The sequence below is a fragment of the Asticcacaulis benevestitus DSM 16100 = ATCC BAA-896 genome (assembly GCF_000376105.1).
GTDB lineage: Bacteria > Pseudomonadota > Alphaproteobacteria > Caulobacterales > Caulobacteraceae > Asticcacaulis > Asticcacaulis benevestitus.
In genome coordinates this window covers 1-101,525 of sequence record NZ_AQWM01000015.1, presented here as the reverse complement: position 1 = coordinate 101,525, position 101,525 = coordinate 1, and the positions used below count along the sequence as shown (strand labels likewise).

Genomic DNA, 101,525 nt, shown 5'->3' with positions numbered 1-101,525 from the left:
AACGACCAGAGAAAGCACCAGGCTCTCGACTACAAGACCCCGAGGCAAATTTTTGAAGCGGGCCGCGCCTGTGGATATGTGCATAACGCAAGCGCGTTACACACATCCCCACAGCCTCAACAGCAAGAAAGGGATTCAATCGATCAAGGAAAGATGGTAGCCTGAAACACCGACATTCTGGCAAAATCGCCAGCGACAATTAACCGGCAAGACTCTCTATCTTAAGTCAGCCCACTTTCTGTCCAACTGACGGGGTCCACCTAAGTCCTCCGCTTCTTTTGCTCTTTCCGCTATGACGCCGCCTGTACGCTCGCCGCGCACCAAATGCCCTATCCCTCACAGAGCGAAATCGAACACCTTGGACTGACCGTTACCAATTAAGTCCTCGACGCCTTCCTGAACACGGCCCTGGAAGACCGTCTGCCGACCATCATGGAAGGCCTGATTGGTGGATTGCACAACGCGATCCTGCGTATCCAGCGCGAAGCTGACCGGTCTCACGATGACAGCCTGGACCTCGACGGGCCGACATATTGAAGTGACACCCGCGTTCCAGCCCGAGGCCGGGATTAGCACCGGCGCCGCGATTTTGTCGCTGGTCAGCCTTAAGTCCCGCCTGAAATCGCATCGATCGATGTTCGGCGCCGGCGGCGAATTGAAAATCCGGCTGCCAAGTGCATGATCTCGCTTCACATTTGCTGACCTGGAGTTAGTTTGGCGACCGGCAGAGTCTCTCACCTCTGCCTGTTCGACCTTCTCTCACAGGTATCATCAATGAACAGACGTAAATCGCCCGATCTCGCGGATTGGGCGCCCATGCTGAGTGCGTTTCCACCCTTCATAACCCCGCCGGCAGCCCTCATCAGCTACCTTTTCCTTCATCACTTCGGCGCTCTTGCGGCTGCGGACGCGACGACCGCATCTATTCTTCGTGCGCTGGCATTGGTGTTTCAATATATGATCCCCCTCGTCCTGACCATGTCAGGGCTCATATGGCTGACGCGCTGGTTCGAGAAGCGTAGGGTCCGGGTTTTGGCGGACACGGCCGGTTTGAGCGTAGTGCTGGCTTCGATCTCCTGGCAGGGTTTCGAGCGGATTGTCGCTCACGCCTTCACCAAACACGGCTTCGATGGCCAATTGAGGTCCGATGGTGCCGATGGCGGAATCGACGTCGTCCTGCATCGCGGGGCGCAGAAGTTCCTGGTCCAGGCAAAGCATTGGCGTGCGCCGGCTGTGAACGTCGATACGGTCCGGGCGCTTTACCGGCGGATGTCCTCTGAAAGTATCAAAGTTTCTGAGCGACGTCGGTATCCTCGTGGTCGAAAGCGGGGCGATATACCTCGAAATCTTGGCGCGTCATGCCGAGTTTTTGTCCAAGGCCGCGCCAGCTTTGTCGGATTGTCACCGCCATGGCTTTCAAAATCTCAGTCGCATCTGAGCTCGTCACATCGAAAAAGGGTGCGTGCTCCAGGAGTATTGCGACGCTGGCAGTCGTACCTGAGATCTCCGATATCGCTGTCTTCAGTTCCCGGTGGCGGTCAGGAGACGGATTGACGTCAAAAAGGGGCGATAGACGCCACTGACCATTGCCGGCATAAAGAAAGCCATGGTTCTTCAGGTGATCGTCCGTGTTCGATACCAGGACTGTAAAGGCAATGCGCTTAAACAGTTCCAGCAAATCACGTCCGGGGGCGTCGGAATGGGCGCGGATCGCTTCCGCCAACTCGGTATAGGTTCCGCGATTGGCTTCGTCCCTGTCGAGCATGGTCTGCGCCGAAATGTAGGGGATGCGTCCATTTGCGCTGCGGTCGAACCTTTGGATCAGTGCGACAGCCAGGCCGTCACTCTGATCGAGCCGGACGGCGGGCGCCCGAAGACCGCATAGCTGTGCCAGCTGTAGCGTCAGGACTTCGACAAGCTCAACGCTTTGGGTGTCGAGACGCGAGGTGAACTTGGCGATGAAGAGCTGATCGCCATCGAGCACCGAGCATTTGGGACGCGCGCCGCCAAGGGCACTGCCCACCTGACGAAGGCGCTGGAGTGCTTTCGCCGTCATCGGTTCTTGCTGTTCAAGGCTGGCTATGGTCCGACCGAGCTCGTTCAGTTGCAACAGCGGTGGGATGTCATGGAGGCCGCCTGGCAGGCTCGCCAGGAAATCGCCCCCGTCGGGACTGCGCAGACGCAAGGCACCCATGCGTGAAAAGTCGTCGACGGCGGTTAGAAAATCGCACTCGTTGAGCGGGCGGGTGTCGGTTCTGGCTTCACGGGCGTCGCGTCTAATGATGTTGCGACCCCAACTATCGGGTGTCGTATCCGCAAGGGGAGGGGGTAGTGGCGAACCACGGTCACCTTCCGGGCGATAGAAGAATGGGGTCTCGCGCAGCGGCATGGAGGGTGCCAGGGCAAAGCTTCGCGGATTTTCAAGCCAAGCATTCGCATATTGGAATCGGCTGAATTGGCGATTGCCTTGGGCTTCAAACATAAGTTGCCCGACTTCGAGACCCTGGTCGCCCATGCAGACCGAATGTGTTGTTTGGACCATCAGAACGCCTCCCCGTTGTCATCAGGTGATGCAGTGGCCGATGAAATTGGCGACTTTGCCGCTTTTTTGCTGGCCGACCTTACCCGTTGGGGCAAGTTCTGGGTGTCGAGCATCTGGCCCACCTCATCCTTCGCCCCATCGAGTAGGCTCCCGAGGCGGGAGGGTTCACCGAGCACGACCAGCACCATGGCAAGCACGCCCAGCGAAATGCCATGATCGCCGGACTCAAGCCTGCGAACCGTGGAAACATTGATCCCGGCGCCTTCGGCAAGCCGAGCCTGAGTGATGCTGCGACGCTTTCGAGCCGCGGCAATATCAGCGCCCAGCTTCTTGAGTTCGTTTTGAGCCCGGATCGACGGGAGATTTGCCTTTTTCATAATGCCGCTTATATACACGATTAAACTTAATAAAGCTATATTTATGCACTATTATGTTCATAAATGCCGACCGAGGAAGGCCTCGGCTGAGGAAACACCTCATGATGCGCCAACATTGAGGTCAGAATATCAGGTGAGTGCCATCGAAATTTAAGGATGCGGGATCTTACGACGACGGCGATCCGTTTACGCAGTGTCTCTTGAAAGGCCCATCTGCATTGAATCTGGGTGCAAGGCGCGGCGAAACGCGATACGACTGCATACGCCGCTTCCGTCAGCAACACAGTGTTCCCGTCTTGAGCGCCCTCAAACAATGCTCGACGAAATCCACCCTAAAGTCTTGCCCGACAGCAAGCTTGGCGACGCCGTCTCCTATACCCTGAACCAGTGGGAATATCTGACGCGCTAGACCGAGGACGGCAGGATGCCGATCGACAACAAACTTCTCGAACGAGACATCAGGGTCTTTGCAACCGGCCGAAAAAGTTGGCTATTTAGCGCTTACAGAAGACCGACCTGAGACTTTAGACTTGGCTGCCGCTGGACGGTCGATTCCGAGGTGATCCACGGGCGCTCGGCTGAGGGCACGATCAGTCGGGATTTCCGACAGCGAAAGGACCTCTATGACCGAGGCATAGTAATCAAGACGCTCTGCCTCCAGCTTTTTTGGCCCGATTGACGCGAGAGGGATCATCGACACCGGGCGCCGGTACCCGGATATTGAAGGTCTTGGTTAGGCATGCTTCGTATAAGGATCGATTGCATCCGCATAGGTTGACGGCCGGAGTCACAGCAGACCCCAAACGTCTAAGGTCCGCTGTCAGGCGGAGCGGCATAAATTCTTTTACGGAAGTCGGTGTTTCAGGCATCTTATATAATGGGAGGCCTGAATGGAGTCGGCGCCGCGGCATATTGTAGAGTGGGTAGGATCACAGATCCTTCCCCATGAGCGTGACGTTCGCGCCTGGCTTCGTCGTGCCCGAATGAGCCATGAAGATGTCGAGGACATCCTTCAGGAAGCCTACTGCAAGATGGCCGAATTGGCGACGATTGACCATATCACCTCGCCAAGAGGCTATTTTTTTACGGTGGCCAAGAATATTGCGTTCATGCGCTTGCGTCGCGCCCGGATCGTGCGGATCGAAAGCGTTGATGAAATTGACCGCCTGGATATCGCTAGCGATGCGCCTTCGCCGGAGCAGATAACGGCGGCCCGATCGGAGCTATCGAGGTTGAAGAGGTTGATAGACGCACTGCCTGAGCGATGCCGCAGGATATTTGAGATGCGGAGAATTCAAGGTGTTGCTCAGAAGGAAATCGCCCGTGTCATGGGGGTGACAGAAACGATCGTCGAAAATGAAACCGCAAAGGCCTTAAGGCTGATTATGCGATCAATGGCTGCGGAAGATGGCGGTTCCCATCCGCAAAAGGAGTTCAAGCGTGGCGTCGATGCCCATCGAAACTAGTGAGCAGATCGAGCAGGCCGCCAGCGTCTGGGCTGTAAAGGAACGTCCGCTTAGCCAAGCGGATGAGACGGCTTTGCGTGACTGGCTTGCGGGCGACCCGCGGCGGCGCGGCGCACTTTTGCGCGCGGAAGCCGGCTGGTCCGCATTGTCACGCGCCAAAGCCCTTGGGACATGCTCTGGTGACCGGGGCGCTGCCCCCCTGACCAAAACCTCACCTCTGTCCAGGCGCCATTTTATGATGGCTGGTGCGGGCGCCGGCGGGCTTGCGGCGGCCGGATTAGCGGGCGTGCTTATCGTTCGGCACCAAGCGGAAACCGGAACCCGTATGGGGGAAATTCGTCGTCTGCCTATGAGCGATGGCTCGATTGCCGCGATCAATACCGAGAGCAGCATCAAGGTCGACATGACCGATACCCAACGTCGTATCGAACTGGTTAAGGGCGAGGTCTGGTTCAAGGTCGCCAAGAACAAGCAAAGGCCGTTTGTTGTCACAGCGGGTGTTGCGCGCGTTCAGGCCGTAGGGACGGCCTTTTCAGTGAAGCGCAGGGACGGCGGCGCCGAGATTCTGGTGACAGAAGGCACAGTTAAAGCCTGGATGGACGGCGCCGACCAAACGGCTGTTTTGCTTCATGCGGGGGATCGCACCTTCATCGGAGACAAGGCCAGCCCTAAGATCGACCATGCGCCCGAGGCGATCGACAGCGAGCTGGCATGGCGCGAAGGACAGATTGCCCTCAACGGCAAGACCCTGGCAGAGGCGGCTGCGGAATATAATCGCTACAATCAGATCAAAATCGTTATCGAAGATTCGAGCCTTGCGGATGAGCGCCTGCTTGGCCGCTTCAGCACGGATGATCCCGACGCTTTTTCCGGGGCGGTGGCGCAGGCTTTCAACGCGGATATCAAGCGGACTGACAAGGCGATTTTCATAAGCCTAAAAAAAAGTGATATAGACAATACGGAACGCCCGACGTCAGGCATCGTAAACTAAGGGGGCGAAAAGTCCTCTACACATAAGGCGCCACAAGGTGCCATACACAGGAGGAATTCGATGATGAACGCACAGTTGCGCGTGTTCAGTGGGTCGTTGCTGCTTGCCGGCACCACTCTGCTTATGGTCTCAGCCGTACCCGCCTTCGCGCAGGTCAAGACCTTTGACGTGGCCGCTCAACCGGCCCAGCAAGGCATCCCGCAGTTTGCCCAGCAGGCCGATATTCAATTGCTTGTGCCGGAACGTCTGGCCAGGGGGCACAAGACAAGTGCGGTCCGTGGCACCATGCCCGTGCGTGACGGGCTGACGCGCCTTTTAAGCGGCACAAATTTGACACCGGTTACCCAAGCCAATGGCGTGATCGTGCTCGCCGAAGCGGCGCCCGCGCGGGCCTCAAAAGCCGCCTATATTGTCAGCGACTCAGCACCTGCGATGGTGGCCGCCGCGGATCCGATTGCAGCGCCAGCACAGAACGCCGATGAAGCGCCACAGCCTGCCGATGACGTCGTTGTCGTTGTGACGGGTATCCGCGGCTCTCTCAGCAAGGCGCGTGACATCAAGCGCAAGGCCGCCAACTCCGTTGAAAGCATCGTGGCCGAGGATATCGGCAAGATGCCCGATCTCAATCTGGCGGAATCTATCCAGCGTGTGCCCGGTGTGGCCATGTCGCGTGAAGGCGGTGAAGGCCGCAACATCACACTGCGCGGATTTGGCCCCGACTTTACCCGCACAACCTTGAACGGGATGGAAGTGCCGGCCTCAAGCGATGGGCTGGATAGCGGCGGCGTGACCATCAATGCGGGCCGCGCTTTCGACTTCCATCTGTTCGCCTCGGAACTTTTCAACCGCATCGACATACAGAAGACACAGCGCGCTTCCACCGAAGAAGGCGGTATCGCCGGTACGGTCGATCTCTACTCCGCCAGGCCCTTTGACTTCCGCAACAACTTCACGATCTCGGCGTCGGTCCAGGACAACTACAATACGCTCACCACCAAGCATGATCCGCGTGTGGCGTTTCTCGTTAGCAAGAAGTCGTCCGACGGCAAGTTCGGCGCGCTGTTTTCGGCAGCCATCTCTAATCGGACCGTCCATCAGGAAGGTTACGCCAGTGTCCGCTGGACGTCGCCTTTCGCAAATGGGGATTCCTGGGCGGACAGCAATCCAACCGTGACCGGTACGCCCTCCAATGCGTGCGGCGCTGCTGATCCGCTTGACTGTCTGTGGGCGCCTCGCCTGCCCCGCGCGGACTTTTTTGGCAATGATCAAAAGCGCGTGGGCTTTACCGGCTCGTTGCAATACCGTCCGAATGATCAGGTGCTTATCACCCTGGACGCGTTGCATTCCGACCTGACGAATGATCGCTACAGCTATAACTCGATGGAGTGGTTGTTAACACACGGCACGGCGGGCAATTATACCGGACAGACCCCCCTCTCCTTCACCATTGCGCCAGACGGCAAACAACTGATCGCCGCCAGTTTCGACGATGTCACGTCATGGTATGAAAGCCGACATCAGGAATCGAAATCGGCCTTCAATCAGGTCGTCCTGTCCGGAAAGTTCAAGCTTACGGACCAACTGACCATTGACGCCATGGCGGGGACCGCCAGTGATGACGCGGATCGCACGGAGCTTCGCTTCTATTACCGCTCCATCCCCCACTTCTATGCTTACGACTATACCAGCAATCCCTATGTGCCGGCCATCAGCTACGGGAGTTACGACCCGAATAATGCGAGCAATTACGTCAACGCGCTGACAGCCTCCAATCGGATCAACAACGTCAAGAAAGAGAATTTCACCTCCAAATTTGACGTTACATACAATGCCGATAGCTTCTCGCTGAAAGGCGGTCTCAACTATAACAACCGCAAGGTCATCTACGCAGAAGGCTATGGCGCCAGTCCGAGCTTCAATCCATCGACCTATACCAAGCCCTTCCCCATTTCCAATTTTGGCAGCGGGCTGGATGGCACCCTGAACAAATTCCGGGTCGCTGATTTCGATGCGATAGCCGCAGCCGGCGTCATTACCCCAGGCTATAGCGATAATGCAGCGGCCGGCTGGACCGTTGGTGAGGAGACGCTGGGCGGCTATGTTGAACTGAACGCCGAATATTATCTGGGCGAGATGCGGCTGCGGACCAACACCGGCTTACGCTACGCGAAGACCAATGTGTCGTCAGAGGCCCTAGTCAGTGGCACGCCCGTCAAAACCGAGGTGTCATACGACAACTATCTGCCATCGATAAACCTGGCCCTCGATGTTCGCGATGATCTCGTCGTCCGGGGATCATACGGCCGCAGCATGACCCGGCCGGGGCTGAGTTCGCTCAACATTGCCGGCCCCGTCTTCGGCTACACGACCCGCACCGTCGGCAACGTCGGCAATCCGGCGCTGAAGCCCTATGAGTCCAATGATACCGATCTGAGCGTCGAGTGGTATTTCGGCAAGGAAGGTCTCCTGGCCTTTACCGTCTTTAACAAGGACATTGTTCGCTCGCTCAAGACGGACGTCGTGACGAAGATGGTCGATCCGTCCTTCTGGCCGGCGATGTATGCCGATCCGCAATATGATCCGTCCTACAACGCTGATCCGGCCGTCGTACCCTATACCTTTACCATTCCGGTCAACAACGATGATGGCAACAGCGTCAAGGGTTTCGAACTGACCTATAACCAGCCCTTTACGTTCCTGCCGGGAGTCTGGTCGAAATTCGGCATCGCCTCAAACTACACCCACGTGTCCGCCAAGGATTCGACCGGCCTGTCGCCGAACTCCTACAACGCGACCCTCTATTACGACGCGGAAAAGTATGGCGCGCGCATTTCGGTCAACAAGCGGGATGATTACCTGTTGAGCGAGCCGGGCGGAAACGGTCACCTTCAGGAACGCAAGTTCGGCCCGACACATGTCGATTTTGCCTCCTTCTATAATGTGAACCAAAACCTCACGATCACCTTTGAAGGTATCAACATCACCGACGAGGTCGAGCGTATCTATGGCACGGGCGATACCGGCGTCATGGATCTGACCCGGGAATACAATCACACCGGCGCTCAGTGGATTCTGGGACTTCGCTATAAGTACTAAGGACGTATCACGGACTGTCGCATCCTTGCGGCAGTCCGTTTTCCCGATCCGTTGAAAGTTATCGTATGAAGACGCTTCTTATGGCCCTTACGTCTCTTACTCTTGCCGTCTCATCTCCGGCAAATGCAGGCGATCTGCGGCCGGTCGACGACAGCTACTCCATCGCCCAGCGTTACGCCGGTTATAAGGATACATATCCGGAGCTCAGATGGCCGGCATCGACCTTCGAGAACGGTCAGCAGATACGCTTTGATCAGAGCTATAAGTCGGCCAACGGCCGGGACTTACATATCGACATTTTCTCACCTGTGCCGGGGCATAATCATCGGCAAGGGATTGTGCTTGTTCATGGCGGCGCGTGGCGTTCAGGCAGCAAAGCGCATTTTTACGCCCTCGCCAACCTGCTGGCGCAGCGCGGCTATACGGTTTTTCTACCGGAATATCGCCTGGCGCCAGAAGCTGGCTACCCTGCCGGCCTGATCGACGTCAATGACGCAATTATCTGGGTCAAGCAACATGCGGAGGCGTTTGGTATTGATACGGAGACCTTGGCGCTGGGTGGCGCATCGTCGGGCGGCCAGATGGCAGCCCTGCTGGCCTTCGCGGCCGATACCCCCCTCTTCAAATCGCAACCTTCTGATAATACGGGCATCAAGGCTCTGATCGACCTGGATGGGGTGCTCGATTTCACCACGCCCCAGGCGCTCAAATTTGAAAACGCCGCGGGGAGGCAATCACCTGCTGCCAAATGGCTGGGGGGCGCCATGGAGGACGTGCCGGCCACCTGGCGCGAGGCGAGCCCTGCCTATCATGTCTCACCTAACGCCCCGCAGACACTGATCATCAGCAGCGGTATCGCAAGGTTTACGGCCGGCCACGAAGAGGTCGAGAAAAAGCTTGATGCCTATGGTGTACGCCATGAGTTCTACGCCTTAGCCAACGCACCTCACGACATTTGGCTTTTCGAACCCTATCTGAGCCAGGTTGTTGAAAAAATTGACTTCTTTTTACAACATAAATGACGGGATCCGTAGATGACCAGTCGTAATGGACGCCTGCCCCCTCTTCGAAGCGCCGCTGTGGCCTTGTTGATGGCGACGGCATTTCCAGCCTGCGCAACGCCGACCGACATTAAATCGGATGTCGTGCGCTATGTTGTATCCAGCCATTGTGCGGCCCAGCCCAGGTGCTTCACCGGCATCCAGCTGGCGCTCAATGCTTCGGTCAGCGACACGGCCGGACACTGGATTGACATCCTCATTGAACCTGGGAGCTATTACGAGAAGGTCACGATCCTTCGCGACAAGGTGCGTCTGCGCGGACAGGGTATGGGGTCGACCCGTCTCCATTACGATGCGGTGGCTCAGACCGCCGGCCATCATCATCGCAAGAATTGGGGCACCCCCGGCTCCGCCACCCTGACCATTGACGCCAAGGATGTGTCGGTTGACGGTATAACGATCGAGAACAGTTTCGATTATCTGTCAAACGACGCGCGCTCCGACACGGATCCGGGCAAGATATCCAATTCTCAGGCGGTCGCGCTCCTCTTGGATGTTCATAGCGATAGGGTGGTAATCGGCCACGCCGCCATCAAGGGATATCAGGACACCCTGTTTGCCAACGGCAATCGCGTGCTCATCCATGACAGCTTTATTTCCGGCAATGTCGACTTCATTTTCGGCAATGGTCAGGTGCTGATCGAGAACAGTACGGTCGAAAGCCGAAAGCGCGCCCCCACCGTCACCGATGACGTCCAGTCGTTTATCGCAGCCCCCTCCACACAGATCACGCAGGCGATAGGGATCGTCGTCTATCGCTCGAAGCTTACGCGTGAAGACGGCGTTCCGGATGGTTCGATAGCCCTCGGCCGCCCATGGCATCCGACAACAGCCTTTCCCGACGGACGCTATGCCGACCCGAACGCCATCGGACAGGCTTCCTTTATCGACTGCTATATGGACGCTCACATCCACCCGGCGCACTGGGCGAGCATGAACGGCACCGCACGGGATGGCTCAAAGACCGCCGTCTTCGCGCCTCAGGACTCGCGCTTTTCCGAAACGGGATCCTACGGGCCCGGCGCGAGGCACGTGGACATCGGGATCAAATGGAAAGCGGACATGGATATCCGGAAAATTCACCAAACCTTTTTTGTCCAGTGGGGTGATCCTCGCCGCAAGTAAGTATCGCCTCTGCCTAAAGCACTCTGCCCCCGCAGACGTTGCTTGTACTCGGTCGCCTCGATCTGCGTATTGAGGCGGCCGTTTTTTTTCTTTCCAAGAGGCGAAGCAAAGTTGAGCAAACTTTCGCATCAAAAAGCGTTTAAATAGTAACGCATTGTCCAGCGATTCCTCCCAGCGCATTCTTGCAGCACAAGCCAACAAACGGGAACATATGCCGAACTCAGGCCGCGATTCCCTGGGATTTATTGCGACTGCCCAACAGCCAGAATACGTATGCGGCGCCAACCAATAAGCCCAGTGGGATAAACTGCCAGCCCCGATCCGCCAGTCTCCAGCCCACGAGCGTATCCCAATTATCCCAGAGACTGGCCGCTGTGAACATCATGCTCGTGACGAACACCCCGAGACACGCAAAGGTGAAAGTTCTGGGGCGCCAGCGGACGAGGCAGATCGCAGCCGTTAAATTACTCAAACCCATTGCCAACAGGTAAAGGGCCAACATTGGCGATGCTGCGCGATAGCTTTCTGCAGCCTCTAGATGTTGGTGGGCAACGAGCGTGTTATAGAATGAGCCTGTTTTGCCCAAGGCCATTGAGATAGCGTGTGCAAAGCCGCAGAGATGAAAGATGCCGTAGGCCGCAGTCACACCACCAACGCTCCAGCGACCAATTTTAACAACTATATTCATCGGCTTCACCCTTTCCTTGGTCGCGGCCCAGAGACATCCCAGGGCAAATTCGAATGACTCCCGTCCGGAATCGATGAACTTAAATTCCTCCAGCATCGCGTCCCCCCACATCTTTCGAGAGTCTGGAAGTATTCGGGTGGCCAGAAAGATCAATGTTGAAGACAGGCTCATGCGATGGCTTCTTTTGACCCGGCCTTTGATACATGAGCGATCGCACTGCCAGCAGATGCGGTTACCTCACCAGCACTCGTTAGCCGGTACGCATGACGTGGTGGGCGGCCCGGCTTTGCAGCAGGGCGCCATTCCGCCTCAAGCAGCCCTTGATCGTGAAGCCTGATCAATAGTGGATAAAGCGTGCCAGATTTAAGCCCGGTTTCTTTCGACAGGTCATATCCATAGCGCCAAGCCTGTGGCTGGATCATAAGTGCCGAAAGAACCGCACGGGTCTGATGTGAGATATTGGGTGCTCTCGTCATTCTCATAATCTACATATGTAGATTATAGAGTCAAGCCGTTTAACGTCTAGCGCAAGCCATGGCAAGATCCGCTTTTCTTTTGAGGCCCGACTGATGGTAAGGCTGCCGGTTTCGAGATTTTCGCCCCCCACTGAAGGTGAGCTCGTACCCACGCGTGAATATTATCTTCAGCTCTTTAGGGGGGCTAGCAGCCTGACGCTCAGTGGTTTTTCGTCCTCAAACAGTCAAACCCAGTTGTATGCCATTATGACTACTATTTCTTTGCCGGTTGCGGCAGGGTTTGCGCATGGGCGGTCACATTCGGACCAGCCAGGTTCTCAGCGAGATAGCCGGTCGCGTTGATGACGACTTCATTGGCGACCGAATCCAATTCGGGGGATTTCGTGGAAGACACGCCCCCCAGCATCAAGCCGTTCGAATAGCCGCCGCCACCAAACGACCAGTTGGAGCGCTCGCTCGACACCTGGAAGGTCTTGGACAAGGCCACCTCGGAGGTGTGGGCGTCGATCACGCGAATATCGATCGTGAGGTCTGCGTGCTTCTTTGTCTTCTTGAAAGCGCCGACCACCGGGATGATGCCGCCCGCCAGGTTGTTGGAATTCGTCTGCGAGCTGACGGAGGTGATCGTGCCGGTGACCAGATAATCAACCGGCCTTGCCTTGAATTCGATGCCAGCGTCCTCGGCGGCTTTTTTCAGGCTTTCAATATCGCCTCGATCCTGCACTTTGAAACAACCCGTCGTGTTCAGGGCCGTGGTGAGCGCGCTTGCCGTGCCAGCGCCGAGCTGGCTCAGATCAACGAGGTCGTTCCCTTGCGCCATCTGAGCCATTGCCATCAGACCTGACATCTTGCCGTTAGAATCGCCGGACATCGCGCTACAGGCCGACGCCTTGCAATCGATTCTGCCAATCAGCACTGACGCTGCTGGGGCTTCGCAGTGGGGAACGAGAGCGCGAATGTCCACCTCCTTCACCGTCGTTTGTGCAAAGGCTGAACCCGCCATAAGCATGCCGATTGAGGTCGAAAGAAAAGCACTGGTCTTACGCATTTTGTCACCCGGAATAGTAGCAGTTGAGTAGAAAGCCCAATTTAAAGGACTTCACTTTGTTGTAAAGAATAATCTATAGTTAAGGGATTGTTTATAAATAATATATTGTAAATTTAACGGTAATATTAGACCTTTGGGGACGCGTTCTAATATTCATCGACAATGCAACGCGATTGTCGAGGGCCACATTTGAGTGCCTCAAACATAAGGAGTTTAACGGCAAAAAAAATGGGACCCCAAGAGGCGCCAATAGGGTAGCGCCTCCTGAAGTCCCATCTGCCGCATTGGGTGTACCGGGGAAAGGTAAGCCAACGGACCTTAGAGCAAGTGCGTGTGCACTTACATCTTGTAGTTAAAGCCGACCATAAATTGGCGACCATTCTTGTAGAAGCTGGTCGGCGCAATCGTGACCGAAGAGAACTGATAATAGGTCTCGTCGAGCAGGTTCAGCCCCTTGGCGTAGAAGGAGATGCGGTCATTGATGTCGTAGCTGGCGGACAGATCGACCTGTGTGTAAGAATCGGTGAAGTCCTTGGAACCCTTACGACCGATCGCCGTGAAGTACTTCGTACGGTAGCTGTAGCTCAGACGAGCCTGCCACGGACCCTTCTCATAGTAAGGAATGACGTTGACCGTATACTTGGACAGATACGGCATATAGTATTCCTTGGTGCCGGTATTCGCCTCTGCATAGGTTACGTTGGTCGAAATTCCGAAACCCCAGGCGATGTCGGTTTGCGCTTGCAATGCCAGGCCATGAACCTTGGCATTTTGCGCGTTGAACGGCGAGCTAACGGCGTAGGTCGTCATCTTGCCTTCAGTTACGTTGTAGAGCGAAAGATCGTCCGTCTTCGTGATAATGTAGGACGAAATGTCACGGAAGAAGCTTTCAGCCGACAGCAGACCGCCTTTGCCGAAGTAATACTCAACCGAGCCTTCAAGGTTCAGCGACCGGTATGGATCCAGATAAGGGTTGCCGCCACCGCCTGTCAGCTTTTGATCGTCGAGAGTAAACGAACCAGCCAGTTGGCCGTAGCGGGGGCGGGCCATGACCTTGGCGGCACCGGCCTTCAGCAGAAGGTTGTCGGACAGATCGTAAACCAGGTTCACCGAAGGCAGAATGTCGGTATAGTCCTGAACAACCGACTGGGGCGTAAACGTGGCGCCATTGTCGCTGGAGGACCAATAGTCCGACTGATCACGCGTTTTTACGACTCGTACACCCATGTTACCGTGGGCCTTGCCGTCAGAGAAATTTACCTGGCCATAGGCTGCGGCGTTGGTTTCGTTGACATTGAACATGGCGCCGTAGTTATCGCCCTGGTCCTTGTAGACGCCGCCATTGAGCATCGACACCACGCCTTCGCGGGTCATGGTGGCGAACTGCGTGGCATTGCCTGAAGCGCCTAGGCCACTGAACAGGTTCGCTGGCGACAGCGTCCAGTCATAATCCGACAGATCGGTTTCTTGCTGCAGATAGATGGCGCTGCCGTGGCTCCATGAGCCATTGTCGTGGTCAGAGTATTTCAGACCAAACAAAACCTTGTTGAACAAACCTTCGCGGGTATAGGCCGCGTCGACCTGACCATACTTCTCCTGGTCGGTATATTTTTCGTAAGCGATGCCGCCGATCTGGGTATAATAACCCTTCACGCCGTTGACCGTCATATCGCGCAGATCACCCTTGAAGAAGGTGGTCGGATCCGACGGATCGGACGTGTAGTTTACGTTGGTGTGATTTTGATCGAAGCCGAAGGTGAAGCCGGCATCCGTCTGGAAGCTGGCGAGATATTCAGGGTTCTTACCACCAGTCGCCTTTGTCCAACCCGCGTTACCCGAAAGCTTCCAGGCGCCCAGATTGATCTTGCCCGCCAGATTGATGCTGTCGGTCAGGACCTGTGTCTTGCGCAGGTTGGTATCGAGTTGGGCGTTGGGGTCGTAGCTCGTGGCAGCGGTCGGGTTGGCCGGGTTGAAGTGCACGTAAGGCGTAGCGCCGACCGTTGCACCGGTTACAATGCCGTTGCCGACCGAGATGTCGTACGCACGGTTACCAGCCCAGCTTGCGACCGAATATTCGGACTGGCTGAAGTTGGTGTAGTCACCGTCAATATGCAGCGCCGTCAGCGTGACCTCAGAGTCATCGCTGGGCTTCCACTGAACGGCAACGTTCAGGCCCTTGCGTTCGCGTGTCTGGTCGAAGTAAGCAAAGTTCATACAGCACGGCATACGCGCAGCGTTCATCTCCGCGTAGGAGGCGGGTGTCGGCGCGGCGCCATTGATGTTCGGGCCGGTCACGGCCGTGATCTTGCCGCTCGAGTCCTTGGTGGTCGCGAAGCTGCCGTCGAGATCCCCACCGGTGCTGTAACCGAAATATTCAATGCCGGCACGATAGAGGTTTTGCTTGTCGTAGGTGGCCGCCACAAGCACGCCGAAGTTATGCGCGTCGTTCTTCCAGCTGTAGAGTACGGAACCGCGGGCATTGCCCTTTTCCGAACGGTCATTGTACTCGTAGCCGGCTGAAGCCGAGAGCGTTCCCGAGCGCAGATCCAGGGGCTTGCGCGTTTCGATCATCACGGTGCCGCCGAGCGAACCTTCGTCGATCCAGGCTTCCGGGCTCTTGTAGGCCTTCGCCTGACCGATGATTTCCGGCGCCAGCATGGCATAGTTGAACGTACGTCCGGTGATGTCGTTGGGGTTGCCACCCCAGTCGGCCGAGGCGATGGCGTGTCCGTCGATGAAGATACGATTCAGAGCCGGATCGGTGCCGTGAATCGAAACCTTTTCACCTTCACCAAACTGACGGTCGACCGCAAAGCCGGGCAAGTGCGAGAGCGATTCAGCGACGTTCGTGTCCGGGAACTTGCCAACATCCTCGGCTGTGATCACGTCGACGATAGCATCCGTTGTCTTTTTGGCCTTGATGGAGTTCTGAAGGCTGTGGCGGATACCCGTCACCACCACTTCGGTCGCCGCATCGGCAGAACCGGCAGCCTCTTGCGCCATTGCTCCACCGCCGACGAGAATACTCGTGAGCGCTGTTGTAACCAGCACGCATTGTTTGTAATTCATATGGATTCCCCTAACTGTATTTGGCGATTCAAATACATGTATTAGATTCAATTTTGTTGAATAAATTGACGCGTTGCTTGCAATATAGCCAATTTACAATAAATAATGACGCAATTGCAACAATTTGTCACAATACTCTCACAATTCTTGCTGTCAACGCCATTTAAAAAAATTGGTTTATTTAATCAATGATACGATATGACCAATTTATTAGGCTACAGTATACGATCACCGGTTATTCCCTCAAGATGTATATTTTAATTATATAATTCAATAATTTATGATTTTTAAATGCACCATTATGCGACAATACCACGCGACCGTGGCTGTGGTATTTTTCGCACAAGGCTCCATATTTCGCATTTTTCCTATCACTTATGAAATATAAGTCCGTGACAAGTCGCCAAACCTGTGTTGCCAAATACACTATTGGCCATACAAATTACTTATGAAATGCCCCTTACAAAGCATCCCTTAGGTCAACACCAACAACATGCCAATAAGGCGCGTATTTATATATGAAAATTTGTCATGCTGTTTTTTGCTGCGGCTCGGAAGATTTGCGCCCATCACGGCATACTCGACATAAGAAATATCCTTTATGCCCTTGAATTATAATATATATAAATAAGTAAATATAAACTTGCGAAGCAAAGATGGTGGCGATAGCGCGCCAATACCATGGGCCTCAATAGTTATGATATGTATTTTCTCAGCCGCAACCTGCTATGAGGTTCTCCATGCATAATCCATCCACCTCAACACAGGCTTCGTACGCCCAACAACGAATCGTCATCGTCGGGGGCGGCACGGCCGGCTGGATGTCTGCGGCCCTCATCTCAAAAGTGACCGGAGGCGCGCTCGGCAGCCTTACGCTGGTTGAGTCGGAACAGATCGGGACGATTGGCGTCGGTGAAGCGACTATACCCTATATTCTGGACTTCAACCGGCTGCTTGGGATCGATGAAGCCGATTTCATGCGCGAAACCAAAGCGACGTTCAAACTCGGTATCGAGTTTCGCGACTGGACACGTCTTGACCACAGCTACATCCATCCGTTCGGCACCATTGGAGCGCCGATCGGACGCACTGCCTTCCAGCATCATCTGACCCGGCGCCGGCTTGCTGGCCACAATGAAACCTTTGAGGACTATTCATTAACGTGCATGGCCGCGCGCCATAACCGGTTTGCGCACCCTAAACGCGATGGATCCGTATTGTCCACACTCGGCTACGCGTACCACTTCGACGCCGGCCTTTACGCCGCTTACCTGCGACGTTTCGCCGAAGCGAGAGGCGTGGTCCGCAGCGAAGGAAAAATCAAACATATTGAGCAGAATCCGGACACCGGCTTCATAACGAGGCTTGAGCTTGAAAATGGCGCCTCGATCGAAGGAGATCTCTTCATCGATTGTTCCGGCCTCTCCGCCCTGCTGATCGAAAAAACCTTGAAAAGCGGCTTCATAGACTGGAGCGCTTTTCTGCCTTGCGATAGCGCAGCCTTCGTCCCCAGCGCACGTAGCGAACCTTTCACACCGTACACGCGCTCGACCGCGCGCAGCGCCGGCTGGCAATGGCGCATTCCCCTAGCGCACCGCACCGGCAATGGCCACGTCTTCGCCTCCCCCTTCATGAGCGATGACGAGGCCGCGGGCACCTTGTTGGCCAATCTCGATGGTGAGGCACTGGCAGAACCCAGATTTGTCCGCTTCAAGACAGGCCGCAGGAAAACCTTCTGGAACAAGAACGTCATTGCGATCGGACTTTCCGGAGGCTTCCTGGAGCCACTCGAATCCACTAGCATCCACTTGATCCATTCGGGCCTGATCAAGCTACTCGATCTATGGCCGGACACGCATTTCAACCCTCTGACGGCAGAACAGTACAATCGTGCGGTCGCGGCCGAATACGATGCGATCCGTGACTTCCTCATCCTGCATTACAAGGCAACGGAACGCGACGATTCAGCCTTCTGGCGCTATTGCCGCACAATGGAGATACCGGACAGCCTGACCTACAAACTTGATCAGTTTAGAGCAACGTCACGCATAGTGCTCACACGCGGCGACTTGTTCCAGGCTTCAAGCTGGCTGGCCGTTATGCTGGGGCAAAACATAATCCCCACCGATTACGACCCGATGGCCCGCCTCGTCAGCGAGGCGGTGGCTGACCAGCACTTCAACACGATGCGCGATACGATACGCGGCGCTGTCCTGGAGATACCGCCCTATACGCCGGCTTAGACCCCCGATATAGCGACACGAAATCGCCCGCGTCACGTGTCGGGTCGGCTTGGCTCGACGTTCAATCTTGAGGGGGTTTTTCACCGCACGAACGATCGTGCAACTCGATTCGAGTCTCGTGGAAACCATACTGAACTGAACCACAGCTGTGTTCATCGCCATGCCTTGGGGCGGACAGCCTTTGATGGCATTTAAGGTCGCAAGATACTGGTGAAAGACATTGGGATCAGCGGGTGAGACAGCACACAAAAGAAGCAGAGCTCACCCGCATTCGAGGCTGTTACCAGAGCCTCGATAAACAGAAACGACGAGACGCTGACTGGCAGGAAGAAGCTCAGACAACATCCGAACCATAGATCATTGGGCTTAAACAATAGACATGCTGATGATGCGAAACTAGCCCTGGAGATGAGGCCCAGCGACCACACCCAGCCCCGCGTCGAAATGTTTGAGATCCGCGCCGAAAGTCCGCAATTTATCCACCGTCGTTAGGAATAAGTTACCATGTTCGCGTGCCTTTTAATTACCAGGTGCCGGCTGTGATGTCGGACTTGAAGGAACATGCGAGTGTTCATAAAAAATAGTGGACGCCCCCCCATCGCCTACGTTGGAATGCCTATCCTCACGCCGGAAAAGAACTTCAATACCCAAACAACCTGGTCAGGGAATCCGGGAAATCCGCCTTGCCACTAGGCACATCTGGTAGGCGGGAATAGATTCGATGCCGAGTTAACCTGGCTTTCTAACGATTGGGCGATTGCAGCGCCACCTCCCGCGACAAGCGCCAGAATTCAACGCACCTCGCAAATTGCCATTTAAATATAGAGACTTATGGCTGCAGCACCTCAACACCAGTCCAAGCACCTCTCGCTCCGGTAGCGCAAGCCTTTGATCTGTAAGGATTACCGAGCCTAAAATAACCCACGGACCTCTCGTCCTTTTATCCTGCACACGCCAAAAACCGTGAAAGCATCCGGAATCGACACCCAAAAGGGAGATTCAAATTGTCTCGAACGAAGTTCCTCTGCGATGAATGAGGTTCTCTGATGGTGGGAAAACAATCTGAGAACGAGGCATGCCAACCCCACTGGCCCGTACATACTACGTGTTAGCAGCAACGCGGCCTCATCCCTTCAACCGGCCTGCTTAAGCGGCGCTTCTCCAACGAAGACCAGGAAGCGCGCCCTCACCCTGAGACGAGACCAGCCTGGTATCAAGGTCTCGTCTTCTACCCGCAAACATGGGATCATCACAGACCTCCGTTTCCGCCAGCCGATGCAGTTCGGCATACCGCGAAAAGAGGGCTGATCTTGCCGCCTCGGCGCTGAAGAACAGAACACTGGTGACGCTGGCATTACCGGATCATGTGCGAAAGTCTGACGGGGTTGAGCGCGCAGAGAGCACCTGACGCTGTTCGCCCCCTTCGGCGCAAAAGTGCATCTGACCTTGAATTAAACCGACATGTGCAAGGGTATCGACGGGCGTGCCCCTGAGCGGGTTTGGAACGCTTCTGAAGGCCGGGTGTTTGCGGTTCGGTGGCATAAGAATGCCTTAAATTTCGTGCGGCTTAAGGACCATGTATGGTCTGTGTCAGCATCCGGATTGTTCTTGAAAGCCTTCCTTACAATGCCCAGCTTCTGCATCGTCTGATTTCGGATATCGCCTCGGGTGTCGAGGATCGCGATGGTGATATCGAATGTCAACACGACATCGTCAAGTAGGTTCCGCGCGTGCAGTTTGGCAATTGCTCTGAACAACTCAACGACGGTCAGTTGCGGCTTGGTCTCGACGGGATCATCACCAATACGGTCCGGCTGCGCCTGCAGGTTATACCGCGCGCCGCATTGGCTCCGAGAGCACGCTGCGCAACTTTGTGCAGCGGATTGCCCGAGCCTCTGCCGCGTGAAGACATCCGTATCGACCTTGACCATGAGACCGCTCCGCAACGCGACGACTTGCTCTATTGTCTCACAGAGCGCGTGTACGAGCGGTGCGACTGAATGCAGACCCGACTTCTATCGAACATGGACAACGAGATTGGGGGGCTGACCTTTATCCTGACTCGCTTACAGGCGGGGTGAGATCGTGGATTATTAGAAAGACAGGCCACGACTTTTAAGCAGTTGAGCTCGACAACATGCGGCGGATACAATGGCTTGTAAGGCTCAGACATGAACCCGAAAAAAGTGTGCACATGGCTTGGCCCGGTCTTTGCATCATACCGTTTTCCTTATCGTTTGTGTGCCAAAGGCCTGCCTGTGCTGACATGTGATCTTATCCGCGTCGAAAACCTTTCTCCTTGTGACCAGACTATCTGGCAGAATATGATCGACGCCACCGAAGCCTTTCAGTCACCGGTCCAGTCTCCGGCCTTTATCCGCGCCGTGGCGTTGGTGCGCGATGATGTCTTCATCGCCGTCTATCGCCGCGATGGCGAGACCATAGGCTTCCTGCCGCACCATCGCCGCCCCAACCGCTTCGCCCGCCCGGTCGGCGCACCCTTTGCCGATTACAGCGCCCTGATCACCTTCCCTGACACCGACCTCAAGGCCCGCGACGCCCTGGCCGCCGCTCGCATAGACCGCTACCAGGCTATCGGTCTGATTGATCCTTATGGCGTTTTTGGTGACGTTGACGGTACGGACGATGTGGGATACGGCATCGACCTCGGCAGCGGCGAACCCATCAATACCGTTACCAAAAAGCACAGCAAGAACATCAACCGCCACCGCCGCAACCTGATTGCGGCGCACGGCGAGATCACCTTCCGACTGAGCGAATTCGATCGCGAGCACTACGAGAGAATGCTTAACCTCAAGCGTAGGCAACTCGCCCAGAACGGGCTGCATAATTTCCTCGATGCGCCTTGGGCCTCAAGCCTCCTCGAACAGTTGTTCGACGCTCCGCGCGAAGACTTGCACGGATCGCTGCTGGTCATGATGGTCGGCGATGCGCCAGTCATGTTCCATTATGGCCTGCGCTACGGCGATCGCATGCACCCGTGGGTGTCCAGCTTCGATCCGGCCTTTGGCGAGTTTTCACCCGGCCAGATATTCCTGTGCGACGCCCCCGCTGTGCTCAAGGCCGCCGGCGTGCGCTATTACGATCTTTCTACCGGCCAGACCCACTACAAATCCTCATTCTGCAACACGCAGTTTCCAGTCCGCCATGCCCGCATCTATGGCGGCTCGGCCAGCGCACATTTGAGCGAACGTCTGGCGCACCTGACCAGTCATGTGCAAAAATCGATGGACCGTTACCGGATTGGTCGCGGCGTGGCCAATGCCTTGACCCGACTGAACCGTCGCGTCGATCAGATCGCCTGCCTCGAACTTGATTTCGCCGGTCGTGCCAAAGGGGTCGCCCATGCCTTCGCCAACGCCCGACGTCGCATCGGAGGCGGTCATACCGACTAGCGGTGCTGGTCGGTAAGGGCTGGCGACGACAGCCACCGCCTGTGCTATCATCCCCGACCTTCCGCCGGAAGAAGCGCCCAATGACAGCAGCGGCTGGGCCTTAGCTGACGCTTGTCCGCGTAAAGGCACGCCAACCTCAGTCGAGCCGATAACGCTTCAGGAACGCCCACATCGCCTCATTATCGACCACCCAGGCATGTTTGCCGCCAACCGTGATGCGACCGACCACGTCAGCATCATTGCGGCAGCCGCTGTAGTGTTCTTCATAGACATCGGCTGTGACCCATTGTGTTGTAGGTGCGACCGTACAGGCGTTGAGCTGCGCCCAGCGCTGCTCGGCGGCATGCATGGTGTATTGCCAATAGCCGGCGCCGCCGCCCTCGATCGGGTTGACCGTATCCTTGTCGCCGGCAAAGGCGATGACCGGCACAGGACGCGTTGGCTGGCAGGTAGTCGGATCGGGCCGCGCCTTGTCAACCGCCAGCGGATTGCCGGCGCGCAAACCTACGACGGGGGCGATGGCCGCGAAGCGATCGGCGGCGACGCAGCCGAGCCACGACGTCATGCGGCCGCCGCCCGACAAGCCCGTGGCGTAGACCTGCGCGCGATTGACGCAGCCTTCCGAGGCCAGCCAGTCAATCGCCGCCTTGATATAGGCGACGTCGTCGGCGTCGTCCGGGCCGGGGATCTTACCCGTGACGGTCGGCACGCCGGGGATGTTCCATACGAAGCCCTTGCCAGCGGGTATACCGCCATCGGGTGCGGCCACGATAAAGCTGTTGTGGTCGGATGTCGCCTCAAGCCTTGAATCTTTCAGCATATCCGCGCCGGTGCCGGTGCTGCCATGAAAGAGAAACAGGATCGGTTGTGGCGTGGCGGCATCGGAATCCTTCGGCAGGTGGATGAGCATAGACCGCCCCGTGCCAGGAATGGCGACAGATTGCGTCTGTCCGGCATGTCTCAGCCCGCACCCTGTCGAGGCATGAGCGACCGTGCCCGATCCAAACCATATCAGCAGCGGTATAATAAGGCGGAGGAGGGGCTGAAATCCCTGAACGTGCAATCGCATGGCCTTGTCTCTCGCTGATGGTCTTATGGCCGTGAATGTAACGCATCCTGAATAGGGCCGGAAGCCGGTAATCTCTTGACCCTGCCTCAGCCCAGGCTCTATGACGACGGTGCCTCCCCTGTCGCTCCAAAGGAAATCCCATGTCGCTCGAACAGCTCGAAGTCCACGAATCTCATGGTGGAAAGCTTGTGGTCTATCGCCACGACAGCGTCGAGACGAAGACCCCGATGACCTTCAGTATCTTTCTGCCGTCACAGGTCGCAGCCGGCGAAAATTTGCCGGTTGTCTGGTATCTGTCAGGCCTGACCTGCACCCACGCCAATGTCACCGAAAAAGGCGACTACCGCCGCGCCTGCGCAGACCTTGGGCTTATTTTCATTGCACCAGACACCTCGCCACGCGGTGAGACCGTTCCCGATGACGCCGCCTACGATTTTGGCCAAGGTGCGGGCTTCTATGTCGACGCCACCGAGGCGCCGTTTGCCGAAAACTACCGGATGTACAGTTATATCACCGAAGAATTGCCGGCACTAATCGCCGCCAACTTCCCTGTCGATATGACCCGCCAGTCGATACTTGGCCATTCCATGGGCGGCCACGGCGCACTCGTCATCGCCCTACGAAATCCGGTCTATCGCGCTGTCTCGGCCTTCTCTCCGATCGTGGCACCGTCGCAGGTGCCATGGGGCGAAAAGGCTTTTACCGGCTACCTGGGGCCTGACCGCGCCACTTGGGCAACTTACGACGCTTGCGCCCTGATCGCCGCCGGTCATCGCGTGCCCGATATCCTCGTTGATCAGGGCTGCTCCGACAGCTTCCTGTCCGGTCAGCTCAAGCCGGAACTTTTACGAGCCGCTTGCGATACCGCCGGACTGCCGCTGACCCTGCGTCTTCAGCCAGGCTATGATCATAGCTATTATTTCATCTCCAGCTTTATGGACGACCATCTGCGCTGGCACGCCGCAAGATTTTAAGTGGCTTTCGCCTCGCGTCGCCGCTTGTGCAGGATGAACTCGGTGTAGCCATTGGGTTGCGCGCGTCCCTGCAAGACCAGATCGCGCGCCGCCTGAAACGCCACACCATCAAAATTCGGCGCCATCGGCCGATACTGCGGGTCGCCGGCGTTCTGGCCATCCACGACCTGCGCCATATACCTCAGGCGGCCCTCGACCTGAGCCTCCGTGATCAGGCCATGGTGCAGCCAGTTGGCGACGTGCTGCGAGGAGATACGCAAGGTGGCCCGGTCTTCCATCAGCCCGACATCGTGAATATCGGGCACCTTGGAACAGCCCACCCCCTGATCGATCCAGCGCACAACATAGCCCAACAGGCCCTGCAGATTGTTGTCAAGTTCCTCGGCGATCTCGTCCGGTGACAGGTTGCGATCGAGCAAGGGCGGGGTCAGGAGCGCGTCGAGCGAGGCGCGCTTGCGTTGCCGGATCTCGACCTGGCGCGCCGTCACATCAACACTGTGATAGTGGACAGCATGCAAGGTCGCAGCCGTCGGCGACGGCACCCAGGCCGTGCTGGCGCCTGACTGCGGATGCGCGATCTTCTGCGTCAGCATGTCCTTCATCCGGTCAGGCGCCGCCCACATGCCCTTGCCGATCTGGGCATATCCCGGCAGACCGCACAGCAAGCCCGCGTCGACATTGGCGTCTTCATAAGCCTTGATCCAGACGGCGTTTTTGATGTCGCCTTTGCGTAGGGTAGGCCCCGCCTCCATCGAGGTGTGGATCTCATCACCCGTGCGATCAAGAAAGCCGGTATTGATGAAGAACACGCGCTGCGAAGCCGCCTTGATGCAGGCCATCAGATTGACGCTGGTGCGGCGCTCTTCGTCCATAATGCCTATTTTCAGCGTACCCGCCGGCAGGCCCAGCACCTCTTCGGCAAAGGCGAAGGTCTCAACGACAAAGGCGACCTCGTCGGGCCCGTGCATCTTCGGCTTGACGATATAGGCCGAACCCGTGCGGCTGTTGCCACCATGATCATGGCGCGCGATCAGGGCAGTGATCATCAGATCGACCAGGCCTTCCGGCACCGGCTGCCCTTCCGCGTCGGTGACCATATCCGTATACATATACAGGCCGACATTGCGTGCCAGCATCAGACTGCGACCATGCAAGGTCAGGGCCTTGCCGTCAGGCGCGATGTAATCACGGTCGGGATTGAGCCGCCGCATCAATGATTGATCGCCTTTGCGGAAGGTCTCGCTCAGGTCGCCCTTCATCAGGCCCAGCCAGTTGGTATAGAGCCCAACCTTGTCCCAGGCATCGACGGCCGCGACGCTGTCCTCCATATCCATGATCGCCGATAAGGCGGCCTCCATGACGATATCGCAAACGCCCGCCGCGTCAGCGCGCCCGACCGGGTGATCCCGGTCGATCAGGATGTCCATGTGCAGACCGTTATGGCGCAACAGGATGGATGCGGGCGCATCGGCGGCGCCGGTAAAACCGGCAAAATGCGAAGGGTGTTGCAGCGTGATTCCGCCATTGGCGATCAGGGCCCCATCGACAACGCTATAGGCCGTGACCTCGGCATGGCTTAAGCCCTTAAGCGGCACAAACTGATCGAGCCAGGCTTTCGCCTGCGCCTGCACCAAAGCGCCGCGCGCTGTATCACATCCTTTTGTTTTGATGGGTGGCGCCAGGGCGTCGGTGCCATAGAGCGCATCATAGAGCGAGCCCCAGCGCGCATTGGCAGCGTTCAGCGCATAGCGCGCATTGGAGACCGGCACGACCAGTTGCGGACCGGCAAGGCGTGAGATTTCATCATCGACATCCTTCGTGGTGACGCTGAAAGCGACCGGCTCCGGCAGCAGATAGCCGATCTCCTGCAAAAACGCCTTATAAGCCACAGGCGCGAAGGGGTTCGCCTTGTGCCAGGCATCAATCTGTTCCTGCAAGCTGTCGCGACAGGTCAGAAGGTCCGCGTTCCGCGCACTGAATGTCGCCAGCAGATCGCTCAGTCCACGCCAAAAAGCCTCTGGCGCAACACCCGAACCCGGCAAGGCATGCGCGATAACAAAGCGATGCAGGGGTTCAGCAACGGAATAGGAACCAATAGAGACGCGGGCCATGAGCCACCTTTGATCTGACGCGGACAGATCTCAAGGTTAGGCCTGACCTGGCCAACCGTCAATTTTTCTGAAAATTATTTCCGTTTTTAGAAATAATTGCCAACACTCTGATTTTACTTTCTTTTCAATTTTCCATCACCAGCGCAAACTATCGGGTGAACGCTCAGGGTTTCGTCGTACAGCCGTCCGACACCGTGACGACGACATTGTTGCGGCTGGTGAGAGTGCGGTCATAGCAGGCGCCATCGCTATCGGTTACGCTGACCTTATGAACAGATGTGCCAGTCGTGGCCTTCGTCCTGTGCGTCTTCGGATCAAGCAGGGCGTGGAGCTTCGGCGCTGTGCTGAGATCTTCGTTTCTTATCCGCACCCGCCCATCGATGCCGGTTTCGCGGATGGTCCGCTTCAGACCCTGATAGAGATCGATATCCTGAAGGCCGTAGTCCTTATGGAAGGTATCGTGGTAGTCGATGGTCAGGGGAAAGGACTCCTCAACCATGCGCGTTTGCACACCGGCTGCGTCCGTCGTTGTGAGGGTGGTCGCAAGGTCTGTCGATTGACGCACGCGCCATATCGCTTGAGTTAGCGAGGTCTCATAGGCCTGATGATTGGACAACCGGCTCGTCTGGTGCAGGCGGGTCGTGACGCGGCCATGCGAGGTCACGACATAGCCTTCGATCACATAGTCACGCGGCAAGGTGGTGGTCATCTGGCCGTTCAGATCGCTGCCCTTCGCCGACATGCGCGCATCGTCAACATTGATTTCTGGCGCTTTCAGCGTGTTCCGGGTCAGGCCGCCAGTCACGACGCTGACGCCTTCGTCGAGCCACGCCATCAGCGTGCCCATGGCATAGACATAGCGGCGCGCGCCCTCGACCTGCAAGGCGATCGTATGTGGCAAGCCGTCATTGAGCGAGGCCGCAAACGGCGTCAGGTCAACGCGGTAGGGCTCGAAATTAAGCGTCTGCACACCCGGTGACGGGAACCACAGATAGGGGTTGATGCCGCCGGTATAGATCCAAGGATAGATCGGCGCCACGCCGGCCGGTGTCCCGTCAATCAGCACCTCGGTCTCGCGCAGGCTGCCGCCGCCGCACAGATTGGCGTCCTTGGTGATGAAACGATCGGAGACGCAACCGTACCAGAATTCATCGTCGCCCTGCGGTTCGGCCATGACATCGAGATAAAGACGCTCGACATTGCGCGGCAGGGTCAGGGTCTTGGTAAGAGCGGGCGCGGCGTTCGTGAGCGACGCCTGACGATCGCTTAAGGGCACAACAAGCTGTGCCGTGGCGGGCGCCGGATTTTGCGCATCTGCCGGATAGAAAAGCAGCCGCGCCGCGCCAAAAAGATGGCCCGTATAGGTGTCATCGACATAGTTGGCGAGGAGGAATTCGCCGCTCTGTGGTGTGGTCAGCAGGCTTGAATAGTCGGTAATGTCGCGTTCGGCATGCCAGACCGGCGCGATATCGCGGCGCGGCTCCATGGTGGTGCCGAGATAGAGATTGACGCCACCCAGATTGATGATGGCCGTGCGGTCGAACTGACGGCCGCGCGTCACGTTGAAATCAGTCTCGATCACGACCTTCGCCCACGGGCCGGGGCAAGCCGCCGGCGGGGCATAGGTCATGGCTACGGGCTGTTCGCCGATAAACTCATGTTTGGCCAAAAGATCGACGACGCACGGCGTCGTGCCGGGTCGGGCCACATAGAGCTCGGCGCTGGCCACCGTATTGGTGCCGATGGGCGCAGGTGGCGGCGCGGCGATCGTCTCAGCGTGCGCCGAGGCGGCCAACGCTGCCAGTAAAGGTGTCAAACGCATAAGCCACATAGCCATCTCCCAAGAGTATAAAAAGGAAATGCGCGCTGACCGGGGAAAGCCAGCGCGCATCCGCACATGATCGTTGAAGCGACTCTGTTAGAGCTTCAGCTTGAAGCTCAGCAGGATCGAACGACCAAGAGGATCATAGGTACCCGTCCATGTGTTCGGGTTGTTAGACGTGCCGTCGACGTTTTGCGAATAGGTGATCGGCGGGGTGATATCGAACAGGTTGTTGATCGACAGGTTGAGTGTCAGGTTCTGGCGCAGACGCATAGAGCCGCTCATGTCGATATAGTCATAGTCCGGCAGCTTGGTGAAGATGGTGTTCTTCGAAGTGCCGTTGTTGCTGACAGCCGGATCGGAGCTATTGCCGCTGAAGGTGGTGCTGCCGATGCGGCGCCAGTTGACTGAAACGGACGACTGGTACCACGGCATTTGCCAGGTAGCGCGCAGGTTATGGCGCCACTTGGGTTGCGGCGCGTAGCAGTGGGGCTCCCCGAAATAGCCGGCACAGTTGATCTTGGGCGTAATGGGCGAATCCTGACCACCGGTAATCGACAGGGCCGTGGCCTGAAAGTTGGTATCGACGCGACCATACTTGCCAATATCGAAATTATAGGTGGCTTGCATGTCAATGCCGCGGTTGTGAAGGCGATTGGTGTTAAGCGTACCGCCCTCGACGTAACCGCCGCCCGTCTTTGTGAACGAACCATCGGTGCCACGGTGGATATACTGGCAGTAATACGAAAAGCCTGTCGTGGCGCAATTGTCGTAGTTCTGAACAGGGTCAAGATATCCAATGAAGTGGTTGATCACAATGTCATAGTAATCGACCGACATCGTCAGGCTTGGCACCTGATGCGGGGTATAGACCAGGCCGTAGGTCAGGGTCTCGGCCTCTTCGGGACGCAGGAGCGGATTGCCGCCGCCGGCGAAGGTATAACACAGGCTGCCGCAATCGGTCAGCGTGCCTGAGCCATACTGCGCTGGCGCGATGCCGACATGGGCGCATTGTTCCGCCGAATACTTAGGCTTAGGCTTCGCGCACTCGTCCGTCAAAGAACCATTGACGCTCAGAATTCTGCCACTGAACAGCTCAGAGACATTCGCGGCGCGTTGGGCATTGTTGAAGGTCGCGCGCACCAGCAGGTCCTTGATCGGGCGGTACTGAAGCTCATATTTCGAAGTGCCCAGAGCTTTGTTTACGTTATCATACTTGGACTGACGGAAGGCGGTATTGAACTCCAGGCTGTAGACGAACGGCTTATCCGAGACGAGCGGAATTTGCAGTTCGCCATAGAATTCCTTAACGCCGTAGTAGCCCGAAACCGTGCTCGGCCAACCCTCGTATTCCTTGGTGACAGCGTCGACTTCGTTGCGCAGGGAATCGCGGCGATATTCGAGGCCGGCGGCCAGGGCCACGCCGTCATTGGCCCACGGGCTTTGGATGCCGTATTGCGTCAGATCACCGTTGATATTGGCGGTGTAGGTCTGCTGCTGCGTGACCGAACCCCATGAATAGTTGCGGTAAGCGTAGTCGTAGAACTTCGGATCAACCTTGTGGTAGCCAAAGATATTGGCCGGCACACACTTCGGGTCATCGTTGGTGGTGATCGCGTCGGCATTCACCAGGCAGGTCGCGGTGCCGTTGACATTGACGACCTGAATGGCGTTGATGAACGACTTCGGATCGACATTGTTGTTGTCCGACAGGGTCGTCTCGACGCGCGAACCGACAAAGCCCACGTCATAGGACCAGCCGTCGGCGATATCGCCGCGGACGCCAAAGGTGTAGCGATAGTCCTGGTTGGTGGCCTTGTTGTCGAGCTCCTTCGAGCCCGGACCGTCCAGCTGATAATTGACCGTGGTCGAGACGGTGGCGGCGGTGCCGGCAGAAGCGCCGCACATGGTCTGGGCCTGAGCCGCTGACAGGTACGGGTTGTTACAGTTCAGACTGACATCCTCGGACATGAGGGCCGGGTAGAACTGCGACGAGCTTTCGTCCTTCATATAAAGGAAGGTGCCGTAGACTTCGGCGTGCTCGTTGAATTTGTAGTGGCCGAAGATACCGCCGGTGAAGCGATCGTCCGAACGCAGGAAGTTGAACTTTTCGCGGGTGTTGATGCCATAGGCGGCGCTGCCCGGCACGAAGGTGTTGCTGCCGTCCATGGCGCCGTAAAGCGTGCGATCATCGGCAGGGGTCGCGCCATGGAAGGTGTAGCGACCATAGGGCGAATAAAGCGAGTTGACCGCGCAGGTCTTGTCCTGCTGGATGCGACAGGCCGAATAGTCGCGCTGCGACCAGGTGACGGCATCCTGATGGCGCTGATCAAGGAAGATGCTGATATTGCCGCGGCCATCGGCGAAATTCTTGCCGGCGGTGATATTGATGTCGGTGCGCTGGCCATCGAAAACGTTCTTCTTAGGCAGGTTGATGCTCGGTACATTCTTGACCAGGGCCTGGATGTCGCTGGCGTCGTTGGCATGCTGATAGCCACCCACGCTGCCATTGATTTCGATGCCGTTGAATTCCTTGTTGAGCGCGAAGTTGACAACGCCGGCGATGGCGTCGGAACCGTAAACCGCCGAGGCGCCGCCCGTCAGGACGTCGACGCGCTTGACCAGCGCGGTCGGGATGATGTTGAGGTCGATCGCCTGAACCGGCAGCAGGCGCTGGCCGTCGAGCAGGACGAGCGAACGCTGCCAGCCGAGGTTGCGCAGGTTGATCTTGGCGCGGCCATCGGAATCCGAACCGTTGGTGAACTGGGTCGAGTCGGCACGGACCTGCGGCAGGCGGTTCAGCGCTTCTTCAAGGTTGAGAACACCCTGATACTCCAGTTCTTTTTTGTCGAGTGAGGTGATCGGGCTGGTCGAGGTGAGGTTCGGACGGCGGATGCGCGTGCCGGTGACCACAACCACTTCGGGCTTGTCCTGGGCGGCGCTGTCCGCCGGTGCGGCGTCCTGAGCGAAAGCTTGCGACGTAAACATGGCGCATGCGGCCATCGAGGTCATAAGACCAATTTTAAAATAGGATCTGTTCATTATGGACATCTGTTATAACTCCCAGGCCCGGGCCAATCCCCCGCCTTCACTAGAGACAACGGATGGCCGAAAGTTTTCCTTGGCGCGAAAACGACTTTTTTGTCATCGAACCGTCAAAAATATGCCTTATGATAGGTTTTGTGACATTTTTATCGCACTGCGGCACGCTAAAAACTTGTCATGCCCTTTATAACTTGAGATCGAAGCTCAGCATAAGGGCGCGGCCGAGGGCATCGTAGGTGCCGGCCCAGGTGTTGGGATTGTTGGTCGTCCCGTCGACATTTGTCGAGGGGGTGATCGGCGGTGTCAGGTCGAACAGATTGTTGACCGAAAGATGGAGGCTCAGATCGCGGCGCAGCCGCAGGCCTGCCGAAACATCCATATAATTGTAGGCTTGCACCTTGGCGAAGAGGGTAGACCGCGCCACGCCGCCATTGACCGCCGGATCATCGCTGTTACCGGCATAGGCCGTGGCACCGATGTGACGCCAGTTCAGCGACAGCGCCGCCTGACGCCACGGCGTGTGCCACGTCAACCGGGCGTTATGTCGCCATTTTGGCTGCGGCGCGTAGCAGTAGGGGCTGCCGAAATAGCCGGCGCAATTGACGCGGATCTCCGCAACCGAGTGCTCAAATGAGGTGGCGCCCTGCCAGGTGCCGATCAGACTGATGTCGGCGCGACCAAAGCGGCCGAGTTCCTGCGCATAGGCGACCTGAACGTCAAGGCCACTATTATAAAGCCGGTAGGTGTTCTGCGTGGCACCGCCGACATAGCCCTTCCCGCTCAATGCACCCGTGAGCGGATCACGATGCACGAACCCGCAGTAATAGCTGAGCCCCCTGGTCAGGCAGGCATTGAAGGCCGAGGGCGGATCGATATAGCCGATAAAGTCGGAGACCACGATCCGGTAATAATCGATCGAGAGCATGGCGCCCGCCTTAGGCGTCCACACTAGGCCGTAGGTCAGGGTCTTGGCCTTTTCGGGCCTTACCAGAGGATTGCCGCCGCCGCCATAGGTCCGGCAGGCATTCGCGCAATCCGTAACATGGCCATATTGCGCCGCTGTGACGCCGGTATAGGCGCATTGAGCTTGCGAAGCGCTGGGGGCAGCACCGGCGCACGGGTCGGTCAGCACGCCGTTGATACTGAAATAGGAGGGCGAGTAGAGTTCGGAGATATTGGGCGCGCGCGTGGCGTTGTTGAGGGTGGCGCGCAGCAGGAGATTTTTCACCGGCCGGTACTGGATGTCATAGCGACTGGTCGGCAGGCTATCGTCCTGATTATCATAGCGCGACAAACGATAGGCCGCATTGATCTCCAGCGCGTACATCAAGGGCCGTTCCGACACCAGCGGCACCTGCACCTCGCCATAGGCTTCGGCGACGCCATAATGCCCACCCACCGTGCTAAGCCAGCCCTCATAGTCGCGTGTCGCCTGGTCCGATTCATGGCGCAGGGAATCGCGCCTGTATTCCAGGCCAAAGGCTGCGGCGACGCCCTTGTCAGCCCAGGGGCTCTGCAGGCCGTAAGATGTCAGGTCGCCGGAGAGTGCGGCGGTATAGACCTGCTGCTGGGTCACGGAGGCCCATGTATAGTGGCTATAGGCGTAGTCGTAGAAGGCCGGACCTACGGTGTGGTAACCGAAGATATTGGCTGGCACGCAATCGGGATCGAGCCCACTCACCTTCGCCAGACAGGTCGGTGCGCCGCCCACATTCACGACCTGAAGGGCACGCGCGAAACGCGTCAGATCGACTTCGTTGTTGTCGGATAAGGAGGTGTAGACGCGAGAGCCAACAAATGTGAGATCATAGCGCCAGACATCGGCAAGATCGCCCTTCATGCCAAACGCGATACGGTAATCCTTGTTGATGGCACGGTTGTCGAGCGGCCGGCTGCCGGGGCCATTGAGCTGGTAGGCGACATCGGTCGCCACGGTGGCGCGGGTGCCCGCATAGGCGCCGCACAGACTCTGCGCCTGAGAGGTCGACATGTAGGGATTGTCGCAGTTAAGATCGACGGTCTGGCGCACCAGTGCTGGATAGAACAGGCTACGCGTACGATCGTCGATGCCGAGCAAACTGGCGTACACCTCCAGCGCTTCCGACCAGCGATAGCGCGTAAACAGTCCGCCACTCAGGCGCTGATCGGGACGTTGAAAGCCAAAGCCCTCGCGCGTGCTATAGGCATAGTCGGCGCTTTTGCTGCCGGGCGCGAACACGCCGCCGCCATCCTTGGCGCCATAATAGACCGCACCATTCATGGGGCCGCCGGCGACGGCGAAACGACCGTATTCAGAATAGATCGTGTTGACCACACAATCCATCCGCCCGCTGCTCTCGATGAGGCGGCAGGCGGAAAAATCTCTATCGCCCCAGGTGATTGCCTGCTGGTCACGGCGTCCGAAGAACACGCTGACATGGCCCCTGCCCTGATCGAAGCTCTTGCCGCCCGACAGGCTGATATCGCTGCGAAAGCCATCAAGAACGTGGGTTTTGGGCAGGGTAATCGCCGGATAGGCCGCCGCCACTGCGCGGATATCACTGGCGTCATTGGTGTGCTGGAAACCGCCATAGCTACCGGTCAGAGCCAGGCCTTCAAAGCTTGTGTCGAGCACGAGATTGACGACGCCCGCCACCGCATCAGAGCCATAGGTCGCCGAGGCGCCGCCGGTCAGCACATCGATGCGGCGCACCAGCGCCTTGGGCACCAGATTGAGATCGATCGCCTCGACCGGCAACAGCCGCTGACCATCGAGCAGGACAAGCGTACGCTGCCAGCCGAGATTGCGCAGATTGACCTTGGCGCGCCCGTCTGTATCGGAGGCATTGGCGAACTGGGTCGAATCCGCCCGCGCCTGCGGCAGGCGGTTAAGGGCTTCTTCGAGATTGAAAACGCCCTGATCAACGAGCTCCTGACGATTCAGACTCACAACCGGACTGGCCGAGGTCAGATTCGGGCGGCGGATGCGCGTGCCCGTGACAATGACCTCCTGCGGCGGTGCGGGATCGGACGGAACCTTCGGGGCGCGCCGTTTGGGCAAGGCGGTCAGTGGCTTGTTAGGTGGCGCCGCCACCACAAGACTATAGACCCCCGGACGAATCTGGACAGCGCGCAGGTCGCTGCCCCACAGCATCAGACGCAGCGCCTTATCCACCTCATAGCGCCCCTGGACAGCCCGCAGGCGCCGCCCGCGTGCCGCCTCTTCGGAGATTAGAACCTGCACATGTGCCTGGCGCCCGAAAGCCGCTGCACCCGTGGCTGCGGCTTGTGCCGGAACGTCGAAGTCAAGCGGGGGGGCGGATTTTTGAGCCAGCGCGATGACTGGCCATGCCAAAAGCATCGCCAGAAGCCCTATCACCCCGAAGCTGACGCGTGGCCACCTCAATGCCTTCCCCCGCCCTCCGCGCTCAAGACGACAAGGCCGAACGGCGGCCTATGTCAATGTGGTCGGCGCGCACAAAAACAGGCGCTCCCAAACTGACTTCGACCGCCCTGGCGAAAGCTTCGGGATCGTTGGCATGAAAAACACCGTACAGTTTTCGGGCCGATAAGGCATGATCGGAAATGACCAGTTGGCGCTGATTGTGACGGTTGAACTGGCTCACCGCATAGGCCAGCGAGTCGCCCGCCAAGTCGATATTGCCCTCGCGCCACGCCAGTTTACGACCGATATCTTCAAGGCCAAGCGCCTGCACGGAGATTACACCCGAGGTCGTCACGGCTTTTTCGCCGGCGGCTACAGACACCGGAGATAGACCGCGCAAAGACGCGCTCACCACACCCTCGCTGACCAGGATTTCTGCGCCGCCTTCCAGGCTGCGAACGGAAAAAGCCGTCGCCTGTGCCTGCAGACGCAGCGCGCCTGCCTCGACGACAAACGGACGGTCCTTGTCAGGCGCGACCTGAAACCACACCTCTCCGGACTCAAGCCGGATGCGCCGCTGTGCCGATCGCATCGAAACGGATATCTGCGAGTCCGTATTGACCGCGACCACCGAGCCCTCGCCAAGCGGAATCTTGCGGATTTCGCCGACAACCGTGGCATAGCTGGCGTCGGGGCGGCCAAGCGCCCAGACACCTGCGCCCGCCGCAACCGCCAGCCCCAACCCGCCCAACAAGACCTGACGCCGATGCGGCGGCCTTTCGGCGGCACGGATCACGACCGGGTGCGGCAGGGTTTCCTCACGCGCCGGCCAGGGCATCTGGTCGAGCATCGCCCAGGCGGCTTCGGCCTGCAAAAACGCGCCGCGTCGCCGGTTATCGTCTTTCATCCACGCTTCAAGGTCGGCCTTCAGCTTCGCATCATTCGGAGAACGGTCGAGGCGTAAAACCCATGAAGCCGCAGCGGCCTCAATGTCGGCTGCGGTTTCGATATCTGTCATTCTTCACCTGTAACCAGTCCGGGCTTTCCGCACCGGTATCGTCTCTCAAGGCCTGCAGGATAAGCCGCATGCCCTTTACACCTTCATTTTCGACCGCACTCTCGGAAATATTGAGCTGTTGCGCGATAAGTTTCTGCGACATGCCGTGCACCTTGCGCAGCTCAAACACCCGACGGCAACGTGATGGCAGGCTGCGGATGACCCGGGCCACCGCCTCCCACTCCCGCCGCGCCGATATGATACGTTCCGGCGACGGATCATCGGACGTCATGTCTAAGCTGTCCATTTCGGCCAGGCCCTCGAACCGGATCACCTTGGCACGCCGCCGCTTGTCGTTGAGTAGATTGCGGGCGGTCAGAAAAAAATAACGGTCGGGACAGACGATGTGGTCAATCCGTTCGAGACCGGCCAGATTGCAGTAGGCTTCCTGGATCAGATCGTCGATCTCGTCCTGATTGACCTTGAGGCGTCGCAACCAGGCGCGCACCGACTTTTCATGCGGCATGATCTCAGCCGCAATCCAGTTCACGATCCTTTTGCGATCAATAGCCATTCAGCTAAGCCGGGTCCCATGCCATTGAAAACTGAGGGTGGCGTACGCTTTAACAACGCCCTTTCTCCCTTAAGCTGGCAGAGTTAGAGCAAACGCCCGCCAAGTCAACACGCTGTCATCCAATTGTTATGACATTCCCCCTTTACGTGAGAGGATTCTGCACATCCAATGCCTTAAAGCAACACAGGCGATTGTGATCGTGTGGTCAAGCAGGCCTCACACGCTAAGGGACAAAAAGGCGGTCGCCTCAAAGCCCCGGCAGACATGAAGCTTGACGGCCACCGCCATAAAAATCGCACTTTAAAGTGGAGCGCCGGCGCGTATCGGCCGAGGCTTTTTTGCGGCCCTGTTGCCTTGACAGCCTATTCGCAACCACATCTGACGCGGCGGATCACACAATCTTCACATTTCAGACGGTTTTTATAGACAAATCGCCGGCGTTTGTATTATTTGATATGACAATAGCCATATTGGTCAGCATTAATATCGCGCCAATTTGCAAAAATGATGTCTGCGCGCCATCCTGCCATGCCGGGGCGAAGGAGACCCATCCCGTCAATATCCGATGCCTGGAAATAAATGCCTGGAAATAAATGATTGTCATGAAAAGCAATTTTTCACCCGCTTTTTACCTTGGTGTTGATGGTGGCGGTACAAAATGCCGCGCAAGGCTGCGTAACGAGATAGGCGATATCCTTGGAGAGGCCGAAAGCGGCCCCGCCAATATCCGCTTAGGGCTCGATCTGGCCTGGACCAACATCATGGCGTCGATCGACAAGGCGCTGGCAAAGGCCGGCCTGACACGTGACATTTTCCCGCAAACCGCCGTGGGGTTGGGCCTCGCCGGCGTGGTGACGCCCAACGACTGCACCCGCACGCTTGAGGCCGCGCCAAAGGCAGATTTCGGCGCGCTGCGCGCCGCCGCCGATTATCATGTCGCCTGCCTTGGCGCCTTTGAGGGCCGCGACGGTGGCATCCAGATCGCCGGCACCGGCAGTTCCAGCTACGCCATCATCCGCGGCAAAGGCCATCCGGTCGGTGGCTGGGGCTTTCTTTTAAGCGAAACGGGCTCCGCCGCCGCGCTAGGCCGCGATGCGGTCGCCGCCGCGTTGAAGGCCCATGACGGCCTGGCCCCCGCCTCGCCCCTTGCTCTTGCGCTCATTGCCCATTTCGGCCATCCCGCCGCGATCATCGACTGGTCGGAACGCGCGCGACCTTCTGATTACGGCGCGCTGTCGCCCATCGTCTTCGACCACGCCCGCCAGCGCGATGGGATCGCCATCGGCCTGATTGAACAGACCGCCGCCGATATAGACACCTTCATCGCGCATCAAATCAAACTTGGTGCCCCGCGCGTGTGCTTGGTCGGCGGCCTGGGGCCCCACATCCGGCCGTGGTTGTCCGATGCCACCAAGGCGGTTTTGGCCGAACCAGCGACCGACATTCTCGATGGTGCTATTCTGCTGGCGCGCCAGCCAGATGACGCTACCATCGCGCTCAGGGAAGACGCATGACCGGATCCATTTTGCTCGAAATCTGCGTCGATACCGCCGAAGGCCTTGAGATCGCTGCCGCCCATGGCGCTGATCGTATCGAACTGTGCGCCAGCCTCGGCATCGGCGGCCTGACCCCCAGCATCGGCATGATGCGTCTGGCCAAGTCTATCGGCTTCCCGACCCGCGCCATGATCCGTCCCCGTCAGGGCGATTTTACCTACAGCGAGACCGAGCTGACCATGATGCTCGATGATATCGACTCGGTGGCCGCCATTGGCCTGGAGGGTGTCGTCGTGGGTGCCAACCAGCTGAGCGGTGAGCTGGATGAGCCCATGCTCTCGCGCCTGGTCAACCATGCCCGGGCCGCCGACCTTAAGGTCACCCTGCACCGCAGTTTTGATCTGGTGCCGGATCCGCTTGTGGCGCTTAACTTCGCCCAGAGCGTCGCGATCGACACCCTACTGACCTCAGGCTGCGCGCCATCGGCGATCGAGGGCGTCGACGTCATCGCCAAGCTTATGACCTATCTGCAAAGCCATCCCGCAACGCCACGCATCGAGATCATGGCTGGCGTCGGTATCCATGCGCAGAATGTCGGTGAGATCGTCCGCAACACCGGTGTGCGTGCGGTCCATGGTTCTTGCAGCAAGGCCGCGACGGTCACGTCAGGCGCCTCAGATTTTGGCTATGCCGATCACCGCCGTACCGACCGGCAGCGCGTCACAGACCTGCGTGAAGCCCTGGCGCCCTTCCATATCGTCGCCGCCCAGTGACGGACGAAAAGCCGGCGATGATGTAACATGACGTTTTTGCACAGATTGCCGGACCTGGCACCCACGCGCGGACCGCTCTATCTTCAGTTGGAGCGCGTCCTGCGCGACGCTATTCTCGACGGCGATACGAGCAGCAGCGCCCCCTTGCCCACCGAACGTGACCTCGCCGAGCGCTACGGCATCTCACGCATGACCGTGCGCCGCGCCCTTGGCGATCTGCAGCGCAAGGGCCTCCTGACGCGTCGTCAGGGCGCCGGCACCTACGCAACGGCGCGCGCCATCACCCAGACGTCCGGACTTAAGGGCTTAGGTGAAGACATGGCCATCAGCGCAGGCAGCACGCATAGCGTCGTGACGGACCGCAGCATCGACACGGTGACGCCGCAGGACGCCATCGCCCTCGACCTGGGTCCGGGCGCCCGCGTCTACCGCTTCAAACGCGTTCGCTATGTCGACTTAAGCCCCATCGCCACCGAGATATCTCTGGTGCCGTGGTATTGCCTGCCATCGGAACATACCGTCGAAGAGTCGCTCTACAGCGCCCTGAGGGAGGCTGGCAATGCCCCCAGCCGTACGCTGCAACGCTTGCGCGCCATAGCGCTCGCGGCCGAGGAGGCCAAATTGCTGAAGGTTGAGACCGGCACGCCCGGCCTGTTCATAGAGCGCCAGGGTTACCTGCGTGACGGCCGGACCGCCGAACTGACACGCGCCTGGTATCGCGGCGATGCCTCCGATGTGATAGCCGAGATTTCCCTGACCGAAGGCGCCACCAACCTGTCGAAAGACCAGGCCACGCCTTTCGTTCCCGCCTGAGACGCGCGAGACCGTCACGTTATGGTCAGGGCATAATGCGGAAATTCAAATTGACCCTATAATACCAATGTCATATATAAAAAAGGCAGCCCTCTGACGGTTGTTATAACAATAGCCTGTTGTATAAAAATTGAACCGGGGCCGCAGGAATAGATGACGTTGACCAAACGTGTTGCTTCAGACGGTAGCGTCAAGACCGCCTCCCTATACCTCCAGCTTCAGGAGTCGCTGCGGCAACAGATTACCAGCCGCCAACTGGCGCCCGAAGACGCGATCCCCACGGAGCGTGAACTGGCCGAAGCCTACAATGTCTCGCGCATCACCGTGCGCAAGGCGGTGGATGGCCTGGTTTATGAGGGCCTCTTGACCCGCCGCCAGGGCGCCGGCACCTTCGTAGCCACGCGCGTCGAAAAGAGCTATTCCAAGATGTCCTCCTTTACCGAGGACATGATCTCGCGAGGCCGCGTGCCCAGCAGCAAGTGGCTGTCGAAATCGGCAGGCAGCGTCAATCCGGAAGAGGCCATGACCATGGGACTGTCGCCTGGCAGCCTGGTTTATCGCTTCAATCGCATGCGCTTCGCCGATGGCGTGTCCATGGGCCTCGACTATTCCACCGTGCCCGGCGATTGCCTGCCCTCGCTCGAATCGGTCAACGAGTCCCTTTATGAAGCTATGGAGCAGTTCGGCACACGCCCGATCCGCGCCCTGCAACGCCTGCGCGCCGTCGCCTTCAATGCCGAACAGGCCGGTCTCCTCGGCATCCCGGTGGGCTCACCCGGCCTTTTGATCGAGCGCCGCGGCTTTCTCGCGGATGGCCGCCCGGCGGAGTTCACCCAGTCCTATTATCGCGGCGACGCCTACGACCTGATGTCCGAGCTCAGTTACAACCCATAAATTTTTATCAGGGAAACGATTTTTATCGTTGCCAATCCCAAAGGCATCGGTAGAGTTGTCATGACCAATAAGAGGCAGTTCAGGCTGCGAATCCACAATAGCCTGACGCCGTATTTCGCTCCTAAGTAAATGTTGTCGCCCCTTATCGTTGGGGACGAAGCGTTGATCCAAGGGCAGGAAGCAAGGATGGACATGACCACTTCGACACGACGCCACCTTTTGATCATGGGCGCGGCCACCGCCGCCAGCCTGTCTGCGGCGAGCGCTTTCGCAGGTTCGACCGCGCGTCCCAAACCGTTTGGCGCCACGCCCTCACCGCGCCAACTGGCCTGGCATAAGCGTAACACCTATGCCTTCATGCACTTCACCATCAACACCTTCACCGATCGCGAATGGGGATTTGGCGACGAGTCGGAATCCCTGTTCAACCCGACAGATTTCAGCGCCGACCAGATCGTCGAAGCCGCCAAGTCCGGTGGCCTGACGGGTCTTGTCCTTACCGCCAAACACCATGACGGTTTCTGCCTGTGGCCCAGCCGCTATACCGAACATTCGGTGAAAAACAGTCCCTACAAAAACGGCAAGGGTGATATCGTCGGCGAGATCTCCGATGCTTGCCGCCGTCACGGCTTGGCCTTTGGCGTCTATCTGTCGCCGTGGGACCGCAATCACGCCGAATATGGCCGCCCGGCCTATGTTGAGTATTACCATAACCAGCTCGAAGAACTGACCACGCAGTATGGCAAACTGTTCGAGGTCTGGTTCGATGGCGCCAATGGCGGCGACGGCTACTATGGCGGAGCACGCGAACGTCGCAAGATCGACCAGACCTATTATCAGTGGGACAAGGTGCGCGCCCTGGTGCGCAAGAACCAGCCCGACGCCGTCATGTTCGCCGACGAGCACATGGACATTCGCTGGGTCGGCAACGAGCAAGGCGTCGCGGGTGATCCGTGCTGGCCAACGTGGGACACCTCGACCTACAGCCAGCAAAAGGCCAATAGTGGTGTACTCGGAGGCCCCATATGGGATCCGGCTGAAACCAACGTCTCGATCCGTCCCGGCTGGTTCTGGCACGCCGACGAAGCGCCGCGTTCCGCCGCCAACCTGACCAAGATCTATTTTGAATCGGTCGGCCGCGGCACCAATCTGCTGCTCAACCTGGCGCCCGACCGCCGGGGGCGCATACCCGATGCCGATGTCGCCTCGCTGAAAGCCTGGAAGGCCATCCGCGATGCCGGTTTTGCCAAAAACCTGGCTCTGGGCGCCAAGGTAACGGCGAGCAGCCGTTTCAATACCGCCCTCGCCGCAGACAATGCGCTTTCCACCACGAGCTTCTGGGCCGCCGCCGAGCGCGATACGGCAGGCGCTTGGCTTGACGTGGCCTTGCAAAAGCCTGCGACCTTCGACGTGATCCGCCTGTCGGAAGACCTGACGCTCGGCGTGCGGGTCCATGACTATGCTGTCGACATCTGGAAAGACGGCGCCTGGGCCGAGATTGCCCAACACACCGCGATCGGCGACGAACGCCTCATCCGCCTCAGCCAGCCGGTGACAACGACGCGCGTCCGTGTGCGCATCCTGACCGCCGCCGCCTCGCCGGTTATTAATAATTTTGGGCTGTTCCGCCTGCCCGATACGCTTGAAGAACCCGCTATCAGCCGTGATCAGCAAGGGATCGTTACCCTGTCGGCGCCTGAAAAAGGCCTTGAAGTGCACTATACCCTCGACGGTACGACACCCACCGCCGCCTCGCCCCTGTTTACCGCCCCCTTCGCTTTGAGTGATGGCGGCATCGTGACGGCGATCGCCCGACGGTCTGAGACCGGCGTGACCAGTGCGCCGATCACACGCGACTTCGACGTGTCACCCACTCTTTGGAAGGTGCTGGCCGCCAATGGCGATGCGCCGGAGAACCTGCTGAAAGGCGGCACATTCGCCGGCACGGAGGGCCAGCCGGTCGATATCGTCCTTGATCTCGCCAAGAGTTATACTCTGAAGGGCTTCACCCTGCGCCCGGCCGTCCATGATATCTTCTTAGGCGTCGATATCGTCGCCCGCATGGGCGCACCCGCCGGGTACGAGGCCTTCGTCAGCGAAGATGGCAAGACCTGGGGCCAGCCGGTCGCCAGCGGCGAATTCTCCAACATCGCCGCCAGCCGCACCGAACAGAAGATCCGCTTTGCCGCCCCGCATCAGGGCCGTTACCTGCGCCTGCGCCTGCCACGCGCCGTACAGGACAAGCCCATCATCGTCACCGGCAGCCTCGGCATCATCACCCGCTAAACGCCCGTTACCGCCCGCTACAGATCAGAGATACCATGACCCGCCTTGACGCTTCCCGCCGCCAGTTCATGACCCTTGCCGGCGCCACAGCCGCCATGCTCACCCTGCCGGCCGCCATGGCGCGCGCGACGGACATAGTCAGTATCGCCCCGGCCTATCCCCTGACCGGCGCAGATCCGTGGGACGCCTTCAAGGCCTACGATCCGGACACCAACCCGTCAGCGCCCTTCTTCCGGTCGCATGTCCGCCGCGCCAAGCGCATCGCGCCCTTTGCCGCCACGCAAGCGCATCCGGCGCAAAATCCCGATGTGCCCGGCGGCACGCTCCTGGCCGCCTACCTGACCCTGGCCGGGCCGGATGAGGATCTGAACCGGACGCGCTACCAGACCGGCGCGCGCAGCCGCGTCCATGTCGAGCGCTCATGGCAGTATCAGGATATCGTCGTCGCCTGGAACACGACCGGCTATGTGCCCAATGCCGCCCTGATCGACGCCGCCCACCGCAATGGCGCGCGCATCCTGGCCACCATGTTCCAGCCCGACAAACGCATGTTCGACGGCTCGGACCTGCCACGCGCCGAAGTCGCCCAAAAGCTCGTCAACCTGGCCGCCTATTTCGGTTTCGACGGTTATTTTGTCAATTTCGAGAGCTATACGGACGACGACGCCCGCGCGGTGCAAGACCTGATTGGTTTGATGCAGGTCGAAGCCGCCAGACAAGGTCTTGGCGACTTCCACATCCAGTATTATAACGGCTATACCGATGCGGCCGCCGTCTGGCCGGGCTCGCCTCATGTCGATGGCCGTCCGCGCGAAGCCGATGCGCCCCGCGCCAATTCAATGATGCTCGATCAGGGCTGGAGCAATTACGGCCTGACGCGCGGATGCTGTTCCGGCCATCCGATACCGGACGTCTCGACCCTCGCCCTGCCGCAATACGATCCGCGCAATATCTATTATGGCCTACAGCTCTATCCGGGGCCCGGCTATCTCGGCCTGATGGCGCCGGTTGTCGTGACGCCCAATGGCGGCCCCGCCTCCGGTGGTTTGCAGGTCTATAGTGCCGAAGACGGCCTGCGCAAGATCGGTCGCGCCCGCCTTGATCAGCTCAAGGCCTCGACCAGCCTGTCGGCGCAGGACCGCGAAGACCTCGCTGATCTGACCGACCCGAAGCGCACCCGTAAGGCCTGGTATCGCCTGCATCGTCAGTTCTGGTCGGGCAAGTCGGGCAATCCGGCGCGTAACAATACGCCGACCGCCGCAGAAGCCGTCATCTACGGTCCGGCCGATGTGCGCAAGATCTATACCGACTACGAAGCACCCGGCAAACCGACCGACCAGTTGCGCCTGCCGATTACCTATGGCGTTGCCAACTTCATCGCCGAGCGCTCGATGATAGGTGCCCTGCCCTTCGTGACGCGGTTCAATACCGGCGAAGGCGACCGTTTCTTCCTTGACGGCGTCAAGGTCGCCGAAACGCCGTGGTTCAACCTTGGCATTCAGGACGTGCTGCCGACCTGGGCGTGGTGGACCAAGCCGCTCGACCGTCCGCTCAACGCCGATACGGGTGCCGAAGGCCTGCTGGAGGTCGATTACGATTTCGACGACGCTTATAATGGCGGCGCATCGCTGGCGATCACTGGCAAGCTTGGCGCCGAGAACGCCATGGAGGTGCGTCTCTATAAAACGAAGATCGCGGTCGACAACAAGACCACGCTTGGCCTCGTTTTTAAGGGCGGCGCACGCGGTCTGATGAAGGCCGGCCTGGTCTTCGAGGACGCACCCCAAGTCACCGAGTGGATCAACATCAAGGCCGGCAAGGCGCTCACATCCAGCTGGAAACAGTGGGCGCAAAGTCTCGCCAAGTATGCGGGCCGCACCCTGGCGGTCGTGTCGCTGGGCTTCGCCTCCTCCGGCAAGACCACGGCCTACCGCGTCAATATCGGCGAGCTGTCGCTGACCGATGTCACAAGGGTCAGCCCCGCTCAGCCGCAAGGCTTCAAAATCGCACAAAGCCGCGTTCAGTCTGGCGGTCAGTCAGCCGAGCTGCAGCTTCAGTGGACCCTCGATGCCAGCGTGCCCTATTATGATATCCTGGCCGTGACAGGTAAGGGCAAGACCTGGCTTGGCCGCATTACCGGCGACGCCTACTATGTCAGCGACCTGCCGCGCGAAAAGGGCGCAGGCCAAACCGTCCTGCATCTGGTGCCGGGCGATGGGAAACCGGCGATCGTGACCTTTAACTGGGTGTGACGCGTCGCAGACGCGAATTACATGTCTCTTGAGCAAGACATCTGCTATCACGGCGTGATGACAGTCAGAGAGTTTGTCTTGAACGCAAGGTCGTGGCCTTCGGAACCAATGTAAGTGGAGAGCGCGATCGACAATCTCCCCTTCATGCTCGACCTGGGATGGTCCGAAGTCTTTGCCGATCAGATGGGTGCGGACGACGAAGGCTATCGGCCTTACCGCATCGCTGAGGTGCATCGCGCCCGCTTGAGCGTCATCTCGGACACCGGACTTCTGCGGCTCACCCTGCCGCCGCGCGCCAACACCGCCGAATATGCCGTGGGCGACTGGGTGCTCGTCACACCGGACACCCTCCTTCTGCACCGGCGCCTCGATCGCAAAACGGTCCTGCAACGGCATGTCGAGGGCCAGCACATGCAACAGCTTGCCGCGGCCAATGTCGATACCCTGTTTATCGTGACCTCATGCAATGCCGACTTCAACCCGGCGCGTCTGGAGCGCTATCTGGTGATGGCGAATGAAGCCGGCACGACGCCGGTGCTCGTCCTGACCAAGGCCGATACAGTCTCAGATGCCGAGACCTATGCCCGTCAGGCCGCTGGCTTACAGCGTGACCTTCCCGTAGTTACGCTCAATGCCCGGTCGGACGAGGCCGCGACGGCCTTGGCGCCCTGGTGTCTAAAAGGCCAGACTGTAGCCCTCGTGGGCTCCTCAGGCGTGGGCAAATCGACCCTCGTCAATACCCTGGCCGGCGCTGGCCAGTCTCCACAACAGACGGGCGGGATCCGCGAGCAGGATGCCAAAGGCCGCCACACCACAACCGCCCGCTCTCTCCATGCCATGTCGGGCGGGGGATGGATCATCGACACACCGGGGATGCGCAATCTGCACGTCGGTGACGTGGCCTATGGTATCGACACCCTGTTTGCCGAAATCACCGAACTGGCACCCTTGTGCAAGTTCAGCGACTGCAGCCACGCCCACGAGCCAGGCTGTGCGGTGCGCGCCGCGGTTGCGTCCGGCGCACTCGATGAAGAGCGTGTGGCGCGCTGGCGCAAACTGCTCGAAGAGAACGTCAGCAATACCCCGGTCCAGACCGGGCCGCGTGGCAACAGGACCTTGCAGCGCAAGAACAGGTAAGTGCGCCTTGCCTTTCCGGCCTATGAACGCCTGACGCAATAACCCACGTCCCGCGAAGGCAAGGTCGCATTGGGCAGCAGGCCAGCATCATCGAGAAGCGCGTCAATAATTTCCGTGGTGCATTTATGTTGAACATCGCCATTCGTGATGACCGTAACCGAAGGCCCCGCCGCCCCGGCTTCGAGGCCTGAACGGGCATAGCCTGTGGTCATGACCAGATGGGTCATGGTTGGCGAGCGCCTGACAATATCCTGCAGGATGTGCGCTAACGACACCTCACCCTGGCTCAGATCGAGTCTATGCTGTCGTCATGGTGGCTGGTGGCCTCTATAAGACCTGAAACCCAGACATTCCGACCATCCTCCCGGTCCTGGCTGGCCTCAAGGGCGGCGCCCACGTCATGCAGAAAGAGATCAAACGGCAGGGCCAGATCATCAAAGGCGTAAAGATGAAGGCGCTTTTTCAGGACTCTGCTCTCCATCACTTCCCCTAAGATCAGCCGCTCCAGCGGCGTGAGGGCATCAAGCGAAAGTGGTGGGTGAATAAGTGTATAGGCATAGGCGCCGATCATGTGTCTACTCCTGAAATTCAGCGCCTTCACCTCACTTTATTAAAGACTATAAAAAATATGAGAAGAATGACGCAACTCATAAAAACAAAATCAAATGCTAAAGTCATGACATCAACACTTAAACTCTGATATATACATAGTGCCTTCCCTAAAGATCTTGATCAAACCACATTAACTCACGAATGCGTCAGACGCATGTGATGGTTTAGATGTCTGCAACCTTCTTTATCCATTGGCCTCGACCGGCGTCAGCGCGAATAGGCCTAAAATGTCTTCGCGTTATGGCCATCGAACCTTAAAGGGGCACATGATACCGAATGCGGCTCAAACCAAGAACACGGCCCAAAGCCCGCAAAACCTGAGTTCCATCCACATCCCGAGCTTGGACCCACCTGCTAAAACTAAGTGGTCGACCCATAGATCTCGGAAAGCGTGGTTCCCTTTAGACGAGTCGTCGATCACCCCAATTCGGGGATAGATGTTGCACGCCAATCTACATCGCAAAGAGGATAAGAGTGGCGAAGTGTGGATAAATGTGCCTCGTTTCTTGAGAATAAGTGAAAGTTTTTTCGCGCAATACACGTATTAAGAGACAAATTAGCATTTCGTTCACAGCATTTTTATAGAAAACCTTAAGTGTGTCATGCTCGAAACATCGATATGACCCCACAGTTTTCCGTGAAAAGTGTATTGCGTATGTATATGTTCTCCAATGGGCTCGCTGCGGGCGCCAGTCGTTCGTGGGTTGACAAAGTCCCACGCCGTTGGGGCAAAGACCTTCTGAAATTGCTTACAGTTGCAGCGCTTATCGCGTCAACGGCTTGTGGGGGTGGTGGCGGGGGCGGTTCGTCACCGGCATCGTCTGGCACCACGTCTTCGTCCGCAGCCGTCATCGTTGCGCCTACTGCCGCAGACGCAAGCCGTCTTTTGGCGCAAGCGACGTTCGGCGCCACGGACGCGGATATTACCGCTATCACACGTTCCTCTTATAGTGCGTGGGTGGACGGACAACTCGCCCTAGCGCCGGGAAGCTCTCACTTGACCTGGATGGATCAGCGGTTGACAGCCCTGCGCGCTGCCAATGCAACGGCAAATGTGTCGTCGAGCCAGTTTTACGAAAGCTTCTGGATGCAGGCCGCAAAAGGCGACGACCAATTGCGCCAGCGCGTGAAATTTGCTCTCTCGGAAATTTTCGTGACGTCTTTTACCGGCGCATCACAGTCGCCGCGCGGCCTGGCCTCCTACTATGACATGCTGGGCCGAGATGCTTTTGGCAATTTTCGCACCCTGTTACAGGATGTCACCTACCATCCGGCTATGGGCCTCTATCTTACCTATATGGGCAATCAAAAAGAGGATGCAAAGACAGGTAGGAACCCGGACGAAAATTACGCCCGCGAAGTCATGCAGCTTATGACGATTGGTTTGTGGGAACTGAACACGGACGGTACACGCAAAACCGACATGACAGGCAATCCGATCCCGACCTATTCGACGGAAGATGTGAAAGGGCTTGCCAAGGTTTTCACCGGGCTCAGTTGGTATTCGCCAACGCCAAACAATTCGACCTTTTGGGGCGGTAGCAAGAACGTTGAAGCCTACACCACACCGATGATCATGTATAATAGTGCGCATTCCACGTCGGCTAAAGCCTTCTTAGGCTCTACGATTTATGCGACCACAGTGGCAGACGGAAATGGTGAGGTCAGCAAGGCGCTTGACACCTTATACAACCATCCGAACGTTGGGCCCTTCTTGTGCAGACAGCTCATTCAGCGGCTCGTGACCTCGAACCCAACCGCACCTTACATTAAGCGCTGTGCTCAGACCTTTAATAACAATGGATCGAGCGTACGCGGCGACATGGGCGCTGTCATCAAAGCGATCTTGATCGATAGCGAAGCACGGACGGTGTCGACGGATGCAAGTTATGGAAAATTACGCGAACCTGTGGTGCGTCTTGGTAACTGGATGCGGAGTTTCGACGCCGCTTCGGACAGTGGGAATTGGCTGATCACGTCAACAAGTTCGCAAAGCCAATTGAACCAATCCCCGTTGACGTCTCCTTCGGTGTTCAATTTCTTTCGGCCAGGCTACGTCCCGGCTAACACAATCATTGGCAATAAGGGCAAGGCGGCGCCCGAGCTACAGATTACGGACGAAGTGTCGGTTGCAGCCTATGTCAACACTATGCAAACAACCATCGAGAAGGGGATCGGTTCCAGTTCGGATGTAAAAGCCGCGTATAGCAAGGAACTGGCGCTAGCCAATGATCCCGTCGCACTCGTCAACCGCATTGATCTCCTTTTAGGCGTCCGCATGTCGGCGACACTTCGTGCTCGCATTACAGACGCAGTGACCGGTATTGCTATCCCTGCCGCCGGCGCTGCGCAGGATACAATCGATACGGCAAAGTTAAACCGTGTTCGCCTGGCCATACTCCTGACCATGGCCTCCCCTGACTACATCGCCCAGAGATAATCCCATGACCTCGCAACTCGACAGACGACAGTTTCTCCGCTTCGGTGCCGGTATGGCCGGTCTTGGCGGCGCCGGTGCCTTTGGTTTGCAACTGGCCGCGGCGGGATCCGCGGCAGGGGCAACGGCCAACGACTATAAAGCCCTCGTCTGCATCTACTTGTATGGTGGAAATGACGCGAACAATATGGTGCTAGCGACCGATACAGATAGTTGGACGCGCTATTTTTCGGCACGCAATCAAGGCGAAGATCCCATCGCCCTCATGCCTGTCGGTACCGCCGCTGTTCCTGTAGGCCAAGTATCCTCGGTTACCGGTCGCACATCATCGCTTGGCAGGCCTGAAGCGCTGGGCGGTGTTCTACCCGTTACTCCGCGCACGACCCAAGCCATTCCTGCCGGCACGGTTTCGAGCAATCGTACTTTTGCTTTGCATCCAGCGATGGGGCAGGCAAAGGCCTTGTTCGACGCTGGGCGCCTCGCCATCCTTGCCAACGTCGGCACGTTGATCGAGCCGACCTCAAAAGCACAATATGCCGCTAAGAGCGTTAAATTACCGGCGAGTCTCTTTTCGCATAATGATCAGCAGTCGACCTGGCAAGCCGGAGCAGCTGAGGGGGCAAGGCTTGGATGGGGGGGGCAAATGGGCGACCTTCTTGCCAGCATGAACGGACAAAACACTATCTTCACCTCCATCACGACCTCGGGTACTGCTATTTTCCTCGCGGGAAATTCGATTGTGCAATATCCACTGAGCGGCGGAAATGAACCTGCGTTAAAAGTCACCGGCGCGAGCGCCAGCTCACTTTATGGCTCAAAGACGGCGCCAGCGGCTTTGAAAGCCATTATAACGGACACGACGTCCACGAGCGACCTTGCCAATGATCATGGGCTTATAGCGGCACGTTCTGTTGGCGCCGCCAGCGTCATCAACACCGCTTTCACTCAACCCGTCGTCACGGCTATCCCCGCCCCGCCCGTCTACACCAATCCTGCAAAGGGAAGTGTAGAAACGAACAGTGTCGCCGTTCAGTTGAGAACGGTCGCGCGTATGATCGCCACAGGACCCACCTTTGGGCTGAAGCGACAAGTGTTTTTCGTCAACGGGGGAAGCTTTGACGACCATGACAATCAGAATGTCGCCCAAGCGAATAGCTTGGCAAAGCTTGCGCAGGCCCTCGCCTATTTTGACAGTGCCCTTGCCGATATAGGTGGATCGGATATGCGTGGAAACGTGACAACCTTCACCGCTTCCGACTTTTCGCGTACATTTAATACGAACGGTGACGGTACCGACCATGCCTGGGGTGGCCACCATCTCATCATGGGGGGCGCCGTCCGGGGTGGTGACATTTATGGCCAGTTCCCAACCGTCGGCATGGAGTTAAGCGGTTTTAGCAATCCAGATATGAGCGGTGGATCCTTCATACCCACCACCTCGGTGGACCAATACGCCGCGACTCTGGGAAGCTGGTTCGGTGTCGATAGCACTAACCTCAATACCATTTTTCCAAATCTACGTAATTTTTCCAAACAGAATCTCGGGTTTGTCTAATAAAGTCGCTTAGCGCTGTTGATTTTCATCTGAAATTGCCCCGTTTCCTCACGCATGGGCCATGACCGGCGTATCGAAACGTTTCCGGATATGATCAAGGATGTTCTTCGCCAGTTCTTCTTCTCCGAAGAACACCTCGCCCATCTTTTCGCGGCGCAGGAAGTCCACCTCGTCCTGGCTATGCGTTCGCAACACGACCTCAACCGCTGGATTGATGCGCCGCGCCGTATCGACCATCTGGCTGATATTGATTAGATCAGGCGTGGCGACGACGAGCATGGCCGCCGTGGCGATATGGGCCTGTATCAGAACATCCGACTGCGTGGCGTTGCCAAAAACAGCCGCCTTGCCCTGCGCGCGCAGTTCCTCGACACGATCGCGGCTTTCCTCCACGACGACATAGGCGATGCCTTGCGCATCGAGCGACTCGGCCAGCCATTTGCCGACACGGCCGAAGCCCACCACGATCACCTGGCCACTGAGATATTTATCGGCCGTCGTATCCGGCAGGACCGCCAGCACGTCGTCACTGCGTTCGTGAGCGCGCGCCAGCGAAGAATGTTTCAGCACCCAGGCACTGGCAGGTTCGATCGCCTTGAAGACGAAGGGATTGAGCGCAATGGAAATCAGCGCGCCAGCCAGCAGCAGGTTCATGCCCTCCTGCGGCAGAACGCCCAGACTGACGCCCAGTCCGCCGAGGATGAAGGAAAACTCGCCGATCTGCGCCAGACCGGCTGCCACGGTCAGGGCCGTATTGAGCGGATAGCGCAGGATAAGTGCCAAGGCCGCCGCGGCTACGCCCTTGCCGAAAATGATGATGCCGACGACCGCCAGCACCTCAAGCGGCTTTTCGACCAGCACCATGGGATTGAACAGCATCCCCACCGAGACAAAAAACAGCACCGAGAAGGCGTCGCGCAACGGCAGCGATTCCTCGGCCGCACGATGGCTGAACTTCGATTCCCGCATCACCATACCGGCGAAGAAGGCGCCAAGCGCGAACGACACGCTGAACATTTCAGACGCGCACCAGGCTATGGTGATCGCGGCGGCGATGACCGCCAGGGTGAAGAGTTCGCGCGTGCCGGTACGTGCGACCTGCAAAAGAATCCATGGCAAAGCGCGGCGGCCCACCAGCAGCATCAGGGCAATAAACGCGCCGACGCTCAAAAGCGTCTTACCGATTTCCACCCACAGATTGCCAGTGAAAGCCTGGCCCGTCCCGCCGGTGGCCCCTAAAAGCTGCGCCAGCGGCGGCAGCAAGACCAGCACCAGAACCGTCACCAGATCTTCGACGACCAGCCAGCCAACGGCGATCCGACCGTTTATGCTATCAACCGCCTTGCGCGCCTCCAGAGCCTTTAGCAGCACAACCGTCGAGGCGCAGGACAGGGACACACCGAACACAAGCGCCGCGCCGAAATTCCACCCCCACCCCCACATCGCCAGCGCCATGCCGAGCAATGTCGCAAGTGACATCTGCACGATGGCGCCCGGCAGGGCGATACGCTTGACCGACATCAAATCCGCCAGCGAGAAGTGCAGGCCCACGCCGAACATCAGCAGCATGACGCCAATCTCGGACAACTGCGCAGCGATATTGGTATCGGCGACAAAGCCGGGCGTGGCCGGGCCTATCAGTATACCTGCGAAGAGATAACCGATCAGCGCGGGTAGTTTGATTTTTTCGGCGAGAAAGCCAAACACAAGCGCCAGTCCAAAACCGGACGCCAGCGTCGTAATGAGAGATATATTATGATGTTCCATAAGCCGCCTTTAGAGTTTTTGACAGAAAAGGCCCGCAACATTACGACTATACAAGGCGTATAAAGCGGATTACCCTTATAGTTCGGGTCACAACTCTTGATGTCAACCCAGGAACAGGCGCTTTATATTCACAGTTTCGTTGATCTGATGGCTTTTGGTCTTGGTGCTGGCCACGGCGCGCGATCTTCAGCTTAGAGCGTGTTCCGATCTGATTGGATCAGATTGGCTCTAATTTTTTGTTTTGACGCGCTTTTTTATTCGAAAAGTGCGTCACACTTTTCGAAAAAGCGCTCTAACGCGGCAACAGCCAGACCTGCGCCACCTGATGCCCGCGACCGCTGCCACCCAGACCGTCGGGCCGGGTCCATTCAAGGGTCAGCTCGCCATGGCGTGTCAGGGCTTGCGGCACATCCAGTTCGACGGTCATCGGATTGGACGTGCGTTCACTGAAATCGCGCAGCACCACGCCGTTCGCGGTAAGCCGGATCGGCAGGGCATAGCCTTCGCCGGCATAGACGATTTTCAGGCGGTAGGCGGTTTCAGGATCGAGCCGGTCATAGCGCAGGGTGATCGGCACTTCGTAAAGGGTTTCGGCATAGGTCACCCAGGCCTTGCGCCAGCCGTCATCGGGCGTCATATCGGCTATGCCATCGATGGCGCTTTCATACATTTCCGGATCGCTGGCAAACCCGGGCCCGCGCACCAGATGCGGTTCATGGCCCGGATCGCCGAGATCATCATAGAAACCACCCGGCGGCGTGACGTCACCGCCTGCGAGGGCTTTGAGGCGCACCGACCTTTGCAAGGGGGCTTTGAGCGCCTCGATCTCATCCATCTGCCGCGTCAGCCACACGCGGTCATTCAGCGACACATCGACCCGATCGAGATTAGCGCCGCGCTCAATCGCCGACGCGCCATAGAGCTTGACGCTGAGCTGCAGGCCGATATGGCTGTAAAGCTTGCCCGCCAGCTCAAAAAGCCTGGTCCGCAAGGCGGTAATATCGGCTGTATCGGTCGCCGCCAGCGCCAGACGTGCCGCGGGCATGTCGCCTGTTCTGAGGGCCGCATAGGCCTGCGCCTCACGCACCCGCTCCGCCATGACGCGGCGGCGGACATAGGCGTCATAGGTGGCGCGATACCACGCCATCTCAAACCGCCAGTTGTCCGGATGGGCGGGTGCCATGTGCTCGAAAAGCGCCAGGGTCGGTTCGATACCGTCATTCCCGGCCACCGGTCCGTCCCAGTTTCGCTCCAGCGCCGTCAGCGCCTCGGCAAACCCCGGATCGCCAAGAAAGTAGCGGCCATAATCGGCCAGGATGGCATCGCTGTCGGTGTTGGCATGCCAACCCAGTTGTGACCACACCATCTTGTTGACATCATCATTCACCCCTTCGGAATAGGTGACGAAGCCATCGATATCGCCGGCGAAATGGCGAACAATATGGCTCTGGGCGCGCGGCTGCGGATTGACCGGTTCGCGGCCTTCGGTCAGGGCGAACGCCGGGTCCCACTGGGGCACCGGAAACTGCGCGTGCATCGTATGGGCGATGTCGGGGTAGAAGATAAGCTTGTAGCGCGCCGGGATACGCGCCCGCTGCACCGGCAGAGGATCGCGCGATTGCGGTCCGAAAAAAACGCCGGTCAGCCAGTCAGGTTCCTTGGCTAGGAGCGCGTAAAACCGCTCATACTGCGCCTTGTCAAACCCTTGCGCTGACAGCCAGACCGTCGCTTTGGGATGATAGCGGTGAAGAATAGCCACTTCGGCCGCCACCAGGGGAAACAGCACATCGGGTTGGGTATGGCCGGGATCGCCGCCGGGAATATAAAGCGCATCGACCTTGGGCAGGCGCTTCACCAGGTCTTCAAAGCGCGCCAGTTCAACAGCGCGAGTGGCGGGCTTCGTGTAGTCATCGCCCATCTGGGGATAGTAGAGATCAAAATCGAGGCCGTATGTCTTCATCAGGCCCGACACGCCGATCGCCATGTCCAGCGGGGCTGTGGTAAATAACGGGCTTGCCGAGGCATCGTCCGACACCGGCGCGATCCACTGGACGCCGTTGGCGCCGAAAACGGCCAGATCGCGAACCTGCTGCTCGAACATCGCGAGCGTGAAAGCATCGTAGCTATTGTTCTTGAAGCGGTAGCCGATCTGATGCGCTCTAAAAGCCATCTGCGGCGCGGCATGGGTCTCAGGCGCCGCAGGCCCTTTGCGGAGCATGTAACCAACGCCGAAAAGGATGCCGCGATCGTCATCACCGGCCACGATCAGACGGTCACCGATGCGCATGACCGTGTAGGCTTCGGGCGTCAGCGGCGGCAGGGCTTTAAGCCTTGTGTGCCACAGCGCCTTATCGGCGCCAGACAGTAAACCGGCCACCTCATCACGGCGCGCGACCACAACCGAACCATAAACTTGACGCGCCTCCAGCAGCGTCACCGCCGCCAGAGCCTGCGATGTTGCGTGCGGCGCGGTGATCACCCCATTTTCGCGCGCCAGAGCTGGCTGGGCCAGCAGCAACACAAGCAGGATCAGACCACGCCACATCCGCCTAGCCAAACACGCTTTTCGCCGGCACCACCAGATCGGTTTTCGCGGCGTCGCATTGCGCGTAGACAAAGCCCTTCTGAATGGCGAAGGCGCCGACATCGCCCTTGGTATTGAGGGCCAGGAAGCCAACCTGCAGGGTCTTTACCGCTTCAGGGCGACGCTTGACGATCCGCATGACGGCCTCTTCGCAGGCCTGTTGCGGCGTACGACCCTGACGCATCAGTTCGACGACGAGGAAGCTTCCGGCATTGCGGATGACCTCTTCGCCCACGCCGGTCGAGGTGGCGGCGCCAATTTCGCCATCGACATAGAGGCCTGCGCCGATGATCGGGCTGTCGCCGACGCGGCCGCGCAGTTTCCACGCCATGCCGCTGGTGGTGCAGGCGCCCGACAGGCGTCCTTGCGCATCCAGCGCCAGAATGCCCAGCGTATCGTGGTTATGCACGTCGCCCGGCACGACGCTGCCCGGCGCATGGCCATAGGTCGACATCTCGCTGTTGGCGACCGGCGCGTAACGGGCTTCCTTCAGCCAGTCCTTCCAGGCCGCTTCGGATTCCGGCGTGAGAAGTTCTTCCGGCTGGAAACCCTGTTCTATGGCGAATTGCAGGGCCCCAGCCCCGACCAGCAGGACGTGCGGTGTCTTTTCCATGACGCGGCGCGCCACCGAGATCGGGTGGGCGATATGCTCCAGCGCCGCCACCGCACCGCAGCGCCAGCGCTCGTCCATGATGCTGGCATCGAGCGAAACATGGCCGTCACGATCCGGATAGCCGGCGCGACCGACGCTGTGGTTCTTCATATCGACTTCGGGAATGCGCGCGCCGGCCTCGACCGCATCGAGCGCATGACCGCCGGTTTTGATGACCTCCCACGCCGCCTGATTGGCCGCCACACCGAAATCCCAGGTCGAGACGACGATGGGCTTTGACGATGACGCGGCCGACGCTGTGCCGGCGATGCCGAGCAGGGACGAGACAGCCAGGGTAGTTTTGAAAAAGTCGCGGCGATGGGTCATGACGGTGTCTCTCAGATAAAGGAAGGCGGACGATCGGTGATCTTGGCGCCGAAGTCGGGATTGGGTTGTGGCCCCATGTCGAAGGTGAGCCGGCCGCCGCGCATCAGATCGGCATGGGCTATCCAGCTTTTTGTATAGGGTTTGCCGTTCCAGCGCACCCCTTGCACATAGATATTGCCAGCGCTGTTGGCCGGCGCGTCAATGATCAGCTTACGGCCGCCACCTATGGCGATCTCCGCGTGTTTCACCAAAGGCGAGCCGAAAATATAGTTCGTGCTGACCGGATCGACGGCATAGAAGCCAAGCGCGCTCATCAGATACCAGGCACTCATCTGACCGCAATCTTCATTGCCCTCCATGCCGTCGGGTGCGGCGCGGTACATGTCACGCATCAGTTCGCGAACGCGGCTTTGCGTCTTCCAGGGCGCGCCGGTGTAGGCATAGAGGTAGGCGACGTGGTGGCTCGGCTCATTGCCGTGGGCATATTGCCCGACCAGGCCGGTGATATCGTCGAGGCTCTTCTCATTGGCGTCAGACTTTTCGCTGAACAGGGCGTCGATCTTGGCCTCGTAGGCTTTCAGGCCGCCGAAGAGGTTGGCATAGTTATAGATGTCGTGCTGGTTCAGGAAGGTGGCCTGCCAGCCATTGGTCTCGGTATAGTCGCGCCACTTGCTCTGGTCGTGACCGAGCGAATGGGGGTTGTAGGGGGTGACCCACTTGCCATCCAGCTGCTTGCCGCGCACAAAGCCGACTGTGGTGTCAAAGACATTGCGGTAGTTTTGCGAACGCGCTTTCAGCGTTTTCGCCGCCTTCCCTTCGCCGACATAGGCCGCCAGTTTTGACGTGCACCAGTCCGAATAGGCATATTCGAGTGTGCGCGACACCGCCTCATCGACCGTATCGGCCGGGATATAGCCCATGCGGCGATAGAGCCCAAGCCCATGCACATCATCGACAAACGCGCGTTTGGCCAGCACGGCGTAACCGGCCTTGTAATCGACGCCCTTCACGCCCTTGGCGGCGGCTTCGGCCAGCACCGAGGCGCAATGATAACCGATCATGGTGTCGGTTTCGCGCCCCTGCAGCGGCCAGATCGGCACACCGTCGGGGCTTTGCTCACCCATGCGTACCAGCGCGCCGATCATGCCCGGCAAGCGCTCTTTCTGCGTGATCGTGAAGAACGGGTGGACGGCGCGATAGGTGTCCCACAGGCTGTAGGTCGAATAGCTGGCCTCGCCGGTTTTCAGGGTGTGGACCGCATTATCCATGCCGCGATAACGGCCGTCGACATCCTGGAAGATCGTCGGCGCCAGAAGCGTATGGTAGTGCGCGGTGTAGAAGATTTTTTTGTCGGCCTCACTCGCCATATCGACGCGCACCCTCGACAGTTCACGCTCCCAGGCGGCATGCGCAGAGCCGCGGACACGCTCGAAATCGAAGTCAGGCAATTCTGCATCAAGGTTCTTCAGCGCACCGTCGATATCGACCGAGGAGATACCCACCTTGATGAGCAAGGGCGCGTTTCCGGCATCGGGAAAATGCAGGGCGGCCTTGAGATTCTTTCCCGTTAACGCCGTGCCGCTCGCGGGCTGGTCATCGCTATAGAGATCGGCGCGTGCAAACGGCCGCGACAGTTTGAGCGCGAAGAAGATCCAGCGCCCCTTGGCCCACTGGAACACCTGACGACCGCCAACGATCGTATCGTTGCCGATGAGCTTTAGCGACAGATTGTCGAGGATGAGCTCGCGTTCACCCCACCAACTTATCGCGCCGTGTGCCAGATCGAGCATGACGTGCCCGCCCTCTCCTTGCGGGAAGGTGTAACGGTGCAGGCCGACCCGCGTCGTCGCCGTCAGTTCGGCCTTGACGCGGCTATCGGTCAGATCGACGCAGTAATAGCCGGGCGCGGCCGTCTCAGACGTGCGGTCATAGCGCGAACGGTAGCCGGCGTCGGGATCACTGAGCGGACCCGGCGTCAGTTTGACCTCACCCGTGGCCGGCACCAGCAGAACATCGAGCATGTCAGGACAGCCGGTGCCGCTTAAGTGGGTGTGCGAAAAGCCCATGATCGAGCCGTCGTTCTGGTGATAGCCAGAGCAGGAATCCCAGCCCTGATTGCTGGTATCGGGCGAAAGCTGCACCATGCCGAACGGCATGGTGGCGCCGGGATAGAGGTGACCGTGCCCGCCGGTACCAATAAAGGGATCGACATGATCGCACAGGGAGCCTGAAGCGGCGAAACCGGTATAGGGCAGAACGCTGATCGCAGCACTGCCTGCCAGGACCTGACGTCGGGAAATCATGGCCATGTCCTTAACTCAGTAGGGCCGGCTTTTCAGCCAGCAAGGTCAAAATCAGTTCACCAAAGAGGCTGTTGGCCCAGGCAAACCACGAGCGCGTGAAGATCGCCGCGTCATCCTTGCCAACCGATTCATTCATGAACCCACGGGGCGCGGCGGCGGCTTTCAACTCGGCCAGACAGGCCTTGATCTCGGCGTCGTCCGTGCTGGTCAGGGCCTGCATCATCAGCGCGATCGGCCAGACCGTGTTCAGGCCCGAGTGCGGACTGCCGACGCCCTTGAGCACCTTGCCGGCATAGTAATAGGGATTGCGTGCGCTCAAGACCGCCGCGCGGGTGCGCACATAGAGCGGATCGTCCTTGGCGCAGAAACCAAGATAGGGCAGGCTCAACAGGCTCGGCACATTGGCATCGTCCATGAAAAGCGCATTGCCATAGCCATCGACCTCATAGGCCCAGATGTCATTGCCCTCAGCATCCTTCATCTTGCCGTGGGCGTGCATCGCGGTCTCGACCTCGGCGGCCAGCGCCAGACAGTCGGCCTTGAACGCCGCGCCCAGACCAGTCATCTCGGAGATATCGGCGAGCTGGCGCAAGGAAACAACGGCAAAGGCGTTGCCGGGGATGAAGTAGGGATAGGTGCAGGCGTCGTCCGACGGCCGGAAGCCGGAATGGATCATGCCGGTGACGCGGGTCGGCCAGCCATAGCCATGCGCCAGAGTTTCGGTCGGCTCGGACGCGGTGCGATTGAACTTGTAAGGCCCGTCGCCCTCTTTACGTTGCTGATCGCGGAAGGTCTGAACGATCGTGCGCATGGCAGCGCGCCAGGTGTCATCGAACGGTGACACGTCCTTGGTAGCTACCAGATAGCCATGAGCCAGACGGATCGGGTAACACAGGCTGTCGATCTCCCATTTGCGCTCGGCCACGCCCGGTTTCATATCGGTCTGGTCGGTCTGCGACCACGACAGATCGGTCATGGCCTTGGGATCATGCATATAGGCGTTGGCGTAAGGATCGATCAGGATGCAGCGCGCCTGCCGCTGGATCAGACCCTGATAAAGGGTGCGTAAGGGTTTGTCGTTGATCGACAGCGGCAGATAGGGCGAAACCTGCGCCGAGGAATCGCGCAGCCACAACGCCTTGATATCGCCGGTGATGACGAAGCTGTCGGGTTTGCCGTCTACCACGCCGGTCTCGACCGTCGTATCGAGCGTATTGGGGTAGCAGTTGGTGAACAGGCGCGCCAGTTCCGGGTCTTTCAGGGCCTTGGTGGTCTTTTTGATGACCGCCTCGACGGCCGCGCTTTTGAACTTTCGCACCCCCGCCGGCGGCCGCACGCCATCCGCCACAATCGGCGACATGGTCGGTATATCCGCCAGCGCCCGTGACGCGGCCAGGGCTGCGATCGCCGCACCGCCCAAGATCAGTTGCCTGCGCTGCATGCCTTACTCCTATAATGCCACCAGACCGGGACGATCCCAGATCTGGTTCTTAGTCCCGGCCAGGGACCGCTCAGCACCTTCGTGCAGATCGAGCACGATGACCTCGTTCAAACCCGCCTTGAGATAGGGCGCCGGCACGAACACGGCGTGCTGCGGTCCGACCGACCAGTGCCGGCCCAGATTATGGCCATTGACCCAGACATAGCCCTTGCCCCAGCCGCGCAGGTCGAGGAAGCTGTAACCGACCTCCGTGACCTCAAAATGGCCGCGATAGAAGGCCGGTCCATCGACATGGCCCCTGGCGAATGTAAGCGCGCCCACATCATCGAGCGGCAGGCTGTAATGCGCCCAGCCGTTCAGGGTCTTGCCACCGAGCCTGACCTCACCGATAAGGCCCTTTTGATCCTTACCGATCTGGTCGCCATAGTTGATGCGGCCCATGGTATCGACCAGCACCTCAACGACGTCGCCCTTTCGGGCGCTGATATCGAGGCTGGTTTCATGATAACGGCGGTCGAGCGTACCCGCCGGCGCCCCGCCGACCGATACCATGGCATAATCGCGCACCTCCCCAAAACTGAGGGCCCCTTTAAGCGCGGTCGTGGCCTTGTGACGATAAATCATAATGCCATGAGGCTGATCGAGTTGCTCCAGCGTGCGGGGCTGTGCCGCGCTCACCGGCTTGCCAAGAAGCTGGCTTAAGGGTGCGGCCTCGCTCAGGCGGAAACGCTTGATATCGATGGCCTTTTCCGGTTCCGGCATGGCGGTGAAACGCTCGGCCGGCAGATATTTCTGGAATAAGGCCTTGGCCGCCTCGTACTTCGGCGTCGGACGGCCAGCCTCATCGAGCATGGCGTCATAATCGTAGCTCGAAATATCCGGCTGGTAGGTCTTGCTGTTCTTGTCGAAATTGGCGCCGGCGTCGAAGCCGAACGAGGTGCCGCCGTGCAGCATGTAGAAGCTGATGGAGATCTTGTTGTCGAGCATCCATTGCAGGCTCTCGATCAGCGGCGGGATCGGCATGGACGAGTGCATCTCGCCGTAATGGTCAAACCAGCCGCCCCACAGCTCGGTGCACATGCGCGGACCGCCGGTCTTGAATGTATCGTAAGCGGCAAACTCGTTCTTCGCCTTGTCGTGTGTGCCGAAATTGATGCCATTGAAGAGTTCCGGCAGGGCGCCGTTCTGCAGCACAGCTGCACCATCGACGGTATAGAGCATGCCGTCAAACCCCGCGGCGCGCACCTGATCCTTGACCGCGCGCATATAGACGAGGTCGTTGCCATAGGAGCCGTATTCGTTCTCGACCTGGGTCATCAGGATCGGCCCGCCCTTGTCGATTTCGAGGTGGGCGACCTCCTGACCGATCCGTTTCATCCATTCGCCGGACGGCTGCATGTAGCGCGGATCGAGCGAACGCGGCTTGATGTCCGGATCGTTGAGGAACCAACCGGGATAGCCGCCGCTGTCCCATTCGCCGCAGATATAGGGACCGGGACGCAACAACACCCACAGGCCTTCTTCCTGCGCCGTCTTGATCCAGGCCGCCAGATCGAGATTGCCGGAGAAGTCGTATTCACCCTTGCGGCGCTCATGCGCATTCCAAAAGACGTAGGTACAAAGCATGTTGAGGCCAAGCGCCTTCAGCTTCTTCAGGCGATCACGCCACAGCTCACGCGGGATGCGCGGATAGTGCATTTCGCCGGCCATCAGATGGATCGGCTTGCCATCGAGCACAAAGTCATCGCCGGCGATGCCGAAACGGGCATTGGCGGCCAGCGCCGCACCGGCCGGAATCAGCCCCCCCATGGCCGCGGTGGCGCTTAGGGCCGCCAGGAAATCTCTGCGGGTCGTCATGATCGAACTCTCTACTTCGGCAAGGCTTGAGAACCCGTAAGGGTCAGTTTGTCTTGGGTGTCAGATGGCTTTGGCTGTCCGCCACCGACGAACAGGCCATAGGTGCCGGCCGTCTCGGCGCGCTTACCACGCCGATCGACCGTGCTTAGGTCGCGCGGTGTCAGGTCAAAGGTCACCTGACGGCTTTCACCCGGCTTCAAGTGAACGCGCGTGAAACCGACCAGACTGTGGTTCAAACCCTGCGCGTCGGCCGGCGGCGTCAGATAAATCTGCGCCACCTCATCGCCTTCCACCTTGCCCGTATTGGTGACCGTGGCGGTGACCGTCACGCCCTGCCCTGCCGCCACCGACGCGCTCGACAGGCGGATATCGCTGTAGCTAAAGGTGGTGTAGCTCAGGCCGTAACCGAAGCCATAGAGGGCCTCACCCTTGAAATAGCGATAGGTGCGACCGTCCATGCGATAGTCGATAAAGGGCGGCAGATCCTGCACCGACTTATAAAACGTGACCGGCAGGCGGCCCGACGGGTTGCTTTGGCCCAGCAGGGTTTCCGCGATAGCGGTGCCGCCGGATTCGCCCGGATACCAGCCTTGCAGAAGCGCGTCGGCATTGTCCTTGGCCCAATTGAGCGCCACCGCGCCGCCGGACAGATTGACGACGATCAGCGGCTTGCCGGTGGCTTTCAGAGCTTTCAACAAGGCTTCCTGACGCGCCGGCAGGGCCAGGTCGGTGCGGTCGCCGCGATCAAATCCGGGCACCAGGATCGACAGTTCTTCGCCCTCGATATCGGGTGACAAGCCGACAAAGGCCACCACGGCGTCGGCGGTTTGCGCCGCCTTGATGGCTTCGGCAATCTGCGCGTCAGCGGGGGCCTGCCATTGCAGACGTACGCCCCAGTCCTGACCGGTGTGTTTAAACTCCAGCCGGATCTTGTGGGGTTTGGTGTCGTCAAAACGCACATCCGCGCTCAAGGATTTGCCGTCGCCTTTGTCGCTGATCACCGGCTTGTCGTCGATGTAGAGCGTGAGCGCATCGTGCTGGTTGTCGCATTCCCAGCAGCGCTCGGTATAGAGTTTAAGCTGGTAATCACCGGCGGCCGGCGGGGCCAGGTAACCGCTCCAGCGCACGCCGTAAGGCTTGTTTTCAAAGCCTTTGACCGGCACGACATTGTAGAGGTCGAGATTGATCGTCTTGTCGATGCGCGTCAGCACCGGCTGGCCGGCAAAGTCCGGATTGTCGAAATATTCGCCAATAAGGCCCGCGTCCTTACCCGTGGAGAGCGCGGTTTCGGGAACGGGTATCGCCACGCCCTCGGCGATATTGGCACCTTGCGCATAAGCGACCCTGTCGGCGCCCAGCGCCGTGCGCAGGCCCTTCAGCGGCGTCACCGGATCGATGGCAGTGCCGTGATAATTGGCTTGAAGAATCTCCAGCGTATCGGCATTGGGGCCGACCACGGCGATTTTTGCGCTGGATTTGAGCGGCAGGACGCCGTCGTTTTTCAGCAGCACGATCGATTCACGCGCCGCCTTCAGCGCCAGATCAGCGGCGGCTTGCGTATGAATCTGATCCGCGCCGATCGTGTTGTAAGGGCTGACGACACCATCAAGACCGAGCTTGGTGCGCGCATCCCATAAACGCGTCACGGCGGTATCGAGCTGGCCTTGCGTTACCAGCTTCTTTTCGACGGCGGTTTTCAGGTGCTTGTAATAGGTGCCGCAGTTGAGATCGGTGCCGGCCTTGAGGGCTTCGGCGGCGTTCTCTTCTGGCGTTTCGCGGTAGAAGTGGAAAGCGTACATGTCCTCGACCGCATCGCAGTCGGTCACGACATAGCCGTTGAACTTCCAGTCCTTGCGCAGCCGGATATTGAGCAGGTCATCCGAAGCGCAGGCCGGAACACCGTGCAGCGAATTGTAGGCGCACATCACCGACTGCGCCTTACCTTCGGTTACCACCTGACGGAAGGCCGGCAGGTAGGTGGCCTCGCGATCATAGGGCGAGGAATCGACGTCGAAACCGTGACGGCCGGCTTCCGGTCCCGAATGGACAGCAAAGTGCTTGACCGAGGCGATGGTTTTCGGATGCAGTGGATCGGACCCTTGCAGGCCCTGCACAAAGGCAGTGCCGAGCGCGCCGGTCAGGTGCGGATCTTCGCCATAGGTTTCCTGACCACGGCCCCAGCGTGGGTCGCGGAAGATATTGATATTGGGCGACCAGATGGTCAGGCCAAGATAGCGGCCATGGTCCTTGTCAGGCCCCACCGTGTTGAACTTGGCGCGTGCCTCGGTGGCCACCACATCGCCGACACTGTGCATCAGATCGATGTCCCAGGTCGCCGCAAGGCCGATAGCCTGCGGGAAGACGGTGGCTTCGCCGGCACGGGCGACACCGTGCAGGCCTTCGTTCCACCAGTTATAGCCGGTAACGCCGAGACGCGGGATGGCCGGTGCGGCCGCCTGGAGCTGGCTGACCTTTTCATCGAGCGTCATCTGAGCGACCACCGGCGGCAAGCTGGGCTTCGCCGCCGGTTTCGCCACGACAGCGGCGGGGATATACGCAGCCGTCAGCAGGAGGGAGATGGAAAGCGCACGCATCAGTTCGCCACCGGACCGGCCGAACCGTAATAGGAACGGACTTTCAGCGTCTTCTTCAGGGTGGCCAGGGATACGTCGGTCTTGACATGAACCGTCAACGTCTCTGCGCCGGTCATATCGAAGCTATTGTCGGACAGGTCGGCCTTGAGATCGCCGATATCGAGCCAGACGCCGCGCGCCGCCGCTTTGGAGGTCACGGTGATGTCGAAGCCGCCCGCGGCCGGTTTGATCGCGGTTGCCAGTTTCGGATCGATCCAGTCGAGCGCCTTGGTCGCGGCGGTGTAGCCAAACGTTTTCGCGACCACCTTATCGCCATCCAGAAGCTCAAACACGACTTGGGTCGTTTTGGCGTCGCCGCCTGAGAGAAGCTCGGCATCGCTATAGCTGCCAACCAGAGGACTGGACAGGGCGGCCACCGTGGTCGAACCCGTCTTTTCGTTGAGCAGCTTGCCGGAGAAATCGAGCGTGCGCAGGCGCCAGGTCAGGGCCATTTCTGTCGTCAGATCGGAGAGGATATGGGCGTCGGTCACGCCGTCCTTGCGCAGAAGGCTGACGGTGAGCGGCGCATAAAAATGCCTCGTGCGGAATTGCAGCGCCTTCCAGCGACCGTAATAGTCGACACTGGCCCAGGACGCGCCCGGCCAGACGTCGTTTAGCTGCCAGTACATCGAGCCCATGGTCTGCGGCCGGCTGGCGCGATGGTGCGATGCCGCAAGTTCGATGCCATCGGCCTGCATCAACTGGCTGAGATAGACGAAATCGCCAAAGGTCTTCGGCTCACCATAATTATTGCGGATATAGAGCATCAGGCGCTTGTTGCCATTGCCCTTGTCGTACTTCTGGTGGGCGCGCATGACCGGTGCTTCCGGTTGCATGTCCTTGTCCGAGGCAAAGGCCTTGATGGTGGCCATGACCGGGAAGGATTGCAGGCCGTATTCGCTCATGAAACGCGGCGTGACCTTGAGATATTCCTCGACCGGTTTGCCGCCCCAGACGCTCCAGTAGTGACGATCGCCGTCCGTGTCCTGATCCGCCGCACCGTCATAGTCGGTGGAAGGTGATGATGCCCAGTAGGGAGTGCCGGGTGCATTCTGATCGACCGCGCCGCGCAACACCTGATCAAACATCCGCACCATGCCGGTGACGAGTCGATCGCGCTCTTCCGGCGAGACGCTCTTTTTCAGATCGGCCGTGCCGCCGCCCCAGTTCTCCCAATCGGTCTGAACCTCGTTATTGCCCGCCCAGAGGATGATCGAGGGGTGATTACGCAGGCGCTTGACCTGCTCGACCGCTTCAACCCGTGTGCTTTCGCGGAAATCACGGTCATAGGGGATGATGGCGCCACCAAACATAAAGTCCTGCCAGATCATCAGGCCCAGTTCATCGGCCTTGTCATAGACGTCGTCATCCTGATAAGTGCCGCCGCCCCAGATGCGCAGGATGTTCATATTGGCGTCGACCGCCGATTGCAGCATCCGGTCCTGCTCAGCCGCCGTAACGCGCGTCGGGATCATGTCGAACGGGATCAGGTTGGCGCCCTTGGCAAAGACCGGCACGCCGTTGATCACGATCTCGAAGCTCTTGCCCCACTGATCTTTTTCGCGCCGGATTTCCGTGGTGCGCAGACCAATCTTGCGTGTCGACTGTCCGATGACGTCCGCACCTTGCGTTACTGTTGCCTTGACCGTGTAGAGATTGGCCTTGCCGTAACCGACCGGCCACCAGCGCTGCGGGTTTTTCACCTGCACAGGCACGCTGATCGGATTGAGGCCGGCGAACAGCGACACCTCTTGTTTGACGGTCTGGACCGTGCCATCCGGCGCGGTGATATCGGCGCTGACCGTAACGGTCTGGACCTTGTCGGACTGGATATCGAACGATGCCTCTAACGCGGCCACCTGATCATCGAGATGAACTTGCGCGACATGGAAATCGGCCAGACGCGCGTCATCCCAGGCTTCCAGCTTCACCGGCTTCCAGATACCAAGCGCGACAATGCGCGGACCCCAGTCCCAGCCATAGTGATAACCGGCCTTGCGCACATAGGTCGAGGAATTGCGACCGAGCGGTTCATCGCCCCAAACCGAGTCATAGGCGCCCGGCATGACATAGGGCATGTCGGCGACCAGCGGCTTCATCTTCTTCAGCGGCGAAGCCAGATCGACGGTAATGACATTGACGCCGGCCTTCAGCACGCCCTTCACCGGCACGCGCCAGGTGCGGAACATGTTGTCCGAGGCCAGCACCTTCTGGCCATTGACCGAGACCTGCGCAAAGGTATCCAGCCCCTCGAAAATCAGGTCGAGGTGATCGCGCTGGAGCGTTGCTTCCGTGACGGTGATCTCGGTCTGGTACTGCCAGTCCGACAGACCAACCCACTGCACCTTGCCCTCGTTATCCGAGACGTAGGGGTCCGGCAGCTTTTTCAGGGCCAGCAGATCGCTCTGCGTCGTGCCGGGCACGGTCGCCTTGAGCCAGCCGGCCATGTCCGGATGCGCCTTTAAGGCCTCATCACCCGGCGCCATGCGGAAATTCCAGCCCGTATCGATCACCTGAACCTGCGGCGGTGCGGCCAGCACACCTGTCGCCATCCACAAAACCGACAGCGAAATAAGACCGAATTTGGCGGTTTTGAGCATGGAGGCTTCCTCTTTTGATGTCATTTTTTAGAGCGTTGGCGCAAAGCTGCGCTTAGTGGGTCTCGATACGATAGACGTAGGCGAGTTGCTCCGGCGCGTTGACCGGGAAGGTCAGGGTCAGGCCCTCTGCCGTCTGGCGGAAAGCCACGGCCGCGTCGGTGCCCAGGAGGCGCACGCTTTTCACCGGGTAATCGCTGCGGATCGAGGTGATGGTCACCTCTCCCGCCGGCCGCGTCATCTCGATGGCGTAGAGCACGTCGTCCTTCACCGTGAAGCGGAAATCCTGCGCGGTGTAAGGCCGGCTCTTGCTCTCGGCGAAAGTGCCCGACGCCGTCTCGGTCGGACCTTCGCCGAAGGTGACCCAAGGGCGCGAACCATAGATGGCCTCGCCGTTGGCCTTCAGCCAGGCGCCCATTTTCAGGAGCGTATCTTTGGCGCCATCCGGGATGCGGCCATCGGCGTGCGGCCCGACATTGAGCAGCAGATTGCCGTTCTTCGACACCACATCGGCCATCAGGTGGATAAGCTGTTCCGGCGACTTGTAGGTGTCGTTTTCGATATAGCCCCACGACTTGTCGCTGATCGAGGTACAGGTCTGCCACACGTCCTTGCGGATGCCGGGCGCCTGACCGCGTTCGATATCAAGCACGCCCGCGCCATCGGCGAATTCGCCGAGCTTGTAGTTGACGATGGCCGAGCCGCCGTCTTTCGCCGCCTTGTTATAGTACCAGGCGAGGAATTTCGGCAGGGTGTTGCGGAAGGAGGGCTGGCCGATCCACCAGTCGAAATAGACCAGTTCCGGATCGTAGCGTTCGACCAGCTCGGCCTGACGCGCCAGCCAGTCATCGAGCCAGTCTTGCGAGACATAGGTGTAGTCGCCAAAGAGATCGACATCACCGCCGGCGCCGATGAGGCGGCTTTGGGCCGGGCCATAGAGGCCGGCATTGGCGGGATCGGAGACGTCCGACGGGAACTTGCGGCCCTCATCGAAGAACCAGTCATGCTCGGCGCGGTGCGATGACAGGGCAAAATGCAGGCCTTGCGCCTTCACGGCCTTGGAAATTTCCGCCAGCAGGTCGCGCTTCGGGCCCATCTTGACGGCGGTGTAGTCGGACAGATGGCTGTCATACATCGAGAACCCGTCGTGATGCTCGGCGACCGGCACGACATAGCGCGCGCCGGCATCGCTGAACAGCCTCGCCCAGACGCTGGCGTCAAAGGCTTCCGCCTTGAACTGCGGGATAAAATCCTTGTAGCCGAACTGGGTGTGTGGACCGTAGGTCTTGATGTGGTGCTCGTAGGCGGCGCTATCCTTGATATACATATTGCGCGAATACCATTCGCCGCCAAAGGCCGGGATGGAATAGAGCCCCCAGTGCACGAAGATGCCGAACTTGGCGTCGGCATACCATTTCGGCGTCTGATAGGCTTGCAGCGCCGCCCAGTCCGGTCGGAACGGGCCGTTGTTATCACCCTTGTCGACCTCGGCCAGCCAGCGCTTGCGTTCAGGCGCATATTTCTGCGTCGCCTTCAGCCACTGCTGATCGCGCTCGACCGGGGTCGTGTTGTCGTTGGAGGCCGCCAGCGCCAGAGCGGGCACACCGAGCCCGGCCAAAACCCCTATCCCTAGAGCCCCTCCTAACAGATTACGGCGCGACATCGTGTGGTGATCGACGGGCTTCATGGGCAGTCTCCGGCAGGCAAACAAAGGTGGCAGGACAGACGCCTTGACCCTTGCAAAGAAAGACCAGCGTCTCGTTTTATGAGGCGCTGTACCAAAGCCCGTAAAGGGCTCGCAAAGCAAGGATGTGTGCGTCGGTTGCGGTCAAATAAACGCTTACAAAAGGAAGCGTGCATTCGGCGGAATCAGGGAAAGTTCTCCGCCGAATGCAACGCACAATGTTCTCAAGGCCAGCGCAAATGCGCCTTCATGATATCGACCCACACACACATTTTATCGATATCTCAGGCGGTTCATCAAGGGATAGTCAGGGAGGAGAGCTATCGTGAGAAGCCGCCCGCTGGCAAGACGCGCAAACAGCGCGCTGGCCAGAGAACACAGGTAGAAACCTCCCCACGCCGTGACATCACGGCGCGGAGAGGGTAGGCTTTACTGCATCATGTACGTCACGCCGAAGGTAAGGCGCGTGCCGCAACTGTTCCACGACAGCGGGAAGACATCCGTCGTATAAGGAGGCTGCAGGACGCCTGTAAGAGACGCGGTCATCAAAGCATTAGATTTTAACTTCATTCCCTATTCTCCATCTTCCCGCATGGCAGAAATGCTTCAATACATGTGCACAGGACCCGTCAAAGCCTTTGCCAATACCATTTTGATACCAAAATTCCCCGGTACACGGCCACTGGTGAAACAATTCTTACATATAAAACAAGATATACGTCAAATCCTAGTTTGGTCATCCTGTCATATTTCTAGATTCGAGAAAACCAAAACCTAGCGTTGTCATAACCATTTTAGCCATATCACGATTTCGCAATGACATTTGGATTCAAGCTTTTACAGAAAAAGTGATTGAATCGTAACCGAATTATCGCGCCGCTAAGTCCGCGCTTCGAGCCTGCATTTCGCCATGTGCATGTTGCTTTTCCATCACATTTTCAGCGATACAAAATTTGCAGAAAGCCATGATTTTCACACTTTGAGATAATAACCTCTGTCAAAGCAATCTGATGGCTCGAAAGGTAATGACACATTCACGATCTTGCCTTGAGAGGGCGTCCTGAATTTAAAGGTTTGTTGCAGAAACGGTTAAAGGCGACCATCTCCATCTGTCAGGTCGGCCAAAGCCTTTCGGTACAGTTTCGCGCACGCCTCACCTGCGTGAACGTCGGGGGATCAGCGACCGCCGCCATCGACCTGCCAGGCCCCAATGCGGAAAGCCAGTTCCTGAGCGCTGATCCTCGATCCGATCGACTTCGAAGCGAACTGACCAGATGCGCGGCAGATCGTCTTGACGGCCGCCGCCTTTCGATGATACCGCTAACATAACGGCGCACCCAGAGGCGCGAGCTTACACAGGAAGTGCTCTTTATGTTGTCATCCCCCACGCTAAACCGCCTGTTGATGACCACCGCACCTCTCGCCCTCTGCCTGGCCGTCATGCTGTCGCCGATGGCCGCTACTGCCGCGACGCCAGACGCCTGCGCCAGCGCATCTTGCGCCTTTCTCGACAAAAACCTGACGCCGGAAGCTCGCGCCCGCGATCTCGTCAAGCGCATGACGCTTGAGGAAAAAGCGGCGCAGATGCAGGATAACGCCCCGGCCATTCCGCGCCTTGGCCTGAAGCGTTACGGCTGGTGGAACGAGGTGCTGCATGGTCTGGCCCGCGCCGGATCCGCCACCGTCTATCCGCAAGCCATTGGCCTGGCCGCCACCTGGGATGCACCTCTGATGGACCGCATCGGCGACGCCATCGCCACCGAAGGCCGCGCCAATCACAACGCCGCTCTAAAACGCGATCCTTCCGGCACCGACCGCTATTACGGCGTCAACTACTGGTCGCCAAACATCAATATCTTCCGTGATCCGCGCTGGGGCCGGGGCCAGGAAACCTATGGCGAAGACCCCTACCTGACCGGCCATATGGCGACCCGCTTCATCCACGGCATCCAGGGCGACGACCCGCTCTATTACAAGGGCATCGCCACGCCGAAGCACTTCGTCGTCCATTCTGGACCGGAGCCCTTGCGCCACGGCTTTAATGTCGATGTGTCGCCGTTTGATCTCGAAGACACCTATACGCCCGCCTTCCGCGCCGCGATCGTGGACGCCAAGGCGGACTCGCTGATGTGCGCCTATAACGCCATCGACGGCGCGCCGGCCTGCGGCAGCCCCTTGCTGCAAAACCTGCTGCGCGACGACTGGGGCTTCAAGGGCTTCGTCGTCACCGACTGCGATTCCATCGATGATATGTTCACCGGCCACAAGCTCTATCCCGATGCGGCGGCCGCTTCAGCCGCAGCGGTCAAGGCCGGTTCCGATCTTGACTGCGGCCCGACCTATCAGGCCCTGCCCGACGCCGTGAAGCGCGGTTTGTTGACGGAAGCCGATATGGACCGTTCGCTGGAACGCCTGATGGCAGGACGCATCCGCATGGGCCTGATCGACGGTGGCGTCTATGATCAGATCCCGGCCAGCGCCATCAATTCAACGGCGCATAGGGCGCTGGCGCTCGAAGCCGCCGAAAAGGCCATGGTGCTTTTAAGCAACCCGAAGGGCGTGCTTCCGCTCAAAGGCTCGGAGCGCATCGCCGTCATCGGGCCCAATGCCGATCTGCTGCAAAGCCTTGAAGGCAACTATACCGGCGCGCCGGTCGATCCGTCCTTCCCGCTCCGCGCCCTGCGCCAGGCTTTCGGCGCGGACAAGGTGGCCTATGCCGCCGGCGCACCGCTGATCGACGGCATGCGGATGCCTGTACCGGAAACCTTCCTGAAACCGACGGCCGATAGCTCAGCGCATGGCTTAAAGGGCGAGTATTTCGACAACACGAGCTTTGATGGCGCGGCGAAGATAAGCCGCATCGATCCGGTCATCAATTTCGACTTCTATCGCACAGCGCCCGAAGGCATGAGGCCGCTCGGCTTCTCGATCCGCTGGACCGGCGTCATCACGCCTCCGGTGGCGGGCGATTATAAGCTCGGCTTCCGCATGTCGGCACCGCGTCAGGGCCAGCCCCTGCCCAACGTCAAGGTGTGGGTGGACGGCAAGCTAGTGGTGACACCCGAGCTGTCTCAAGCCGCCGGCAAGGAGCAAGCCTTCTGCGGCGACGCCTGCGCCAAGCCACCGATGGCGCCGGTCGATATCACCTTCACCGACACCAAACCGCATGACATCCGTATCGATTACGTCCGCGCCGTCGAGGACCGCGCCCTGTCGCTAGACTGGATAGCCCCCACCGCGCCACTGGTTACCGCCGCGGTCGAGGCGGCCAAGGCCAGCGATGTCGTGGTCGCCTTTGTCGGCCTGTCGCCCGATCTCGAAGGCGAAGAGATGGCGGTCAACTATCCCGGTTTCTCCGGCGGTGACCGCACCAGTCTGGCCCTGCCGGCCGCGCAGAAAACGATGCTCGAAGCCGTCAAGGCGACGGGCAAAAAGCTGGTCGTGGTCTACATGACCGGGGGGCCGGTCTCCGATCCGTGGGTTGAGCAAAACGCCGATGCCGTGCTGCAGGCCTGGTATCCCGGTCAGGCCGGCGGCGAGGCCATCGCCCATACCCTGCTTGGCAAGAACAATCCGGGCGGCCGCCTGCCCTACACCATCCACCGTGATGTCGCCGATCTGCCGCCTTTCGAAGACTACGCGATGAGCCACCGCACCTATCGCTATTTTAAGGGGCCGGTCATGTACGCTTTCGGCCACGGCCTGAGCTACACGACGTTCGGTTACGATAGGCCGGCCCTGTCCGGGAACGCGATCAAGGCCGGCGACAGCGTCAAGGCTACGGTGACGGTGCGCAATACGGGGCAACGTGATGGCGATGAGGTGGTGCAGCTCTATGTCGCCAAGCCGGGCGATACGGCACGTCCCGTTCTGGCAGGCTTCTCGCGTATCCACCTGAAAGCTGGCGCCTCCCAAAGCGTGACGCTCGATCTCGACGCCCGCGCCCTGTCGCAAGTCGATAGCGCCGGCGCGCGCAAAGTCATGCCCGGTCGTTATGTCGTCTATCTTGGCGGTGGCCAGCCCGATGATATCAAGGCGGTGTCGGCTGAGTTTTCGATCGACGGCGAAACCAAGCTGCCGAGATAATCAGTCGCAGCTATATCTGAAACTGTCGTCTAGGCTGAGCGGCAGCACCAAGGTGCGCAAGCCCGCCGTGCGGGCGGCGGTACACAGGGTATCGCGCGCCCCGCCGGCATTTGTGACGTAAGGCGTATCGTACTCGGCATTGAAGACAGGTTTTTTCGCCGTGATGAAGAGGCGGTAATCGCCGCATTCATTGTAGAAATGGCACTGCTCATTGACGGCGAAATCGAACTTTCCGACCAGCTGTCCAACATCATTCTTCAGACCGATCGCCAGCCCGCGAGCATGGGCTTCATCGGCGAGCCAGCTATTGTAAGTGATCTGATCAGCGGCCGTCAGGGGCAAGCCGGTCGTGTTGGCGTAGCCATCGACATTATCGGGCTCGACACCGTTGCAACCCTTAGCCCGCGCCAGATCAAGTCGCGCCGCCATGATGGTGCGGACGTTTGAGGAACGGATATCCAGCCACTTTTCACCGGCCCAGCCGTCAAGTGGAGTGCCCTGATCGGCGGCCGTGAACTGGCTGAAATCCGAGCGCCAGTTTTCCGAACTACCGGCGGAAAAATAACACACCACCTTGCGGCCGGCGGCTTTCAGACTGGTGATGGTGGCCGCAGGCGTGTCGAACAGGTCGATATCGTAGACGCCGACATTGTAGCTCGTGTTGAACGTGCCGGTCAGTTGCCATTGCCATGTCGCGCTCAAATCAGGCTGCCACCATGAAACCGCTGATGAAGACGATGACGAGGAGGATGCCCCACCTCCGCCCGTGCTGCTGCCACCGCCGCCGCATCCTGTAAAAATGACGGCGAGGCATGTAACAGCGACAAACATCGGTGGAAAAGCGGCCTTCAGCGTCATGACGAAGCCGGCACTGGCTTGGCCAGAGCTTCGAGAAACTCCGGTCGCACCTCGCCCAACGACTTCCTCGCCGCGAAGATCACCGACCCGATCGCCGGCGAATACAAAGGCGCCCGCACATCGTACATCATAGAGAAGCTGTTGAGGTGCCTGCGGAAGGGCTCCAGAATAAGCGCACCGCAGCGAAAAACACCGCCCGAATAGGACAGGGCCACAGGCTCATCGGCGCCATAGTGGAGATTAAGCCGGATGGCGTCGACAATGGCGGCCAGTTCGTAACCGGCGGAATCGAAGATGCGCAACGCCACGCGGTCGCCCTGCTCCGCCGCCTCGGCCACGAGTTTCGACATGGCGGCTATGCGGTCGCGCGAAGGTGTTTCGCGGCCAAAGACATGACCGCAGATGTCGAGATCATTTTTCAGATCCATGGCCTGCATGAAAATATCGTAGAGCGGCCCTTTGGTCAGGCGGCCATCGCCCATGCGCGAAAAGGCGTTTAAGCCCGAAATCGCGATCCAGTGCGCCGAACCCTCGTCCGAGAAAACCTCGCCCCAGCCGCCACCGCGCGCTGACAAGCCCTGTCGTTCGCCATAACCGATCGAGCCGGTGCCTGCAACGATATTGATGCCATCGGCGCCGCCGAGCGAACCCGCCCAGCCACAGATCATGTCATTGCCACAGGTGTAACGGCGATGGCCGAGAACGGCTTCGGGCACCACATCGAGCATGGCCTCCGCGGTCGAATCCTCGCCATAGGCCGGCAGGCCGAAAAAGGCATGATCGACGTCGGCGGCCGTGGTGCCCACTTGCTCAAGCACGGCATGAACGCCCTGTGACAAGAGCTCGTGCAAGCCATCAAAGCCGATCTGGATATAGTAGCTTGTGCCGGTCTGATGGCTGGCGACGACACGCCCACCCTGATCGACCAGAACGAATTCGGTCTTGGTGCCACCACCATCAACGCCGAGAAGATAGCCCATATCCTACACTACCCCAGTTCGTGAATCCGCACGCCCTGCACCACGCGATTGACCGTGCCCGACGTATTGGGCTTATCCGGCGTCAGCTTGTGGTTTAGGGCCTCCTGGAAGGCGAAGATCTGCGGCCCGATGATATAGGGGAAAAGCAGATCCGTATCGTCCGCCGTTTCCAAGCCATGGATGCGCACCGTATCGGCGGCCTCGACGCCGACACCGTCCTGCGCTGTGATGGCGATGACGCGAGCGGCGTCATTGTCCTTGCGCAGTTCGTCGAGCAGGTCGGAATCGTAACAGCGCGTATAGGCGTTGTTGGAAAAGAACACGACAACGAGGGTCTTGGCATTGACGATCGTCTTCGGTCCATGGCGGAAACCGAGCGGCGAGTCGAACATCGTGACGCGCGCGCCATTGGTCAGCTCCAGCAGCTTAAGGCCGGATTCACGCGCCAACCCCTGGAAAATATGACTGCCGAGATAGACGATGCGCTCATAGCCCTGCGAGGCCGCCGTCTTCATCATGGTGGTATAGTCGTTGAGCGCGCCCTGCGTGGCCGTTGCGATGCTGTCAATACGGCCCTGCATAGCTTCGATGCCAGAGAAGACGGCCAGGCCCGCATACATCATGCAGGAGAAGCTCGACGTCATGGCGAAGCTGCGATCGTGGGTGGCGTCGGGCAGCAGGATGGTCAGGCCTTTTGAACCCTTGCCATAGCCGGCGAGCGCGCCGTCGGCATTGCAGGTGATGACGAGGTGATGCAGGTCGGTGACGAAACGATCGGCCAGTTCGACAGCGGCGACACTTTCGGGGCTATTGCCCGAACGGCCGAAGGAAACCAGAAGCGTCGGCGTATCGCTCTCGAAATAAAGCTGCGGCGCGCAGGAAAAATCGGTCGTCGGGATCGCCTCGACGCGCTGCCTCAGCTTTGCCGACAGCGCGGGGGCCAGGCAGTCGCCGATAAAGGCTGAGGTGCCGGCGCCGGTCAGGACGATGCGGACCTTGCGCGCCAGCAAGGGGGCGAGGAAGGCGTCGATCTCTTTTTGCTGCGCCACCAGCAGGCTTTGTGTCTGGCGCAACATCTCCGGCTGTTGTTCGATCTCACGCGCCGTCCACAGGCCACCCAACTTTTCCAGAGTGGTTTCATCCAGGCCCAAACGGGCGACTGTCTCAGGCATAAATCAACTCCAGGGCACTTACAGTTTCAGGGGTACAAGCAGCGTAATAGGCATCAAGCGTGGCGCCGATATGCGCGATGACCAGATTTTCCGGTGTCAGCTTCAGCCCGCCTTCGCGGATAATAGCATAGGCATCGGGCAAATACTGACTGACCAATGCCAAGGGTGGCGCGCCGCGCGTCAGGTTTTTGAACATCACCTCTTGCGCGGCGGTGATCTGGCCGTCCGGCCAGTAATAGCGGATGCGGTCCGACAGGCTATATTGCAGGTCGAACTGCAGATCAGCACCGGTGGCGTGATAATACTTGATCCAGTTCTTTGGCTCGGCCTTCATGCGCTCGACAACGACATCGCGGAAGCCGGACTGAAGCGCAGGCGCGATCCACTCGCGCTCGATCGCATCGAGCGCCCACAGGGCTTCACGCAAAGCGAAGGTAACACCGGGCCCCACCTTCAGAACGGCGAAATGGTCCTCAACCAGTTGCTTCAGCGCCTTCGGCGTCTGGTAATCGGTCGAATGGGCCTCGAAAACGAGCGTATCGAGATTATCGAGCGCATGGCTGAGCTTGACGGCCTTCGCGCGGTTATAGTCGATGACCTTATGGTGATCGAACTCGACACCCGGCTGGACAACTGTGGCGATGACACGCGGCCAGGCCTGATTGAGGCCGAGTTCAGCGAAAATGGCCTTGTGGGCGTTGATCGTGACGAGCGCCGCTTCCGGCGTGGTGACCTCCAGCTCCGGCAGGTCTTCGTGTGCGCCACCGGGCACCGGTACTTCAGTTCCGATCACATAGACGGGGGCTTCGCCACCGACGCGCTGGTGGGTTGTTTCGGCAATGGCGATGAGCCGTGCCGCACGACGGGCGATCGTATCTTCCGGAAGCGGCACCAGATCATCGGCGCATGACATCGAGCAATCAGCGTGGATCTTGCGGAAACCGGCGGCGACATAGGCCTCAATCAAAACCTCGGCCTTGAGCATGGCCTCGTCGGCAGACAGGTGGGTCCACGGGTTCGGCCCCAGATGATCGCCGCCCAGCACGATACGGTCACGCGACAGGCCGACGCGATCGGCTATGGCGTAGACGAAGGCGACGAAATCGGCCGGCTGCATGCCAGTGTAGCCGCCGTCCTGATTGACCTGGTTGCAGGTCGCTTCGATCAGGGTGATATCGGCGCCGACCTTGAGCGCATGGGCAAAGGTCGCCTCAACGACAAGCGGATGGGCCGAACATACCGACGTTATGCCAGCGGCCTTGCCAGCCTTATGCCTGGCGACCAGATCGAGCATGGCCTTCATGGGATTTCCTTACGAAGAGGAATGGATGTTGCGCCAACCCTAGCGCTTTGACGACGACAACGCAACCAAAACAATGAAAACGAAACATGTAAAATGATCATTCTGCCGAAAACTGCCTTTGCGCCCCGTGAGAAAGGTTACAAAAAGAAATAACAGACACAAAAGGCCAGCCTTGGGGAACAAGACCGGCCGAGCGCGGCACAGAAAGGAAATGGCTCAGGCCGCCAGAGCCAGCAGGGCCGAGGCGATCACCGCCAGAACAAGACCGACGATCTTCAGTTCCCCGGGAATGATATTGGCGACGATGAGCGAAATGACCGCGGTCACCAACGGGCCGCCGGCATTGGTCAGCGGCGCCACCACTATGGCCTTGCCATAGCGAAAGGCAAAGACAAGGCAGAGCGCGCCGATGGCATTGAGAACCTGGATACCCGCCGCCAGCCATGGGCCGTCGAGGCCGAAATTGATCGGCTTGGAGACGTCCGTCATCATAAGCGCGACCGGAATCAGCATCAGGCCGGTCAGCATCATGTAGAAGAAGATGCTCTCGCCAGTCATGGAGTTGTTGGCCAGCTTCATGAAATAGGCCTGCACGCCCCAGCACGCCATGATAATCAGGGCGAGCGGAAACCACACCCCGCCATTCATGAAGGAAAAGCCCTTATCCGGCGAAAAGTCGAACATGGGCAGCGCGATCAGGGCCAGCACGACACCGAGCAGGCCCAGTTTCGTTGTCCGCTCTTTGAGGAACAGGGCCGACATCAGGATGGTGACGAGCGGCGACAGCGATATCACCGGGAAGATCAGATAGGCCGGCCCCGTATTGACGGCATAGAACAACACCATCTGGCCGCCGGCGCCCAAAAGCCCGATAACAAGGCCGTAGAGGATGGCGCGCGGGTTATGATCGAGCTTCCAGCCGGCCTTCCACAACACGTAGAGCGCCGGCAGGATCATGGTCAGAGCCCAGACGCAGTAGGTCAGGGTTTCCGGGAAGCCGCGTTGCGCAGAAATGCCGGTGAAGGCGCCCCAGACGCCCCACAAACCCACCACGCCGAGAGCATAGATCAGCCAGCGCTTGCCATGGCTGCTGACAGGTAGCGCGGACGGTGCGCCTTCCGGCATGGGCTCGTTCATGGTGTTCCCTCGATTAAACTGGTGTGGCTTCGATCAGCAGGAAGCGCTCGAAACGAGCCGGTAGACGGTTGGCGACCGGCGTCACCTCGCCCATCGCCTTGTCGTTAAAATAGTCGACCAGCTTGTAGCGCTTTTGGGTAAGGCCACGCAGCTCGACCTCGCCGGTCCATGTGTCGGCATAGAAGGCATAGTAGAGCTTGCCGTTCTTCTCGACCGCATGGGCTTCGGGCTTGTCAAAGCCGATATCGTAGAGTTCGCCACGATACTGGCCGGTGGCAAGCTGCTTGTCGTTATAGAGCCCAATCCACTTGCGCCACACCACTTCGCGCTCCGGCGTGAGTTGGTAGTTCTGGCCCTTTTCGTGCCCCGGACCGGGCCAGGCGAACTTGGTCGAGACGATGCCGCCGATCCCGACGGTCGAGGCGAAATCGTTACCGCCATCGGAAAGCTCGACGTGATCGCCGGCATAGGCGGCGTCCCCGCCCATCAGGGCCTTTAGCGATTTGCCCTTCAGGCGGACCTGCCACGAGGACAAGGGATCGGAGGCCGGCACATGGTTGGTATAGGGCAGATTGTGGAAAGCGTAAGATGTGCCGCACGGACAGAATTCGACGACGGCTGCGGGATTGGCCTCGCGCGCCGTATCGTAGATCAGCTTCCAGAAATCCTGCAACTGCTCGACCGACTCTTCCGGGCGCGCGTGGTTATGCGCCGGATTGTAGCAGGGCGCGACGCCATTCATATGCTGGCCATCGAGCTTCAAGCCCTCATAGCCCCACTCGCCGATGATCTTCCTGATCAGCGCTTTGTGGTAATCCTTCGTCGGCTGATAGGCCGGGCACAGATAGAAGGCATTCCACCAGGTGACGTTTTGCACCGCGCCGTCCTGATTGAGCAGCAGCATGTCGGTGTGATCGTGCAGCAAGTCCGTGCCCGGATCGGTGGCCAGTGGCGCCAGCCACAGGCGCGGCCGCAGGCCCGCCGCCTTGATCGACTGCACGAAGGCGATCATGTCGGCATCCTTGCGCGGGAACTTCTTGGTGTCGAGATGCCAGTCGCCCTCGGAGGTCTGCCAGCCGTCGTCGAGCACCGCCCATTTTAAGCCCACATCCCTGGCCTTGGCCAGAGTGCCCTCAATCTCCTCGACCGTGAAATTGCGCTGATACCCCCATGCGCACCAAACCGGCTCATAGGATGAGGCCGGCGGTTTCGGCGCCGCCAGACCGCGATCGGCCATGACCTTGCGGTAGGTGTCGAGCGTGGAGAAGTAATCGCGTGTGTGCACGGTGACAAAGGTATCGAGCGTTGTCAGACTGTCGCCGCTGGCCAGTTTCACCGCATGGTCGTAACGGATGGCGACGCCCGCGCCGGCCGGCGTGGCGATCAAAGGCAGGGAAATCAGTTTCGGGGTGGTTTCGATATGGCCGACCGCCAGACCGGCATCCGGCCGCCAGACATCGACCACAGGCGTGCCGCTGCCATAATCGGAGGCATTCATGCCCATGAAATTGGGCTGGTCGAAACCGGCCTTGACCGGCTGCACCCAGTCGCGGCGATCGTCATGTGACGAACCGGAGAACGACCAGAAGCCGGCGCCGCTGGCTTTAAGGATATGAGAGTGGCTGGTCCAGCTTGCGATATCGAGAGGCGTGGACTTGGTGTTGCGATAGGTGACGCGGGTGACGGCGAAACCGGGATAGCTGTCATAGAGGGTGATCTGGACGGTCTTTTCGACACCTTCGGCCGAAACGCCGCGTATCGTAAACGCCCTGCCCTTGCCATGCGCATCCTTGACCGGTTTTTGCGCCTTATCCTTGTATGTAAAGCGGTCGATGCTCTTGCCATCGACCAGGGTAAGTGTTTCCGATGGCGCAAAATCGGTCAGGGCCCGCGCCGCGCCCTTGGTGCGCAAGCTGACGCGGCTGTTGAGACCCAGATCAAAATCGAGCGTGATAACCTCATCGCCAAAGCTGGCCACGGCCGCCGATTGTGCGAAGCCGGAACGTGCCATCAGGCCGGAGGCGATCACCGTACCGGACAGAAGCAAAAGCAGTCCGCGCCTGTGAAGGCCGCCAGAGGTCAGTCCTTGAGGTTTCATGCGTTTGTCCTCCGTGTTGGCCGTCATCTGCAGCAGGGTTCATTTTTAATCTTGCATATGTCAAATTAAAAAGGCAAACAAAAAGACACGAAAACGCAACATTAAATTTCGTTTTATTTGTTTTCATGCCAATTGGGAGCCGACTGATGATCCGCAAGCGCCGTCTGTTGATAAGCCTTCTCACCACCTCGGCCCTGATGGCCACCGGCGCCTGCGCCACCGAGGCCAGTTACAGCGTGGCAGATTTTGCGGCCGTGAAGAAGTTCGACGCCCACGTCCACGTCAATGTCACCGATCCCGCCTTTGTCGATCAAGCCAGGGCCGACGGTTTCGAGATCCTGTCGATCAACGTCGACTATCCGGCCTTTCCGTCGATCGAGGATCAGGCGGCCGCCGCGCACAAATTCCACACCGCCGATCCGAAACACTTCCATTATGCCACTACCTTCACCATGAAGGGCTTCACCGGCGCGGACTGGGTCAAGACCACCAACGCTCATCTCGATTCAGAGTTCAAGCAGGGGGCTGTCGCCGTCAAGATCTGGAAGAATATCGGCATGATCGAGCGCGATGCCGACAGCAAGCTGATCTTCCTTGATGATCCGCGCTTCGATCCGGTCATCGCCCATATCATCGCCGCGAAGAAACCCCTGATCGCCCACCAGGCCGAGCCCAAGAACTGCTGGCTGCCGATGGACCAGATGACAACCAATAATGACCGCGAATATTTCAGCCACCATCCTGAGTATTACATGTATCTCCATCCGGAGATGCCGACCTACGAATTCCTGATGGCGGCGCGCGATCGCTTCGTGACGCGCCACCCCGACCTTGCCTTTGTTGGCGCCCACGTCGGCAGTCTGGAATGGAGCGTCGATGAGGCGGCCAAATTCCTCGATGCCCACCCCAATGCCAATATCGAGCTGGCGGCGCGCATGACGCAGATCCAGTATCAGTCGGTGCGCGATTACGACAAGGTGCGCACCTTCTTCATCACCTACCAGGACCGCATCATGTACGGCACCGACCTGACGCTCAATCCGGGCGAGGACACGGTCGCCTTCAAGACGACGGCGCACGCTTACTGGCTGGGCGACTGGACCTATCTGGCCACGCCCGAAACGCAGCACGTCGATGATATAGACGCCGATCCGAAAGGCCTGGCCCTGCCAAAAAGCGTAATCGACAAGATCTACTACGCCAACGCCCGCCGCGAATTTATCCGTAAGTAGGATCATCATGCTCAAGGCCACCCTCCTCGCCTTCACCCTGCTGACAGCGCCTACGCTCCCTCAAACCGCCATGGCGCAGGCAACCGCTGCACAAGCGTCCATTGATCCGCTGGCCCCCGCCGGTCGCTGGACCGGCGCCACGGCGGGACGCAGCCCTACCCCGCCAATGGGCTGGAATTCGTGGAACGCTTTCCACACCGAGATCGACGAAGCCAAGGTGATGGGCACAGCCAAGGTGCTGGTCGATAGTGGCCTGCGCGACCTCGGCTACACCTATGTCAATATCGACGACGGCTGGTGGCTGAAACGCCGGACCAGCGATAACCGCATGCAGGTGCGTACCCAGATCTTCCCGTCGGCCAAGATCAAGGGCAGCGAGACGTCAAGCTTCCGCCCCTTCACCGACACCCTGCATAGCATGGGTCTGAAGGCCGGCATCTACAGCGATATCGGCGGCAATGCCTGCTCACAGGCCTATGACCTGCATTCGCCCAACCTGCCCGAAGGCACGACCGCAGAACGTCAGGTCGGCCTGCTCGGTCATGTCCAGCAGGATATCAAGCTGTACTTTGGGGACTGGGGTTTCGATTATATCAAGGTCGATGCCTGCGGCCTCAATGTCTATGCGCCGGATAGCGCTGTGGTTAAGCAGTACAAGTATAACGGCTTTCCGCCGCTGATCGATCAGACCAGCATCAACCGCACCAATATTCCGGCCGTGCGCGCCCTCTATCAGGAGGTCGCGGATGCCCTGGCCAGCAGTAATCCGGACGGCGATTACATTTTCTCGATCTGTGCCTGGGGCTCCGCTGATGTGCGGTCATGGGGCAAGGAGGTCGGTAATCTGTGGCGGACCAGCGGCGATATCACACCGCAATGGACGCGCATGCTGCACACCTTCGACAGCGCCTCAACGCGCGCCCTCTATGCCGGCCCGGGTCACTGGAACGACCCCGACATGCTGTTCGTAGGTCATGGCGATTTCGACGAAAAGCATCTGACCGAGGCACATACCCACTTCTCACTGTGGGCCATGATCAATGCCCCGCTGATGATCGGCTATGACCTGCGCAACGCCCCGCCGGAACTGATGAACATCTGGGCCAATAAGGATATCATCCGCCTCAATCAGGACAGCGGCGGCCATCAGGCCGTGCTGGCGTACGATTCCGACGACGTGCAGATCTTCGTCAAGACGCTGAGTGATTCCGGCACCAAGGGCGTGCTGCTGTTCAATCGCGGACTGGCGCCAGCGGATGTCACCTTGACACCTGAGCAGATGAAGATGATCGGCGACGTCGCTCTCACCGACCTGTGGTCAAAGGCGGCGCTGACGCTGAAAGGCGAACTGAAAATCACCCTGCAGCCGCGCGAATCCCGTGTCTTTGAGGCCAGGGGCAAGCGACAACTCCCTGATGGCTTCTACCTGTCGGAGATACCCGGCGCCCTCAATGTGGCTCGTGACGGCATCGTCGCGCCGGAGCCCGATCCGATCGTCCACCGCATGAGCAATCCGTGGGGCGCCACGATCAATGGCGGCGAACGCCCGACCTACACCGGCTGGGGCGGCGCCCAGGCCGATGCCACGCCCTACGACCAGGCCTTGAAGATCAATGGGCAGGCGTTTTTGTCGGGCATCGGTATCCTGGCCAATTCTCGCCTGGAGGTGAGGGCCACGGGTTACACGCGCTTTGAGGCGAAGGTCGGCATCGATGACAGCACGCGCAACCTGAAAGACAAGGTGGTGTTTCAGGTCTTCGGCGACGGCCGTCTGCTGACCGAAGCGACGGCTGCTTATGGGCAGGAAGCGCAACCTTTAAAAGCCGACCTTGTCGATGTGAAGATCGTTGAACTGGTTGTGCGCAACACCGCCCAATCCAGCGACCTGCCGCTGGTTGTCACCTGGGCCGATGCGGCGCTGAAAAAGTAAGGTCATCGTACGGCCGATCAGCTTGCCATGCCCCAAGGCTCATCTACACATTTTGGAGATATGTCGACGCAATCAACACTCCAATATTACGTGTTTACGAACCGCGGCTTTATCGACGTGATGCTTCTCAGGTATGCGTCCGATCTATTACGCTAGATGTAGCTTGAACCCAAGCTTTTCCGCCGCCTCCTGAATAAACTCGGGCGCATCGGCGTCGGTGATCAGAACGTCGATTTCACTGATATCGATGATGCGGTGAAGGCATATCTTGCCGAACTTCGACGAGTCGGTAACAGCGATGACCTGACGCGCCGTCTCGACCATCTTGCGGTTCAGTTGCGCTTCCGGTTCATGGTGCGTGGTGATACCCCGCTCGACGTCGAAACCATCGACACCCAAGAACAGCTTGTCGAGCAGCAGCTCATCGAGCGCCGCCACGGTCTGCGCGCCATAGAAGGCCATGTTCTTGCGGCGCAGCTCGCCGCCCAGCATGATGATCTTTATCTTTCGTTTCTGCGCCAAGGCTGACAAGACACCGAAATCATTGGTGACAACGGTGATATCCTCATCATCCGGCAGAAAGCGGGCGATCTGCAGTGCCGTGGTGCCGGAATCGAGCATGATCGAATCACCCGGCTGCACCATGCCGGCGGCCAATTGCCCGATCCGCTCCTTTTCCTCGGTGTGGATCACGCGCTTGGTCTCGATCGGCGGCTCGGCATTGACCGTCACCACTTCTGAGGAAATCGCGCCGCCATAAGCGCGCGTGGCGATTCCGTGCTCCTCAAGATAATGCAGGTCTTTGCGGATCGTCTGCATCGATACGCCGAATTGCTCTGACAGCGCCACCACCTGAACGCTGCCGCGCGACTTGAGCATGGATGTGATGTCACGCCGACGCTCGGAGGTGTCGCGCGTCAGTCTTACGGAATCTTCCGCCATAGTCTTAACCTTCGTAAGACGCACCCCGGCGCGCCTGAGGTTTCGCTTATCACTCAATTGTGGAGGAATTTCAACCTCGCCGCCATTCCCAACGCGGCCAGAATAGGATCAGATACGAAAAATGTGTCAATTTTGCTTCGTTTTTGTTTCGAATGACATATAAAACGAAAGATAATCTAGACATGCAGACGAAACCGTACATAAATCGCAACATAAGGGAAGGCGCCAGCCCGCCCATTTGCGACACAAGGAGACACACGCATGCTGACCACGTCCCGATATCAAAAATGGCTCATATCCAGTGCGGCCGTCATGGCCCTCAGTTTCGCAGCCTCCCTCAGCCAGGCCCAAGAGACAGCCCCCGCCCCTGAACCGGCAAGCGATGAGCCGATACAGGAGGTGGTCGTCGTAGGGGTGCGCGGCAGCGTCGCCCGCGCCGTCAAACTGAAGCGCGACGCCACCACGGTTCAGGACTCGATCAGCGCCCTGGAACTCGGCATGTTCCCTGACGACAACGTCGCCGACTCTCTCAGCCACATCACTGGGGTATCCATCTCGCGCACGGCGGGCGGCGAAGGCCAGAAGGTCAGCGTGCGTGGTCTTGGCCCCGAATACACGCTGTCGACCTTCAACGGCCGCATTCTGGCCACCGACGGCGCCGGCCGCGATTTCGCCTACGACGTGCTGCCCTCTGACGTGATCAGCGGCGCTGACGTCATCAAGGGCGCGGAAGCCGCCAACACCGAAGGCGCCATCGGCGGTCTGATCAATCTGCGCTCGGCAAGCCCCTTCGACAAGCGTGGCCCGCACGGCATCGTCCGCATTGAAGGCGACCGCAACCAGATGTCGGACCTTGATGGTAAGAAGCTGTCGGGCGTTTACAGCACCACCTTTGCCGACGACAAGTTTGGCGTGTTGCTTGGCGTCGTCCTCGAAGAACGCGACGACCGAACAGATATAGCTGGCAATGACGGCGGCTGGACGCGCAATCCGGTGCCGGACACCGACTGGTACGGCAATGCCTGGGGCGGCAATATCGATCCCAACAACAATGGTAAACTGGACGAAGACGAATATGGCCTGATCGCGCCCGGGCAATTCCGCGTCGGCTCGATCCTCGAACAGAAGAAGCGCAGCGCCTATACGGCGAAGCTGGAATGGCGCCCTAGCGATAATTTCCGACTGGTCGTGGACGGTCTGACGACCAAGCTCGACTCGCCTCAAGTCGGCTATCAGCAGTCCTTCTATCCGCTCTATGCGCCCGGCCGCTGGTCCAACATGCAGATCCAGAACGGCATCGTCACGAGTTTCGATATGGACAATCCCGATCCGGAAATGCGCCTCAATCCGGAACTGCTCAATCAAACCTCGTATCGCGTCGTCGATACCAGCCTTTATGGCGTCAACGCGGCATGGAACGTCTCGGATAGCCTGACCCTGACCGGCGATCTTTATCGCTCGACCTCCTCGCGCCATTCTGGTGGCCAGGACAGCTATGTCGTGCTGCGCATGAACCAGGCCAATACGGCCCATATCGAACTGACCGGCGCCTATGTGCCGAACGTCACAGTCAACTTTGATGACGGCCGCGATCTCGCCAGCGGTCTGGCAAAGGGCCAATTCACCGACTCCGATTTCAACACCCACTACTTCTCGCTGGCGGGTGATAATATTGACGACGAAATCAACGGCGCCGCCTTCTCTGGCAAGTGGCAGGTCGGCAAATCCTGGTTTGACAGCCTGCAATTTGGTCTCAACTACACCGACCGGAAAAAGTCACGCGACCTCGTCAACAACTCCCTGACCGGCGGCGCCGACTATTACTCCGGAGATAATGCTATCAATGTCGGCGATCTCAACGCCGATGTCATTTCGCACAGTTTCAGCCTGCCGAATTTCATGAGTGAGGTGAGCGGCAATTTCCCGCGGACCTTCCTGGCCTTCGATATCGCCAGCTATCAAAAAGCCCTCGCCGGCTATGATGGCAACCTGCGACTGGACGGCGAACCTTACGACTACGCAGCCGCCGCGCCCGTTTGGAATCCACTGCAAAGCTACCGCGTTGGGGAAAAGACTTGGTCGGGCTATGTCCAGGCCAATCTTGAAGGTGAGCGCTGGAGCGGCAATGTCGGCGTGCGCGTTGTACAAACCAACACGACCGCTCAGGCCTGGGACGCTAAGATCCTCGACATCATTGAAAACGGCGCCTTCAACTTTATAGCCGTCTATGCCGACCCAACTTCGGTGCAACAAGACAACAAGTATACCTACATCCTGCCGTCGGCCAATCTCAACTACCGCATCACAGACGAGCTGCGCCTGCGCCTTGGCGCCGCCAGGACCATGGCGCGTCCGTCGGTCGAGACGCTGGCTCCGACCAACACGACTGAGAGCATTTCCTGGGGCGAATTTACTCAGATCTATGGCGGTAACGCCGCTTTGAAGCCTTACTCGGCTGATCAGTTCGACGCCTCCTTGGAATGGTACTTCAGCAAGAATTCGATACTCAACTTTGCGGCCTTCAGCAAGCACATCGAAGATCAGATCACCAGGAGCTGGGAGCCGGGTCAGGACATCGGTGTGCCGGGTCATCTGTTTAATATCAGCCGCCCGATCAACGGTGACTACGCCAAGGTCAAGGGTATAGAAATCGGCCTGCAACACTTCCTTGACAACGGTTTAGGCGTGCGCGCGCAGTATACCCGAAACTGGTCCAAAAGCTGGGTCGGCGATGAAGAACGTCCGCTCGAAGGCATAGCACCGTCCGTGTATTCGCTTGGTGTGTTTTATGATCACGGTAAGGTGTCGCTGAGCCTTACCGGCGATCATACCGATGGCTTCGTGACCGCGATTAATGTGTTGGGCGCGGGCTACAATGAACAGTCTGACCCAATCACCTGGGTTACAGCCCACGCGTCCTACAAGGTTAACGATAGTCTCGACATATCACTCGAAGGGCAAAACCTGCTCGATGAAGCCAATACCTACAGCATCAACGGCAATCCGTTGTTGCCGCAGGGCTATAACCGTTATGGCGCCTCTTACAAGCTGGGCGTAAGCTACAGGTTCTAAGCCTTGCCCGGTCACGAGCCAACTTAAGGCATCCGCGCCTGCTGGGATTTTCCCTAGCGGCTACTAGAAATGAACTAAGGTACGTAAACCATGGCCACCGATCACAGATCGTTCCCATTAGAATCCAAAGCGAAAAAACCCTAGTTACTCGCAGGTGTTACGCGGCACGACTCCCAGGGTGCAGGATTTCGGAAAGCTGTATTGATAGGGAATGCATTGCAGCATCGGGCGCGTGATTCATGATTACGTTTGCTATCCAGCCACTCTTATCGCGGACACCAACGATATTAATGGTAATTTTCTCGCCTGACAGCAAGCGGGCCTGGCTGAAGATGAATTCTCGTTCAGACGTACTCGTACGGTGGATGTCTTCAAGCGAGACATAGAGGGTTTCGAGTGCTGTCAATATTTTCTCTATTTCGTCCCGCCCCCTGACCGGGGCTGGAAGAACATTGGCCTTCAGGGTGGCATTGTCCATAAGTTCTGGAACCAATGTCATCCCGTCTTTCGTAAAAATAGCGATGACGTTCCTGCTTCCTGATCAACCCGAAATGTGGCCAGAGCTAAAATGCATTCAATAGTGTAAAAATGCGATGCGTCACGACCATATCGAAAAGATCTGCCGCCAAGCGCGTCAAGTTGTCGAAAACCATTTCAGGCTCAGTGTCCAAATTTTCGGCTTCGTTGAGAGAAACTATTCTTTGCGATTCAAAACCCTTATCAAATACGACGCTACTCCTACTAAAGCAACTAAATCCCAATAGACAAAACCTGCTAAAGCCTATTTAATATAGGTGGACAATAGCCATTTCGGTTATTTGAGACCGACATCAAAACAACTCAATAATGGCATTCTCCGCCGACGTAATATGCGACATGTGACTTGCCTTCGTCATATTTTCACGCGCTGCTCTGCGATCCAGAGAATGTTTTTCGAAACTTTGGACGGTAGAATTTGACGATATGAGGGCTTCTGTCAGGCTTTCGGAATGGTGGGAAATATTGTTGAGAACTTCCGTGACACTGTTCAGCCTCTGGCGTGTGACATCCTGGAACTGGATCGACCCTATGAGTTCGACGACTGGTTGGGCAATCTGTTCACTCTCGACCTGCACCCTGGACATGATGGCGCGTTGCTGATCCACGAGACGCTCCATGTTGCGACCCAACTCGTTTATCGCCGCAACTATGGCGTCTAAATCCTTGCGTTCTTCACGATCCTGCTGCCCAACCATAATATCGAAGTTGGCTGAAATGTCCCCTTGCAAGGCCCTCAGCCCGTCTCCTATATCCTTGGCCGCCAGGTCAGTTTGACGTGACAAAATCTTGACCTCAGATGCCACGACGGAGAACCCTTTACCGAAATCTCCGGCCCGCGCCGCCTCAATGGTAGCGTTGAGCGCCAGCAAGTTGGTTTGTGTAGAGATGGCACGAATTGTCAAAACTATTTTATCAAGTTGCTCGGCCGATTTTCCAATCTTGGTGAGCCGATCGCGGCTATCGTCCATCGCCCGCGTGCGGCGGTCAAGAAACTCTGCCAATATCTCGCGGTTGGTATTCAGGTGATCTTCCGTCTGCTCAATGATCTTCATGATTTTGTCATGCGAACTGTATTCAAGAAATTCTATCAAGGTCATGACGGAATGATCCACCTTGCGTAGCTGCGCGATGATGTTGGCCGCCACATCTTCCGTATCTACGACGACACTCTGAATATGGCCGCACAGGGTTTGAATGATCGGATTGCAGGCGGGTAATTCTTCCGCCAGACGGCTCATGATGGCGTGAAGGGCCAAAGTCGGGGGGGCGTCATCTAACGGCGGCGGCAATTCAACTGATGCTTTGGTGTCTGAAGCGACTGGGCCGAGACCCTTGGAGGCCACAGCCCGGGGCTCGGCGACGCGACCTAAATACCCAGCTACGACCAGTGTCGTTGCCGTGACCAGCGTAGTCAGGATAAGTCTCAGGCCGACCGCGGAGAGGCTTGTCTCCAAGCCCAAACTATAACCCAATGCAGCCGTCAAAAGGACAGCCAGGACTATGCACCCTACAAGTGTTATGATCCCAAAACGCGGCCTCATATGTCAGACTCCTGGCACAAGTTGTCGTACGATCTGCATCATGGCTTGAGGCTGAACAGGTTTGACCATCCATCCCGTCGCGCCGGCAGACTTGGCTTCATTGCGCTTGTCCTGCTGGGATTCAGTGGTCAACATCAGAATCGGCACGAAGGACATGCCTGGTAATTTGCGAACCGCTCGAATGAGTTCGATGCCATTCATCGCGCCCATATTGAGATCGGTGATCATCATTCTAATCTTCAGTCCAGACTGCAATTTGCTCAAGGCCTCTTCACCACTGGAGGCCTTTTCAACTCTAACACCAATCTTTATGAGCATGTTTTCCATGCTCATAAGCATGGTTGGAGAGTCGTCAACAATAAGAATCGCATTCGCCATGGTGGATGCCTTTATTTAAAAGTTTAATGTGAAATGTTTTAATCAATATTCCACAAACGGCTTAGTTGTGATGTAAGTATTCTATAATCCTTCGCGCCTCTGCTTTGCGGAGAATATACAGATATTGGCTCTTGAGCTGAGAAGGCTTCAGCTAACCGAATATCGGTTCTGATCCCATCCAAAATATATTTGACACCAAGCTCGCGACCTACGTCGCTCAAAATCTGACGCTGATGATTGATCCGGTCATTGATCATGACCGGCAGTATGCCAAGCAGCATTAAGTCTGGCTTGATCGTGGTTGTAACCCGATAGAACAACCGTATGAATTGGCGTATGCCCTCTGCCGACAAGGCATGGGGCACCATCGGCACCAAGGCTGCGTCAGCCGCAGCCAACGCGTTCAGCAACGAAGGATCAAGCGAGGGCGGCGTATCAAGGATGACGATGTCAAACTGTTGTTTGACATCGTCGGACGCTAACTGCCGATCCAGCAAACGCACGTCAAGTTCGTTGGTTTCTCCCCGACCAAGCCCGCGCCATGCCCCTTCAAACGTCCTGTCGGCAGGGATTACGCTGACATTTTTGAAACTTGTCCGACGAATGGCCTCGCTGAACATGCCGGATTGTGGGTTAAAAATCGTATGTGCCGTTGGCTCATCACGACGAGCGACCACCCCAAGACCAATCCCGGCATGTCCCTGGCTATCGAGATCAATCAGCAAGATTCTCTGGCCGCGTAATCCCCATTCGCAGGCGAGGTTAACTGCCGTCGTCGTCTTGCCGCACCCCCCTTTGCGGTTGCAGATCGCCAGAACCCTGGTCATCCTTCGCTCCGAACCAGCGTGCGGATCAGGCTTGCCAGATCTTTGGATTGTGGCACGCCCGTTATTTTCGGCTGCCCGGCGATAAGGGTTTGCAGCAGCGCAGTGTGCATGGATTCGCATGAAGACAGGACAATTTCGACATCCTTGATGTCAACAAGCGCCTGCGCCAACGTCAAGGCTTCTTCAACCGTGCAGTGACCATCAAAGCGGATTACATTACCTTCAAAGACAAGCGGCATCAGACAAGCTCCTTCAGGTCAAGGACGAGTAGCACCCGACCATCGCCGAGTAAGGTTGTGCCTGAGAACCCGGGTATCCCCGCGACGATACCCTCCAGCGGCTTGACGATGACATCCATGCCGACGCGGAAATCATCGATCACGAGCCCCACCAGGCGCCCATCTATGCGGCAAACGAGAACAGCTTCCGCATCATCGACCAAAGGCCGGGCAGGCAGGGACAGAAGATCCGCCATACGCACCAAAGGAATCAACTGGTCGCGCAGGACAAAGGCTTCTGCTTGTTTGATCTTGTGAATCCGCTTGGTTTCAACCCGAACGGTCTCAACAATCAAATCCATGGGCACGCCAAAAAGATCACTAGCGGCTTCAATGATCATGACGCGTGTGACGGCCATGCTCAAAGGTAGCATCAGCTTGGTATTGGAGCCTTCCCCGATCCGCGATGTGACGCTGACGCGTCCACCCAGCTTTTCGATGGCCGTGCGCACCACATCCATGCCGACGCCCCGGCCAGACAGATCGGAGATTTTCTCCGCTGTGGAAAAGCCCGGTCGGAAGATGAGGTTGATGGCTTCCTGATCTGAGAGGCGGCCGGCCTCGTCCGGCGTGATGACACCTTTTTTGACGGCGGAAGCCCGGATCTTAGCCGGATCCATACCGCGCCCATCGTCGTTGACTTCGATCACCACATAATCCGCTTCCTGGTACGCCTTTAGCCCGATCGTTGCGCACTGCGGTTTGCCCGCGGCCACACGTTCAGCCGGTGGTTCGACACCATGATCGAGAGAATTACGCACAATGTGCAGTAAGGGGTCATTGAGGGCTTCTATGATATTCTTATCGGCAGCTGTGTCCCCGCCTTCTATAACCAGGCTGATGTCCTTGGCCAGTTTGCGCGAAAGATCACGCACCAGGCGCGGGAAGCGATCAAATACATCGGCGATAGGCAGCATCCGCACCTGCATGATCGCCGCCTGCATTTCCTGGGCAAGACGATCAATGATCGCATACTGTTCCTTTATTTCACGGGACATTTCACGTGAGCCGTGCACCTCTTCGGCGCGCCTGGCCAGGAATGGCAGGCTGTTTTTTGAAACCACCAGTTCCCCGATCAAATTCATCAAGGCATCAATCTTGCCCTGATCGACCTTCAGTATGCGAGATGGCGCCTGCTTTGGATCGGCCCTTATACTGGCATCGCGCTCATCCTGGGCGCTTCCTTTGTCCGCCTCGTCTACTTTTAAAGGCTGTTCAACGGCTGCTTTCGATAGGCTTGGAGCGCCATTTTCGGCCCCCGCAAACGATGGTATATCTGCAACCAGCTTTTCCAGAAGATGAAGGAAGGGATCAAAGCTCCCCGCCTCCACACACTGTTCGCCAGCGGTCTCTACGCTATCGAGAAGCTCATCACGATCAAGCGACCTTAGCAGGTTGCTGACAGTCGCCTTAGGCCCGGTCAGCACTGACGGCTCAAACGGGATCTCTTGCAACCCGCGCATTTGGCTTGAGATAATATCTAGGGCGCGCTTAAACGGACGCCTGAGCGCCGAAGGAACAGCAGGCGTCGCGTGCACCTGCGGCCGTCTAAACGTCCCCGTTAGAACAGCTTCGATCAGGGCCGCAACGAGGGACTTGTCAGGCGTCGAAGCTTCCAAGGCACTTGCCAGCCAGAGCAAGGCCTTCGTGGAGGCCAAATCTGGCCCTGTAACGGCGCCAAGCGCTTTCGCACTGCGGGCAATCTGCGCAAAGGCGTCACGGGCCAGCAGTTCAACAGCTTCGTTATAAAAGTCTCCGAACACCGCTAAGTCCGAGGGCAAACCCGACACAACGATCAGGTCTTCAGCGTAGACCTCCGTGAGGACGACGTGGTCCAGTTCGTAGCGCAGATGATGTTCGATGTCAGATTTAGGCGCTACGGATAGTGCCTGAAAACGCAGGTTGCAACGATAGGGATCAAGCTCGGTGATGGCGGCGAAAGACGCGACAGGAAAGGCGGTCAGGCTGATCAGGCCCGGCAATGACAACATCATCGCCAAAGGATCGGTTCCATTGAAGAAACAATCATCAGCAGGCTGATATTCAACACACTGAACGGAAAGCCCGGAAACGAGCTGTGCAAAAGCCTCGAACCGATCGTCAGGATCGCAGCCATCTAGCGCACTGGCCGCCAGACGTCGAAATTCCGGTTCCGCATCGGCCCCTGATTTGCCATCAACGGCAGTCTCTCCGGATTTGGAGAATGCTTGCTTCAATACGGTCGACATTGATTGAGAAATGCGGTCGGCATCCTCAGGCAGGGTCGCCTCAGTCTCCAGATGATTGATCCAAACCCCAACCTGATCCAGGGTACTGAGAAGATGATCAACCAGTTGCGGATCGATGTTCAACTCTTCGGCGCGAACGGCCCCGAGCAGATCTTCCGCCACGTGAACCAGGCGTGTCAAAGCCGGCACATCGAAGAGACCTGATGATCCTTTCAGCGTATGAACGGCGCGAAAAACCTCATTTACGACAGAAATGTCGTTCGGGGTTTTCTCCAGCTTCAATAGGCCTGAAGAAGAGGATTCAATCAGATCTCGCGCTTCCGGAATGAAACGCGCGAGCAGGGATTTCATACCCGTACCCCCGTCAGCATATTGGCTGTCAGCGCCAGATCGGTTGGATCTGCTGGTTTGACGATGTAATAATTAGCCCCGCATTTGAAGGCCATACGTTCATCCGACCGGCCGGACTCCGTGCTGATGGTAATGACCGGAAGCGATACCAAATCAGGGTTGCGGCGTAATTCGCGGATCATTTCATAGCCATCCATCTTTGGCATATTGATGTCGACCACGACCAGATCAAAGTGTGACATCATAGCCATCTCAAGACCTTCCAGGCCATTGGAAGCCTCGGCAACCTCGAATCCAGCATCTTCAAGTGTGCTTCGATAGAACATTCGCGTTGTCACACTATCTTCTACGACTAGAACCTTTTTCACGATCATGCTCCTTAGCCGGCTTTCTGATAGACGACCGTCTCGCCAAATTTTCGAGGTTTAAATAAAGATGAAATTCGGCTCATGCTTTCAGAATGGCCAAGGCAGATGAAACCGCCAGGGCTTAAGCATTCATACATAAGCTCAACCGCCCCTCTTCTTGATATATCGTCAAAATAGATCAAAAGGTTGCGGCAAAAAATAATATCAACGGATCTATAGCGCGACATATGCAGTGGATCGATAATATTAGTTACCGAAAAATCAATCGATTCACGCAACTCTTCACGGATCAAGTACTGATCGACACCCGTCTTCGAGAAATATTTTCTTCGCAGCTCAGGCGATAACCGTTGTAATGACCTTTCGCCATAGACGCCACGTCGCGCCTGAGTGACCACGCGTGTATCAATATCTGACGCACAGATCTCAATCGCATAACTATCCGCCAGAGCCCATTTCTCCAATATATGGATCGCGATGGAATAGGGCTCTTCACCGGTCGAGCAAGGCAGCGACCAGATCTTGACGGAGCGCCCTGCCGGACGTTCCTGCGCGATTTCAGGCAACATGCCATTGCTCATAGCATCGAACTGATAATCTTCACGTAGGAAGTAGGTCTCATTGACCGTCATGTTGTTGATGAGTTCCTGCCACTCATCACCGGACATCTGAAACCGCAGAAGCGAGAAATAATCACGAAAACTTTCAGATTTTGTTTTCTCAATTCTTTCTTGTAATCGCCGCTCTACAAAGTAGCCCTTCTTATCAGTGAAGACAATTCCAGTTTTTTTGTAGAAAAATTCACAAAATTTCGCGTAATCTTCGGATGTAATTGTAACATGATGTTCGTTCGACTTACGTAGTGCCTCTCGCATAATCTACCCCCTGTAGCCTTTTGATGGCAAGGGAAACGGCAAACTTGACGAAAGGGGCCTCGGGAAAGCGCTCACCGAGTTGTTGAATTGAGTCAATCATGGATTCATCGCCGATCTCCAATAGTCCGTCTAGAGCTGCCATACAGACGTTTACATGAGGATCACTTTTAATAACGCCTATCAGTACATCAGGCGTTCGCGGGTGCTTTGTTTCACTTAGAATATTGGCGGTAAAAATACGCACATCACTATCCCAGTCCGTGAGTAGCTGTTCAAGTATAGGCATGGCTTCGTCCGGCATGTCCTGCAAGACTTCAATCACCTCATTACGGAGCGTTGCGTTTTCGCTGCGCAAATGCTCGACAAGACCGCGAATAACATCCGCGGACCTTAGCCGGATAAGCGTGTTCAAGATGGCCGCCCGCACGCTGGCCCGGGGCTCTTCTGCCAAAATATCACAAAGCTGAGGACCACATTCTGGATAGTCACGCAGATTGTGCGCCGCTTGCCGCCGCAGGGCGGTTGATCCCCCGCCTAGCAGATCGGCTAAAAGTTCTGCTGGACCTACAAAATCAGTGGCAGCCAGAGTCTCAACAGGGTTTGGTATTGATGGTTTAACTAACATAGCTGCGCTCTCCCATTCGCTCTCCCCTTGCGTTCAGCCATGTGTTGAGCTGACCGGCGATTTTATGACTTGGCAGGACGATAGATGCGCCGCCGCGTTTGATTAATTCATTGGGCATGCCAAAGACAACGCACGTATCTTCATTCTGGGCGATTGTCAGTCCACCACGTTTTTGTATCTGCGCCATGGCACTGGCGCCATCATCTCCCATGCCGGTGAGTTGAACCCCTATAAGCCTATCCGCTGGAAAGATGTCCAAAGCGCTCTGCACCATTCGCTCAACGCTTGGATGCCACAGGTGATCACGGCTGGCGGGGACAGGTGTCGCCGAATACCCTGTACCGCGTCGTGTAACGATGAGGTCCGCATCCCCCTTAGCGATGTATATCGTCGAGGGCTCAATCGGCATTTGACGTTCCACCTCGACGACCGGCATTTGGCAGATTCCGTTCAGCCGACGCGCAAAAACACCTGTGAAACTACCCGGCATATGCTGCGCGATTAATACGGGCCATGGAAAACCCTTCTCCAGATAAGGCAGAATTTGCTCTAACGTGCCAGGCCCCCCTGTAGAAACTCCGACAAGGACAAGTCCCGCCCGCCCATGCCTGTCAGGACCACGCGTAGGCGTAGGTATAGATGCGCGCTTTGTCGATGTTTCTATTCGTTTGTGCGTATTAATGATGCGGTTAGTCAAACCAAGACTGCGGCGAATTCGAGCACGTGAAGCCATGCGAATTTTGGTCACAAGTTCTCGTTCGATCTTATCGATAGACAATGAAATCGTACCATCGGGCTTTTGCACATAATCAACCGCTCCAAGATTAAGCGCTTCCAATGTGGCTTCGGCCCCCTCTTGTGTCAGCGAAGATACCATCACAACCGGCTTCGGATTGGTGGCCATAATCCGCGAAAGGCAGGTCAACCCATCCATAACCGGCATATTGATATCGAGGGTGACAACATCAAATTCATCCTCCTCAAGAACGGCTAGTGCTTCGGCACCGTTACGTACGGCGCGTGTGGTAAAATCACCTGCCGATTCCAGAAGCCCCGTGAGGTGCTTTCGCATCAATGCAGAATCGTCTACGATTAACACTCTAATCATTTCCAATACGACCCATACTTGAATAAATTTCCACAAAAGGCAATCATTTTGCGCATAGCTGCATTTCATGAACAATTAAACAAAGAACTACATTGAATATACTTCAATATTTTTAGCTATAAGCATTTCCACAAAGGAATTAGTTTTCGCTAAAACTTATTGCTTATTGTTGACATTTCATCAGAATTCAAAAGCTGCAACACATCAAGCAACATTATTATACGTTTTTCACCCTCAAGATTGGCAACCCTGCGTATAATGCGCTTTTGTTCTACAGAGAGTTCCGGCGCCGCGGCGATGGTGTTCAGCGGGATACGCCGCACCTCCGTTACGAGATCGACGATGAAACCGGTGCGAACACCGCCGATGATAAAAACCATGATGCGTTGGCGGTCATTGCGATCGATGCTCTCTAACTGGAAGCGTCGGCGCTGATCCACGACCGGCAAGACAACGCCACGCAGATTAATGACACCCTCGATGAAGTCCGGACACTTGGGGATACGGGTTAACTCAGAAGGTACGCGAACAATTTCCTGCACACAGTCAATGTGCACGCCGTATTCTTCGCCCTTTAATATGAACAGGACGAATTGCTCGTCATCAACAGCCTCCGATGAAGACGTGGCGACGGAATCAGCCTGAGATCTCGCCATTTCATCTTCCCCTGAATTATGCAAGTGATCCAACTCAGCTTGATCAAACATGTTTTCCGCAGCCAGAACGGACACCAGACGACGGCCGCCCTGCAAACGACATATCGAGGCGATATTATTTCCCGGCCCAATGCCCCTTAACAGATCGGGCACCTCTTCCATTTCATCGCGCCTGACACGCAAGACTTCTCGCACGCTATCCATAACGACCCCAACAGAGGTCTCACTATTGCCATCAGGGGAAATCACCGCCACCTTGTTGGCGTCAGTCATCTGCATCCTTGGCAAGCCAAAGAGCTCCCGCAGGGATACCAATGGCAACAACCGATTACGGAGGGTGATGACCCCCAGGACATGGCTGGCCGTGTTTGGGACGTCTGAAACATGCTCAGGCAGTTGTACGATTTCTTTCACCTTCTCGATGGGGAAAGCATATTCTTGGCCAGCCACCTCAAAACTGACCAATTGATCCTCTTCTACGACGGCGCTCTCCGCCTTCAACGCTTCTGACACGGTGGCTTCGGTCGCTCTTACCACCTTGAGCGTATCCGCGTTTAACAGGTCCTGGAATTCCCGTTCCACAATAAGACGAGCATCAAGGATAACCACCATGGAGTGACCATCCTTCTCCTTAATTATGCCTGTAACGAAGTCGACATTGATCGAACTGCTGATCGTGCTGGCCGGCTCAATCTGCTCTGAACCGACTGTGACGACGTTGGCCATTCGGTCGACAATAAGTCCAATCGGACGGCCATGATCAAGAACCACGACGCGAGTCGAGTCATCATGAAGGGCTTGCGGGAAACGGAACACCTGCCTCAGATTGAGGACAGGCAATACGCTTCCCCGCAAATTAGCCAGACCTTCGAGCGAGGCTGGGCTGAGCGGCATGTGAACGACATCCGGAACGCGGATGATTTCCTGAACCTCGGACAAGGAAACAGCAAAGCGTTCCCCTTCGACGTGAAAAATTACAAATTGATGGAGTTCGGCTGCGGAAGCATTTTCCACACTCTCCTGGGTCGACTTGACGGCAAATTCTTCCTCAAGCGTCTCCATAGCTTTAGCGACCACAGACATGATAAACGTCCCCTTTCAGTTTAGAAGTTTATCCAGCCTGTAATTCATCAGCCAGAGATGCGATTTCCTCAACAGCGGCCGCCAATTGCTCCGCTCCCTTGGATTGCTCGCGCGCCGCATTCGTCGCTTCACCCGAAGCACGCGTAGCCTGTTGGGCTGCGGCCGATACCTGTTCAACACCCGTTTGCACTTCACGGACCACGCGGATGATGTCGTCAGTTCCCGCCAGCACCTCTTTGTTAGCAGTCAAAACCTCCCCCATGTCGGTGGCAATGGCCTCCAGATGGGTCGAAATCCGGCGATTCTTTTCAATTTCAGCGGCTGCCGCATCCCCAATTTCCAGAAGATCACGGCGCACAACCACGATCATGTCCTGGATCGATTTGACCGTATCTTTGATCCGCTCGGCATTTTCAGCGCTGTCGCGGGCCAGGTTACGGATATCGGTCGACACAACAGCAAAGCCCTTGCCAAATTCACCGGCCCGCGCGGCCTCCACCGAGCCGTTAACGGCCAGCATGTTGGTCTGTATCGACACAGTCGTAATCACATCAACGATCTTATCGATACGACGGCTGACCTGCTCCAAGGCAGCCACCTGCTCGCGCGTGGCACGCCCGGCCTCCACCGAGTTGTGAACGCCTTGAATCAGATTGTCGACGCCAGTCTTATTTTCCTCCAAGAGCGCGGAAATCGTATTGCCACGATCCAGCGCCTCCTGAGCCCGGTTTTGCGAAAGAAGCGCTCCCTTTTCAATCTGACTTATCGCTGCAGAAGATTGCTGGGTGGCCGCACCTTGCTGTTGCGCCCCTTTGCTAATCTGTTCCAGCGCAGTCATAATTTGAGCCGAAGCCCGGTTTATTTCTTCGATGGCGCTGGACAGCTCTTCTCCCGCAGAAGCGACCTCTTCCGCACTCTTGCCGATGTTGGCGCTGTTCTTTAGCTCTTCACTGAGCTCAGCAAGCTCTTGCGCTGCCTGGTCGCTCTGGGTGAGAGCAGCGGTTTGCTGTTCAATGGTTTTTTGCGCCTCTTCGCAGGCGGCGCCCTGCTCTTCGGCGGCAGCAGCTATCACTTCTGCCCCCTTCTGAGCTTCGACGGCAGCAGTAAGAGATTGGATGTTGGCAACCGAAATTTCTTGGCTGCCCTTAATGACCGTCAGCATGTCGACGCGAACCTGCTCCAGACGCGTGGTGACCTGCATGCCATTTTCGACATCGCCACGAGCGGCACTCGCAGAGTTATTGATCCCCTCCGCAATGATCTTTACGTCCTTCTGGATTTGGGCAACCAGATCTTGAATATCACGAGCCGATTTTTCACTGGTCTCCGCCAAGGTGCGCACTTCATCAGCGACAACCGCAAAACCCTTGCCGTGTTGGCCGGCGCGCGCAGCTTCAATCGCCGCGTTAAGTGCCAGCAAGTTGGTCTGATCCGCAATGTGAGCCACAGCCTTTACGACTTCACCAATATTCGCAGCCTGGACATCAAGTTCTTCCACCAACTTAACCGAGGCGACCTGACGATCAGAAGCCCGGCCAATGGCATCTATCGAAGCGGCAATGTGCCCCGCCACATCGGCGATCATGCCCTGCAAGGCCTGCGTCTTGACCAAGGACGCATCCGCTAGATCTTTGGCAGCCTGAATCAAGCCGCGACCATGGTCCACAGCCTTCAACGACTGCTGTGATGCATTGGCAGCCTCTTCGGCGCCAACAGCAATCTGTTCTGTAGCCTTGCGTAACTCCTCTGCAGCCGAAGCAGCCTCGGCGATACCGCTGGACAACTCCGCCGTCGCCGTGGCTATCCGCTCCGCGGCCTTTTGCTGCCGCGCAAACGTGCGCGCACGACGCTTTTGCGCGTCTGCGGCCAGATTTCCGCCGCCGCTACTGCGGACAACGTCATCAGCCTCGTATTTGTGAGCGGAAGATTGTATACTATGTTTCTTAGCTAGCGCCATTGCTGAATCCTCAAATACAATTCATGTAACCAGTAATTACAACTATTAATTCTCACAATATTAATGCAGCAGACATTTTGAACAATTTAATATTGCAAATATGCTGTTGCGCCCAAATTTACTGCTGTTTCCGACCAGGAAGCGAACTTGAATATTGCTACGTACTTCTAATACGGTACAATTTGGTGGTAAACAAAGTGTTAACTATATTCTAAAATGGACTATTTTTAAAGCCTGCGGCTGCACTGTGTTGTGAAATAATAAGAATGCGCAACATTTGATTATTATTTATGCCCAGAGTTAATATAAATTATCGACCAAAGACATATCGCTTTGGCTTAAAGTTTAATTAAATTACCTCCCCAAAGAACATTTAAATGAATTCTAGCGCAAGAATATACATTCCAAAAATCCAACAAATTCAAAAGCATTTCGAGTTTCGCGCCTCCGCAAGTACGGCTGAATATAAGATCTCAAATCTAGCTCGCCCGACAGATCTAACACTTCCAGCATATCGGCAGCCTGCTTTGCGCGAAAAATTATTCTAAAATGGATTTTATTCGTACAATGGCAGAATGTATTTTGAGCAAATGCGCGCGCGCCCTACACACCAAAGCGAGAAATGAGAGACTCTTTGTGATGCCCCTCCTCCATTGTGACGTCAGCAATATATTTGGGAGGAAAAATATTCGGATATAGCCCCATGCAGAATAACGAAAAAAACGTAGAGAAATATATTGTCGCCTTTTTGCTACTTGAAGGTGAAGAGAAGGACTTACGTCTAGAAAAAACTTTAAATTATCTACAAGCAGAAATACATGAAAATGACTATGTCATAGTAAATTCGGATTTCTTCTTAACCTACCAATCAGAGGGCAATACGTCTAAAGAATTCATTATTTTAATTGCCACACAACAAGCTTTAGACAGACTAAAAATTCTAGATATTATTGATAACAAATGGCGAGTGTTGTCGGAACTTCTTACGTATAAAAATCTCCGGAAAATAACTGAGTCTGAAATTAAAGAATTAAAATTCCTTATAGGTTAGATTTTTTTACAGCCTGCCTTTTTAGTTCGTTATGGGCATCTTTGATGATGTCCGACGGATTTATACTTAAAATCAGGCAAATATCGAGAAAGTCTTGGACATCGAGTCGGCGATCCATATTCTCAATTTTGGTTATCGCAGATTGGGTTTTTCCCCATATTTGCGCCAGTTCTGTTTGAGTCATACCGATTTTTTTTCGGGCACACACAAGACTGGTTATAATGATGCGGTAAGAGGCTGTATCGGGTATGGGCATATTTTTGATTTTCCTGCGAAAACTAGATCTAAGTTGCTTCGCGGATTATTCCAAATTGGCTCGATGGTAACGTCGCTGTGATTACGGTCGGTAGGGAGAGTTGGATCAGTTCGTTTTAACACGCAGCGGGCCGAGATAGGTGGATGCCGCAAGTTTCTGTTTTGCCCTGAGGTGTCCTGAGGTGTCCATGAAAAGGATCCGTCGCCGCCTTCACGGCGAAAGGCCCCTAGCCGAGGCGGTCAAGTCTCACGCGCCACGCATCAGCGCACGAGGGACCTCAAAGCGACTTTAACCTGAAATTCGTCTGCCTGATTCGCTAGGGCCGCCAGCTCCAAAAGCCGGTTCTAAAGGCCTAAATCGCGGCAGCCATGCATTTATTAGCCTGTCAAAAACTTCCGGTGTCGGGGCGTTGCGAGACGGCACCCGTCTTCTATGCCACTCTTCTCATTCAGAAACAGAAAGTGAACTGCCGCAATATGTGTTCCGTATTTTTTCCGTACGACTTCCCGCACCAACGCTAAGTCATTGAAAATATGGAGGACCCAAGAGGATTCCAACCTCTGACCTCTGCCTTCGTAAGGCCAAGGCCGAGTTCCTGCTTGAGTTCCTGATAATCTCGCTCAATTCGCCACCGCAATTTGGCGATGCTGACCAGATCTTCAAGTGACGTGTCGGCTGGCAGGGTGGCAAGCCAGTATTTGAGCGGCGCTTCATCGCCTTCAGGCCATTCGATCAGCAGCCATTCCTCAGGGCGGGGTTCTGTCAGGTTATAGTCGCGGGAGGCCGGGTGCAGCCAAAGAGCTGTAAAGCGTGAACTCAGGTCCACATTCGTACCTTCTCGCCAGCAGACCGTTTTCCAGGCCTCGGGCGGCAGCTCCCGTGCCAGCGCCTTGGCCGAGATGGGCGCGTGGTCGGGATTACGTTGCAGCAACGACGGTG

71 protein-coding genes and 3 pseudogenes are annotated in these 101,525 nt (G+C 57.7%); 25 read left to right on the top strand and 49 right to left on the bottom strand.

Going from position 1 to position 101,525, the window contains the following annotated elements:
• Nucleotides 1-336: 336 nt before the first annotated feature.
• Entirely contained in the window at nucleotides 337-501 is a 165-nt protein-coding gene (locus B060_RS27245) for a hypothetical protein (protein ID WP_155847645.1), read from the bottom strand.
• A 1-nt stretch (nucleotide 502) separates the two neighbouring features.
• Between B060_RS27245 and B060_RS27240 the strand changes: the two genes are divergently transcribed.
• Together B060_RS27240 and B060_RS28445 are read left to right on the top strand one after the other, a co-directional pair.
• A complete protein-coding gene (locus B060_RS27240; protein ID WP_155847644.1) occupies nucleotides 503-682 on the top strand; it encodes a hypothetical protein in 180 nt (59 codons plus the stop codon).
• 92 nt (nucleotides 683-774) lie between these two features.
• Nucleotides 775-1,221: pseudogene (locus tag B060_RS28445) on the top strand (restriction endonuclease); the annotation flags it as partial.
• Nucleotides 1,222-1,285: 64 nt separating this feature from the next.
• On the opposite strand, the gene B060_RS0114855 reads toward B060_RS28445, so the two are convergent.
• Together B060_RS0114855 and B060_RS0114850 are read right to left on the bottom strand one after the other, a co-directional pair.
• The gene (locus B060_RS0114855) at nucleotides 1,286-2,542 is read right to left on the bottom strand and encodes a type II toxin-antitoxin system HipA family toxin (RefSeq protein ID WP_023447297.1); all 1,257 of its coding nucleotides are present in this window, start codon (nucleotides 2,540-2,542) and stop codon (nucleotides 1,286-1,288) included.
• Nucleotides 2,542-2,919 carry a helix-turn-helix domain-containing protein gene (locus tag B060_RS0114850; RefSeq protein ID WP_018082588.1) on the bottom strand — a complete coding sequence of 126 codons (378 nt, stop codon included), beginning with the start codon at nucleotides 2,917-2,919 and terminating at the stop codon, nucleotides 2,542-2,544. The genes B060_RS0114855 and B060_RS0114850 overlap by 1 nt, the downstream gene beginning before the upstream one ends.
• Nucleotides 2,920-3,158: 239 nt before the next feature.
• On the opposite strand from B060_RS0114850, the pseudogene B060_RS26595 reads away from it, so the two are divergent.
• The 6 genes and pseudogenes from B060_RS26595 to B060_RS0114820 form a co-directional block, all read left to right on the top strand.
• Nucleotides 3,159-3,418 (top strand): annotated as a pseudogene (locus tag B060_RS26595) (IS66 family transposase); the annotation flags it as partial.
• 391 nt (nucleotides 3,419-3,809) lie between these two features.
• Complete coding sequence (locus tag B060_RS0114840; RefSeq protein WP_018082586.1) at nucleotides 3,810-4,385, top strand: RNA polymerase sigma factor; 576 nt, start codon at nucleotides 3,810-3,812, stop codon at nucleotides 4,383-4,385.
• Nucleotides 4,369-5,376: a FecR family protein gene (locus B060_RS0114835; protein WP_018082585.1), complete on the top strand. Its 1,008-nt coding sequence runs from the start codon at nucleotides 4,369-4,371 to the stop codon at nucleotides 5,374-5,376. The genes B060_RS0114840 and B060_RS0114835 overlap by 17 nt, the downstream gene beginning before the upstream one ends.
• 60 nt (nucleotides 5,377-5,436) lie before the next feature.
• Nucleotides 5,437-8,472: a TonB-dependent receptor gene (locus tag B060_RS0114830; RefSeq protein ID WP_018082584.1), complete on the top strand. Its 3,036-nt coding sequence runs from the start codon at nucleotides 5,437-5,439 to the stop codon at nucleotides 8,470-8,472.
• Nucleotides 8,473-8,537: 65 nt separating this feature from the next.
• Complete coding sequence (locus B060_RS0114825) at nucleotides 8,538-9,494, top strand: alpha/beta hydrolase (RefSeq protein WP_018082583.1); 957 nt, start codon at nucleotides 8,538-8,540, stop codon at nucleotides 9,492-9,494.
• 12 nt (nucleotides 9,495-9,506) lie between these two features.
• Nucleotides 9,507-10,658: a pectinesterase family protein gene (locus B060_RS0114820; RefSeq protein WP_236621575.1), complete on the top strand. Its 1,152-nt coding sequence runs from the start codon at nucleotides 9,507-9,509 to the stop codon at nucleotides 10,656-10,658.
• A gap of 220 nt (nucleotides 10,659-10,878) precedes the next feature.
• Here B060_RS0114820 and B060_RS0114815 read toward each other — a convergent pair whose 3' ends face one another.
• The 4 genes from B060_RS0114815 to B060_RS0114805 form a co-directional block, all read right to left on the bottom strand.
• A complete protein-coding gene (locus tag B060_RS0114815; RefSeq protein WP_018082581.1) occupies nucleotides 10,879-11,517 on the bottom strand; it encodes a hypothetical protein in 639 nt (212 codons plus the stop codon).
• The gene (locus B060_RS26590) at nucleotides 11,514-11,768 is read right to left on the bottom strand and encodes a PadR family transcriptional regulator (RefSeq protein WP_236621576.1); all 255 of its coding nucleotides are present in this window, start codon (nucleotides 11,766-11,768) and stop codon (nucleotides 11,514-11,516) included. Before B060_RS26590 ends, B060_RS0114815 begins: the two co-directional genes overlap by 4 nt.
• 307 nt (nucleotides 11,769-12,075) lie before the next feature.
• Nucleotides 12,076-12,870: a CsgG/HfaB family protein gene (locus B060_RS24715; protein WP_018082580.1), complete on the bottom strand. Its 795-nt coding sequence runs from the start codon at nucleotides 12,868-12,870 to the stop codon at nucleotides 12,076-12,078.
• A 339-nt stretch (nucleotides 12,871-13,209) separates the two neighbouring features.
• The gene (locus B060_RS0114805) at nucleotides 13,210-15,939 is read right to left on the bottom strand and encodes a TonB-dependent receptor (protein ID WP_026172870.1); all 2,730 of its coding nucleotides are present in this window, start codon (nucleotides 15,937-15,939) and stop codon (nucleotides 13,210-13,212) included.
• A 740-nt stretch (nucleotides 15,940-16,679) separates the two neighbouring features.
• On the opposite strand from B060_RS0114805, the gene B060_RS0114795 reads away from it, so the two are divergent.
• Nucleotides 16,680-18,182 carry a tryptophan halogenase family protein gene (locus B060_RS0114795; RefSeq protein ID WP_018082577.1) on the top strand — a complete coding sequence of 501 codons (1,503 nt, stop codon included), beginning with the start codon at nucleotides 16,680-16,682 and terminating at the stop codon, nucleotides 18,180-18,182.
• 1,451 nt (nucleotides 18,183-19,633) lie between these two features.
• On the opposite strand, the gene B060_RS0114790 is transcribed toward B060_RS0114795, so the two are convergent.
• Nucleotides 19,634-20,113 carry a hypothetical protein gene (locus B060_RS0114790; protein ID WP_018082576.1) on the bottom strand — a complete coding sequence of 160 codons (480 nt, stop codon included), beginning with the start codon at nucleotides 20,111-20,113 and terminating at the stop codon, nucleotides 19,634-19,636.
• 393 nt (nucleotides 20,114-20,506) lie between these two features.
• On the opposite strand from B060_RS0114790, the gene B060_RS0114785 reads away from it, so the two are divergent.
• Nucleotides 20,507-21,598 carry a GNAT family N-acetyltransferase gene (locus tag B060_RS0114785; RefSeq protein ID WP_236621574.1) on the top strand — a complete coding sequence of 364 codons (1,092 nt, stop codon included), beginning with the start codon at nucleotides 20,507-20,509 and terminating at the stop codon, nucleotides 21,596-21,598.
• Nucleotides 21,599-21,734: 136 nt separating this feature from the next.
• Here B060_RS0114785 and B060_RS0114780 read toward each other — a convergent pair whose 3' ends face one another.
• A complete protein-coding gene (locus tag B060_RS0114780) occupies nucleotides 21,735-22,508 on the bottom strand; it encodes a CE1 family esterase (protein ID WP_018082574.1) in 774 nt (257 codons plus the stop codon).
• A gap of 299 nt (nucleotides 22,509-22,807) precedes the next feature.
• Between B060_RS0114780 and fghA the strand changes: the two genes are divergently transcribed.
• Nucleotides 22,808-23,641, top strand: coding sequence for an S-formylglutathione hydrolase (gene fghA / locus B060_RS0114775; protein ID WP_018082573.1), 834 nt, complete (start codon nucleotides 22,808-22,810; stop codon nucleotides 23,639-23,641).
• Here fghA and B060_RS0114770 read toward each other — a convergent pair.
• The 7 genes from B060_RS0114770 to B060_RS0114740 form a co-directional block, all read right to left on the bottom strand.
• A complete protein-coding gene (locus B060_RS0114770; RefSeq protein WP_018082572.1) occupies nucleotides 23,638-25,752 on the bottom strand; it encodes a malate synthase G in 2,115 nt (704 codons plus the stop codon). The genes fghA and B060_RS0114770 overlap by 4 nt on opposite strands.
• 163 nt (nucleotides 25,753-25,915) lie before the next feature.
• Nucleotides 25,916-27,574 carry a peptide-N4-asparagine amidase gene (locus B060_RS24710; protein WP_157405648.1) on the bottom strand — a complete coding sequence of 553 codons (1,659 nt, stop codon included), beginning with the start codon at nucleotides 27,572-27,574 and terminating at the stop codon, nucleotides 25,916-25,918.
• A gap of 96 nt (nucleotides 27,575-27,670) precedes the next feature.
• Nucleotides 27,671-30,616: a TonB-dependent receptor domain-containing protein gene (locus tag B060_RS0114760; protein WP_026172867.1), complete on the bottom strand. Its 2,946-nt coding sequence runs from the start codon at nucleotides 30,614-30,616 to the stop codon at nucleotides 27,671-27,673.
• Nucleotides 30,617-30,803: 187 nt separating this feature from the next.
• Nucleotides 30,804-34,004 (bottom strand): TonB-dependent receptor, encoded by a 3,201-nt coding sequence (locus B060_RS0114755; RefSeq protein ID WP_155847643.1) that lies wholly within the window; start codon nucleotides 34,002-34,004, stop codon nucleotides 30,804-30,806.
• A 22-nt stretch (nucleotides 34,005-34,026) separates the two neighbouring features.
• Entirely contained in the window at nucleotides 34,027-35,001 is a 975-nt protein-coding gene (locus tag B060_RS0114750; RefSeq protein WP_018082568.1) for a FecR family protein, read from the bottom strand.
• A complete protein-coding gene (locus B060_RS0114745) occupies nucleotides 34,970-35,554 on the bottom strand; it encodes an RNA polymerase sigma factor (RefSeq protein ID WP_018082567.1) in 585 nt (194 codons plus the stop codon). The genes B060_RS0114750 and B060_RS0114745 overlap by 32 nt, the downstream gene beginning before the upstream one ends.
• A 409-nt stretch (nucleotides 35,555-35,963) precedes the next feature.
• The gene (locus tag B060_RS0114740) at nucleotides 35,964-36,158 is read right to left on the bottom strand and encodes a hypothetical protein (RefSeq protein ID WP_018082566.1); all 195 of its coding nucleotides are present in this window, start codon (nucleotides 36,156-36,158) and stop codon (nucleotides 35,964-35,966) included.
• Here B060_RS0114740 and B060_RS0114735 point away from each other — a divergent pair.
• From B060_RS0114735 to rsgA, 7 genes are all read left to right on the top strand, one after another.
• Nucleotides 36,157-37,068, top strand: coding sequence for a glucosamine kinase nucleotide-binding domain-containing protein (locus tag B060_RS0114735; RefSeq protein ID WP_018082565.1), 912 nt, complete (start codon nucleotides 36,157-36,159; stop codon nucleotides 37,066-37,068). The genes B060_RS0114740 and B060_RS0114735 overlap by 2 nt on opposite strands.
• Complete coding sequence (locus B060_RS0114730) at nucleotides 37,065-37,823, top strand: copper homeostasis protein CutC (protein ID WP_018082564.1); 759 nt, start codon at nucleotides 37,065-37,067, stop codon at nucleotides 37,821-37,823. The genes B060_RS0114735 and B060_RS0114730 overlap by 4 nt, the downstream gene beginning before the upstream one ends.
• A 27-nt stretch (nucleotides 37,824-37,850) precedes the next feature.
• A complete protein-coding gene (locus B060_RS0114725; RefSeq protein WP_018082563.1) occupies nucleotides 37,851-38,636 on the top strand; it encodes a GntR family transcriptional regulator in 786 nt (261 codons plus the stop codon).
• Nucleotides 38,637-38,789: 153 nt separating this feature from the next.
• Nucleotides 38,790-39,530 carry a GntR family transcriptional regulator gene (locus tag B060_RS0114720; RefSeq protein WP_018082562.1) on the top strand — a complete coding sequence of 247 codons (741 nt, stop codon included), beginning with the start codon at nucleotides 38,790-38,792 and terminating at the stop codon, nucleotides 39,528-39,530.
• 186 nt (nucleotides 39,531-39,716) lie between these two features.
• Nucleotides 39,717-41,816: an alpha-L-fucosidase gene (locus B060_RS0114710; RefSeq protein WP_018082561.1), complete on the top strand. Its 2,100-nt coding sequence runs from the start codon at nucleotides 39,717-39,719 to the stop codon at nucleotides 41,814-41,816.
• Nucleotides 41,817-41,851: 35 nt separating this feature from the next.
• Entirely contained in the window at nucleotides 41,852-44,068 is a 2,217-nt protein-coding gene (locus B060_RS0114705; RefSeq protein WP_018082560.1) for an endo-beta-N-acetylglucosaminidase, read from the top strand.
• Between the two features lie 114 nt (nucleotides 44,069-44,182).
• Entirely contained in the window at nucleotides 44,183-45,205 is a 1,023-nt protein-coding gene (gene rsgA, locus B060_RS0114700) for a ribosome small subunit-dependent GTPase A (RefSeq protein WP_018082559.1), read from the top strand.
• 20 nt (nucleotides 45,206-45,225) lie between these two features.
• Here rsgA and B060_RS0114695 read toward each other — a convergent pair whose 3' ends face one another.
• The gene (locus B060_RS0114695) at nucleotides 45,226-45,432 is read right to left on the bottom strand and encodes a hypothetical protein (protein ID WP_018082558.1); all 207 of its coding nucleotides are present in this window, start codon (nucleotides 45,430-45,432) and stop codon (nucleotides 45,226-45,228) included.
• 59 nt (nucleotides 45,433-45,491) lie between these two features.
• On the bottom strand, nucleotides 45,492-45,776 hold the full coding sequence (locus B060_RS0114690; protein ID WP_018082557.1) for a hypothetical protein: 285 nt from the start codon (nucleotides 45,774-45,776) through the stop codon (nucleotides 45,492-45,494).
• A 786-nt stretch (nucleotides 45,777-46,562) separates the two neighbouring features.
• On the opposite strand from B060_RS0114690, the gene B060_RS0114685 reads away from it, so the two are divergent.
• Both B060_RS0114685 and B060_RS0114680 read left to right on the top strand, forming a co-directional pair.
• The gene (locus B060_RS0114685) at nucleotides 46,563-48,257 is read left to right on the top strand and encodes a DUF1800 domain-containing protein (RefSeq protein WP_026172865.1); all 1,695 of its coding nucleotides are present in this window, start codon (nucleotides 46,563-46,565) and stop codon (nucleotides 48,255-48,257) included.
• 4 nt (nucleotides 48,258-48,261) lie between these two features.
• A complete protein-coding gene (locus B060_RS0114680) occupies nucleotides 48,262-49,809 on the top strand; it encodes a DUF1501 domain-containing protein (protein WP_026172864.1) in 1,548 nt (515 codons plus the stop codon).
• Between the two features lie 48 nt (nucleotides 49,810-49,857).
• On the opposite strand, the gene B060_RS0114675 is transcribed toward B060_RS0114680, so the two are convergent.
• From B060_RS0114675 to B060_RS27235, 10 genes are all read right to left on the bottom strand, one after another.
• Complete coding sequence (locus tag B060_RS0114675; protein WP_018082554.1) at nucleotides 49,858-51,576, bottom strand: cation:proton antiporter domain-containing protein; 1,719 nt, start codon at nucleotides 51,574-51,576, stop codon at nucleotides 49,858-49,860.
• Nucleotides 51,577-51,868: 292 nt separating this feature from the next.
• On the bottom strand, nucleotides 51,869-54,133 hold the full coding sequence (locus B060_RS0114670) for a hypothetical protein (protein WP_157405647.1): 2,265 nt from the start codon (nucleotides 54,131-54,133) through the stop codon (nucleotides 51,869-51,871).
• Complete coding sequence (locus tag B060_RS0114665) at nucleotides 54,126-55,139, bottom strand: glycosylasparaginase (protein ID WP_018082552.1); 1,014 nt, start codon at nucleotides 55,137-55,139, stop codon at nucleotides 54,126-54,128. Before B060_RS0114665 ends, B060_RS0114670 begins: the two co-directional genes overlap by 8 nt.
• A gap of 11 nt (nucleotides 55,140-55,150) precedes the next feature.
• Complete coding sequence (locus B060_RS0114660; protein ID WP_026172863.1) at nucleotides 55,151-57,442, bottom strand: GH92 family glycosyl hydrolase; 2,292 nt, start codon at nucleotides 57,440-57,442, stop codon at nucleotides 55,151-55,153.
• Nucleotides 57,443-57,452: 10 nt separating this feature from the next.
• Nucleotides 57,453-58,883, bottom strand: coding sequence for a glycoside hydrolase family 125 protein (locus B060_RS0114655; RefSeq protein WP_018082550.1), 1,431 nt, complete (start codon nucleotides 58,881-58,883; stop codon nucleotides 57,453-57,455).
• Between the two features lie 9 nt (nucleotides 58,884-58,892).
• Nucleotides 58,893-60,740, bottom strand: a complete 1,848-nt coding sequence (locus B060_RS0114650) for a glycoside hydrolase family 35 protein (RefSeq protein ID WP_018082549.1) — start codon at nucleotides 60,738-60,740, stop codon at nucleotides 58,893-58,895.
• Between the two features lie 11 nt (nucleotides 60,741-60,751).
• Nucleotides 60,752-63,334: a glycoside hydrolase family 3 C-terminal domain-containing protein gene (locus tag B060_RS24705; protein ID WP_018082548.1), complete on the bottom strand. Its 2,583-nt coding sequence runs from the start codon at nucleotides 63,332-63,334 to the stop codon at nucleotides 60,752-60,754.
• A complete protein-coding gene (locus tag B060_RS24700; protein WP_018082547.1) occupies nucleotides 63,334-65,973 on the bottom strand; it encodes a beta-mannosidase in 2,640 nt (879 codons plus the stop codon). The genes B060_RS24705 and B060_RS24700 overlap by 1 nt, the downstream gene beginning before the upstream one ends.
• 52 nt (nucleotides 65,974-66,025) lie before the next feature.
• The gene (locus B060_RS0114635; protein WP_201768081.1) at nucleotides 66,026-67,657 is read right to left on the bottom strand and encodes an alpha-L-fucosidase; all 1,632 of its coding nucleotides are present in this window, start codon (nucleotides 67,655-67,657) and stop codon (nucleotides 66,026-66,028) included.
• A gap of 426 nt (nucleotides 67,658-68,083) precedes the next feature.
• On the bottom strand, nucleotides 68,084-68,224 hold the full coding sequence (locus B060_RS27235; RefSeq protein WP_023447296.1) for a hypothetical protein: 141 nt from the start codon (nucleotides 68,222-68,224) through the stop codon (nucleotides 68,084-68,086).
• Between the two features lie 801 nt (nucleotides 68,225-69,025).
• Here B060_RS27235 and B060_RS0114630 point away from each other — a divergent pair.
• Nucleotides 69,026-71,740, top strand: a complete 2,715-nt coding sequence (locus B060_RS0114630) for a glycoside hydrolase family 3 C-terminal domain-containing protein (RefSeq protein ID WP_236621573.1) — start codon at nucleotides 69,026-69,028, stop codon at nucleotides 71,738-71,740.
• Here the strand turns inward: B060_RS0114630 and B060_RS0114625 are convergent, their stop codons facing one another.
• The 6 genes from B060_RS0114625 to B060_RS0114600 form a co-directional block, all read right to left on the bottom strand.
• Nucleotides 71,741-72,442: an endo alpha-1,4 polygalactosaminidase gene (locus B060_RS0114625; protein WP_018082544.1), complete on the bottom strand. Its 702-nt coding sequence runs from the start codon at nucleotides 72,440-72,442 to the stop codon at nucleotides 71,741-71,743.
• Between the two features lie 152 nt (nucleotides 72,443-72,594).
• On the bottom strand, nucleotides 72,595-73,578 hold the full coding sequence (locus B060_RS0114620; protein ID WP_018082543.1) for an N-acetylglucosamine kinase: 984 nt from the start codon (nucleotides 73,576-73,578) through the stop codon (nucleotides 72,595-72,597).
• 8 nt (nucleotides 73,579-73,586) lie between these two features.
• Nucleotides 73,587-74,750, bottom strand: a complete 1,164-nt coding sequence (locus B060_RS0114615; protein WP_018082542.1) for an SIS domain-containing protein — start codon at nucleotides 74,748-74,750, stop codon at nucleotides 73,587-73,589.
• Nucleotides 74,743-76,053, bottom strand: coding sequence for a D-tagatose-bisphosphate aldolase, class II, non-catalytic subunit (locus B060_RS0114610; RefSeq protein WP_018082541.1), 1,311 nt, complete (start codon nucleotides 76,051-76,053; stop codon nucleotides 74,743-74,745). The genes B060_RS0114615 and B060_RS0114610 overlap by 8 nt, the downstream gene beginning before the upstream one ends.
• 216 nt (nucleotides 76,054-76,269) lie before the next feature.
• Complete coding sequence (locus tag B060_RS0114605) at nucleotides 76,270-77,190, bottom strand: DMT family transporter (RefSeq protein ID WP_018082540.1); 921 nt, start codon at nucleotides 77,188-77,190, stop codon at nucleotides 76,270-76,272.
• Between the two features lie 13 nt (nucleotides 77,191-77,203).
• The gene (locus B060_RS0114600) at nucleotides 77,204-79,288 is read right to left on the bottom strand and encodes a glycoside hydrolase family 36 protein (RefSeq protein WP_026172860.1); all 2,085 of its coding nucleotides are present in this window, start codon (nucleotides 79,286-79,288) and stop codon (nucleotides 77,204-77,206) included.
• 146 nt (nucleotides 79,289-79,434) lie between these two features.
• Here B060_RS0114600 and B060_RS0114595 point away from each other — a divergent pair, with 146 nt between their 5' ends.
• Together B060_RS0114595 and B060_RS0114590 are read left to right on the top strand one after the other, a co-directional pair.
• Nucleotides 79,435-80,520, top strand: coding sequence for an amidohydrolase family protein (locus tag B060_RS0114595; RefSeq protein WP_018082538.1), 1,086 nt, complete (start codon nucleotides 79,435-79,437; stop codon nucleotides 80,518-80,520).
• 7 nt (nucleotides 80,521-80,527) lie between these two features.
• Nucleotides 80,528-82,450: an NPCBM/NEW2 domain-containing protein gene (locus B060_RS0114590; RefSeq protein WP_018082537.1), complete on the top strand. Its 1,923-nt coding sequence runs from the start codon at nucleotides 80,528-80,530 to the stop codon at nucleotides 82,448-82,450.
• A gap of 147 nt (nucleotides 82,451-82,597) precedes the next feature.
• Here B060_RS0114590 and agaR read toward each other — a convergent pair whose 3' ends face one another.
• Nucleotides 82,598-83,392, bottom strand: a complete 795-nt coding sequence (gene agaR / locus B060_RS0114585; RefSeq protein WP_018082536.1) for a transcriptional repressor AgaR — start codon at nucleotides 83,390-83,392, stop codon at nucleotides 82,598-82,600.
• Between the two features lie 261 nt (nucleotides 83,393-83,653).
• Here agaR and B060_RS0114580 point away from each other — a divergent pair, with 261 nt between their 5' ends.
• On the top strand, nucleotides 83,654-86,464 hold the full coding sequence (locus tag B060_RS0114580; protein WP_018082535.1) for a TonB-dependent receptor: 2,811 nt from the start codon (nucleotides 83,654-83,656) through the stop codon (nucleotides 86,462-86,464).
• A 157-nt stretch (nucleotides 86,465-86,621) separates the two neighbouring features.
• Here B060_RS0114580 and B060_RS0114575 read toward each other — a convergent pair whose 3' ends face one another.
• From B060_RS0114575 to B060_RS0114520, 12 genes are all read right to left on the bottom strand, one after another.
• On the bottom strand, nucleotides 86,622-86,963 hold the full coding sequence (locus tag B060_RS0114575; protein WP_018082534.1) for a hypothetical protein: 342 nt from the start codon (nucleotides 86,961-86,963) through the stop codon (nucleotides 86,622-86,624).
• A gap of 331 nt (nucleotides 86,964-87,294) precedes the next feature.
• On the bottom strand, nucleotides 87,295-88,488 hold the full coding sequence (locus tag B060_RS0114570) for a methyl-accepting chemotaxis protein (RefSeq protein WP_157405646.1): 1,194 nt from the start codon (nucleotides 88,486-88,488) through the stop codon (nucleotides 87,295-87,297).
• 60 nt (nucleotides 88,489-88,548) lie between these two features.
• Nucleotides 88,549-88,923 carry a response regulator gene (locus B060_RS0114565; protein ID WP_018082532.1) on the bottom strand — a complete coding sequence of 125 codons (375 nt, stop codon included), beginning with the start codon at nucleotides 88,921-88,923 and terminating at the stop codon, nucleotides 88,549-88,551.
• Nucleotides 88,924-88,961: 38 nt separating this feature from the next.
• The gene (locus tag B060_RS0114560; RefSeq protein WP_018082531.1) at nucleotides 88,962-89,750 is read right to left on the bottom strand and encodes a ParA family protein; all 789 of its coding nucleotides are present in this window, start codon (nucleotides 89,748-89,750) and stop codon (nucleotides 88,962-88,964) included.
• On the bottom strand, nucleotides 89,747-89,989 hold the full coding sequence (locus B060_RS0114555; RefSeq protein ID WP_018082530.1) for a hypothetical protein: 243 nt from the start codon (nucleotides 89,987-89,989) through the stop codon (nucleotides 89,747-89,749). The genes B060_RS0114560 and B060_RS0114555 overlap by 4 nt, the downstream gene beginning before the upstream one ends.
• On the bottom strand, nucleotides 89,989-92,607 hold the full coding sequence (locus tag B060_RS0114550; RefSeq protein ID WP_018082529.1) for a chemotaxis protein CheA: 2,619 nt from the start codon (nucleotides 92,605-92,607) through the stop codon (nucleotides 89,989-89,991). Before B060_RS0114550 ends, B060_RS0114555 begins: the two co-directional genes overlap by 1 nt.
• The gene (locus tag B060_RS0114545; protein ID WP_201768080.1) at nucleotides 92,604-92,975 is read right to left on the bottom strand and encodes a response regulator; all 372 of its coding nucleotides are present in this window, start codon (nucleotides 92,973-92,975) and stop codon (nucleotides 92,604-92,606) included. Before B060_RS0114545 ends, B060_RS0114550 begins: the two co-directional genes overlap by 4 nt.
• 11 nt (nucleotides 92,976-92,986) lie before the next feature.
• Nucleotides 92,987-93,850, bottom strand: a complete 864-nt coding sequence (locus B060_RS24695; RefSeq protein WP_031220408.1) for a CheR family methyltransferase — start codon at nucleotides 93,848-93,850, stop codon at nucleotides 92,987-92,989.
• The gene (locus B060_RS0114535; RefSeq protein ID WP_031220406.1) at nucleotides 93,831-94,475 is read right to left on the bottom strand and encodes a HEAT repeat domain-containing protein; all 645 of its coding nucleotides are present in this window, start codon (nucleotides 94,473-94,475) and stop codon (nucleotides 93,831-93,833) included. The genes B060_RS24695 and B060_RS0114535 overlap by 20 nt, the downstream gene beginning before the upstream one ends.
• On the bottom strand, nucleotides 94,465-95,652 hold the full coding sequence (cheB, locus tag B060_RS24690) for a chemotaxis-specific protein-glutamate methyltransferase CheB (protein WP_236621572.1): 1,188 nt from the start codon (nucleotides 95,650-95,652) through the stop codon (nucleotides 94,465-94,467). Before cheB ends, B060_RS0114535 begins: the two co-directional genes overlap by 11 nt.
• Nucleotides 95,653-95,732: 80 nt before the next feature.
• A complete protein-coding gene (locus B060_RS0114525) occupies nucleotides 95,733-97,322 on the bottom strand; it encodes a chemotaxis protein CheW (RefSeq protein WP_018082524.1) in 1,590 nt (529 codons plus the stop codon).
• Nucleotides 97,323-97,350: 28 nt separating this feature from the next.
• Nucleotides 97,351-99,279, bottom strand: coding sequence for a methyl-accepting chemotaxis protein (locus B060_RS0114520; protein WP_018082523.1), 1,929 nt, complete (start codon nucleotides 99,277-99,279; stop codon nucleotides 97,351-97,353).
• A gap of 703 nt (nucleotides 99,280-99,982) precedes the next feature.
• Here B060_RS0114520 and B060_RS0114515 point away from each other — a divergent pair.
• Nucleotides 99,983-100,330: a hypothetical protein gene (locus B060_RS0114515; RefSeq protein ID WP_018082522.1), complete on the top strand. Its 348-nt coding sequence runs from the start codon at nucleotides 99,983-99,985 to the stop codon at nucleotides 100,328-100,330.
• Here B060_RS0114515 and B060_RS24685 read toward each other — a convergent pair.
• Both B060_RS24685 and B060_RS0114505 read right to left on the bottom strand, forming a co-directional pair.
• Complete coding sequence (locus tag B060_RS24685) at nucleotides 100,320-100,586, bottom strand: helix-turn-helix domain-containing protein (protein WP_018082521.1); 267 nt, start codon at nucleotides 100,584-100,586, stop codon at nucleotides 100,320-100,322. The two genes, B060_RS0114515 and B060_RS24685, sit on opposite strands and share 11 nt — an antisense overlap.
• A gap of 557 nt (nucleotides 100,587-101,143) precedes the next feature.
• Nucleotides 101,144-101,525: pseudogene (locus B060_RS0114505) on the bottom strand (IS701 family transposase); the annotation flags it as partial.

Excerpts from the sequence above, each read along its gene's own strand:
- B060_RS27240 (WP_155847644.1), top strand. The coding sequence starts at position 503 with ATGACAGCCTGGACCTCGACGGGCCGACATATTGAAGTGACACCCGCG.
- B060_RS0114855 (WP_023447297.1), bottom strand. The coding sequence starts at position 2,542 with ATGGTCCAAACAACACATTCGGTCTGCATGGGCGACCAGGGTCTCGAA.
- B060_RS0114850 (WP_018082588.1), bottom strand. The coding sequence starts at position 2,919 with ATGAAAAAGGCAAATCTCCCGTCGATCCGGGCTCAAAACGAACTCAAG.
- B060_RS0114840 (WP_018082586.1), top strand. The coding sequence starts at position 3,810 with ATGGAGTCGGCGCCGCGGCATATTGTAGAGTGGGTAGGATCACAGATC.
- B060_RS0114835 (WP_018082585.1), top strand. The coding sequence starts at position 4,369 with ATGCCCATCGAAACTAGTGAGCAGATCGAGCAGGCCGCCAGCGTCTGG.
- B060_RS0114830 (WP_018082584.1), top strand. The coding sequence starts at position 5,437 with ATGATGAACGCACAGTTGCGCGTGTTCAGTGGGTCGTTGCTGCTTGCC.
- B060_RS0114825 (WP_018082583.1), top strand. The coding sequence starts at position 8,538 with ATGAAGACGCTTCTTATGGCCCTTACGTCTCTTACTCTTGCCGTCTCA.
- B060_RS0114820 (WP_236621575.1), top strand. The coding sequence starts at position 9,507 with ATGACCAGTCGTAATGGACGCCTGCCCCCTCTTCGAAGCGCCGCTGTG.
- B060_RS0114815 (WP_018082581.1), bottom strand. The coding sequence starts at position 11,517 with ATGAGCCTGTCTTCAACATTGATCTTTCTGGCCACCCGAATACTTCCA.
- B060_RS26590 (WP_236621576.1), bottom strand. The coding sequence starts at position 11,768 with ATGATCCAGCCACAGGCTTGGCGCTATGGATATGACCTGTCGAAAGAA.
- B060_RS24715 (WP_018082580.1), bottom strand. The coding sequence starts at position 12,870 with ATGCGTAAGACCAGTGCTTTTCTTTCGACCTCAATCGGCATGCTTATG.
- B060_RS0114805 (WP_026172870.1), bottom strand. The coding sequence starts at position 15,939 with ATGAATTACAAACAATGCGTGCTGGTTACAACAGCGCTCACGAGTATT.
- B060_RS0114795 (WP_018082577.1), top strand. The coding sequence starts at position 16,680 with ATGCATAATCCATCCACCTCAACACAGGCTTCGTACGCCCAACAACGA.
- B060_RS0114790 (WP_018082576.1), bottom strand. The coding sequence starts at position 20,113 with ATGGTCAAGGTCGATACGGATGTCTTCACGCGGCAGAGGCTCGGGCAA.
- B060_RS0114785 (WP_236621574.1), top strand. The coding sequence starts at position 20,507 with ATGATCGACGCCACCGAAGCCTTTCAGTCACCGGTCCAGTCTCCGGCC.
- B060_RS0114780 (WP_018082574.1), bottom strand. The coding sequence starts at position 22,508 with ATGCTCATCCACCTGCCGAAGGATTCCGATGCCGCCACGCCACAACCG.
- fghA (WP_018082573.1), top strand. The coding sequence starts at position 22,808 with ATGTCGCTCGAACAGCTCGAAGTCCACGAATCTCATGGTGGAAAGCTT.
- B060_RS0114770 (WP_018082572.1), bottom strand. The coding sequence starts at position 25,752 with ATGGCCCGCGTCTCTATTGGTTCCTATTCCGTTGCTGAACCCCTGCAT.
- B060_RS24710 (WP_157405648.1), bottom strand. The coding sequence starts at position 27,574 with ATGCGTTTGACACCTTTACTGGCAGCGTTGGCCGCCTCGGCGCACGCT.
- B060_RS0114760 (WP_026172867.1), bottom strand. The coding sequence starts at position 30,616 with ATGAACAGATCCTATTTTAAAATTGGTCTTATGACCTCGATGGCCGCA.
- B060_RS0114750 (WP_018082568.1), bottom strand. The coding sequence starts at position 35,001 with ATGACAGATATCGAAACCGCAGCCGACATTGAGGCCGCTGCGGCTTCA.
- B060_RS0114745 (WP_018082567.1), bottom strand. The coding sequence starts at position 35,554 with ATGGCTATTGATCGCAAAAGGATCGTGAACTGGATTGCGGCTGAGATC.
- B060_RS0114735 (WP_018082565.1), top strand. The coding sequence starts at position 36,157 with ATGAAAAGCAATTTTTCACCCGCTTTTTACCTTGGTGTTGATGGTGGC.
- B060_RS0114740 (WP_018082566.1), bottom strand. The coding sequence starts at position 36,158 with ATGACAATCATTTATTTCCAGGCATTTATTTCCAGGCATCGGATATTG.
- B060_RS0114730 (WP_018082564.1), top strand. The coding sequence starts at position 37,065 with ATGACCGGATCCATTTTGCTCGAAATCTGCGTCGATACCGCCGAAGGC.
- B060_RS0114725 (WP_018082563.1), top strand. The coding sequence starts at position 37,851 with ATGACGTTTTTGCACAGATTGCCGGACCTGGCACCCACGCGCGGACCG.
- B060_RS0114720 (WP_018082562.1), top strand. The coding sequence starts at position 38,790 with ATGACGTTGACCAAACGTGTTGCTTCAGACGGTAGCGTCAAGACCGCC.
- B060_RS0114710 (WP_018082561.1), top strand. The coding sequence starts at position 39,717 with ATGGACATGACCACTTCGACACGACGCCACCTTTTGATCATGGGCGCG.
- B060_RS0114705 (WP_018082560.1), top strand. The coding sequence starts at position 41,852 with ATGACCCGCCTTGACGCTTCCCGCCGCCAGTTCATGACCCTTGCCGGC.
- B060_RS0114695 (WP_018082558.1), bottom strand. The coding sequence starts at position 45,432 with ATGACCCATCTGGTCATGACCACAGGCTATGCCCGTTCAGGCCTCGAA.
- B060_RS0114690 (WP_018082557.1), bottom strand. The coding sequence starts at position 45,776 with ATGATCGGCGCCTATGCCTATACACTTATTCACCCACCACTTTCGCTT.
- B060_RS0114680 (WP_026172864.1), top strand. The coding sequence starts at position 48,262 with ATGACCTCGCAACTCGACAGACGACAGTTTCTCCGCTTCGGTGCCGGT.
- B060_RS0114675 (WP_018082554.1), bottom strand. The coding sequence starts at position 51,576 with ATGGAACATCATAATATATCTCTCATTACGACGCTGGCGTCCGGTTTT.
- B060_RS0114665 (WP_018082552.1), bottom strand. The coding sequence starts at position 55,139 with ATGACCCATCGCCGCGACTTTTTCAAAACTACCCTGGCTGTCTCGTCC.
- B060_RS0114660 (WP_026172863.1), bottom strand. The coding sequence starts at position 57,442 with ATGATTTCCCGACGTCAGGTCCTGGCAGGCAGTGCTGCGATCAGCGTT.
- B060_RS0114655 (WP_018082550.1), bottom strand. The coding sequence starts at position 58,883 with ATGCAGCGCAGGCAACTGATCTTGGGCGGTGCGGCGATCGCAGCCCTG.
- B060_RS0114650 (WP_018082549.1), bottom strand. The coding sequence starts at position 60,740 with ATGACGACCCGCAGAGATTTCCTGGCGGCCCTAAGCGCCACCGCGGCC.
- B060_RS24705 (WP_018082548.1), bottom strand. The coding sequence starts at position 63,334 with ATGCGTGCGCTTTCCATCTCCCTCCTGCTGACGGCTGCGTATATCCCC.
- B060_RS24700 (WP_018082547.1), bottom strand. The coding sequence starts at position 65,973 with ATGCTCAAAACCGCCAAATTCGGTCTTATTTCGCTGTCGGTTTTGTGG.
- B060_RS0114635 (WP_201768081.1), bottom strand. The coding sequence starts at position 67,657 with ATGAAGCCCGTCGATCACCACACGATGTCGCGCCGTAATCTGTTAGGA.
- B060_RS27235 (WP_023447296.1), bottom strand. The coding sequence starts at position 68,224 with ATGAAGTTAAAATCTAATGCTTTGATGACCGCGTCTCTTACAGGCGTC.
- B060_RS0114630 (WP_236621573.1), top strand. The coding sequence starts at position 69,026 with ATGTTGTCATCCCCCACGCTAAACCGCCTGTTGATGACCACCGCACCT.
- B060_RS0114620 (WP_018082543.1), bottom strand. The coding sequence starts at position 73,578 with ATGGGCTATCTTCTCGGCGTTGATGGTGGTGGCACCAAGACCGAATTC.
- B060_RS0114615 (WP_018082542.1), bottom strand. The coding sequence starts at position 74,750 with ATGCCTGAGACAGTCGCCCGTTTGGGCCTGGATGAAACCACTCTGGAA.
- B060_RS0114610 (WP_018082541.1), bottom strand. The coding sequence starts at position 76,053 with ATGAAGGCCATGCTCGATCTGGTCGCCAGGCATAAGGCTGGCAAGGCC.
- B060_RS0114605 (WP_018082540.1), bottom strand. The coding sequence starts at position 77,190 with ATGAACGAGCCCATGCCGGAAGGCGCACCGTCCGCGCTACCTGTCAGC.
- B060_RS0114600 (WP_026172860.1), bottom strand. The coding sequence starts at position 79,288 with ATGAAACCTCAAGGACTGACCTCTGGCGGCCTTCACAGGCGCGGACTG.
- B060_RS0114595 (WP_018082538.1), top strand. The coding sequence starts at position 79,435 with ATGATCCGCAAGCGCCGTCTGTTGATAAGCCTTCTCACCACCTCGGCC.
- B060_RS0114590 (WP_018082537.1), top strand. The coding sequence starts at position 80,528 with ATGCTCAAGGCCACCCTCCTCGCCTTCACCCTGCTGACAGCGCCTACG.
- agaR (WP_018082536.1), bottom strand. The coding sequence starts at position 83,392 with ATGGCGGAAGATTCCGTAAGACTGACGCGCGACACCTCCGAGCGTCGG.
- B060_RS0114580 (WP_018082535.1), top strand. The coding sequence starts at position 83,654 with ATGCTGACCACGTCCCGATATCAAAAATGGCTCATATCCAGTGCGGCC.
- B060_RS0114575 (WP_018082534.1), bottom strand. The coding sequence starts at position 86,963 with ATGACATTGGTTCCAGAACTTATGGACAATGCCACCCTGAAGGCCAAT.
- B060_RS0114565 (WP_018082532.1), bottom strand. The coding sequence starts at position 88,923 with ATGGCGAATGCGATTCTTATTGTTGACGACTCTCCAACCATGCTTATG.
- B060_RS0114560 (WP_018082531.1), bottom strand. The coding sequence starts at position 89,750 with ATGACCAGGGTTCTGGCGATCTGCAACCGCAAAGGGGGGTGCGGCAAG.
- B060_RS0114555 (WP_018082530.1), bottom strand. The coding sequence starts at position 89,989 with ATGCCGCTTGTCTTTGAAGGTAATGTAATCCGCTTTGATGGTCACTGC.
- B060_RS0114550 (WP_018082529.1), bottom strand. The coding sequence starts at position 92,607 with ATGAAATCCCTGCTCGCGCGTTTCATTCCGGAAGCGCGAGATCTGATT.
- B060_RS24695 (WP_031220408.1), bottom strand. The coding sequence starts at position 93,850 with ATGCGAGAGGCACTACGTAAGTCGAACGAACATCATGTTACAATTACA.
- B060_RS0114535 (WP_031220406.1), bottom strand. The coding sequence starts at position 94,475 with ATGTTAGTTAAACCATCAATACCAAACCCTGTTGAGACTCTGGCTGCC.
- cheB (WP_236621572.1), bottom strand. The coding sequence starts at position 95,652 with ATGAAATGCAGCTATGCGCAAAATGATTGCCTTTTGTGGAAATTTATT.
- B060_RS0114525 (WP_018082524.1), bottom strand. The coding sequence starts at position 97,322 with ATGTCTGTGGTCGCTAAAGCTATGGAGACGCTTGAGGAAGAATTTGCC.
- B060_RS0114520 (WP_018082523.1), bottom strand. The coding sequence starts at position 99,279 with ATGGCGCTAGCTAAGAAACATAGTATACAATCTTCCGCTCACAAATAC.
- B060_RS0114515 (WP_018082522.1), top strand. The coding sequence starts at position 99,983 with ATGCAGAATAACGAAAAAAACGTAGAGAAATATATTGTCGCCTTTTTG.
- B060_RS24685 (WP_018082521.1), bottom strand. The coding sequence starts at position 100,586 with ATGCCCATACCCGATACAGCCTCTTACCGCATCATTATAACCAGTCTT.